This window comes from Microbacterium croceum, assembly GCF_023091245.1.
Classification (GTDB): domain Bacteria; phylum Actinomycetota; class Actinomycetes; order Actinomycetales; family Microbacteriaceae; genus Microbacterium; species Microbacterium croceum.
In genome coordinates, this window is record NZ_JAHWXN010000001.1 from 393,804 (window position 1) to 507,184 (window position 113,381).

Annotated in this window: 108 protein-coding genes (2 of these 108 cut by a window edge); 50 read left to right on the forward strand and 58 right to left on the reverse strand. The window is 68.4% G+C overall.

The window, feature by feature from the left end:
• The 5 genes from KZC51_RS01830 to KZC51_RS01850 form a co-directional block, all read left to right on the forward strand.
• A protein-coding gene (locus tag KZC51_RS01830; RefSeq protein ID WP_247628315.1) for a carbohydrate ABC transporter permease crosses the window boundary here: on the forward strand, window positions 1–538 show its 3' portion. It extends 305 nt beyond the left edge of the window; 538 of the gene's 843 nt are visible here — the last part of the coding sequence; its start codon lies off the left edge, out of view; its stop codon occupies window positions 536–538.
• A gap of 30 nt (window positions 539–568) precedes the next feature.
• Window positions 569–1,558 carry a glycoside hydrolase family 130 protein gene (locus KZC51_RS01835; RefSeq protein ID WP_247628316.1) on the forward strand — a complete coding sequence of 330 codons (990 nt, stop codon included), beginning with the start codon at window positions 569–571 and terminating at the stop codon, window positions 1,556–1,558.
• Between the two features lie 259 nt (window positions 1,559–1,817).
• On the forward strand, window positions 1,818–3,848 hold the full coding sequence (locus KZC51_RS01840; protein ID WP_247628317.1) for a hypothetical protein: 2,031 nt from the start codon (window positions 1,818–1,820) through the stop codon (window positions 3,846–3,848).
• Window positions 3,849–4,046: 198 nt separating this feature from the next.
• Window positions 4,047–4,469, forward strand: a complete 423-nt coding sequence (locus tag KZC51_RS01845; RefSeq protein WP_247628318.1) for a Fur family transcriptional regulator — start codon at window positions 4,047–4,049, stop codon at window positions 4,467–4,469.
• Window positions 4,470–4,544: 75 nt separating this feature from the next.
• Window positions 4,545–6,011: a catalase gene (locus KZC51_RS01850; RefSeq protein ID WP_247628319.1), complete on the forward strand. Its 1,467-nt coding sequence runs from the start codon at window positions 4,545–4,547 to the stop codon at window positions 6,009–6,011.
• 111 nt (window positions 6,012–6,122) lie between these two features.
• Here KZC51_RS01850 and KZC51_RS01855 read toward each other — a convergent pair whose 3' ends face one another.
• From KZC51_RS01855 to KZC51_RS01880, 6 genes are read right to left on the reverse strand one after another with little or no spacing between them, the layout of a single operon-like run.
• Complete coding sequence (locus KZC51_RS01855; RefSeq protein WP_247628320.1) at window positions 6,123–6,845, reverse strand: FadR/GntR family transcriptional regulator; 723 nt, start codon at window positions 6,843–6,845, stop codon at window positions 6,123–6,125.
• A 15-nt stretch (window positions 6,846–6,860) separates the two neighbouring features.
• Window positions 6,861–8,303: an aldehyde dehydrogenase family protein gene (locus tag KZC51_RS01860; protein WP_247628321.1), complete on the reverse strand. Its 1,443-nt coding sequence runs from the start codon at window positions 8,301–8,303 to the stop codon at window positions 6,861–6,863.
• Between the two features lies 1 nt (window position 8,304).
• A complete protein-coding gene (locus tag KZC51_RS01865; protein WP_247628322.1) occupies window positions 8,305–9,690 on the reverse strand; it encodes a glutamine synthetase family protein in 1,386 nt (461 codons plus the stop codon).
• Entirely contained in the window at window positions 9,675–10,439 is a 765-nt protein-coding gene (locus tag KZC51_RS01870; protein WP_247628323.1) for an SDR family NAD(P)-dependent oxidoreductase, read from the reverse strand. The genes KZC51_RS01865 and KZC51_RS01870 overlap by 16 nt, the downstream gene beginning before the upstream one ends.
• The gene (locus tag KZC51_RS01875; protein WP_247628324.1) at window positions 10,436–11,194 is read right to left on the reverse strand and encodes a gamma-glutamyl-gamma-aminobutyrate hydrolase family protein; all 759 of its coding nucleotides are present in this window, start codon (window positions 11,192–11,194) and stop codon (window positions 10,436–10,438) included. Before KZC51_RS01875 ends, KZC51_RS01870 begins: the two co-directional genes overlap by 4 nt.
• A gap of 30 nt (window positions 11,195–11,224) precedes the next feature.
• A complete protein-coding gene (locus KZC51_RS01880; protein WP_247628325.1) occupies window positions 11,225–12,709 on the reverse strand; it encodes an APC family permease in 1,485 nt (494 codons plus the stop codon).
• 166 nt (window positions 12,710–12,875) lie between these two features.
• On the opposite strand from KZC51_RS01880, the gene KZC51_RS01885 reads away from it, so the two are divergent.
• Window positions 12,876–13,685 carry an alpha/beta fold hydrolase gene (locus KZC51_RS01885; RefSeq protein ID WP_281731693.1) on the forward strand — a complete coding sequence of 270 codons (810 nt, stop codon included), beginning with the start codon at window positions 12,876–12,878 and terminating at the stop codon, window positions 13,683–13,685.
• 168 nt (window positions 13,686–13,853) lie between these two features.
• Here the strand turns inward: KZC51_RS01885 and msrA are convergent, their stop codons facing one another.
• Both msrA and msrB read right to left on the reverse strand, forming a co-directional pair.
• Window positions 13,854–14,402, reverse strand: coding sequence for a peptide-methionine (S)-S-oxide reductase MsrA (msrA, locus tag KZC51_RS01890; RefSeq protein WP_247628327.1), 549 nt, complete (start codon window positions 14,400–14,402; stop codon window positions 13,854–13,856).
• Window positions 14,399–14,875: a peptide-methionine (R)-S-oxide reductase MsrB gene (gene msrB / locus KZC51_RS01895; protein ID WP_247628328.1), complete on the reverse strand. Its 477-nt coding sequence runs from the start codon at window positions 14,873–14,875 to the stop codon at window positions 14,399–14,401. Before msrB ends, msrA begins: the two co-directional genes overlap by 4 nt.
• A 144-nt stretch (window positions 14,876–15,019) precedes the next feature.
• Here msrB and KZC51_RS01900 point away from each other — a divergent pair, with 144 nt between their 5' ends.
• Window positions 15,020–15,886, forward strand: a complete 867-nt coding sequence (locus KZC51_RS01900; protein WP_247628329.1) for a hypothetical protein — start codon at window positions 15,020–15,022, stop codon at window positions 15,884–15,886.
• 76 nt (window positions 15,887–15,962) lie between these two features.
• Entirely contained in the window at window positions 15,963–16,880 is a 918-nt protein-coding gene (locus KZC51_RS01905) for a DUF808 domain-containing protein (protein ID WP_247628330.1), read from the forward strand.
• 18 nt (window positions 16,881–16,898) lie between these two features.
• Here KZC51_RS01905 and KZC51_RS01910 read toward each other — a convergent pair whose 3' ends face one another.
• On the reverse strand, window positions 16,899–17,654 hold the full coding sequence (locus tag KZC51_RS01910; RefSeq protein ID WP_247628331.1) for an SDR family oxidoreductase: 756 nt from the start codon (window positions 17,652–17,654) through the stop codon (window positions 16,899–16,901).
• A 114-nt stretch (window positions 17,655–17,768) separates the two neighbouring features.
• Between KZC51_RS01910 and sigJ the strand changes: the two genes are divergently transcribed.
• The 3 genes from sigJ to pnuC all read left to right on the forward strand — a co-directional run bounded on the left by sigJ (window position 17,769) and on the right by pnuC (window position 20,148).
• On the forward strand, window positions 17,769–18,749 hold the full coding sequence (gene sigJ, locus KZC51_RS01915; protein WP_247628332.1) for an RNA polymerase sigma factor SigJ: 981 nt from the start codon (window positions 17,769–17,771) through the stop codon (window positions 18,747–18,749).
• Window positions 18,750–18,904: 155 nt separating this feature from the next.
• A complete protein-coding gene (locus KZC51_RS01920; protein WP_247628333.1) occupies window positions 18,905–19,423 on the forward strand; it encodes a GNAT family N-acetyltransferase in 519 nt (172 codons plus the stop codon).
• 11 nt (window positions 19,424–19,434) lie between these two features.
• Window positions 19,435–20,148: a nicotinamide riboside transporter PnuC gene (gene pnuC, locus KZC51_RS01925; RefSeq protein WP_247628334.1), complete on the forward strand. Its 714-nt coding sequence runs from the start codon at window positions 19,435–19,437 to the stop codon at window positions 20,146–20,148.
• A 3-nt stretch (window positions 20,149–20,151) separates the two neighbouring features.
• Here pnuC and KZC51_RS01930 read toward each other — a convergent pair whose 3' ends face one another.
• The gene (locus KZC51_RS01930) at window positions 20,152–20,565 is read right to left on the reverse strand and encodes a hypothetical protein (RefSeq protein ID WP_247628335.1); all 414 of its coding nucleotides are present in this window, start codon (window positions 20,563–20,565) and stop codon (window positions 20,152–20,154) included.
• 144 nt (window positions 20,566–20,709) lie between these two features.
• A complete protein-coding gene (locus KZC51_RS01935; protein ID WP_247628336.1) occupies window positions 20,710–21,555 on the reverse strand; it encodes a helix-turn-helix transcriptional regulator in 846 nt (281 codons plus the stop codon).
• A 124-nt stretch (window positions 21,556–21,679) separates the two neighbouring features.
• Between KZC51_RS01935 and KZC51_RS01940 the strand changes: the two genes are divergently transcribed.
• A complete protein-coding gene (locus tag KZC51_RS01940) occupies window positions 21,680–22,621 on the forward strand; it encodes an SDR family oxidoreductase (protein ID WP_247628337.1) in 942 nt (313 codons plus the stop codon).
• 9 nt (window positions 22,622–22,630) lie between these two features.
• On the opposite strand, the gene KZC51_RS01945 is transcribed toward KZC51_RS01940, so the two are convergent.
• From KZC51_RS01945 to KZC51_RS01955, 3 genes are all read right to left on the reverse strand, one after another.
• On the reverse strand, window positions 22,631–22,810 hold the full coding sequence (locus KZC51_RS01945; RefSeq protein WP_247628338.1) for a hypothetical protein: 180 nt from the start codon (window positions 22,808–22,810) through the stop codon (window positions 22,631–22,633).
• Window positions 22,811–22,974: 164 nt separating this feature from the next.
• A complete protein-coding gene (locus tag KZC51_RS01950; RefSeq protein ID WP_247628339.1) occupies window positions 22,975–23,226 on the reverse strand; it encodes a hypothetical protein in 252 nt (83 codons plus the stop codon).
• Window positions 23,217–24,068 (reverse strand): hypothetical protein, encoded by an 852-nt coding sequence (locus KZC51_RS01955; protein WP_247628340.1) that lies wholly within the window; start codon window positions 24,066–24,068, stop codon window positions 23,217–23,219. Before KZC51_RS01955 ends, KZC51_RS01950 begins: the two co-directional genes overlap by 10 nt.
• Before the next feature lie 615 nt (window positions 24,069–24,683).
• On the opposite strand from KZC51_RS01955, the gene KZC51_RS01960 reads away from it, so the two are divergent.
• The 15 genes from KZC51_RS01960 (at window position 24,684) to KZC51_RS02030 (ending at window position 40,326) form a co-directional block, all read left to right on the forward strand.
• On the forward strand, window positions 24,684–26,258 hold the full coding sequence (locus KZC51_RS01960) for an ABC transporter substrate-binding protein (protein WP_247628341.1): 1,575 nt from the start codon (window positions 24,684–24,686) through the stop codon (window positions 26,256–26,258).
• Between the two features lie 5 nt (window positions 26,259–26,263).
• Window positions 26,264–27,217 carry an ABC transporter permease gene (locus tag KZC51_RS01965; protein WP_247628342.1) on the forward strand — a complete coding sequence of 318 codons (954 nt, stop codon included), beginning with the start codon at window positions 26,264–26,266 and terminating at the stop codon, window positions 27,215–27,217.
• Window positions 27,214–28,059 (forward strand): ABC transporter permease, encoded by an 846-nt coding sequence (locus KZC51_RS01970; protein ID WP_247628343.1) that lies wholly within the window; start codon window positions 27,214–27,216, stop codon window positions 28,057–28,059. The genes KZC51_RS01965 and KZC51_RS01970 overlap by 4 nt, the downstream gene beginning before the upstream one ends.
• On the forward strand, window positions 28,056–29,744 hold the full coding sequence (locus KZC51_RS01975) for an ABC transporter ATP-binding protein (RefSeq protein WP_247628344.1): 1,689 nt from the start codon (window positions 28,056–28,058) through the stop codon (window positions 29,742–29,744). The genes KZC51_RS01970 and KZC51_RS01975 overlap by 4 nt, the downstream gene beginning before the upstream one ends.
• A 2-nt stretch (window positions 29,745–29,746) precedes the next feature.
• Window positions 29,747–30,664 carry a LysR family transcriptional regulator gene (locus KZC51_RS01980; protein ID WP_247628345.1) on the forward strand — a complete coding sequence of 306 codons (918 nt, stop codon included), beginning with the start codon at window positions 29,747–29,749 and terminating at the stop codon, window positions 30,662–30,664.
• Window positions 30,661–31,458, forward strand: a complete 798-nt coding sequence (locus KZC51_RS01985; protein WP_247628346.1) for a carbon-nitrogen hydrolase family protein — start codon at window positions 30,661–30,663, stop codon at window positions 31,456–31,458. Before KZC51_RS01980 ends, KZC51_RS01985 begins: the two co-directional genes overlap by 4 nt.
• A 30-nt stretch (window positions 31,459–31,488) precedes the next feature.
• The gene (locus tag KZC51_RS01990; RefSeq protein ID WP_247628347.1) at window positions 31,489–32,250 is read left to right on the forward strand and encodes an HpcH/HpaI aldolase family protein; all 762 of its coding nucleotides are present in this window, start codon (window positions 31,489–31,491) and stop codon (window positions 32,248–32,250) included.
• A 246-nt stretch (window positions 32,251–32,496) separates the two neighbouring features.
• Window positions 32,497–32,946, forward strand: coding sequence for a carboxymuconolactone decarboxylase family protein (locus KZC51_RS01995; protein ID WP_247628348.1), 450 nt, complete (start codon window positions 32,497–32,499; stop codon window positions 32,944–32,946).
• 111 nt (window positions 32,947–33,057) lie between these two features.
• Entirely contained in the window at window positions 33,058–34,098 is a 1,041-nt protein-coding gene (locus tag KZC51_RS02000) for an iron-containing redox enzyme family protein (RefSeq protein WP_247628349.1), read from the forward strand.
• On the forward strand, window positions 34,095–34,301 hold the full coding sequence (locus KZC51_RS02005; RefSeq protein WP_247628350.1) for a CDGSH iron-sulfur domain-containing protein: 207 nt from the start codon (window positions 34,095–34,097) through the stop codon (window positions 34,299–34,301). Before KZC51_RS02000 ends, KZC51_RS02005 begins: the two co-directional genes overlap by 4 nt.
• 157 nt (window positions 34,302–34,458) lie before the next feature.
• Window positions 34,459–36,543, forward strand: a complete 2,085-nt coding sequence (locus tag KZC51_RS02010; RefSeq protein WP_247628351.1) for a glycoside hydrolase family 10-like protein — start codon at window positions 34,459–34,461, stop codon at window positions 36,541–36,543.
• A gap of 84 nt (window positions 36,544–36,627) precedes the next feature.
• Window positions 36,628–37,305, forward strand: coding sequence for a response regulator transcription factor (locus KZC51_RS02015; protein ID WP_247628352.1), 678 nt, complete (start codon window positions 36,628–36,630; stop codon window positions 37,303–37,305).
• The gene (locus tag KZC51_RS02020) at window positions 37,298–38,614 is read left to right on the forward strand and encodes a sensor histidine kinase (protein WP_247628353.1); all 1,317 of its coding nucleotides are present in this window, start codon (window positions 37,298–37,300) and stop codon (window positions 38,612–38,614) included. The genes KZC51_RS02015 and KZC51_RS02020 overlap by 8 nt, the downstream gene beginning before the upstream one ends.
• A gap of 82 nt (window positions 38,615–38,696) precedes the next feature.
• A complete protein-coding gene (locus KZC51_RS02025; protein WP_247628354.1) occupies window positions 38,697–39,527 on the forward strand; it encodes a PepSY domain-containing protein in 831 nt (276 codons plus the stop codon).
• A gap of 91 nt (window positions 39,528–39,618) precedes the next feature.
• Window positions 39,619–40,326 carry a GntR family transcriptional regulator gene (locus tag KZC51_RS02030; RefSeq protein WP_247628355.1) on the forward strand — a complete coding sequence of 236 codons (708 nt, stop codon included), beginning with the start codon at window positions 39,619–39,621 and terminating at the stop codon, window positions 40,324–40,326.
• A 260-nt stretch (window positions 40,327–40,586) separates the two neighbouring features.
• Here the strand turns inward: KZC51_RS02030 and KZC51_RS02035 are convergent, their stop codons facing one another.
• Window positions 40,587–41,378 (reverse strand): GntR family transcriptional regulator, encoded by a 792-nt coding sequence (locus KZC51_RS02035; protein WP_247628356.1) that lies wholly within the window; start codon window positions 41,376–41,378, stop codon window positions 40,587–40,589.
• Between the two features lie 55 nt (window positions 41,379–41,433).
• On the opposite strand from KZC51_RS02035, the gene KZC51_RS02040 reads away from it, so the two are divergent.
• Together KZC51_RS02040 and KZC51_RS02045 are read left to right on the forward strand one after the other, a co-directional pair.
• Window positions 41,434–41,661 (forward strand): RNA-binding S4 domain-containing protein, encoded by a 228-nt coding sequence (locus KZC51_RS02040; protein ID WP_247628357.1) that lies wholly within the window; start codon window positions 41,434–41,436, stop codon window positions 41,659–41,661.
• A gap of 43 nt (window positions 41,662–41,704) precedes the next feature.
• On the forward strand, window positions 41,705–42,535 hold the full coding sequence (locus tag KZC51_RS02045; protein WP_247628358.1) for a class I SAM-dependent methyltransferase: 831 nt from the start codon (window positions 41,705–41,707) through the stop codon (window positions 42,533–42,535).
• Between the two features lie 34 nt (window positions 42,536–42,569).
• Here KZC51_RS02045 and KZC51_RS02050 read toward each other — a convergent pair whose 3' ends face one another.
• On the reverse strand, window positions 42,570–42,932 hold the full coding sequence (locus tag KZC51_RS02050; protein ID WP_247628359.1) for a hypothetical protein: 363 nt from the start codon (window positions 42,930–42,932) through the stop codon (window positions 42,570–42,572).
• Between the two features lie 112 nt (window positions 42,933–43,044).
• Here KZC51_RS02050 and KZC51_RS02055 point away from each other — a divergent pair, with 112 nt between their 5' ends.
• The 6 genes from KZC51_RS02055 (at window position 43,045) to KZC51_RS02080 (ending at window position 48,570) form a co-directional block, all read left to right on the forward strand.
• Window positions 43,045–43,611: a helix-turn-helix domain-containing protein gene (locus KZC51_RS02055; RefSeq protein ID WP_247628360.1), complete on the forward strand. Its 567-nt coding sequence runs from the start codon at window positions 43,045–43,047 to the stop codon at window positions 43,609–43,611.
• Window positions 43,612–43,789: 178 nt separating this feature from the next.
• Window positions 43,790–44,893, forward strand: a complete 1,104-nt coding sequence (locus KZC51_RS02060) for an ABC transporter substrate-binding protein (protein WP_247628361.1) — start codon at window positions 43,790–43,792, stop codon at window positions 44,891–44,893.
• Window positions 44,890–46,227 (forward strand): amidohydrolase family protein, encoded by a 1,338-nt coding sequence (locus KZC51_RS02065; protein WP_247628362.1) that lies wholly within the window; start codon window positions 44,890–44,892, stop codon window positions 46,225–46,227. The genes KZC51_RS02060 and KZC51_RS02065 overlap by 4 nt, the downstream gene beginning before the upstream one ends.
• Window positions 46,224–46,985 carry an ABC transporter ATP-binding protein gene (locus tag KZC51_RS02070; RefSeq protein WP_247628363.1) on the forward strand — a complete coding sequence of 254 codons (762 nt, stop codon included), beginning with the start codon at window positions 46,224–46,226 and terminating at the stop codon, window positions 46,983–46,985. The genes KZC51_RS02065 and KZC51_RS02070 overlap by 4 nt, the downstream gene beginning before the upstream one ends.
• Entirely contained in the window at window positions 46,982–47,803 is an 822-nt protein-coding gene (locus KZC51_RS02075) for an ABC transporter permease (protein WP_247628364.1), read from the forward strand. Before KZC51_RS02070 ends, KZC51_RS02075 begins: the two co-directional genes overlap by 4 nt.
• Before the next feature lie 59 nt (window positions 47,804–47,862).
• On the forward strand, window positions 47,863–48,570 hold the full coding sequence (locus KZC51_RS02080; RefSeq protein ID WP_247628365.1) for a DUF1028 domain-containing protein: 708 nt from the start codon (window positions 47,863–47,865) through the stop codon (window positions 48,568–48,570).
• 95 nt (window positions 48,571–48,665) lie between these two features.
• On the opposite strand, the gene KZC51_RS02085 is transcribed toward KZC51_RS02080, so the two are convergent.
• From KZC51_RS02085 to KZC51_RS02115, 7 genes are all read right to left on the reverse strand, one after another.
• Window positions 48,666–51,614, reverse strand: coding sequence for an NHL repeat-containing protein (locus tag KZC51_RS02085; RefSeq protein WP_247628366.1), 2,949 nt, complete (start codon window positions 51,612–51,614; stop codon window positions 48,666–48,668).
• Window positions 51,615–51,651: 37 nt separating this feature from the next.
• Window positions 51,652–52,701 carry a dihydrodipicolinate synthase family protein gene (locus tag KZC51_RS02090; RefSeq protein ID WP_247628367.1) on the reverse strand — a complete coding sequence of 350 codons (1,050 nt, stop codon included), beginning with the start codon at window positions 52,699–52,701 and terminating at the stop codon, window positions 51,652–51,654.
• 1 nt (window position 52,702) lies between these two features.
• A complete protein-coding gene (locus KZC51_RS02095; RefSeq protein ID WP_247628368.1) occupies window positions 52,703–53,719 on the reverse strand; it encodes an NAD-dependent epimerase/dehydratase family protein in 1,017 nt (338 codons plus the stop codon).
• A gap of 82 nt (window positions 53,720–53,801) precedes the next feature.
• Window positions 53,802–54,614, reverse strand: a complete 813-nt coding sequence (locus tag KZC51_RS02100; RefSeq protein ID WP_247628369.1) for a carbohydrate ABC transporter permease — start codon at window positions 54,612–54,614, stop codon at window positions 53,802–53,804.
• Window positions 54,611–55,507, reverse strand: a complete 897-nt coding sequence (locus KZC51_RS02105) for a carbohydrate ABC transporter permease (RefSeq protein ID WP_247628370.1) — start codon at window positions 55,505–55,507, stop codon at window positions 54,611–54,613. Before KZC51_RS02105 ends, KZC51_RS02100 begins: the two co-directional genes overlap by 4 nt.
• Before the next feature lie 66 nt (window positions 55,508–55,573).
• Window positions 55,574–56,803: an ABC transporter substrate-binding protein gene (locus KZC51_RS02110; protein WP_247628371.1), complete on the reverse strand. Its 1,230-nt coding sequence runs from the start codon at window positions 56,801–56,803 to the stop codon at window positions 55,574–55,576.
• Window positions 56,804–56,880: 77 nt separating this feature from the next.
• Window positions 56,881–57,630: a putative N-acetylmannosamine-6-phosphate 2-epimerase gene (locus tag KZC51_RS02115; protein ID WP_247628372.1), complete on the reverse strand. Its 750-nt coding sequence runs from the start codon at window positions 57,628–57,630 to the stop codon at window positions 56,881–56,883.
• Between the two features lie 103 nt (window positions 57,631–57,733).
• On the opposite strand from KZC51_RS02115, the gene KZC51_RS02120 reads away from it, so the two are divergent.
• The 4 genes from KZC51_RS02120 to KZC51_RS02135 are packed head-to-tail and all read left to right on the forward strand — an operon-like array spanning window position 57,734 to window position 61,131.
• On the forward strand, window positions 57,734–58,462 hold the full coding sequence (locus KZC51_RS02120) for a GntR family transcriptional regulator (protein ID WP_247628373.1): 729 nt from the start codon (window positions 57,734–57,736) through the stop codon (window positions 58,460–58,462).
• A gap of 34 nt (window positions 58,463–58,496) precedes the next feature.
• On the forward strand, window positions 58,497–59,234 hold the full coding sequence (locus KZC51_RS02125; protein WP_247628374.1) for an NAD-dependent epimerase/dehydratase family protein: 738 nt from the start codon (window positions 58,497–58,499) through the stop codon (window positions 59,232–59,234).
• Entirely contained in the window at window positions 59,231–60,169 is a 939-nt protein-coding gene (locus KZC51_RS02130; protein ID WP_247628375.1) for an ROK family protein, read from the forward strand. Before KZC51_RS02125 ends, KZC51_RS02130 begins: the two co-directional genes overlap by 4 nt.
• The gene (locus tag KZC51_RS02135; RefSeq protein WP_247628376.1) at window positions 60,166–61,131 is read left to right on the forward strand and encodes an acetylxylan esterase; all 966 of its coding nucleotides are present in this window, start codon (window positions 60,166–60,168) and stop codon (window positions 61,129–61,131) included. Before KZC51_RS02130 ends, KZC51_RS02135 begins: the two co-directional genes overlap by 4 nt.
• A gap of 300 nt (window positions 61,132–61,431) precedes the next feature.
• On the opposite strand, the gene KZC51_RS02140 is transcribed toward KZC51_RS02135, so the two are convergent.
• The 5 genes from KZC51_RS02140 to KZC51_RS02160 are packed head-to-tail and all read right to left on the reverse strand — an operon-like array spanning window position 61,432 to window position 66,070.
• Window positions 61,432–62,046, reverse strand: a complete 615-nt coding sequence (locus tag KZC51_RS02140) for a class I SAM-dependent methyltransferase (RefSeq protein ID WP_247628377.1) — start codon at window positions 62,044–62,046, stop codon at window positions 61,432–61,434.
• Window positions 62,028–63,005: a DUF4432 family protein gene (locus KZC51_RS02145; RefSeq protein ID WP_247628378.1), complete on the reverse strand. Its 978-nt coding sequence runs from the start codon at window positions 63,003–63,005 to the stop codon at window positions 62,028–62,030. Before KZC51_RS02145 ends, KZC51_RS02140 begins: the two co-directional genes overlap by 19 nt.
• A 37-nt stretch (window positions 63,006–63,042) precedes the next feature.
• Window positions 63,043–64,059 carry a carbohydrate kinase family protein gene (locus KZC51_RS02150; protein WP_247628379.1) on the reverse strand — a complete coding sequence of 339 codons (1,017 nt, stop codon included), beginning with the start codon at window positions 64,057–64,059 and terminating at the stop codon, window positions 63,043–63,045.
• Window positions 64,056–65,228 (reverse strand): Gfo/Idh/MocA family protein, encoded by a 1,173-nt coding sequence (locus tag KZC51_RS02155; RefSeq protein WP_247628380.1) that lies wholly within the window; start codon window positions 65,226–65,228, stop codon window positions 64,056–64,058. Before KZC51_RS02155 ends, KZC51_RS02150 begins: the two co-directional genes overlap by 4 nt.
• Complete coding sequence (locus tag KZC51_RS02160; protein WP_247628381.1) at window positions 65,225–66,070, reverse strand: class I fructose-bisphosphate aldolase; 846 nt, start codon at window positions 66,068–66,070, stop codon at window positions 65,225–65,227. Before KZC51_RS02160 ends, KZC51_RS02155 begins: the two co-directional genes overlap by 4 nt.
• A gap of 111 nt (window positions 66,071–66,181) precedes the next feature.
• Between KZC51_RS02160 and KZC51_RS02165 the strand changes: the two genes are divergently transcribed.
• Entirely contained in the window at window positions 66,182–67,210 is a 1,029-nt protein-coding gene (locus KZC51_RS02165) for a class I mannose-6-phosphate isomerase (protein WP_247628382.1), read from the forward strand.
• A gap of 40 nt (window positions 67,211–67,250) precedes the next feature.
• A complete protein-coding gene (locus tag KZC51_RS02170; protein ID WP_247628383.1) occupies window positions 67,251–68,243 on the forward strand; it encodes a LacI family DNA-binding transcriptional regulator in 993 nt (330 codons plus the stop codon).
• 91 nt (window positions 68,244–68,334) lie between these two features.
• Here the strand turns inward: KZC51_RS02170 and KZC51_RS02175 are convergent, their stop codons facing one another.
• The 9 genes from KZC51_RS02175 to KZC51_RS02215 form a co-directional block, all read right to left on the reverse strand.
• Window positions 68,335–71,484 carry a glycosyl hydrolase family 28-related protein gene (locus KZC51_RS02175; RefSeq protein ID WP_247628384.1) on the reverse strand — a complete coding sequence of 1,050 codons (3,150 nt, stop codon included), beginning with the start codon at window positions 71,482–71,484 and terminating at the stop codon, window positions 68,335–68,337.
• A 60-nt stretch (window positions 71,485–71,544) separates the two neighbouring features.
• Window positions 71,545–73,119 (reverse strand): DUF4214 domain-containing protein, encoded by a 1,575-nt coding sequence (locus tag KZC51_RS02180; RefSeq protein ID WP_247628385.1) that lies wholly within the window; start codon window positions 73,117–73,119, stop codon window positions 71,545–71,547.
• 72 nt (window positions 73,120–73,191) lie between these two features.
• A complete protein-coding gene (locus tag KZC51_RS02185) occupies window positions 73,192–73,953 on the reverse strand; it encodes an SDR family NAD(P)-dependent oxidoreductase (protein WP_247628386.1) in 762 nt (253 codons plus the stop codon).
• The gene (locus KZC51_RS02190; RefSeq protein WP_247628387.1) at window positions 73,950–74,810 is read right to left on the reverse strand and encodes a carbohydrate ABC transporter permease; all 861 of its coding nucleotides are present in this window, start codon (window positions 74,808–74,810) and stop codon (window positions 73,950–73,952) included. Before KZC51_RS02190 ends, KZC51_RS02185 begins: the two co-directional genes overlap by 4 nt.
• Window positions 74,807–75,760, reverse strand: coding sequence for a carbohydrate ABC transporter permease (locus KZC51_RS02195; protein WP_247628388.1), 954 nt, complete (start codon window positions 75,758–75,760; stop codon window positions 74,807–74,809). Before KZC51_RS02195 ends, KZC51_RS02190 begins: the two co-directional genes overlap by 4 nt.
• A gap of 9 nt (window positions 75,761–75,769) precedes the next feature.
• Window positions 75,770–77,140, reverse strand: coding sequence for an ABC transporter substrate-binding protein (locus tag KZC51_RS02200; protein WP_247628389.1), 1,371 nt, complete (start codon window positions 77,138–77,140; stop codon window positions 75,770–75,772).
• A 108-nt stretch (window positions 77,141–77,248) separates the two neighbouring features.
• Window positions 77,249–78,028 carry an IclR family transcriptional regulator gene (locus KZC51_RS02205; RefSeq protein ID WP_247628390.1) on the reverse strand — a complete coding sequence of 260 codons (780 nt, stop codon included), beginning with the start codon at window positions 78,026–78,028 and terminating at the stop codon, window positions 77,249–77,251.
• A gap of 13 nt (window positions 78,029–78,041) precedes the next feature.
• Window positions 78,042–78,935 carry an NAD-dependent epimerase/dehydratase family protein gene (locus tag KZC51_RS02210; protein WP_247628391.1) on the reverse strand — a complete coding sequence of 298 codons (894 nt, stop codon included), beginning with the start codon at window positions 78,933–78,935 and terminating at the stop codon, window positions 78,042–78,044.
• A gap of 7 nt (window positions 78,936–78,942) precedes the next feature.
• Window positions 78,943–80,238, reverse strand: a complete 1,296-nt coding sequence (locus KZC51_RS02215) for an enolase C-terminal domain-like protein (RefSeq protein WP_247628392.1) — start codon at window positions 80,236–80,238, stop codon at window positions 78,943–78,945.
• A gap of 97 nt (window positions 80,239–80,335) precedes the next feature.
• Here KZC51_RS02215 and KZC51_RS02220 point away from each other — a divergent pair, with 97 nt between their 5' ends.
• From KZC51_RS02220 to KZC51_RS02230, 3 genes are read left to right on the forward strand one after another with little or no spacing between them, the layout of a single operon-like run.
• Window positions 80,336–81,196, forward strand: a complete 861-nt coding sequence (locus tag KZC51_RS02220) for an SMP-30/gluconolactonase/LRE family protein (protein WP_247628393.1) — start codon at window positions 80,336–80,338, stop codon at window positions 81,194–81,196.
• Between the two features lie 33 nt (window positions 81,197–81,229).
• Window positions 81,230–82,072 (forward strand): fumarylacetoacetate hydrolase family protein, encoded by an 843-nt coding sequence (locus KZC51_RS02225; RefSeq protein ID WP_247628394.1) that lies wholly within the window; start codon window positions 81,230–81,232, stop codon window positions 82,070–82,072.
• Complete coding sequence (locus KZC51_RS02230; protein ID WP_247628395.1) at window positions 82,069–84,045, forward strand: glucosidase family protein; 1,977 nt, start codon at window positions 82,069–82,071, stop codon at window positions 84,043–84,045. Before KZC51_RS02225 ends, KZC51_RS02230 begins: the two co-directional genes overlap by 4 nt.
• 80 nt (window positions 84,046–84,125) lie before the next feature.
• Here the strand turns inward: KZC51_RS02230 and KZC51_RS02235 are convergent, their stop codons facing one another.
• Both KZC51_RS02235 and KZC51_RS02240 read right to left on the reverse strand, forming a co-directional pair.
• Window positions 84,126–86,069 carry a glycosyl hydrolase 2 galactose-binding domain-containing protein gene (locus KZC51_RS02235; RefSeq protein WP_247628396.1) on the reverse strand — a complete coding sequence of 648 codons (1,944 nt, stop codon included), beginning with the start codon at window positions 86,067–86,069 and terminating at the stop codon, window positions 84,126–84,128.
• 55 nt (window positions 86,070–86,124) lie between these two features.
• Window positions 86,125–89,340 (reverse strand): GH92 family glycosyl hydrolase, encoded by a 3,216-nt coding sequence (locus tag KZC51_RS02240; RefSeq protein ID WP_247628397.1) that lies wholly within the window; start codon window positions 89,338–89,340, stop codon window positions 86,125–86,127.
• A 595-nt stretch (window positions 89,341–89,935) separates the two neighbouring features.
• Between KZC51_RS02240 and KZC51_RS17585 the strand changes: the two genes are divergently transcribed.
• On the forward strand, window positions 89,936–90,070 hold the full coding sequence (locus tag KZC51_RS17585) for a hypothetical protein (RefSeq protein WP_281731694.1): 135 nt from the start codon (window positions 89,936–89,938) through the stop codon (window positions 90,068–90,070).
• On the opposite strand, the gene KZC51_RS02245 is transcribed toward KZC51_RS17585, so the two are convergent.
• Entirely contained in the window at window positions 90,067–90,441 is a 375-nt protein-coding gene (locus tag KZC51_RS02245; RefSeq protein WP_247628398.1) for a hypothetical protein, read from the reverse strand. The genes KZC51_RS17585 and KZC51_RS02245 overlap by 4 nt on opposite strands.
• A gap of 676 nt (window positions 90,442–91,117) precedes the next feature.
• On the opposite strand from KZC51_RS02245, the gene KZC51_RS02250 reads away from it, so the two are divergent.
• The 3 genes from KZC51_RS02250 (at window position 91,118) to KZC51_RS02260 (ending at window position 92,540) form a co-directional block, all read left to right on the forward strand.
• Entirely contained in the window at window positions 91,118–91,402 is a 285-nt protein-coding gene (locus tag KZC51_RS02250) for a helix-turn-helix domain-containing protein (protein WP_127012854.1), read from the forward strand.
• A gap of 183 nt (window positions 91,403–91,585) precedes the next feature.
• Complete coding sequence (locus KZC51_RS02255; protein ID WP_247628399.1) at window positions 91,586–91,912, forward strand: hypothetical protein; 327 nt, start codon at window positions 91,586–91,588, stop codon at window positions 91,910–91,912.
• On the forward strand, window positions 91,902–92,540 hold the full coding sequence (locus KZC51_RS02260) for a hypothetical protein (protein WP_247628400.1): 639 nt from the start codon (window positions 91,902–91,904) through the stop codon (window positions 92,538–92,540). Before KZC51_RS02255 ends, KZC51_RS02260 begins: the two co-directional genes overlap by 11 nt.
• Here KZC51_RS02260 and KZC51_RS02265 read toward each other — a convergent pair.
• The 3 genes from KZC51_RS02265 to dnaB form a co-directional block, all read right to left on the reverse strand.
• Window positions 92,491–93,636 carry a hypothetical protein gene (locus KZC51_RS02265; protein ID WP_247628401.1) on the reverse strand — a complete coding sequence of 382 codons (1,146 nt, stop codon included), beginning with the start codon at window positions 93,634–93,636 and terminating at the stop codon, window positions 92,491–92,493. The two genes, KZC51_RS02260 and KZC51_RS02265, sit on opposite strands and share 50 nt — an antisense overlap.
• Window positions 93,633–94,676 (reverse strand): helix-turn-helix domain-containing protein, encoded by a 1,044-nt coding sequence (locus KZC51_RS02270; protein WP_247628402.1) that lies wholly within the window; start codon window positions 94,674–94,676, stop codon window positions 93,633–93,635. Before KZC51_RS02270 ends, KZC51_RS02265 begins: the two co-directional genes overlap by 4 nt.
• A 163-nt stretch (window positions 94,677–94,839) precedes the next feature.
• Window positions 94,840–96,213, reverse strand: a complete 1,374-nt coding sequence (gene dnaB, locus KZC51_RS02275) for a replicative DNA helicase (protein WP_308194278.1) — start codon at window positions 96,211–96,213, stop codon at window positions 94,840–94,842.
• A 526-nt stretch (window positions 96,214–96,739) separates the two neighbouring features.
• On the opposite strand from dnaB, the gene KZC51_RS02280 reads away from it, so the two are divergent.
• Window positions 96,740–97,738, forward strand: a complete 999-nt coding sequence (locus KZC51_RS02280) for a RodZ family helix-turn-helix domain-containing protein (protein WP_247628403.1) — start codon at window positions 96,740–96,742, stop codon at window positions 97,736–97,738.
• A gap of 103 nt (window positions 97,739–97,841) precedes the next feature.
• Window positions 97,842–99,200, forward strand: coding sequence for a hypothetical protein (locus tag KZC51_RS02285; RefSeq protein WP_247628404.1), 1,359 nt, complete (start codon window positions 97,842–97,844; stop codon window positions 99,198–99,200).
• A 380-nt stretch (window positions 99,201–99,580) separates the two neighbouring features.
• Here the strand turns inward: KZC51_RS02285 and rplI are convergent, their stop codons facing one another.
• The 15 genes from rplI to KZC51_RS02360 all read right to left on the reverse strand — a co-directional run.
• Window positions 99,581–100,033 (reverse strand): 50S ribosomal protein L9, encoded by a 453-nt coding sequence (gene rplI / locus KZC51_RS02290; RefSeq protein ID WP_247628405.1) that lies wholly within the window; start codon window positions 100,031–100,033, stop codon window positions 99,581–99,583.
• 11 nt (window positions 100,034–100,044) lie between these two features.
• Entirely contained in the window at window positions 100,045–100,299 is a 255-nt protein-coding gene (gene rpsR, locus KZC51_RS02295; RefSeq protein ID WP_017203799.1) for a 30S ribosomal protein S18, read from the reverse strand.
• A gap of 53 nt (window positions 100,300–100,352) precedes the next feature.
• Complete coding sequence (locus KZC51_RS02300; protein ID WP_247628406.1) at window positions 100,353–100,868, reverse strand: single-stranded DNA-binding protein; 516 nt, start codon at window positions 100,866–100,868, stop codon at window positions 100,353–100,355.
• A 5-nt stretch (window positions 100,869–100,873) separates the two neighbouring features.
• A complete protein-coding gene (gene rpsF / locus KZC51_RS02305; RefSeq protein WP_247628407.1) occupies window positions 100,874–101,242 on the reverse strand; it encodes a 30S ribosomal protein S6 in 369 nt (122 codons plus the stop codon).
• A 180-nt stretch (window positions 101,243–101,422) separates the two neighbouring features.
• On the reverse strand, window positions 101,423–102,418 hold the full coding sequence (locus tag KZC51_RS02310) for an ADP-ribosylglycohydrolase family protein (protein ID WP_247628408.1): 996 nt from the start codon (window positions 102,416–102,418) through the stop codon (window positions 101,423–101,425).
• A complete protein-coding gene (locus KZC51_RS02315) occupies window positions 102,415–103,410 on the reverse strand; it encodes an ADP-ribosylglycohydrolase family protein (protein ID WP_247628409.1) in 996 nt (331 codons plus the stop codon). The genes KZC51_RS02310 and KZC51_RS02315 overlap by 4 nt, the downstream gene beginning before the upstream one ends.
• The gene (locus KZC51_RS02320) at window positions 103,407–104,786 is read right to left on the reverse strand and encodes an ADP-ribosylglycohydrolase family protein (RefSeq protein WP_247628410.1); all 1,380 of its coding nucleotides are present in this window, start codon (window positions 104,784–104,786) and stop codon (window positions 103,407–103,409) included. Before KZC51_RS02320 ends, KZC51_RS02315 begins: the two co-directional genes overlap by 4 nt.
• Entirely contained in the window at window positions 104,786–105,934 is a 1,149-nt protein-coding gene (locus KZC51_RS02325; RefSeq protein ID WP_247628411.1) for an ADP-ribosylglycohydrolase family protein, read from the reverse strand. Before KZC51_RS02325 ends, KZC51_RS02320 begins: the two co-directional genes overlap by 1 nt.
• A gap of 51 nt (window positions 105,935–105,985) precedes the next feature.
• Entirely contained in the window at window positions 105,986–107,278 is a 1,293-nt protein-coding gene (locus KZC51_RS02330; RefSeq protein ID WP_247628412.1) for an ABC transporter substrate-binding protein, read from the reverse strand.
• Between the two features lie 53 nt (window positions 107,279–107,331).
• Entirely contained in the window at window positions 107,332–108,240 is a 909-nt protein-coding gene (locus KZC51_RS02335) for a carbohydrate ABC transporter permease (RefSeq protein WP_247628413.1), read from the reverse strand.
• On the reverse strand, window positions 108,237–109,178 hold the full coding sequence (locus KZC51_RS02340; RefSeq protein ID WP_247628414.1) for a carbohydrate ABC transporter permease: 942 nt from the start codon (window positions 109,176–109,178) through the stop codon (window positions 108,237–108,239). The genes KZC51_RS02335 and KZC51_RS02340 overlap by 4 nt, the downstream gene beginning before the upstream one ends.
• Window positions 109,175–110,197, reverse strand: a complete 1,023-nt coding sequence (locus tag KZC51_RS02345) for a LacI family DNA-binding transcriptional regulator (RefSeq protein ID WP_247628415.1) — start codon at window positions 110,195–110,197, stop codon at window positions 109,175–109,177. Before KZC51_RS02345 ends, KZC51_RS02340 begins: the two co-directional genes overlap by 4 nt.
• Window positions 110,198–110,301: 104 nt before the next feature.
• Window positions 110,302–111,102 carry an HpcH/HpaI aldolase/citrate lyase family protein gene (locus KZC51_RS02350; RefSeq protein WP_247628416.1) on the reverse strand — a complete coding sequence of 267 codons (801 nt, stop codon included), beginning with the start codon at window positions 111,100–111,102 and terminating at the stop codon, window positions 110,302–110,304.
• Entirely contained in the window at window positions 111,102–112,319 is a 1,218-nt protein-coding gene (locus tag KZC51_RS02355; RefSeq protein WP_308194279.1) for a CaiB/BaiF CoA transferase family protein, read from the reverse strand. The genes KZC51_RS02350 and KZC51_RS02355 overlap by 1 nt, the downstream gene beginning before the upstream one ends.
• 231 nt (window positions 112,320–112,550) lie before the next feature.
• Window positions 112,551–113,381 carry the 3' portion of an ABC transporter ATP-binding protein gene (locus tag KZC51_RS02360; protein ID WP_247628418.1) on the reverse strand. 9 nt of this gene lie beyond the right edge of the window, so only the last 831 of its 840 coding nucleotides appear in the window; the start codon falls outside the window, past its right edge — the gene reads right to left on this strand; it ends in the stop codon at window positions 112,551–112,553.

Sequence of the window (113,381 nt, forward strand, 5' to 3'; positions counted from 1 at the left end):
CGGACGCGGAGTGGTGTGGGTGCTGATGCTGCTCGTGCAGATGGTGCCGTTCCAGCTGCTGATGATCCCGCTGTATGTGCAGATCACCCGCAACTACGGCCTGGGCGACTCGTACCTGGGCATGATCCTGCCGTTCCTGATCAACACGACGGCGGTGTTCATCTTCGTGCAGTTCTTCAAAGCTCTCCCCGTGGAGATCTTCGAGGCCGCCCGCATCGACGGCGCGGGCGAGATCCGCCTGCTCACCTCGGTGGCGATCCCGCTCATCAAGCCGGTGCTCGTCACCGTCGTGCTGGTCACGTTCATCGGCCCCTGGAACGAATTCCTGTGGCCGTTCCTCATCACGAAGGATGCGACGCTGCAGCCGCTCGCCGTCTCCCTCGCGAACTACATCTCCAACGTCGCGCAGTCCACCGCGAACCCCAACGGGGCGATCCTCGCCGGCGCCACCGCGCTCGCGTTCCCGGTCGTCATCCTGTTCGTCGTCTTCCAGCGCTTCTTCACCGCCACCGACCTTGGCGCAGCCGTCAAAGGCTGATCCCCCGCTGTCTAGCCAGAAAGGGCATCCATGTTCACCGGAGCCTCCTTCCCCCTCGGACCGTTCACGCCCCACGAGGGCAACCCGATCCTGCGTCCCCGCGGCGCGAGCTGGGAGTCCGCGAACCTCTACAACCCCGCCGCGATCGTCGACGGCGACGAGGTCGTGCTCCTCTACCGGGCCCATGCGGACGACATCGTCTCGCACATCGGCATCGCCCGGTCGCGCGACGGCGTCACCTTCACCCGCGAGGATGCACCGATCCTCTCGCCCTCGGAGGACTACGAGCGGTTCGGCTGCGAGGACCCCCGCATCGCGCTGATCGAGGGCACCTACTACCTCACCTACACCGGGTGGGACCGCCGCAGCGCCCAGCTGTGCCTGGCCACCTCGACCGACCTGCGCACCTGGACCAAGCACGGCCCGCTGTTCGACGACTTCGACACGTTCAAGACCATGGACCCGCGCGGGTTCAACTGGTCGAAGGCCGGGGTCATCGTGCCGCAGCGGATGCACGGCACGTGGTGGATGTACTTCGGCGAAGGCGCGATCTACTGGGCCACCAGCGACGACCTCATCCACTGGACGCCGGGCACCCCCGACACCGAGCCGATGTACTCGCCGACGCCGGGCACCTGGGACGAGGCCCTGGTCGAGATCGGCACCTCCCCCGTGGTGACCGACAACGGACTGCTGCTGTTCCTCACCAACGGCGCCACCCGCACGGTGCATGACGACGGCACGGTCGACGTGGACTACCGCTGCGGCCAGATCGCGATCGATCCGGATGACCCCACCCGGGTGATCGCGCGGATGCAGGAGCCGTGGCTGCGTCCGCAGACCTTCGAGGACACGCACGGCCTGGTCTCCAACGTGACCTTCGTGGAGGGTCTGGTGAAGTTCCAGGACAAGTGGTTCGCGTACTACGGGCAGTCCGACACGACCCTCGCGGTCGCCATCCACGATCCGGCCGAGTCCTGGGGTCGTGCGCTGCGCGAGCCCGGTTCCGACACCCCCTGAATCCGGCCCGTACGGCCCGGGGTCCTGCCCGCCACGGCCTCGGTTCCGGCCCCGGTTCGACCCCGGTCCGGCCCCGGTTCGACCCGACGGATCGCGGAGGTTCGGACGGATCACGGAGGAATCTCCGCACTTTCCTCCGTGATCCGTCATCCGCTCCGCGATCTGTCGCACCGACACCGACACCGACACCGACACCGACACCGACACCACCCCACCCCACCCCACCGAACATCCACCGACCGCACGAAGAAGTGACGACATGGACACCTCACGACGCTCATTCCTGACCATCGCGGCGACGGCATCCGCCCTTGCCCTCCTCCCCGTCGACACCGCCGTCGGCGCGACGACCACCACCGCAGGCGCGGCCGGTGCACTGCCCCTCGAGGCAGCCCGGCGCCCTCGCCTGACGAACCTCGCGCACCTGCGCTTCCTGTTGGCTGAGGTTCCTGTCGCGCCGAGCGACACGCACACGACGTTCGGGATCGACACCCGGCCGATCGTGCGCGCCCCCTGGACCTACGCCGACACCGACGGGGCCGGCGGCTTCCGCCCGGTCGGCGGCGGCACGCGCGATGCGGTGACCGGGTATTGGACGCAGGGCGCCTACAACGCGGACGACATCGCCCGTGCGGCCATCGTGTTCCTGCGCGACTGGAAGGCCACCGGCGAGGCGCAGAGCCGCGACGAGGCACGCGACCTGCTGCGTTCGCTCGCGTTCCTGCAGACCACGACGGGTCCGAACGCCGGACGCGTGGTGCTGTGGCAGCAGGAGGACGGCACGCTCAATCCGAGCGCGATCCCCGTCGAGCTCCCCGATCCGTCCGACTCCGCCGAGTCCTACTGGCTCGCCCGCAGCGTGTGGGCGTTCGGCGAGGGCTATGCCGCGTTCCGGCGCGAGGATGCCGAGTTCGCGAAGTTCCTGCGCGCCCGCCTGCACCTGTGCCTCGATGCCCTCGGCAAGGAATCGCTGTCCCGCGCGGGGCAGTGGGTGCGCAGCGACGGCCGCAAGCTCCCCGCCTGGCTGATCGCCGGAGGAGCGGATGCCACGGCCGAAGCGATGCTCGGCCTGGCCGCCGCGGCCGAAGCCGGCGACTCCCGCAGCCGCGGTGCACTGCAGACCTACGGCGAAGGCGTGGCCGCGATGTCCACCGACCCCTCGAAGGGCTGGCCGTTCGGCGCCGTGCTGCCGTGGACCGGTTCACTGGGCTTCTGGCACGCCTGGGGCGCGGCCGCACCCGAGGCGCTCGCCCGCGCGGGATCGCTGCTGCGTCGCCGCGACTGGACCGCCGCCGCGGTCGCCGATGCCGGACGCTTCACGCCCCAGGTGCTCGCCTCGGGCGGTCCGCACAACGCGTGGGCGCCGCTGCCCGCCGAGGCGCAGATCGCCTACGGGGCGCACGGCCGGGTGGCCGGCGCGGTCGCCGCGGGCGGAGAGGGCCATCGCGCTCTCGCCGGTCTCGCCGCCGGCTGGTTCTTCGGCGCGAACACCGCGGGCGTGCCCGTGTACGACCCCGCCACCGGCGTCACCTTCGACGGCGTGGAGACCGACGGACGCGTGAACCGGAACTCCGGCGCGGAGTCCACGATCCACGGGCTGCTCACGATGCTGCTGCTCGACGCCCACCGCGACGTCGCCGACATCGCGACCTCGATCACCGGCCTGCGCTCGTTCTCAGGGCTGCGCGTGATCGACGCCGAGACCGCGCGCCGGTCGGCCGGCGCCGTGGTCGAGACCCCGGCGGGTGGCGCGTGGACCGGCGAGGGGAACCTCTCCGGCGGCGCGTTCGTGCGGCTGCCGAAGGGCGAGTGGGTCGAGTTCGACGTCACCGAAGCGGGCGGCACCCTGCACGGACTCGTCTGGCGTCAGGCCGCGGCCGCGGGCGACGCCGTGTGGGAGGTGTTCCGCGGCCGTCGTCGCCTGTGGACGACCAAGACCCCGGCCGGCGGCACGGGCGATCGCGGACTGACCGAGGCGGACGGGATGCTGGTGCCCGAGCTGCTCGGCGGCGACCTGCCGGATGCCGCCGTGACCGTGCGGTGCACGAGCCGGGGCGACGTGCGACTCGACGCACTCGTCATCCAGCCCCGCATCGTGAACGCGGTGTACACGACCACGGCGGGAACCGCGGTGCTCTACGCCAACGGCACGCGCGCGGAACAGCGGGTGCCGGCGCTCGGGCGCGGGAACGGGCGGGCCTACGACGCCGACGGCTCCTCGCGTGGCCAGGCCGTGCAGGGCGCGAAGGTGCGGGTGCGGGGCGCGGGCTTCACGATCACCCGTGGCTGACGCCGGAGCTGAAGTCCCCGGTTCGGCGGGTGACGGATCACGGAAGTCATGACGGATCACGGAGACATCGCCACAGATCGTTCCGTGATCCGTCATCCGCTCCGCGATACGTCGGCCGCAGGGTGACGCGATAACCGGATGACACGCCCAAGGCATCCGCTCTTTTGAATCACTCAAAAGAACCGGTAGGGTCGAGGCATGGAGACAGCACTCGACTCGGCGCTTCGCGGCGCCGGGCTGCGCGCGACCGCGGGCCGCGTCGCCGTGCTCGAGGCACTGACCTCCATGGCCCATACGGATGCGGAGCGGCTCTACCGCGCCGTGTCCGCGGTGCTGCCGACCACGTCGATCCAGTCGGTGCACAACATCCTCGCGGACCTGACGACGGCGGGACTCATCCGCCGGATCGAACCGGCAGGCTCCGCAGCCCTCTATGAGCGACGCATCGGCGACAACCACCACCACGTCGTCTGCACCTCCTGCGGTGCGGTCGGCGATGTGGACTGCGTGGTCGGCGACGCGCCGTGCCTCACCCCGTCCTCAGCCGGGGGATTCACCGTCCAGACAGCCGAAGTCACCTTCTGGGGCGTGTGCCCCAGCTGCCAGAACGCCGCGCAGTAGTCCGACGCGCCCGCCCCTTCTCGCCATCCGCGAGACAGGGATGCTCGCCGTGCCTGCGCGCAGAAGGAGAAGAACATGACGAATCCTGCCACCAACCAGCCCGCCACGACGACGCAGACCGGCACCCCGGTCGCCAGCGACGCCCACTCGCTCACCGTCGGAGCCGACGGCCCCACCGTGCTCCACGACCGCTATCTGGTCGAGAAGCTCGCCTCGTTCAACCGCGAGCGGGTGCCGGAGCGCAACCCGCACGCCAAGGGCGGCGGCGCGTTCGGAGAGTTCGTCGTGACCGAAGACGTCTCGGCGTACACCCGCGCCGCGGTGTTCCAGCCCGGCGCCACCAGCGAGACCCTGCTGCGGTTCTCGTCTGTGGCCGGTGAGCAGGGCTCCCCCGACACCTGGCGCGACGTGCGCGGCTTCGCGCTGCGCTTCTACACGTCGGAGGGCAACCTCGACATCGTCGGCAACAACACCCCGACGTTCTTCCTGCGCGACGCCATGAAGTTCCCCGACTTCATCCACTCGCAGAAGCGCCTCGGCGACTCCGGCCTGCGCGACGCCGACATGCAGTGGGACTTCTGGACCCTCTCGCCCGAGACTGCGCACCAGGTGACGTACCTCATGGGCGACCGCGGACTGCCCCGCAGCTGGCGCCACATGAACGGCTACGGTTCGCACACCTACCAGTGGATCAATGCCGAGGGTGAGCGCTTCTGGGTGCAGTACCACTTCCTGTCGAAGCAGGGCGTGGAGGAGATGGGCGCCGACGAGGCGCAGCAGCTCGCCGGATCGGATGCCGACTACTACCGCCGCGACCTGTTCGACGCGATCGACCGCGGCGAGCACCCCTCGTGGGACGTGTACGTGCAGGTGATGCCCTACGACGAGGCGAAGGACTACCGGTTCAACCCGTTCGACCTGACCAAGACCTGGTCGAAGAAGGACTACCCGCGCATCAAGGTCGGCACATTCACGCTGAACCGCAACCCGCAGAACTTCTTCGCCGAGATCGAGCAGGCCGCGTTCTCGCCGGGGAACCAGGTGCCCGGCACCGGCATCTCGCCCGACAAGATGCTCATGGCGCGCGTGTTCGCGTACTCCGACGCGCAGCGCTACCGCATCGGGGCGAACTACAACCAGCTGCCCGTGAACCAGGCGCACGCCGCCGAGACGCGCAACTACATGCACGAAGGGCAGATGCAGTACCGGCACAACGATGCCGCGCACCGCGTCTACACGCCGCACTCCTTCGGCCCGGCCGGTGGCCCGGTGGCCGACCCGGTCGCGGGTGTCGAGGCGAGCTGGGAGTCCGACGGCGAGCTGATGCGCGCTGCCGCGACCCTGCACCTGGACGACGACGACTTCGGTCAGGCGGGCACGCTCTACCGCACGGTCTTCGACGATGCACAGCGGGCCCGGTTCCTGGAGACCCTCACGGGTCAGGGCCGCAGCATCACCATCGACGCGATCCGCGAACGCTTCTTCCAGTACTGGACGAACGTGGATGCCACCCTCGGCGAGGCCCTGCGCCGCGAGGTCTGACCCTTCCGCACCTCCGAGTGCACGGCCTGTTGCCGAGTGCACGGCTTCGCATCGCGTCGAGGCCGTGCACTCGGCAGGTCCTCGTGCACTCAGGGAGCCCGCACGCGGCGCTCAGAGGTCGACGACCCGGGCGAACTCCTCGCTCGTGGTGCGCAGATGGGCGCGCATCGCGGCGGCAGCACCCTCGGCATCGCCGCGGCGTACCGCATCCAGGATCTTCTCGTGCGCTCCCCAGCTCGACTCCTTGACGAACTCGAAGCTCATCAGGTCGACGGACTCGAACATGCGCACTCGCGCCTCCTCCACGGCGTCGCGCACCAGGGCGTTCCGCGACGCTTCCGCGAGAGCGATGTGGAAGTCGGTGTCGGCGATGCGGGAATCCGCCTTGGTCTCGGATGCGGCGAGATCGCGCTGAGCGAGCACCATCGCCTCGAGGTCGTCGTCGGTGCGCCGCGCAGCGGCCAGGGCTGCCCCACCCGACTCCACGATCACGCGGAACTCGGTGAGCTCGCCGATCTCCGCCGAACGCGTGCGCACCTCCTCGCGGATCAGCCGCGGGTCCAGCGCCGCATCCTGCACGATGGCACCGCCCGACGCTCCTCGCGAGATCACGACCTGGCCGCTGCCTTCGAGAATGCGCAGCGCCTGCCGCAGGGTCTCTCGAGCGACGCCGAGCTGCTCGGCGAGCCGACGCTCCGGGGGCAGTCGATCGCCCGGGCGGATGCGGCCGAGCGCCATCTCGCGGCGGAGGAAGCCCACCACCGCCTGATATCCCGACACGGGTTGCAGCACAGCGCGGGAGAAGTCGCGGTGCGCCTCGTCGCGCTCACCCATGCGTACTCCGTCCGCCTAAAGGGGGAGACCCGGCCTGTCCACGCCCACGATCTGCTTCCCCACGAAGAAGTCAAGCACATCGTCGTCGCCGTGACCGCCGAGTCCGCTGGCGCCGAAGAAGCTCTGCGCCGACTGCGCGGACATGTCGAGAACACTGGTGCCGTTCACCTTGACCTCGCCCGCGACGAGCCGTGTGCCGAGAGCGGCCGCAGCCGCCTCATCCCCGCCGAAGACGTAGCCGGCGAGGCCGACCTGACCGGTGTTGGCGATGCGCACCGCCTCATCCTCGTCACGGTATGCGCCGACCTGGATCATGGGCCCGAACACCTCGTCCGCCAGGCCGGGGCCGTCGAGCACGGCCACGCTCGGCGCGAAGAACCAGCCGCTGTCCGGTGTGCGGTCGACCCGGAACACCTCTGCCCCCTGCCTCACGAGGCGATCACGCTGCTCCTCCAGCTCGGTGCGACGCGCGGCGAACGCCACCGGCCCCACCTCCGTGGCCTCGTCCAGGCTCGACCCGATCACGCGTCGTCCGAATTCGTCAGCCAGCAGCGCGGCGAGCTCGTCGCGGCGCGCACGGTCGACGAGCACGCGCCGTGGCGCCTCGCACCACTGACCGGAGAGCTTCAGCACCCCATCCGCCAGGGCTTTCGCCGCCGCGGGGAGATCGGCATCCGCACGCACGATCGCGGCGTTGTTCGAGCCGAGTTCGAGCTGCAGCCGGGCGAAGCGCGCCGCTGCCGTCGCCGCGATCGCCCTGCCCGTCGGCGTGGAGCCGGTCATCGAGATCGCCGCGATGCGCTCATCGCCCACGAGTCGGCGTCCCACACCTCCGCTCCCCTGCACCAGGTTGACGACGCCATCGGGGATGCCGACCGCGTGCGCACCCTCCAGCAGCAGCTGGGCGCTCCACGGTGAGAACGACGACGGCTTGAGCACCACGACGGCGCCCGCGGCGAGCGCGAACGCGGTCTTCTTGACCGCCATCGCCGACGGCGCGTTCCACGGCAGGATGAGCGCGGTCGGCCCCCAGGGCACACGGTGCAGCCGCACCTCGCCCTGCTCCGCGGGGAGTAGTCGGGAGTCCTGCACGGCCACCGCCCGACGGCCCGCATCGCGCAGCGTGGCACCGTTCGCCCCGCCGAAGAGCCGGGTGACCGAGATCGGGACGCCGCTGTTGAGCGCATCGAGCCGAGCGATCTCCTCGGCGCGGACATCGACCCACTCCGCCAGCGCGTCGAGCAGCTCCGCCCGGCGCTCGGGCGTCGACCCGCGCCACCGCCGATCGTCGTGCGCCGCCTGCGCGGCCGCCACGGCACGGTCGACCTGCGCGGTCGAGCTCGACAGCGACGGCGCGAGCGGCTCCCCCGTGTTGGGGTCGTGCAGCCAGGAGCCGTCGCTCTCCGGGCTGTCTTCGGCGACACCGCCGATCCAGGTGCGCAGCGCGGGGTACGTCATATCAGATCCGATCGAAGTAGCGGTGCAGGTCCCAGTCGGTCACCCGAGACATGAACGTGGTCCACTCGTGCTCGAGCAGCACCTGCTGGTGCGAGATGAGGTCGGGGGTGAGGAGTTCGCGGACGAGCCTGCTCGCCGCGAACAGCTCGGCAGCCCGGCGGGGGTCGGTCGGCATCGCCCCGTCGTTCGGCAGGTCGTACGCGCTGCCCCGCACGGCGTCACCGAGCGCGGTCCCCTGCGCCATGCCGTCGCGCGCCGAGGCGAGCACACCGGTGAGGGTGAAGTACGGGTTGGTGTCGGCGCCGGGCAGACGGAACTCGAATCGAAGCGCCGAGGGGGTGTGCCCCACGACCCGCACGGTCGTGGTGCGGTTGTCGAACCCCCAGGTGCGACCGTTGCCGGCGACATCGGCGGAGTTGCTGCGGCGATATGCGTTGACGGTCGGCGCGTACCAGGCCATGAACGCCGGAGCGTGCTCCAACGCCCCGGCGATCGCGGACCGCATCCGCGGGCTCAGATGCTCGGGGTCATCCGCATCCCAGAACGCCTCTGTGCCGTCGTGATCGAGGAACGACACGTGCACGTGACAGGAGGAACCGGGCTGGTCGTTCAGCGGGCGGGCCATGAACGTCGCCGACATCCCTGCGCGTGCCGCGGTGTCGCGCACGGCGAGCTTGTACAGCGCATGCCGGTCGGCCATCTCCAGCGGGTCGCCGTAGGTGAAGGTCATCTCCCACTGCCCGAGCCCCCATTCGCTCTGCGCGGCTTCGACGATGATGCCGCTGGCGCGCAGGTCGGCCCGCAGCTTCTGGAAGAACGGCTCGTACAGGTTGCCCTCGTGGATCATGAAGTCGGAGGGGGTGAGCGTGGTCGGATCCAGGTCGCGGAACCCCGACTTGCGCAGCTCGCGGGGGTCGTTGCGGAACAGGTAGAACTCCAGCTCCGTGCCCACCTGCGGTGTCAGCCCGGCCTCGCGGATGCGGGCGAGCTCCTGCTTGAGGATCACACGGGGTGACAGGGGCAGCGGTTCCTTCGTGTGCACGTCGACCGGATCGGCGAGGCAGATCGCGACGCCGTCGAGCCACGCGGCCGGGCGCAGCGTCTCCAGATCGGGGATCAGCGTCACGTCCGGCACCCCGTTGTGCATGCCGCAGACGGCGAACTTGTTGGCGTCGATCAGCTCGAGACCCTGATCGATGTCCCACGCCCAGGCGCAGGTGCAGATGTCGACGCCGTTCGCCACGACGCGGCCGAACCCCTCGACCGGGATACGGCGCCCGACCAGACGCCCTTGCAGGTCGGGCGTCGCGACGATGACGGTGCGGATGCCCGCGGTCTCGAGCTCATCCGGCGCGAGCCGCACGTCGTCGATCATCGCGTCAGCCACCCTCCGTCGACCGGCAGCTGGATGCCGTCGATCCAGGATGCCTCGTCGCTGAGCAGCCAGGAGACCGCAGAGGCGATGTCGGACGGCAGTCCCACGCGCGGCACCAGCAGGCGCTGCTTCATGAACTCCAGTCCCTCGGCGCTCGTGACGCTCTCGTAGTCGAAGAAGTCGGTGGCGATCGGGCCCGGAGCCACGCAGTTCACGCGGATGTTCTTCGCCGCGAGTTCGACGGCGAGGGCCTTGGTGAGCATGGGCACGCCGGCCTTGCTGGCGTTGTAGTGCGGCTGTGCCGTGCCGGTGCTGGTGACGACGACCAGGGCTTCGACGGTCGAGAGGTTCACGATCGCGCCTCCGCCGGACTCCGCGATCAGCGGGGCGACCTCCTGGGCGACCAGGAACTGCCCTTTCAGGTTGATGTCGAAGACGAAGTCCCAGGCCTCTTCCGTCAGGGTCTCGAAGGAGTGCTCCGTGACCACGCCGGCGTTGTTCACGAGCAGGTGCAGCGCCCCCCAGGATTCGCGTGCCAGATCAACGGCGGCGCGGATCTGCTCACGCGAGCGCACGTCGACCGTGGCCGCGATCGCGGTGCCACCGGCCGCCTCGATCAGTGCGACCGTCTCCGCCGCCCCGTCGAGCGAGACGTCGGTGACGAGCACGCGCGCGCCCTCCGATGCCAGCCGGAGTGCCGTCTCGCGTCCGATCCCCGACCCTGCCCCCGTGAGGAAGGCGTTCTTGTCTGCATGTCTCATTTCGTCTCCTTGCTCTGCGTCGAGTACTGGACGGCCTGCTCCACGAGCCAGCCGAAGACGGGGTCTCCCCCGAAGGTCTCCGGGTGCCACTGCACCCCGATCGCGGGAACGCCGCGGACCTCGATGGCCTCGATGATCCCGTCCGGCGCGTTTCCGGTGACCACGATGCCCTCACCTGGCACATCGACGGCCTGGTGATGGAAGGAGTTCACGCGGGTCGTCTCGCCGTAGAGCGCCTGCACGACGCTCCCCGGCGCGGTCTGCACATCGTGCACCCGATGGGCTCGCGGGTAGGCGTACGAGCCGTGCGACTCGCCCTCGCCGAGCGGGAGGTGCTGGTGCAGCGTGCCTCCGCGGACGACGTTGAGCAGCTGCGCGCCTCGACAGATGCCGAGCACGGGGACTCCCCGGGCGATTCCCGCCGCGATGAGCGCGGACTCGAACTCATCCCGCTCAGGGTCGATCTGGAACGTATGCGGCCCGGGGGCCTGTCCGTAGCGGCGCGGATCGACATCGTCGCCGCCGGAGATGACGATGCCGTCGAGACGTGCGACGAACTCCTCAGGCGCAGCATCCATCGGCAGGTGCACCGGCAGGCCGCCGGCGCTGACGACCGAGGTCGCATACTCGCTCATGTACGCCTCCAGGGGCGCGTCGACGAAGCCGTGGGGCGCTCCGACGATGCCGGCGGACTTGCGCCGTCCGGTGATCCCGATCAGCGGTGGGTGCAGGGTGCGGGTAGTGATGATGTCCATCCTTCGTGGAGAGCGGGCGGGTGTCGAGAGTCAGGCGTTCTCGTCGAAGCGGCGGGCGATCTGCGCGTACGCCTCTGGCGTCTTCCGGCGCATGATCGCGGCCTGCACGAGTCCGGCGATCGGGGCCAGCACGACGACGGCGACGAGCGTGATGCTGATCGGTCCCCACGCCGGAGCCCCCGTCTCGTCGACGTCGCTCACCAGCAGCGGGAAGTTCGCGGCGATGAGCACGGCCGAGACGGCGAGCCCGAGAAAGCCGAGACCGGGCGCGATGACGGTGTGCCAGGGGCTGCGCAGCACGCGGTGGCGGGCGAAGTAGACGATCACCGCGAGGCAGGTCACCGCCATCAGGATGACGATCGCGAGGGTCCCGATGCCCGCGAACCAGGAGAAGATGTTCTCCGGCGCGAAGCCGATGAGGGCCAGGATGACGATCGCGAGTCCCGACGTGACCACCTGCACGATCGACGCGACGTGCGGAGAGCCGTGCCGCGTGTGCACAGTGCCCACGCGGTCGGGTAGCAGCCGCGCATTCGCCATGGCGTGGTGATACCGGGTCAGCACGTTGTGCAGTGAGAGCACGGCCGCGAACATGCTCCCCAGGAAGAGCAGCGCCACGATGACCGAGCCGACCGGTCCGAGGTACTGCTCGGTGACGCGGGTGATGAGCGTGGTCGGATCCGCCGCGGCTTCCTCGACGATCGCCCCTTCTCCGACGCCGACCACGATCGTCCACGACGCGAACGCGTAGAACAGGCCGATCACGATCGCCGAGGCGTAGGTGGCGCGAGGGATGGTGCGCTCGGGCGTGTGAACCTCGTCGCGGTAGACCACGGTCGACTCGAATCCGATGAAGCTCGCGATCGCGAACATGAGCCCGAGCGCCGGGGCACCGGAGAGGACGTTCTGCAGCACGAAGGTGCCGAACGTGACACCGTCGGCGCCGCCCGTGGCGAGGATGACCACGCCGAGCAGCACCACGATGCCGATCTCGGCCAGCAGCACCACGACGAGCACCCGCGAGCTGAGTTCGATCCGCCGATACCCGAGGCTGCCGACGATGGCGACATTCGCGAGGGTGAGCAGCCACCACGGGATCTCCGGCCCGCCCAGCAGCGCGATGCTCGAGCTGATCGTCGCCCCGAGGTAGGAGAAGACGGCGATCTGCACCGTCGTGTAGCAGACCAGAGCGAGGTACGCGGTCGCGAGGCCCGGCGTGCGGCCGAGTCCGTGGGTGGCGAAGACGAAGAACGATCCGGCCTTGGGCAGGTACCGGCTCATCGCGGTGAGGCCCACGGAGAAGAGCAGCAGGATGACGGTGGCCACGAGGAACATGACCGGGAATCCGATCCCGTTGCCGATGAGGTAGCCGATCGGCACGAGGCCGCCGACCACTGTGAGGGGAGCGGCGGCCGCGATCACCATGAAGGTGACGGCCACCGCGCCGAGGTTTCCTCGCAGGTCGCGATCCCGTGTTGTTCCTGCGCTCTGCGACGTCGTTGTCGAAGCATCCATGTGAACCATCCTCTTCGGATTGGGCTAATGGTCTACTTTCTAGTCCATTAGCCCAAGCCGGCACAAGGGGCTGACGGATATTCACTCGACCGGCGACGACGGTGCGTGGCCGCTCGGCGCCCCTCACGGCTCAGTCTGCGAGCCCGGCTCCCGATGCAGGAGCACAATGGATGCCGTGGCAGTTCCTCTCTCCGACCTCACCCGCATGCCCGAACCCCAGCAGGTGTACGCGGCCGACGGCACGCGGCTCGCCACGTACACCTGGGGTGACCTCGACGCCCCGGTCGTCGTGATCGTGCACGGGTTCGCATCCAACGCCCGCGACAACTGGGTGCTCACCGGGTGGGTGCGCGAGCTGACGAGAGCCGGGTTCCGCGTGCTCGCCCTCGACCAGCGCGGCCACGGGCGCAGCGAGAAGCCGCATCAGCCCGAGGACTACAGCATCCGCACGCTGGTCACCGACGTCGAGACGGTCATGGATGCGTACCTCGTCGACGACGCCGTGTACGTCGGCTACTCGCTCGGCGCACGGGTGGGGTGGGAGGTCGTGCGCGATCTTCCACAGCGCATCGGCAGGGCGGTGCTGGGCGGCGTGCCGGACGGCATCCCCCTCGCCCGTCTCGACCTCGATCAGGTGCGCGCCTACATCGCCGAGGGCACCCCGGTCAGCGACACCACGACGCAGAACTACATCGCCCTCACCGAGCGCGTGCCCGGCAACGACCTGAGCGCGTTGGTCGCTCTGGCCGAGGGGATGCGGTCATCCGGGGCGATCGACCCCGACCCGGCGGATGCTCCGACTCGCCCGATCCTGTTCGCGACCGGGTCGAAGGACGCCATCATCGAAGGCTCCCGCGCCCTGGCATCCGCCGCCCCCGACGCCCGCTTCTTCGAGATCCCGAACCGGAACCACTTCAACGCGCCCGGCTCGCGCGAGTTCAAGGAAGCGGCACTGGCGTTCCTCCGCGAGGGCTGACGCTGCCCTCCCGCCGCGAAGGAGATCTCGCGGAATGAAGGAGCGGATGCAGCATCCGCTCCTTCATTCCGTGCGATCACCTTCATTCCGCGCGCTGCCATTCCAGGCGTCGCCACCGGGCACGAAGAAGGCCCTCCGCCTCGAGGGCGAAGGGCCTGAGAACGACGGTCAGACCGCCGCGCTCTCCTCGCGCTTCGGCAGCACCCATCCCGCGCGCGGGAAGTGGCACGTGTAGCCGTTGGGGTACTTGATCAGGTAGTCCTGGTGCTCCTCCTCGGCCTCCCAGAACGGGCCCTCGGGCTCGATCGTCGTGACGGCCTTGCCCGGCCAGAGACCGGAGGCGTCGACGTCGGCGATCGTGTCGCGCGCCACGGACTCCTGCTCGGGGCTGAGCGGGAAGATCGCGGAGCGGTAGCTCGATCCGATGTCATTGCCCTGACGGTCCTTGGTCGACGGGTCGTGGATCTGGAAGAAGAACGCCAGGATGTCGCGGTACGTGGTCTTGGTCGGATCGAAGACGATCTCGACCGCCTCGGCGTGACCGGGGTGGTTGCGGTACGTGGCGTGCGCGTTCGAGCCGCCCGTGTAGCCCACGCGGGTGGCGAGCACTCCGGGCTGGCGGCGGATCAGGTCCTCCATGCCCCAGAAGCAGCCGCCGGCGAGCACAGCGGTCTCGGTTCCGGGGGTGCGGGTGATGGTTCCGGTGTCGTCGGTCATGACTGCTCCTCGGCGTTGTCGGTGGTCTGGTGGGTGAAGAGGCTGCTGTAGCGACCGTACCCCTCGTCCTCGAGCCGGTCGGCCGGCACGAAGCGGAGAGCGGCGGAGTTCATGCAGTACCGCAATCCTCCCGCGTCACGGGGTCCGTCGTCGAAGACGTGCCCGAGATGGCTGTCCGCCCCGGTCGAGCGGGCCTCGGTGCGCGTCATGAACAGCTTCCGGTCGGTGCGGGTGGTGACGGCATCCGCCTCGATGGGCTTGGTGAAGCTCGGCCATCCGGTGCCGCTGTCGAACTTGTCGGCCGAGCTGAACAGGGGCTGGCCGGAGACGACGTCGACGTAGATGCCGTCTTCGTGGTTGTTCCAGTACGCGTTGCGGAAGGGAGGCTCGGTGCCGTCCTCCTGCGTGACCTCGTACTGCAGGTGGGTGAGGTCGCTGACGGCCTCGGACGTCTTGCGGTAGTCGTTCGACACGATCTGTCTCCTGTCTGACGCGGCTGGCTGCAGCGTCTGATGATCACAACCAGCGCGGCCGCCGTTTTGGTCCCGCAGGGCTGGGAGCGCGCTGTGAGTTTCGGTGGACCATCCCGACGCCGCGAACATGAGACGATGCCGGGGATGGATGCCGTTGACGAAGAACTCCGCACGCTGCGCGCACGCGCCTATGGTCCGCACCCCGACATCGCGGACGACCCGGCGGCTGTCCGGCGCCTCCACGAGCTGGAGGGTCTCCGCTCCGCGCGCCGCGCGGAGTCGATGAGCGCGGATGCCGCGGCCCCGGTGGAGGCCGAGGTCGTGCCGGCGGGTGTGCGGATGCCGGATGAGCCCGCCCCTGGCCCCTCCGCCCTCGACGCGCTGTTCCCTGCAGCGCCGGAGCTTCCCTCGTCGACAGAGCTTCCCGCGTCGCCGCACCTTCCTGCGTCGGCAGAGCATCCTGTCGCCGCAGAGGCGGCGATCACGCCGCAGGAGCCCGCCGGTCCGCGTCGATACCGACGCCGCACGCTGTGGATCGCCGCCGCGACCGCAGCCGCACTGTCCGCCGGCGTCACGTACGCCGTGGTGTCGTTCGCGCCGGTCTCCGCGTCATCCGGAGCGCCGCAGATCTCGACGTTGGCCCCCACGACCACGATCGATGTTCCGGCGGGGTTCATGGGAGCGGTGGAGGATTCACCCGCCTTCGAGTTCCACGGACTCACGCTCTTCCTCAGCGCGAGCGGCTTCAACGGTCCGGCCACGCCGGACGCCGCCTGCCTCATGGCCGTCACCTCGGATCAGATACCGGCGGCCGAAGACTTCACCACTGACTCCTGGGGCGTCGAGGGCCCCATCTACTCGGGGTGCCGAGTCGGGGTCTTCCCCGCCACCATCGAGGTTCCGCTCACCGCCGATGCGCCGCCCGAGCTGCGCGCGGCGTTCCCCGACGGCACGGCGCTGCAGTTCGTGCTCGACGGCGACCGGGTCGGTGTCTTCCTCGACAGCGAGTAGCCGACGCCGAAGGCACCTCCACCGACGCACGATGTGGATATAGTTTCTCGTCTGCACAAGAACCTGGGGGACGCACATGTCGGTTGGTCTGCTCGCCGTCGTCGACGACATCCTGAGCGCGGCGATGAAGGCCTCGGCCAAAGCCGCCGGCGTCGTGATCGATGACGCGGCCGTCACTCCGCAGTACGTGCAGGGCATCACTCCTGCACGCGAACTGCCTGTGGTCGCCAAGATCGCGGTCGGATCGCTGGCGAACAAGTTCGTCATCATCATCCCGATCGCCCTGCTCCTGACCGCCTTCGCGCCCTGGGTGCTGCCGTACCTGCTGATCCTGGGCGGTGCGTACCTCTGCTTCGAAGGGGCCGAGAAGGTGCTCGAGTGGTTCGGCGTGCAGCACGGTCATGCCGACGAGGGCGACCGCAACGAGAACAAGCTGGTGTGGGGCGCGGTGCGCACCGACCTGATCCTCTCGACCGAGATCATGCTCATCTCGCTCGCGAACCTCGAGGCGGGCCTCGACATCTGGACGACGCTCGCGGTCCTCGCCGTCATCGCGCTCATCATGACCGGCGTCGTCTACGGCGCGGTCGCGCTGCTGGTGAAGATCGACGACATCGGCCTCAAGATGGCGAAGAACCCGGTGCAGCGCATCCGTCACACCGGCACGCGGATCGTGCGCTCGATGCCCGCAGTCTTCCGTTTCATCAGCATCCTCGGCACCGTCGCCATGCTCTGGGTCGGCGGCCACCTGCTGCTCGTGAACCTCGGCGAGGTCGGCCTGCACTTCGGCGCCGATGTGCTGCACGGCATCGAGCACCTGCTGGAGCCGCTCGGACCGGTGATCGTCTGGATCGGCGACACCCTGTTCTCCGCTGTCGCCGGGCTCATCGCCGGGCTCATCATCGTCGGGCTCGTGCTCGCCGTCGCGCGGATGCTGGGCAAGAAGCCGAACTTCCACGAGGGCGAGGAATCCCCCGCCGACGTGCACGTCTGACCGGCGACGAACCGCGGCTCACGCCCTCACGTGATCCGCGCTGCGCAGCCACTCGTCGAATGTGATCTCACCCTGGAGCGCATCCGGTCCTCCGCGCAGCACGCCCGACGCGAGTCCCTTGCCGTAGGCCCCGGGCAGCCGGATGTCGAGCACCCGGCGACGGATGCCGTCGAATGCGAGCTGGCGTCGCGCGACGTCGGCGAGGGTCTCGTCGCGCGGGCCGACCAGGTCCGGCGCCCGGCCGACCGCGCCGGCTTCGGCCACCCGCACGAGGTGGGCGGCGACTTCACGGGCGGCGACCGGACGCATGAGCGTGCGCGGCATCGGCGCGAACGGTCCTCCGACCAGAGAGAGGATCTGCCCCGCGAACTCGTGGAACTGACCCGCCCGGGCGATCGTGAACGGCACGGGGCCCGCGCCCACCGCACGCTCCTGAGCGAGCTTGCCCGCATAGTACGAGGTGTCGATGTCGTCGATCCCGACGATCGACAGCACGACGTGATGGCCGATGCCGGCCCGCTGCTCGGCCGTGAGCAGATGGTGCGCCGCGGTCTCGAAGAAGCTTCTCGACTTCTTCGCCGAGAGCGTGGTGGAGAGGTTCGTGACGTCGATGACGGCATCCGCTCCGGCGAGCGCGTCCGTAAGCCCCTCGCCGGTGAGCACATCCGTGCCGTTCGCCCTGCTGAGCACGACGACGTCATGGCCGGCGTCGCGCGCGGACTGCGTGACGTGACGCCCGACGGTTCCGCTGCCTCCTGCGATGGCGATCCTCATGGGGTTCCCTTCGTTACGGGTGCTCTGCGCGTCACCCTGTCACAACACCGACGATGGCGGAGGCGCAGGTGTGAGGTCGGTAGTCTTCCAGTGCATCCGCTGCGAGGAGAGAACGTGCACGACGACCTGGACGAGGTGTTCCGCGAACGCCGCCGGCTGCTGGCCGTCGCCTACCGCATGACCGGCACCCTCGCCGACGCGGAGGACGTCGTGCAGGAGACGTTCGTGCGCTGGTATCGGCAGACGGATGCCGAGCGCGGCGCCATCCAGAACCTCGGCGCCTGGCTGACGACCGTGGCCAGCCGGATCTCGCTCGATCTGCTGACCTCGGCCCGGCGACGCCGCGAGCAGTACGTGGGCCAGTGGCTGCCGGAGCCGGTGCCCTCCGACACGTTCGCGGACGGGGGCCGGGTGTCGGCGTCCTCGCGCGAGATCACCGACCCTCTGGAGCGCGTGTCGTTCGACGATTCGGTGTCGACGGCGCTGCTGGTCGTGCTGGAGTCGATGACGCCGTCGGAGCGCGTGGCCTTCGTGCTGCACGACATCTTCGACGTGCCCTTCCCCGAGATCGCCGAGATCCTCGGGCGCTCCCCTGCAGCGGTGCGGCAGCTGGCGACATCCGCGCGGCGCCACGTGCGCGAGAACCGTGCCACCGCGGTGCCGCGGGCGGAGCACGACCGGGTGGTGCGCGCGTTCCGCGCCGCGACGCTCACGGGCGGCGTCGACGAGCTGATCCGGGTGCTCGCCCCCGACGTGGAGCTGCGCAGCGACGGCGGCGGAGTCGTACGCGCGGCGCTCAACGTCGTCAGCGGCGCCGACCGGGTGGCACGGTTCCTGCTCGGGATCGCTCAGAAGAACCCCCACCTCGAGGCTGCGGAGCTGCAGACGGGCGACGGCCTCGCCTTCGTGTTCCGCGCGGAGGGCGAAGTGGCCTCCGTCATGAACTTCGCGGTCGAGGACGGCAGGATCAGTCGGGTGTGGATCGTGCTGAATCCGGCCAAGCTGACCTCCTGGCGCGGTGATTCGGGGGCGGACGGCCCGGGCGGTTCGGCCGACTCAGCCGACCCCGGGGGCGACGGATCACGGACGGCCTGACGGATCACGGAGAGATCGCCGACGAATCGTCCGTGATCCGTCCTCCTCTCCGTCATCCGTCGGCCCGCACCGGGCAGAACGTCGGCGATCCGACATCCTCCGCATCCTGCTAACGTCAGCGTTGCGCGCCCGAAGCGCAGACGCAGGAGAGCCCAGTGCAGATCAGGGATGCGGTCGTCGCCGACCTCGAGACGATCACCGAGATTCACAACCACGCCGTGGTGCACACCACCGCGATCTGGAACGACGACGCCGTCGACATCGATGACCGGGCGGCATGGCTCGCCGACCGCACCGATCACGGCTTTCCCGTGATCGTCGCCGCGGACGAGACCGGCGTGATCGGCTACGCCTCCTTCGGCGGCTTCCGTCCGCACAGCGGATTCCGGCAGACCGTGGAGCACTCGGTCTACGTGAGGGGCGACCAGCAGGGACGCGGCGTGGGCAGGACGCTGATGCAGGAGCTCATCACGAGGGCGCGCGGGCAGGGCGTGCACGTCATGGTCGCGGCGGTCGAGAGCGGCAACGTCGGATCGATCCGCCTGCACGAGAAGCTCGGCTTCCACGAGGTCGGGCGCATGCCGCAGGTCGGCGTGAAGTTCGGCCGCTGGCTCGATCTGACGCTGCTGCAGCTCATCCTCGACGAGCGCACCGCTCCCGACACCGCGTCCTGAACGGAGACCCGATGGATGCACTGCAGTGGTTCGTCGACGCGTTCAACGCCCAGTGGGTGCTGCCGGGCGGGCAGACGCTGCTGGTGCGCGAAGTCGTCGGCAACGTGTTCGGGCTCGCGAGCGCGATCGGCGGCATGCGACGCAAGGTGTGGGCGTGGCCGGTGGGCATCGTCGGCAACCTGCTGCTGCTGACCGTCTTCCTCGGCTCGATCCTCAGTCCCGACCACTCGCTGCCGCACCTGCTCGGGCAGGCGGGGCGCCAGGTCATGTTCATCGCCGTCGCGATCTACGGGTGGATCCGCTGGCGCAACGCCTCGGGCGGACGGGTGACCCCGCGCTGGGCACCCACGAGCGCGCGCATCGGCATGGTCCTCGTGATGATCGTCGGCACCGTCGCCCTCACCCCCCTGTTCCGTGCGCTCGGCTCGTGGGAGCCGGTGTGGGCGGACGCCTGGACCTTCGTCGGCTCACTGCTGGCGACCTACGGCATGGCCAGAGGATGGACCGAGTTCTGGCTCATCTGGATCGCGGTCGACGTGGTGGGAGTGCCGCTGCTGTTCAGCTCGGGCTACTACGCGACCGGGTTGATGTACGTCTTCTACGGCCTGTTCACCGCGACCGGGTTCGTGATCTGGTGGCGCGCACAGGTGAAGGCCTCGGCGACGCCGGTCGAGATCCTGCCTCCCGATCCGAGCCCGCGGCGCGCGGAGGATGACGCCCGCTGAGGTTCAGTCGCGGCGCGACGGCGTCCGTTCGGGGAGCAGCAGCACGACACCCAGCAGCAGGCTGATGCCCAGGGCGACCATCTCGCCGATCGCGGACACCGGCGACATGTGCTCGAGGTGCAGCGCGTGGTACGCGAAGTGCAACAGTCCGAACACGGTCCAGGCGATGCCGAGGATGCGGAAGGCGATCTCGTTCCGCCAGATCAGTCCGCCGATGCTGGCCGCGGCGAGCGCGAGGTACATGGCTCCCACATCACGGATCAGGTGCTCGTTGTAGGGTCCGTCGACGGACACCCAGGAGCCGAGAACGCCGGGGAACGAGTCGTAGAAGGCGGCGGAGGCGAAGTACGCCCATCCTCCGACGAAGATTCCGAGAGCAGCCGAAGCGGCGAGGGCGAGGAGGTGGAGTCGTCTCATACCCGCATGACGATGCAGCCGCCGGCATCGTGAGGCGACGGCATCCGGGTCGGGAGGACTTCTCCCCGTCGGGCGGACGATTCGGCCCGGATGCTCCTCCCGAGGCCGAGTTCTCCTCCCGAAGCCGTGCGGGGCAGACGCCCGTCAGGACGAAAGGGTCCGCGGGCTGAGCGCCGAGAGCAGCCGCAGCTTCTCCTGGCTCTCCGAGCCGGGCACTGCGGTGTAGACGAGCAGGGCGTGGGACTGCTCCGGATCGAGCAGGCTCTGGCAGGTGAGCTCGAGCGGCCCCAGCTCCGCGTGCACGAAGTGCTTCGTCGCGCGGGGCCGCAGACCCACCTCGTGCCGGTCCCAGAGCTCGCGGAACTCGGCGCTGCGCGGGAGCAGTGCCTCGACGAACCCCGCGGCCCGCGACCCGCTCCCCCGCCGCGCACTGACCTCGCGCAGACCCGAGACCCACAGCCGGGAGAGGAAGTCATGCTCTTCCTCGGCATACAGCGCCCGCGTGCGTGGATCGCTGAACCAGCGGTATCCGAGGCTCCGCTCCGGTCCGCGGATGCTCGCCGTGTCGCCGGTCAGCGCGACTCCGAGCGGCGTCTGCCGCAGAGTCTCCCCGAGCTCGGTCACGATCTCGGCCGGAGTGTCATGCAGCCGATCGAGGATCCGCAGCATGCCGGGGCTGACGTGCTCGCTCGCCCCGCCGCGCTCCGGTGGCTGATGACCGGCCAGCCGGAACAGGTGGTCGCGCTCGTCGATCGTGAGGTGCAGCCCCTGAGCGATGGAGGCGAGCATCTGCGCCGACGGCAGCGGCCCGTCCCCGCGCTCGAGGCGCGCGTAGTAGTCCGCCGACATGTGGCTGAGCGCGGCGACCTCCTCGCGACGCAGTCCTTCGGTGCGTCGGCGCTGCCCTCGGCCCAGCCCGACGTCTTCGGGCTGCAGGCTGTCGCGGCGCAGACGCAGGAACCCCGCCAGGGCTGCTCTGTCGATCGCCATCTCATCTCCTCGCTGTGCCGATCATGATCCTCGCACCGTCCCGGTACGCGTATCCACTGCATGAGGAGTCCTGGATGCGGTCGCGGCAGGCACGCATGCTGGATGCGACCCTCGAAGGAGCATCATGACGCGCAGCATCCCCGACATCGACATCCCGTCCCTCACCGGAAAGACGGCCGTGGTCACCGGCGGCAGCGATGGGATCGGGTTGCGCATCGCGACCCGCCTCGCCAGGGCCGGAGCCGAGATCGTGCTCCCCGTGCGCAACGCCGAGAAGGGCGCGACGGCAGCCGCCGGCATCCGCGATGCCGTGCCTCACGCCCGGGTGCGCACCACCCCGCTCGACCTGTCGTCGCTGGACTCGATCGCCGCCTTCGGCGAGACCATGAACGCCGACGCGCAGCCGGTGCATCTGCTGATCAACAACGCGGGCGTGATGACTCCCCCCACGCGGCAGACGACGGCCGACGGGTTCGAGCTGCAGTTCGGCACGAACCACCTCGGTCACGTCGCACTCGTCGCACATCTGCTGCCGGTGTTGCGTGCCGGCAGCGCCCGGGTGACGTCGCAGGTGAGCGTGGCGGCGAGCAGCGGACGCATCCACTGGTCGGATCTGCAGTGGGAGCAGTCATACGACGGCATGCGCGCCTACCGCCAGTCGAAGATCGCGTTCGGGCTGTTCGGTCTCGAACTCGACCGTCAGAGCGAGGCGCACGGATGGGGCATCACGAGCAACCTGTCGCATCCGGGTGTCGCCCCGACGAGCCTGCTGGCGGCGCGACCGGAGCTCGGGCGCACCACCGACACCCTCGAGGTGCGGGTGATCCGGTGGGCTTCTGCGCGCGGACTGATCGTCGGAACTCCTGAGAGCGCGGCGCTCCCTGCCCTCGCGGCCGCGACGCTGAGCACGTCGAGTGCGCGCGCGCTGTACAGCCCCGGTGGCCCAGGACGCATGGGCGGGATGCCGTCGGAGCAGCCCCTGTACGCCCCGTTGAAGAGCACCGAGGATGCGTCGCGCATCTGGCGGATCTCGGAGGAACTTGTCGGGGTCACCTTCCCGCGGTGACCGGCCGGGTCAGTCGTCGCTGCGGCCGAACACCGAGCGCAGGAAGAAGAAGACGCCGACGGCGACCACCAGCACGATGGCCAGCTTCGCGATGAACCACAGCACCGAGAAGAGCGCACTGACCAGCCACCACGCGATCACCACGGCGAGGATGACACCGACGACGGTCCAGAGCGAGTTCTTGGTCATGGCTCCAGCCTAGGCACCTCCGGGGCGGGCGGAGGTCGGGGATGCGCCTCCTCCCGAGGGGGAGCCCTTCTCCCGACGGAAGACGGAGCAGAGCACGACGCAGAAGGCTGAGACTTCCCGGATGCCCGATCATCAGGCCGAGCACCCGGGAAGGCGCCGCAGTTCTAGCGGTTGCCCCTCTCGCGACGCCTGAGGCGGTAGTCGGTAGCCACCGTCCATCCTGCGAAGGCGAGAAGGGGCACGACAGAGAGCGCACCCACCCATTCGGGCGACCCGCCGTTACCGATGAACACGACGTTCAACGCGACCGCGAAGATCACCGCGGCAGCGAAGAGCACGAGCCTTATGGGCGAGAACAGCGCTCTCAGTCGGCGCCGCAGTGAATTGCTGTAGGTCATGGTGTCCGTCACTTGCATGCGTACGTTCCGTACCAGGGTACGCCGACAATCACGCCGGAGAGGGGCACAAAGGTCATGAACTGCTCAAGGCACCGCTTCGGTTTCGAGTTCTGCGCGACACCGGCCGTGTAGACCATGGGGCCGGTTGCGAGGAAACATCCTGCTGCGAAGGCTGCTGCTCCCGGAGGGCCCGCGACGGCCGCGCCAGCTGCGGCGCATACAGCGGTGAGTCCCGTAGCGCCCCAGCCGCCGTTGGCGATGGTTGCCGTCTCTGCGCGGGTGAAACGAATTCGTACCTGCACGGGGCTCGTAAGGGACCAGGTGGGATCTGCAACGACAGGGAACGCCGCGTTCTCGACGTCGACGACCTGAGTGACCACGCCACCCGCAACCTCATACGCGGTGCTCACTTCGGCCCCGTTCGCGTCAACGGCCCACGCGGGCTCGATGCTTCCGATAGTCGCGGTCACTTCGGCGGTGATGCCCTCAGCCTCTACAACCTCCGTTCGCGTCAGTTCCAACGACCCATCGGGCTGGGGCGCAGCGTCGACGCCTTCGGGAAGGGTGTAGGAGAACGCGTCCTGCGATCCGTCCCACAGCACGGTGGACACGCGAACGCCCTGCACTACTTCGTCGACCGTCACATCAACGCTGCCCTGATCTGCCGAGTACACCGTAGAACCGGAATCGGTCTTCTCTGCCGTGTCGAGCGACAACCCATCAGGGAGCGGGATGGTCAGCGGGGCAACATTGCCCGCGCTGACGACGACGCCCCCGGACGCATCGAGTGCCGGGGTGACGTCCAACTCGCCGTCGGTGGAGACAACGGAAACACCAGCATTCGCGGCCGCTCTGGCCACTACGGCAGACACCTCCTCTGGGGTAGGCGAGGAATCAGTCGCCGACGCGGCAGTTGCCGGCGCGAGGCTGGCGATAGACAGAATGCGCCGGTCGCAGCGACAAGACGGGATCGTCTCACAGTGAGTGCTCTTTACCGACCACTGACCGACTCGCCTTCGGCGAGCACTCCTTAGCCAGGGCCATCACCGTCAACGTAGGATCACCTGGACGTACTGTCTGTCGCCCATTCGGAGGACAGACGATCGGCCGTTTGCACGACCAGCCAAGTCCTTACATATTCAGGTAGCCGCATCCCCCCGGGACATACCGGCGACGCACGCGATCGTCCTGTTCCTCTCGCGACGCCCGTTCACTGCCACGAGCACACGCTTTCTCCACGAAAGACGGCTTCTCGCAGAAGAACCCCTGTTCAGCAGGGGTAGTTAAGTGTTTTGTTATCTCCGTCTGAAAAGTCGAACTAGCTGCTTATGTGGCATGCCGAGATAATCGATCACGAAAGGTCTTGTCCCACTCAGACCTCCACACCCGACGAGCAACGGAGCCGTCGATGATGACGTTCCGTGCTTCGTGACATTCGAGCGATGGTGCCCCCTGCACCATGGAAGGACTCTGTCATGCCCATTTCACAGCACCTCGGCCGGAACGAAAGCCGTCAGGCGCACCGCTGGATCGGCGCCATCGCATTCGGCGCCGCATCCATCCTCGTCCTCGCAGGTTGCGGCGGATCCGGTGACTCCGGAGACGCCGGCTCCGGATCGCAGACCCTGACCTTCGGCCTCTCCGCCGAACCCGCCACCCCGATCACCGGCATGCAGCAGGGAGGTGCGGTGAACCAGCTGCTCACCATGGTGCACCGCGGCCTGATGACCTACGACGAGAGCGGGGCCGTCACTCCGGGTCTCGCCGAGTCCGTCGACACCACCGATCCCACCAGCTACGTCTTCACCCTGCGTCCCGATCTCACCTTCCACGACGACACGCCCCTCACCGCAGAGAACGTCAAGAACTCGCTCGACTACTACCGCGACCCTGCGAACGGCTCCCAGCTCGCCGCCGGGCTCAAGGACATCACCGACATCTCCACCGACGGCGACACCGTCACGATCACCCTCGCGCAGCCGAACACCGCGTTCCTGCAGTACCTCGCGCTTCCGTTCGCGGCGATCGTCCCCGACGCCTCACTCAACGCCGACACCCCGAACTGGGTCGGCGCCGGCCCGTTCGAGATGACGGACCTCGAGGAAGGGATCGGCCTCACGGTCGAGAAGAGCGACAACTACTACGACGCGGATGATGTGGCGCTCGACAGCATCGAGGTGAAGTTCTACCCCGACGGAGAGGCACGCACCAACGCACTGCTCAGCGGCGACGTCGACATGATCGAGTACGTCCCGTGGGAGAACTTCCAGCGCGTGTCGGATGCCGGCCTCACCGTCGACGCCCAGCAGGGGCCGTTCCAGTACGTGCAGTTCAACGTCACCGACGGCCCGTTCGCCGACCCGAAGGTGCGCCAGGCCGTCGCCTACGCCCTCAACCGCGAGAACGCGGTGCTGGCGGCATTCCAGAGCAACGGCGCCCCGCTGAACGGCATCGTCATCCCCGAGGACGACCCCGCCTACGACCCCGCCGCGGCCGAGCTGTGGAGCTACGACCCCGACAAGGCGAAGGAGCTCCTCGCCGAAGCAGGCTACCCCGACGGCTTCTCGGCGACGCTGCTCTCGACCTCGCAGTACACGTTCCTGCAGGACAACGCCCTCTCGGTGCAGGAGGATCTGCGCGCGATCGGCATCGACGTCACCCTCGACGCCCCCGACTGGTCGACCCGAGTCAGCAAGGGCAACGCGGGCGAGTACGACATCGCGGTCTCCGGTGACGCCGGCGTCGTCACCGACCCGTCGTACCTGTTGAGCTGGGTCGTCGACAGCCGCAACTTCAACGTCGGCTGGGGCTACTCCAACGACACGCTGCGCGGGCTCATCGAGGAGGGTCTCCGCTCCAGCGATGACGACGCCAAGCGTGACATCTACGCGCAGGTCGCCGAGCTCTGGGCCGAGGACGTGCCCTTCGCCTCGATCAACACGCGTGAGCAGGCCTACGCCTACAACGACAGGGTGAGCGGGTTCGAGACCCTGCCAGGGTTCCTCGTCTTCTACAGCTCGCTCAACCTCGCGCACGCCTCGGTGGAGTAAGTCCTGTGCTGTTCTTCATCCTGAAGCGGGTGGCGATGGGGGTGGGGCTGGTCCTGCTGGTCCTCACCCTCATCTTCTCCGCACTCCAACTCGTTCCGGGCGACCCCGCCGTGCTGCTGCTGAGCACCGGCGACGGCGGGGCGCCCAGCCCGGAAGCCGTCGAGAAGCTGCGCGAGCAGCTGGGGCTCAACCAGCCGTTGCTCACGCAGTACCTCTCGTTCCTCAGCGGTGTGTTCACTGGAGACCTCGGCGAGTCGTTCCGCACCTCCCAGCCCGTGCTCGAGGCCATCGGGGCCCGACTCCCGCGCACCCTGATGCTGGTCGTGTTCGCCACCGTGCTGTCGATCGTGATCGGCGTCGCGATGGGTGCCCTCGCCGCCCGCCGGGGCGGATGGGTCGACACGCTGGTCACCGCGCTCAGCTCGATCGGCGTCGCCCTGCCCGTGTTCGTGTTCGGCGCGGTGCTGATCCTGCTCTTCTCGATCACGCTGAAGTGGTTCCCGGCCGGAGGCTACGTGGACCCCTCCAAGGATCTGCTCGGTTCGCTCGCCAGCCTCACACTGCCGGCCATCGCGCTCGCGGTCGGGTTCGCCGCGCAGATCGCCCGGATGACACGATCGGCCGTGCTGGAGGTGCAGACGCAGGACTGGGTCCGCACCGCGAAGTCGATCGGCCTCGCCCCGCTCACGGTGTTCCGCCGGCACGTGCTGCGCAACTCGCTCACCCCAGTCGTGACCGTGGTCGGCATCGGCTTCGGCACGCTGCTGGGCTCGACGGTCCTGGTCGAGCGGGTCTTCAACTACCCCGGCCTGTCGAGCCTGCTCGTCGACGGCGTCACCACCCGTGACTACCCCGTGGTGCAGGGCGTCGTGATCGTGATCGCCCTGCTGTTCATCGCGATCAACATCGTCGTCGACATCATCTATGGAATCCTCGACCCCCGAGTGAGGCGAGCATGAAACTCAGCCCCCGCATCCGCCAGGCGATCACGCCCCTGCGGACCGTCATGGTGGTCTACCTGCTGGTGATCATCATCCTCATGGCGTTCGCGCCGCTGCTCGCCCCCTACGACCCGATCGCGCAGAACGTCGCGATGCGTCTGCAGCCGATGTTCAGCCCCGGCCACCTGCTCGGCACCGACGAGCTGGGGCGCGACATCCTCTCGCGCATCATGTTCGGTGCGCAGGTCGAGCTGTTCATCGCCCTCGGAGCCACTCTGCTCGCCACCGTGCTGGGCACGCTCCTCGGCCTGCTCGGGGGCTACTTCAACGGACTCACCGAGGTCGTGACGATGCGGCTCATGGTCGACGTCATCCTCGCGTTCCCGCCGATCGTGCTCGCGCTCCTCGCCGTCACCCTGTACGGACCCGGACCGATCACGCTCATCATCGCGATGGGTGTGCTGTTCGCCCCGATCTTCGCCCGCATCACCTACGGACAGGTGCTGTCGACCAAACGTGAGGAGTACGTCGACGCCGCCCGCACCTTCGGCGCCCCGACGGTCGTGATCCTGTTCCGCACGGTGCTCGCGAACGTCTCGGCACCGATCATCGTGCAGTTCTCCCTCACGATGGCCGCCGCGATCCTGATGGAATCCGGACTCAGCTATCTGGGGCTCGGCGTGGTTCCGCCCACGCCGTCCTGGGGCTCCATGGTCGCGGCGGGGCAGCGATACCTCACCACCGACCCGCACGTGCTGCTCGTGCCCGGCACCGTCATCGTGCTGACGATCCTCGCGTTCGGCATCCTCGGCGACGCCCTGCGCGATCTCCTCGACCCGAAAGCGAAGAAGCGCTCATGAACGAACCGCTGCTGCAGGTCGACGGCCTGTCCGTCGAGTTCCAGACGCCGGACGGCTGGCGTCAGGTCACCTACGACGTCTCGTTCCGCGTCGATCGGCGCAAGACTCTCGCCCTGGTCGGCGAATCGGGGTCGGGCAAGTCGGTCACCGCGATGTCGATCCTGGATCTGCTGCCCGCCAACGCCCGGCGCACCGGACGCATCCTCTTCGACGGCGTCGACCTCGTGCCGTTGCGCGACAAGGGGCTCCGGCCGTTGCGCGGGTCCCGGATCGCGACGATCTTCCAGGAGCCGATGACCGCGCTGAACCCGGTGTACACGATCGGCCATCAGCTGGCCGAGGCGCTCACCAGCCATCATCACGACCTCGACCGGAAGACCGTCAGGGACCGCGCGATCCAGTTGCTGCGCGATGTGCACATGCCCGATCCGGAGGAGAAGGTCGATCACTATCCGCACCAGCTCTCGGGAGGACAGCGCCAGCGCGCCATGATCGCGATGGCCATCTCGTCCGAGCCCGATCTGCTGATCGCCGACGAGCCGACGACCGCTCTCGACGTCACCGTGCAGGCCGAGATCCTCGACCTGATCTCCGAGATCCAGGAACGGATGGGGATGGCGGTGCTGATCATCACCCACGACATGGGCGTGGTGGCCGATATCGCCGACGACGTCGTCGTCATGAAGGATGGCCGTGTCGTGGAGGGCGCCCCGTCGGCGGAGCTGTTCCGCTCCCCGAAGCAGGAGTACACGCAGGCACTTCTCGCCGCGGTGCCGCACCTCGGCAAGGCCGACGACTTCCTCTCGGCCGCGCGCAACAAGCTGCGCATCGACGGAGTGACCGCAGCCACGCCGCTGCCCGAGACGGTGCTGCGGCTGCAGGATGCCGTCATCCGCTACCCGGGTCGCTGGCGGCGCCCCGGGTTCCAAGCCATCAACGGCATCGATCTGGAGGTCGCGCGCGGTGAGATCGTCGGCCTCGTGGGCGAATCCGGCTCGGGCAAGTCGACGATCGGCAAGGCCGCGATCGGCCTGCTGCCCGTGACGGAGGGCGTGCTGGAGGTGCGCGGCGAGCGCATCACCGGCCGACCGGGTCGCGCGCTGCGGCAGCTGCGGCGACACGTGACGATGGTGTTCCAGGATCCCGCGTCATCGCTGAACCCCCGGCGCACCATCGGGCAGGCCATCTCCGACCCGCTGCTCTGGCAGGGGCTCGTCCGCGACCCCCGCGCCCGCCGGACGCGAGCCAAGGAGCTGCTCGAGCAGGTGCAGCTCGACCCGGACTGGTGCGACCGCTTCCCGCACGAGTTGTCGGGCGGCCAGCGTCAGCGCATCGGCATCGCCAGAGCGATCGCCACCGATCCGGTGCTCATGATCGCCGATGAGCCGACCTCCGCACTCGACGTCTCGGTGCAGGCGCAGGTGCTCGATCTGTTCCTCGCCCTGCAGCGCGAGCTCGGGTTCTCCTGCCTGTTCATCAGCCACGACCTCTCGGTGGTCGAGACGCTGTCGAACCGGGTGGTGGTGCTGCGGCACGGCGATGTGATCGAGGAGGGGCCGACCGAAGAGGTGCTGCACCATCCGTCGGACGACTACACGAAGCGTCTGATCGCCGCCGCACCGGTGCCCGATCCCGAGATCCAGCAGGTGCGCCGCGCCGAGCGGCTCGCGTTGAGGAGGGGATAGGGATGGAGACCCGACGACTGGAGATCTTCGTCGCACTGGTCGACGCCGGGGGCTTCAAGCAGGCTGCCGCGAGCCTCTTCATCACGCCACCGGCGCTGTCGCAGCAGATCTCGCGACTCGAGAAGGATGTCGGCGTCGCGCTGATCGACCGCACCATGCGCCCGATCGTGCCCACCGAGGCGGGGCGGGAGTTCTACTTCCGCTGCCGGAGGGTGCTCGAGGCGATGCAGCACATCACCCAGCTCCTCGACGATGAGCGCAGCCACGAGTTCGGCCGCGTGCGCGTGGGCATCGTGCCCGCCATGATGTACAGCACGCCGGCGAAGGCGGTGCGTCGTTTCATCCGCGCGCATCCCGCCGCCAACGTGCAGGTGCGCAGCATCGCGACCTCGCTGCTGATCGATGAGCTGGAGCAGGGGTCGATCGACGTCGCCGTGCTCCTCACCCAGCCCGATCTGAAGGACCTGTCCTCGACGACGCTGTTCAGCGAGGAGTACCTCGCCTGCCTGCCGCTGGACCACGCCTTGGCCGACCAGGACGAGATCAGCTTCGCGGAACTGCGCAGCGAGCGCATCCTCCAGGGCCCCCGGGTGGCGAACCCGGCGGGCTACGACGCGGTCGTCGCGGCGTGCATGCGCGCCGGCTTCTCCCCGCGCACTCTCGAGGTGATGGGTTCGTACATGGATCACGCCGCGATGGTGTCGGCGGGCATGGGCGTCGGGTTCATGCCGGAGTCGCTGTCGGACATCCACCCGCACGATGTCGTCTACCGGCGACTGGTCAACCCGCCCGTGGGGCTCACGGCATCCATCTCGTGGTTCGAGCGCCGCCTCGACTCCGTGGGGCGGGCATTCGTCCGCCACTGCATCACCGAGCTCTCCGATCTGGAGGGCCTCACCCCAACCGAAGGAGAGTCATGAAGTTCGCGATCGGCCAGATGGTCTCCGGCGAAGACAAAGCCGCCAACCTCGCGGAGATCGCGCGGTTGACCGAAGAGGCGGCCGCCGCCGGCGCACGCCTCGTGGTCTTCCCCGAGTTCGCGATGTTCGATGCACCGAAGCTCGACGAGGAGTTCATCAAGGAGGGCGAGCCGCTCGACGGTCCGTTCGTGTCCGGCCTCGCCGCCCTCGCGCGCCGGACCGGTGTCTCGATCGTCGCCGGGATGCTCGAGACCATCGAAGGCGAGGCGCGCGGCTACAACACGCTCGTGCTCGTGACGCCGGACGAGGGTCTCTCGCGGGTCTACCACAAGCTCCACCTGTACGACGCGTTCGGCTTCCTCGAATCCGACCACATCCGCCCCGGCGACATCGCGGGTCCGGTGACGTTCACGATCGACGACATCACCGTCGGGATGCTCACCTGCTACGACCTGCGCTTCCCCGAAGTGGCCCGTGAACACGCGGATGCCGGAGTCGACCTGCTGCTGTATCCGGCGGCTTGGATGCCCGGTGCGCGCAAGGAGGACCACTGGAACACCCTCGCCCGCGCACGGGCGATCGAGAACACCCTCTACGTGGCGGCCGTCTCGCAGGGGCCGTCGGTCGGCACCGGCGGCAGCATCATCGTCGATCCGATGGGCATCACTCTCGGAGAGATCGGCGAGCGGAGCGGCATCGCCGTGGCGGATGCCACGCCACAGCGCGTCGCCGAGGTGCGCTCGGTGAACCCCTCGCTCGCCAACCGTCGATTCACCGTGGTCGCCTCGGCCTGACGCCGTCACCACAGAACTGAAAGGAAGAACATGTCTCACACGCTCAAGCAGGGCGCCTGGCTGTCGGATGGAAGCAGCGCGATCGGCGAGATCGTCGCCGGACTCGGCTACGACTTCGTCGTGCTCGACATCGAGCACGGATCCTTCGACCTCTCGATCCTCGAGCGCTTCATCCCGCTGCTCAAGGGCCTCGGCCTGGAGGTGCTGTCCAAGGTGCTGGTGCCCGAGCGCGGCGCCATCCAGCAGGCCCTCGACTTCGGATCCGACGGCGTGATCATCCCCCACATCGAGAGCGTCGAGCACGCCAAGCGCATCACGGACTTCGCGAAGTTCCCCCCGCTGGGCTCGCGCAGCCTGGCGGGTGGTCGCACCATGAGCTACCGCGGATACTCCGACGAGTGGATCGCCGCCCAGGATCGCGACATCAAGGTGTTCCCGATGGTGGAGGACCCGGGTGCGCTCCGCGACGTCGAGGCGATCGCCGCGCTGCCGACCGTCGACGGCATCTTCATCGGCCCCGGCGACCTCGCCGCGATGAGCGGTCGCGGTGCCTACCGCCAGACCGAGGCGGACTTCGACGACTTCCGCAAGGTGATCGCCGCTGCCCGCGCGAACGACAAGCCCTGGGTGCTGCCGGCGTGGACCACGATCGAGAAGGAGTTCGCGATCGCCGAGAACGCCGACTACGTGCTGCTGACCATGCAGCACGCCGCGATCTCGGAGGGCTACGGCAACGCCCGCGCGCTGATGGACGGCCTCATCGCGAACGCGTCGGTCCCTGCCGCGTCCTGATCACGGGCCTGCCTCCCACCCCCGAAGCCCCCGCGCACCACGGCGCGGGGGCCTCGTCGTGCGCGGGCCCGGCTGTGGCGGTTCACAACTCCTCAAGAACGCGCGCGATCAGGCTCAGAACCGCGTCCGACGGCGCCGACCGAGCGACTTCTGAGGAGTTGTGAACACGCACGACCTCACACCTCCGCGACCTGCCTCGTCATACCCGGTGGAGGCGCGCCCGCGCCCCGGAACGAAGGAGATGACGTGTCGCACGTGAACATCGGCAAGGTCTATGCAGCGCCCTACACGGCGATGCTCGAGTTCAGCGCCCAGGCTGCCGCCGCGGGAGTGGATGCCGGGCTGTCGCCGCTGCTGGTCGAGCTGATCAAGATCCGCGCCTCACAGCTCAACGGCTGTGCGTTCTGCCTGAAGATGCACGTCGCCGACGCGGTGAAGGCCGGGGAGACGTCCGACCGCCTCGCCGTGCTCGCAGGCTGGTGGGAGTCGCAGTACTTCAGCGCAGAGGAGCAGGCCGCCCTGCAGATCGCCGAGCGCGTGACCCTGCTGAGCGACCACGGACGCCTCGCCGATCGCGGTGTCGACGTCGACGGGGTGCTCACCGAGAAGCAGATCGCCGCGGTCACCTGGCTCACGGTCGTGATCAACAGCTGGAACCGCATCGCGGTCAGCAGCCACTACCCGGTCGCCCCGTGACACCGCCGAGCCGCTGAACGCGCGAACCTGAACAAGCGGCGGGAGTCAAGACCCTTCCCGCCGCTGTTCAGCCGGGTCAGACTGCCTCTCATCCGATCGATGAGGAGTACCGTGAGCCCGAGTGCCGTCCGCACCGCGACATCCGCAGACCTGCAGGACCGAGGTCCGCTGAGCGCTGCGCTCGTTCGCCGCCTCACCGGCGACGAGGAGTCCGACCACTTCGCGCAGGCCGAGGCAGCGATCGCTCGAACCGACGACGTCGTGCGCGATGACGACATCCAGCTCGCGCTCTTCCTGCTGTTCGCCTCGTCGTACGGCGCGCTCCCGCAGATCGATCCCGCGCGCGAATGGGACCCGGAACTGATCGCGACGCGGCGGCTTCTGGAAGACGCCTTCGAGCGCGCCCTGCGGGCATCCGTGCCGCAGCCGCCCCTCCCCGAGGCCACGATCGACGCGGTCGGTCGCGCGCTGTTCGCGCTGGCGGAGGCTGACACCGGGCCCAGCCTGTCGCGGTATCTCGCGAAGAAGGCGACGACGGAGCAGGCGCGCGAGTTCTTCATCCAGCGCTCGATCTACACGCTGCACGAGGCCGACCCGCACTCCTGGGCGATCCCTCGGCTGCATGGCCGCGCCAAGGCCGCGCTCGTCGAGATCCAGTCCGACGAATACGGCGGCGGGCGACCCGACCGCGTGCATGCGACGATCTTCGCGAAGGCGATGCGGGGCGCGGGACTCGACGACACCTACGGCGCGTACCTGGAACACGCCCCGGCCATCGCCCTCGCCTCGCACAACATGATGTCGATGTTCGGCATCAACCGCCGCCTGGTGGGCGCGATCGTCGGGCACCTGGCCGCCTTCGAGATCACCTCATCGATCCCCAATCGGCTCTACGGCGAGGGGATGCGGCGGCTGGGGTTCGGCGATGACGTGACCGACTACTTCGACGAGCACGTCGAAGCGGATGCCGTGCACGAGCAGATCGCCGCGCGCGACCTCGCCGGCAGTCTGACCGAGGATCGTCCCGAGCTGCTGTCCGACATCATGTTCGGCGCATCCGCCTGCCTGACCGTCGACGGCTGGGCGGCCGGGCACATGCTCGACGCCTGGGAGCGCGGAGAGTCCTCGCTGCGAACGGACGACCCCCGATGAGCGCCGCCGACCGGGAGGCCACCATCACGCCCTACCCCGACGGCCCCCTGGTGGTGCGGGGCGCTGTCGAGCTGCGCACGTCGGAGGGCGACCCGATCGAGCCGCGCCGCCGCACGGTCGCCCTCTGCCGGTGCGGACTCTCGACGATCAAGCCGTTCTGTGACGGCACGCACAAGGCGGCCGGCTTCCGCACCGACGTGTGACCCGGGGGTCACCCTCTGCGGGCCCCCTGGAAACGGGGGTAGTGCCCGCGATCGTCATCGATGATCTCGTCCCCTCCTCATCCCGAGCGCTGCTTTGGTATATATTTCCAAGCTAACCCCTTTTGATGGAGAATTTTTCCAAGCGAACGAGGACTCGATGATGAGACGAACTGCGGCCGTCGCCGCTGCCACCACTGCCCTGCTCCTGATAGCGCTCCCCAGTGCCGCGGGGGCCGCTCCCGCAGCGGAACCGCTGACCAAATACGTGAAGGATGCCGCGGGCGGCTACGGCTACAGCACCCAACCGGTCTACACATACCCGGGATCTGGCGAGCAGGTCTCGATCCCGACGTCGCTCGTGGAGGAGAATCGCCGCTTCTCGAGCGCGTGGGTCGGCACGATCGGCAACCTGAACTTCGGAAAGCCGAGCAACGCCGCGGACTTCGACGCCAAGTACTCGGCTGTGCTCGACGACTTCGCCTCCTGGAACATGAACGCGGTCATCTTCCAGGTGCGCCCCCTGCTCGATGCCTACTACCCGTCGGACCTCAACCCGTGGTCGGAGTTCCTCACCGGCACGCAGGGCGCTGACCCCGGCTACGATCCGCTGCAGAGGATGGTGGACGCGACGCACGCACGCGGCATGGAGTTCCACGCCTGGCTCAACCCCTACCGGGTCACCAACACCAAGATGACCGCGCCCGCGACCCTCGCCGCGCTCGGGCTCACCGCTGCCGAGGTGAAGGCACTCTCGATCCCCGAGTACATCGCCGCTCTCAACGCCGCAGGCGTCCTCGCCGACGACAACTTCGCCGTGCAGCACCCGGACTGGGTGCTGTCGTTCGACGAGAAGCTCTTCCTCGACCCCGGTCAGCCCGACGTCCCCGCGTACGTCGCGGCATCCGTCGCGGAGATCGTCGAGAACTACGATGTCGATGCGATCCATTTCGACGACTACTTCTACCCCTACCGGATAACGGTGGACGGGCAGAACGTGTTCTTCGGAGAACAGGGAGAGGACCGTGCGACGTTCGAGGACTTCGGCCTCACCGCCGGCTACCCCGACACCGCTGCGGGCGTCGAGTCCTGGCGACGCGACAACATCACCGGGCTCATCACCCAGGTCGGCGACGCGGTCGACGCGCACAACCAGTCGGCAGGCACTGCGGTGCAGTTGGGCATCAGTCCCTTCGGCATCTGGGAGCACAAAGCGCTCGACCCGGCCGGTTCGAACACACCCACGGGCTCATCGCAGAGCTACAGCCACGCGATCTTCGCCGACACCCGCGGCTGGGTGCAGGACGAGCTCATCGACTATCTCGTGCCGCAGATCTACTGGAGCTTCGATCAGGCCGCCGCGCCGTACGGCGAGCTCGCACAGTGGTGGAGCGACGTCGCCGCCGACAGCCACACGCAGGTGTACGTCGGGCATGCTCTCTACAAGCACGTCAACAACGGTGGCTTCGATCCCGCGTGGATGAACCCCGAGGAAGTGCCGAACCAGATCCGCTTCAACCAGACTCTCGACGGCATCGACGGCAGCGTCCTGTTCAGCTACAACGACATGAAGCCCAGCGCCCTGACCGCACTGCCCGCAGACCAGCAGCCGAAGCATCAGGCGAAGAACACCGCGATCGATCTCCTCAAGAGCGAAGCCTTCGCGTACCCGACGCTCGTCCCCGCGAAGCCGTGGCTGTCTGATGGCAGCGTCGCTGCACCGGTCTCTCCGACCGTGTCCGACGGCACGCTCACCTGGACCGCCGGCGACGCGCAGGAAGCACGGCAGTATGCGATCTACCGGGGCACCGGCACCCCTGCGGAGATCATCTCGGCACCGGGCTCTCTCGTGGACACGGTGTGGGCCGGCGGCGACGCGACCCTCCGCTTCACTCTGCCCGCCGACACGGGATCCACGGCACGTGCCGGTGCCGACACGTGGGTCGTGACGGCACTCGATGCCGCCGCCGTCGAGAGCGCACCGGTGGCCGCCACCGACGCGCCCGTCGACCCCACGGATCCGACCACCCCGGGCACGCCGACGAATCCTGGCACGCCCGTCGACCCCGCGTCACCGGCCGACCCGGACGACTCTTCGCAGTCCGGCGGGGTGGCGGTGCGCGACGACCTCGCCTCCACCGGAGGCGCGGCGCCCATCCCCGCTCTGATCGCGGCAGGTGCCTTGCTCACGGCTGGCGCGGTCGTTGCGGGAGCCGCCGCGTTCCGCCGCCGCCGGCTTCAGTAGCCTGCCCGCGCGGGGGATGCAGCGCCGTGTCGCTGCATCCCCCACTTCAGCCCCGATTCAGCCGCAGACCGCCACACTGGAGGGATGCGGATCCTGGTGGTGGACGACGAGGTGCGTCTGGCGGACGGTGTCCGGCGTGGACTCGAGGCCGAAGGCTTCGCGGTCGACGTCGCGCACAACGGCATCGACGGGCTCTGGCGCGCCCGCGAGACCCGCTACGACGCGATCGTGCTCGACCTCATGATGCCGGGGATGAGCGGATGGAAGGTGTGCGAGGCCTTGCGCGCCGAGGAGAACTGGACACCGGTGCTCATGCTCACCGCGAAAGACGGCGAGTGGGATCAGGTCGAGGCGCTCGAGACCGGCGCAGACGACTACGTCACGAAGCCGTTCTCGTTCGCGATCCTCGTCGCCCGCATCCGCGCCCTGGTACGACGCGGTGCCGTCGCCCGCCCCACGATCCTGGAAGCGGGCGACCTGCGGCTCGATCCGGCCGCGCATCGTGTGTGGCGCGGTGAGACACCCGTGCCGCTGACCGCACGCGAGTTCGCGGTGCTCGAGTACCTGATCCGCCATCGCGGCCAGGTGCTGTCGAAGCGTGCGTTGATCGAGGGCGTCTGGGATGACGACTTCGACGGCGACCCGAACATCGTCGAGGTCTACGTCGGGCATCTGCGCCGCAAGCTCGACAAGCCGTTCGGCCGTGGGGCGATCGAGACGATCCGTGGTGCGGGATACCGGCTGGCGGCCGACGGTGGCTGAGCGCGGCTGGCGCTCGGTCCGCGGCCGCACGACGCTCGGCGCGACCCTCGTCGTGGCGGCCGCCCTGCTCGTGGGCGCGTTCTCGTTCTACGGCGTTCTCAGCACCAGCGTGCACAGCAGCGCCGAGCGCGCGGCGGAGCAGCGGATCTCAGAGCTCACCGAGCGTGGCGGCGGGCCGGGAGGACGATCGCTCGACTCACTGGACGACGAGATCGTGCAGCTCATCGGCCACGATGGCGCTGTCCGAGCGGCCAGCGAGGACGCTCGCGAGGCGCTCGGGTCGACACCCCTCCCCGTCTCCGACGACCCGCAGCGCATGACGATCGACGGCGAGCCGATGCTGATCGTGTCGGATGACCTCGATGACGATCAGACGCTCGTGCTGGCCCTGTCGGTCGAGGACGGCGCCGAGACCCTGGCGACGGTCGCGACTCTGCTCGCGGTCGCCGTTCCCCTGCTGCTGCTCCTGGTCGCCGTCACGACCTGGCTCGTGGTCGGACGCGCGCTGCGCCCGGTGACCCGCATTCGCCAGGAGGTCGACGGCATCACCGCGGAGCGACTGCATCAGCGCATCGCCGTGCCGGAATCGGCGGACGAGATCGCCGCACTCGCGACGACCATGAACGGGATGCTGGATCGCCTCGACGCGTCCGCGGCGGCGCAACGGCGCTTCATCTCCGACGCCTCGCACGAACTGCGCTCCCCGTTGGCGACCATCCGTCAGCACGCGGAACTCGCGCAGGCGCATCCGGCCACCACCAGCATCGGCGAGCTGTCCGAGGTCGTCTCGGAAGAGGGACTCCGGCTGCAGGGGATCGTCGAGTCGCTGCTGCTCCTCGCCCGGCTCGACGAGGGGGTGCACGGCCACGCGGAGCCCGTCGACCTCGACGACATCGCGCTCGGTGAGGTGCGACGTCTGCGCGTCTCCGGTCTCGATGTCGACGGTGCCGGTATCCGTGCCGCGCGCGTGAGCGGCGATCCGCGCCTGCTCGGACAGCTGCTGCGCAACCTCGCCGACAACGCCGCCCGCCACAGCCGCGGACGCATCGCGATCGGCGTTGCCCCTTCCGGTGCGCACGTCTTCGTGACGATCGAGGATGACGGCGCCGGGGTCCCACCCGAGGAGCGCGAGCGCATCTTCGAGCGCTTCGTGCGGCTCGACGAGGCCCGCAGCCGGGATGCCGGCGGAAGCGGACTCGGCCTGGCGATCGTGCGCGGCATCGCTGCCGCGGCCGGGGGAACCGTGACGGTCGACGACTCCCGCTGGGGTGGCGCCCGATTCGTCGTCACGCTGCCGCTCGCCCGCTGAGCGAGAGGGGACGCGCGCTGTCCTGAAGACCTCTTCAGGACGCTTCAGGATGGCTTCAGCGCCTGCGCGGGAGCATCGTCACATGGACGACAAGAACCTCACCCCCGACCAGACCCCCGAGCCCACGACGGCCTCCACGCCCGACGCCCTGACCGTGCCGGTCGCGCCGCCTGCGGCATCCGACGCCACGGAGCAGCATCCGGCAGCATCCGGCCAGCACCCCACGCCCGCAGCCCCCACCTCCGCCGCTCGGAAGTCCGGCCGCTCCCGTGCCCTGCTGATCGGCGGTGGTGTCGCCGCCGCCGTGGTTCTCGCGGGCGGAGGGATCGCCGTCGGCGCCGCGATCGGTGACGACTTCGGTGACGACGACGATCACGCCTCGGTCTCCGACGACGCCCGCCATCACGACGCCGCCGACGAGCGCGGTGACCAGCGCGGCGACCGAGACGACGATCGGGGAAGCGACTCGAGCGGCGGCGGCAGCTCGGCGACCGGCATCGGCACCGCCTCGGCCGACGAGCTCGTGGCGATCACCGACGCTGCCCGCGGTGCGGCCGAGGGCGATGTCACCTCGGTCGACGCGAAGCGCGACGGCACCTGGGAGGTGCAGCTCACCACCGCGAACGGTGACGAGACCGAGGTGCGCGTCGACGCCGACCTCCGCACGACCATCGTCTCCACCGATCCCGCGGATGGCGACGACACCGGCCCCGCGCTCACCCTCGACGAGGCGACCATCCGCTCGCTCGTGGCGGCCGCGCTCGACGAGGCCGACGGGATGGTCACCGACCTCGACGTGGACACCGACGATGTCAGCCCCTACGACGTCTCCGTGCTGACCGCCGACAACCGTTCGATCGACATCGACATCGACGCCGCGTTCGCGGTGGTCGGCACCGACATCGACGACTGAGTCCCCGCTCGTCCGGGGTGACGCGGGCAGTGGGCTGTGCTCTTCCGCCGCCGCTGCCCGCGTCACTATGCTGTGCCTGGGGAGGCGGGGCATGGATCTGAGCGAACGACCCGGCGACGCGGCACGGCGCCGACTGACACTCCTGCTGAGGGCGGCGATCACCCGCGGCGACCATCCCGAGCGGCTTCCGACCGACGACGAGATCGCGGCCACGTACGACGTGTCGCGCGCCGTCGCGCGCGACGCCCTGACCGCTCTGGCAGATGTCGGCATCCTCACCCGCACCAGAGGAGCGGGAACTCTGCCGACCGACAACCGGCCCACTCCGTTCAACCTGTTGACGATGCCGGCCGTCGGGGGCGTGCCGCAGTACAGCATGCATCCGCGCGTGATCGACGTCGCCACGGTGCCGACGCCGACGATGGTGGCTGCTCGCCTGCCCACCGCCGGCTCCGAGGTGCTGCGCGTGGAGTACATCTCGGTGCCGGACGACCAGGCCGACGGGGTGTCCACCGGCTACTTCGTGCTGCCCAAGGCCGAGCCGCTGCGGACCGCCGACTTCGGAGAGAACGTCTACAGCTTCCTCGCCGCGGGCGGCCTCGGCGTCTCGGCGACCGACTTCGTGATCGGCGCGATCACGGCCGGAGACGCCCTCGCACTGCGTCTGCGCACCCGTTCGTCGAGCGCCGTGCTGTTCCTCGAGCAGACGATCTACGACGAGGCGGGCGATCCGCTGAGCTTCTCGGTGGTGGCGATGCGGGGCGACAGACTGGCCGTGTTCTCCCACGCCCACAGCTGACGCCGGCGCTCACCCGCCGGCGAGGTGGGGTCCGGCGGGTGAGCGGTCGTCGTCGGCTCCTGCGCCGTCGACGACGGCGGCCATAGGGACTTCCGCTGGGCCGGAGATCCGTCGGGTCGCGCTGTTCCCCTCCGGATCTCCGAAGGTGGATCATCGCTCGTCACGAGGCTATGGCGCTCCGGATCACGACGACAACGCCGCCGCGACTGCGCCTGGATTGCGCCGCTCACGGCCGCGAGAACACCGGGCAGAAGCGGATGCTACGCCGCCGGGGTGCCCTCTTCCGCGGCACCCTGAACGGCATCGTCGTCGACAGGAGACACACCTGCCGTGACGTTATGGGCGAAGTAGCGCACCCGGTCGCCGCGCTGCGCGACGGTCGAGAAGCAGATCGCAGTGCCCGCCTCGTCGTACATGATCTGCTCGAGAGTCAGCACCGGCGCACCGGGTTCCATGACCAGGCGCCCCGCCGTGTACGGGTCGGTCTCGGCCGCGCCGATGAGCAGTTCGCTCGCCGACAGGTGGATGCCTCCGTTCGCCAGGAACGCGTAGATGTTGTGGCCGAACTCGGCATCGCGCAGCGCATCGGCCCGCGGCAGCACGAAGTAGTTGGTCGACACGGCGCCGGGGAATTCCAGTGCCACCGCGATGTACTCGACCCGCAGCACCTCGGGCCCGCAGTCCGGAATCCGCGCGGCGACCACCGGCGGAGTGCGGATGACCGAACGATCGGTCACGCGCGGATAGGTCGACTGCTCAGGCACACCGTCGACACCGTGGAACGCCCGGAGGCCGAAGATCGACGGGAGCACCCCGGTGCGCGTGCCCAGTCCCGGGTCTCGGGTGACGACCCCCGACTCCGCCAGCTCGCGCATCGCATCCCGCACGACGGCGCGGGTGGAGCCCGTCGCATCCATCAGCTCCCATTCCCGAGGGAGCCGACCGCGCGGATAGTCCCCCCGTCCGATCGCCGACCGCAGCAGGAGGTTCAGTCTGCGACGTTCGGCATTGCCGTCGGGTTCGCGCAGATGCTGGGATGAATCCCGTTTCACGACGATCAGTGTAGCGATCGGGGTGCGCCGCCCGACAGGCCGTTAGCATTCAGAGATGACCAATTCCGCTCCGATCGACGACGTATCCATCGGCGGCGACATGATCCGCCTCGGCCAGTTCCTGAAGTACTCCGGTTTGCTCGACTCCGGCGGCGACGCCAAGGAGGTCGTGATCGACGGCTACGTGACCGTCAACGGCGAAGTCGACCGCCGCCGCGGCCGTCAGCTGCACGACGGCGACCTCGTGACCTTCGAGGGACGCACGGTCCGCGTCCGCCCCTGACCGGACATCGCCTCCGCACCCCCGCACTAGCAAGGACACTCTCGTGCAGCACTCCTCCTCGTACGACCTCAACCGCGCCAACTGGGACGAGCGCGCGCCGTTGCATCTGGCCTCGCGCGAGTACGCCGTCCAGTCCTATGTCGACGATCCGACCCGGCTCTCCGACGTCGTCGCCTTCGACCGCGAGCGGCTCGGCGACCTGCACGGCGTGCGCGCCGCGCACCTGCAGTGCCACATCGGCACCGACACGATCTCGCTCGAGCGCCTGGGTGCCCAGGTCACCGGCCTGGACTTCTCCCCCGCCGCGATCGAAGGTGCTCGTGACCTGGCCGCGCGCGCGAACAGCTCGGCCGTGTTCGTCGAGGCGAGCGTCGACGACGCGGTGTCCGCACTCGGAGAAGGTCGTTTCGACCTGGTCTACACCGGGATCGGGGCACTGTGCTGGCTCCCCGACATCACCGCCTGGGCACGCACGGTCTCGTCCCTGCTCGCCCCCGGCGGTCGCCTCTTCATCCGCGAGGGACACCCGGTGCTCTGGGCGATCGACGAGAACCAGGCGGACGCGCTCGTCCTGGGCTACCCGTACTTCGAGCAGTCCGAGCCGCTGGTCTGGGACGACTCGAGCACCTACGTCGAGACCGATGAGAGCATCCGTGCCTCCGTCACCCACGAGTGGAACCACGGCATCGGCGAGATCCTGACGGCGGTCCTGGATGCGGGGATGACCATCACCCAGTTCGTCGAGCACACCAGCGTGCCGTGGGAGGCCCTGCCCGGGCGTATGCATCTCGACGACAACGGGGAGTGGACGCTGACCGAGCACGCGGAGCGGCTTCCGCTCACCTACACGCTGCAGGCGACCAAGACGGTCTGAGCGGCGTCGGCTCATCCGTCGCGGAGGCGCCGGGTCAGACCGCGACCGCGCTGATCGACGCGTGCGGTCGACGGCCCTCCTGAATCCGCGCCTCACCGTCGACGACGGAGAACCCCGCCCCCTCGAGCAGCTCCGTCATCCCGCGGATCGACCAGAAGTGGGCAGTCGTCACGGCATGCGCGAACGGTTCGCCGTCCGGGCCGTCGAAGAACCCCAGGAGCAGGTGTCCACCGGTGCGCAATAGGCGGCGTGCGGCAGCGAGGAGTGACGGGAGCTCATCGGCATCCGCATGGATCACCGAGTGCGACATGTCGCCGAGGAGGGCCGTGTACTCTGCCGCGCGCGCGGAGTAGCTCTCGCGCACGCGTCGGTCGGCCGTCTTCTGCCCCCGCGTCATCCGGCACAGTTTACGTTTCCGTAACACAAATGTCTTGTCACCGAACCCGCGCCAGTTTACAGTGTGCTTACTGGAGGTAATCGAACTGATTACCAGGAGAGGGGAGGGCGGGATGGACGACAGCAATCTCGGCGCTCGCGTGCGTGAGCTGCGCACACTGCGGCAGATGTCCACTCGTGAGCTCGCGCGCCGAGCATCCATCAGCGCCGGGTACGTCAGCCAGATCGAGAACGGCCAGGCCAACACCAGCCTGGATGTCGTCCGGCGCATCGCGGCGGCCGTCGGGATTCCATGGACCGAGCTGTTCAGCGCTCAGCCCGCGGTGGGCACCGTGCTGCGCCGTGGCGAGCGCCCCATGCTCTCCTCGGGCAACTCCGTCCGCCACTTCAGCATCACCCAACCGCCGCTGGGAAACGTCGAGGTACTGACCTCGGAGTACGAGCCCGGCCACGGCGAGGGGGGCGAGAACTACACGCACGGCGACTCGCAGGAGGTCTGCGTGATCCTGCGAGGGAAGTTCCGCTTCAACCTCGGCGACCAGGAGTTCATCCTCGAACCGGGCGACAGCATCGACTATCGCACGTCGACTCCGCACAGCATCGTGAACGTCGGCGACTCCGTCGGCGAAGCACTGTGGGTGGTGACCCCACCCTCCGCAGCCCCACCCGTCACAACCTGACCCGTCACAACCTGACCCCGGGGCCCGCACCGACGCCGGCCCCCTGCTACGCCCGCTTCGTCGTTCGACGACAGCGGTGTTCGGCGATGCCGAAACTGCTCGACCTTCACTACCTGCTCGACCTTCACTACCTGCTCGACCCGAACAGCATCACCTCGACTATGTGCAAGGAGACACCATGAAGACCATCCGGACCACCGCCGCAGCAGTCACCGCTGCCGCGCTGATCGCCGCTCTCGCAGGCTGCTCGACAGACACGGACAGCACCGGCGGCTCGACGGACGCCCTGACCCCGGTCGAATTCGGGCTGCCCACGAACATGGGCGCCAACAACTCGCCGATGGCCGTCGCCGAGGCGCTGGGCTACTTCCAGGACGAGGGCCTGAAGGTCGACATCGTCGTGACGGGCGACTCGACCTCGATCGTGCAGGGCATCGACTCCGGTTCGCTGGACATCGGCAGCACGCCGCCCGAGCCGATCTGGCAGGCCATGACCAAGGGCAGCGATCTGCAGCTCGTCTACAACTACATCCGCAAGCAGACCGGATCGCTCGCCGTGCTCGACGACAGCCCGATCACGTCGCTCGACGATTTCGAGGGCGCGGTGATCGGCCAATACAGCCTCGGCACCTCGAACATGCTGTTGTCCGAGGGCATCCTCGCCTCAGCGGGGCTGGAGCCTGATGTCGACTACACGCACCTGGCGGTGGGCACAGGCGCCGCTGCGCTGCAGGCCCTGAAGACCGGTCAGGTCGATGCGCTGTCGCTGTGGGATACCGAGTACGCGGCATTCGAGGCGCAGGGCACTCCCCTGCGCTACTTCACGACCGACGAGGTCGCCTCCCTCTTCTCCACGACGTACTTCTCCAGTGCCGACTTCGTGGCAGACAACCCCGAGGTGATCGAGGGATTCGGGCGCGCGATGGCCAAGGCGACGCTGTTCACGGCGACCAACCCCGAGGCGGCGCTGCGCATCATGTACGACGAATACCCCGACACTCTGGTCGCCGGCAACTCGATCGACGACCAGTTGAAGGTCGACCTGGTCGCACTCAACGCGCGGATCGCGCTGCTGACCGCCGGCGACCCCCAGGGCACGCAGTCGTGGGGAGCGTATGACGAGGCTGCGCTGACGGCATGGGGAACCTTCGCCCTGGATGCCGGCATCATCGACTCCGCCGTCGACACGGTCGCCGCGGCACCGAACACCTTCGTCGCCGCCTACAACGACTTCGACGCCGACGCGGTCATCGCCGAGGCCGAGAACTGGAGCGCCGAATGAGCATCCCGACCTTCACCGCCGGTATCCCGGCGATCGATCACCATTCCCACGCCGGCTATGTGCGGCCGGGCGAGCGACTGGAAGGAATCGACGCCCTGCAGCGCGAGAACGCGATGGGACACGTCGAGGCGAACCTTCCTGTCGAGGTGTTCGACGCATTCATCGCCGCCCGGGCCGCCGACGATGACACCACGCTCGCCCGGCTGGAGGCGGACCACGGTATCCAGGCGCTCATCGACGAGAGCGTTGTCTTCCAGTCGACGTCGGTCTACGGGGTCTCGCTGGCTGAGGGAACCCGTGCCCTCTACGGCGAGCTCGACCACGCGGAGGCCGTACGGGTGAGTGCGCAGCAGCGCGAGGACGACTTCCCCGGCCTGTACGACCGCGCGCTGGAGGTGTCGGAGACGGCCCTCGTGCTCACCGACATCCCCGCGATCGATGCGCAGTCCTGGTCTCCCGAACGGTACAAGCCGATCGGACGGATCGACCCGTACCTGTATCCGTTCGGTCACCCCGTGTTCCGCCGTCGCGGCTCGGACACCCCGAGGTTCCAGAGGGTGTTCGGCTCGATCCTGCGGGATCTGCTGGATGCCGAGGGGCTGGGCGAACCGCCGACGACGCTCGGCGCCTACCTCGACTTCGTGCGCGGATCGATCGTCCGGCGGCAGGAGAGCGGATTCGTCGGCCTCAAGATCGCCTCGGCCTACGTGCGCTCGCTCGATTTCACCCGACGCTCCCGCGAGGAGGCCGAGACGGCGTATGCGCTGTTGCGACAGGACGCCGCGGCGGTCGAGACACCGGCCTACACCGCCCTCGCCGACTACCTGATCTTCGCGATCGCGGAGCTGGCGGTGGAGCGTGAGCTGCCCCTGCAGATCCACACCGGCATGGGCCATGCCGAACCGGGTCTGCTGCTGTCGGGCGCCGATCCGCGCCTCCTGGAGCCGCTGCTGTCGGATCGTGCACTGAACCGGCTGCGGGTGATCCTCATCCACGGCGGGTATCCCTACACATCCCATCTGGCCGCACTCAGTCAGGCGCACGGGAACGTGTTCGTGGACTTCTCCTGGATGCCGTATCTGCACCACCATGCGCTGGAGCGCATGCTGCAGGAATGGTTGGAGCTGTTGCCGGCCGACAAGGTCATGTTCGGGACGGACACCGGGCACCCGGAGTTCCACGTCGCGTCGGTGGCTCGTGGCCGTCTGCTGCTGGACCGGGCGCTCGCATCCGGGGTGGCGGATCGGCTGTGGACGACGACGCAGGCGGAGTGGTTGGCCCGTCGAGTACTGAACGAGAACCTGACTCGTGTCTATGGATTGGAGGCATTATGAGCACGCTGATCGAGATCGAAGACCTGTCGAAGGTCTATCAGACCCGCACCGGGGATGTGACCGCGCTCTCGCACGTGGACCTGGGAATCGGCGAGGGTGAGTTCGTCTCGATCCTCGGCCCCAGCGGATGCGGCAAGACGACGCTGCTGCGGATCCTCGCAGGACTGGAACAGCACACGGCCGGGTCGGCGACGATCTCCGGAGTGCCGATCGGAGCCCCGCGCGGAGAGGCGGGGATGGTCTTCCAGAAGGCGACGCTGCTGCCGTGGCTGAACATCCTCGACAACGTGCTGCTGCCGCTGAGCCTGAAGCGACGCGTCACGGCGGCCGACCGCGGTCACGCGACGAGCCTGTTGACGATGGTCGGGCTCGGGGACTTCGTGTCCAAGCATCCGCATGAGCTGTCCGGAGGCATGCAGCAGCGTGCTGCGATCTGCCGGGCGCTCGTACACGATCCGGCCGTGCTCCTGATGGATGAGCCGTTCGGCGCCCTGGATGCGATGACCCGCGACGCGTTGAACGTGGAGTTGAACCGCATCTGGCGGGAGACCGCGACCACCGCGGTCCTGATCACCCACAGCATCAGCGAGGCCGTGTTCCTCGCTGAGCGCGTCGTGGTGATGACCGCTCGCCCTGGGAGGATCGCCGAGATCATCGACATCCCGTTCGGGAAGACGCGGACCCCGGAGTTGCTCGGAGATCCCGAGTTCGCCGCGCTCACCGCACACATCCGTCGACACTTCGAGGTGGCAGCATGACCGTGCACGCGCAGACCGCGCCGATGCAGACCGCAACGGCCCGGCGGCCACTCGTGAACACACCCATGAAGCGCACTCTCGCTTCACTGGGCCTGCTGGCGGTGCTGCTCCTCGCCTGGCAGTTCGTGCCGGGGTGGACGAACACCCCCGAGTACGTCGTGCCTCCGCTCAGCGACGTGCTGGCGGCCCTGTTCGATCCGGCGGCGCTGCCGCGGTATCTGGAGAACGCCGCCTCGACGATGTCGATCGTGCTGCTGGGTCTCGTCATCGGTGTCGTAGCGGGGCTGGTACTGGCCATCCTGCTGGCGCAATCCCCCACCGCCTATGCCGTGGTGTTCCCGTACATCGTCGCGATCGAGTCGATCCCGAAGGTGGCCGTCGCGCCGCTGTTCATCATCTGGTTCGGATTCGGGATGCCGTCGAAGGTCGTCGTCGTGGTGCTGCTGGCGTTCTTCCCGATGCTCGTGAACGCGCTGCACGGGTTCCGCGGGGTCGATCGGGATCAGCTGGACCTGTTCCGCGTGAACGGGGCGAAGCCGCTGCAGATTCAGACCAGGCTCATGCTGCCGGCCGCGCTCCCGCAGATCTTCTCCGGGCTCGAGCTGGCCGTCGCCAACTCGATGATCGGCGCGATCGTGGCGGAGTTCGTCGGAGCCCAGAAGGGTCTCGGTGTGCTGATCCTGCAGGCGCAGGGACGGATGGAGACGGCGGCCGTGTTCGCGCTGCTGATCATCCTGTCTGTCCTGGGCATCCTGCTCAACCTCGCCGTGCGAGTGCTGCGGAAGATCGTCATCCGCTGGGAGATCACGGCGCGCTGAGCGCCCTGCGAGTGGGGGCGCGCTGACGGTGCGCCCCCACTCAGACGAGAGGAGAAGTCATGACATTCAGCATCATCGCCACAGACCCGGCGACCGGAGCCGTGGGAGTGTGCCAGGGCACCGGATCGATCGCGCTCGCGTCGCGCTGTCCGCAGGTGGCGGGCGGCGTGGCCGTGACCAGCCAGTGGCATTCCGACTGGCGCCTCGGCCAGCGGGCGTGGGATCTCGGACAGACCGGGCTGGATCCGCGGTCGATCATCGCGGCGCTGTCGACCACCGATCCGTCCTTCCGGTACCGGCAGCTCGGGATCGTGCTCGACGATGGCCGCGTCGCCGCCCACACCGGCGACTATGTGGAGGGCGAGCTGTACGCGGGACACCTCGTCGGCGACGGCTTCGCCGTGCTGGGCAACGGGCTGGTCGGAGCGGGCGTGCTCGAAGCCATGGGCGCACGCTTCGAGTCCGCGAGCGACGTGCCGTTCGAGGAGCGGCTGGTGCAGTCGCTCGAGGCCGGACTCGCGGCCGGCGGCGAGGGCAGGCGCCATGTGTCGTCGTCGATCATCACGACGGTGCGCGGCGCGCGGCGAGCCCGTCTGGACCTGCGCGTGGACATCGCGCCCGAGGGGGCGGACTCGATCCACGAGCTGCGGCGCATCGTCGACGAGTACGCACCCCTCATCGACTACTACGCCGACTACTGGCTCGACCACCCCGAGGTGACGCCCGAGCAGTGGCTGGAGGCGGGGAGGCCGCTCAGCGGGGTGTAGGCGTCTGCTCGCGCCCGGAACGATGCGGTCTCCGGCGGCATCGGAGGTCCGGTGCCGTCGTGCCCGAGGGCCGAGCGCTCGACCCTCGGGCACCATCACAACGCGGAGATGTCAATCCACGAGAGCGTCGCGTTCCTCCCCACCCACGCACGATCGTCGGCGAAGTCCATGGCGACGACGTCGACGCCGGTCGCCACCGTGTAGACGGCAAGGTCCGACTCCGCGACGGCGAACAGACGCTTGCCCGCGTGAACGAAGAGCGTGCCAGCTCCATCCGAGACGACGCTCGAACCGATCCAGGTCACCGCGGTCGACACCGGTGCGATCTGCAACGTTCGCAGCGTCGCTCCCGTGGCGGGGTCGAGTTCGACGAGAGTGCCCGTTCCGATCGCCCACACGTTGCCGTTGCTCCCGATCGTCACATCGGGGAACGCCCTTTCGCCCGCTATCGGCGACACCGACCAGACGACGGAGCCGTCATCCGGATCGACCTTGAACACCACACCCGACGTCGCGGTGGGCACGCTGCCCAGCCCGCCGTCGATGCTCGTGCCGCCGAACAGATAGTCGGTGCCCGACTCACGTCGCGACGTCAGCGCGACGACACTGTGGTCGGCGACCGGCGCCGGATAGACGGTCGGCACGACCGGACTCGTCGACGGGTCGAACACCGCGATGGCTCCGCCCAACGCGCCGTAGACAGGAACGGTGCCGACAGCGAGCCTTCCGTCGGCGAGGCCCGTGAGCGCCATCGGCCGGTCCTGGCCCGCGCTCTCGAGGTCGAAGAGCTTCTTCGGGTTCGACGACGTGACGGCGGCCGCGCGATCGAACTCCCAGATGCTCGACTTCGTGTACGAGCTCATCCAGGTCGTCGAGCCGTCGTGGACCCACCCCTCGACCTGGCCGACCTTCGTGGCGTGGTTCGTGAGCGCCGCCGTGTCCGGGTTGTAGGACGTCACACCTCCGGCCACAAACTTGGTCATCAGCACATCGCCGTCGGGCGTCGCGGTGAGATCGTGGATGGTCGCCGGTTCTTGCGCCACCTCGGTCTCGAGAATGCGCAGCTCACCGGTCGTGGGGTTGAAGTGGTGCAGTCGCCCGACGGTGCTCACCCATGAGAGCGTCTGGCCGGGGAAGTCGGCGTCACCGGGGATCTCGATCCAGCCCGGCTTGCGCATGTTCGCCACGTCTTCGGGCATCGAGACGGTTGTCGTCGTCCCCGTCACGGTATCGAAGACGATGAGGGTCGCGGCATCCTCCCCCAGGATGTAGACCTCGCCGTCGTCGTTCACGGGTGAGGGGAACAGGCCGAAGCTATCGCCGAGCACCGTCCATGCCCCGGTGTCGAGCTTCATCGCGGCCGCCTTGCCCGGGGTCTCCGCCCGGACGAAGAGATACCCGCCGGCCGCCGTGAGCCCGTAGGCGAACGCGGATCCGGTGAGCTCGGTCGGGAGAGCGATCGGAGTGATCGTCTGCGAGGGGATGTCGAGAACAGCCAGCCCGGCGTTCGTCGCGGTGCCGGCGTAGACCTTCGAACCGGTCACCTCGACGGACCGCACATACGTCGCTCCGGAGATCGCCTGACCGTAGTCGGTGATCGCCGCGGCGAACGGCTGGGTCTCGTCGATCGCGGGATCGTAGGCGAACAGGTGCCCGTTCGGGAACGTGCCACCGTAGACCACCCCAGTGGCCTGATCCACCGACACGGCGTTGATGTAGATCTCGCCGGCGACGGGTGCCCCGAGTTGCACGGCGTTCCCGCTCCCCGGCACCCAGCGGTAGAGCTGGCCTGACGACAATCCGCCGATGTACACCGAGTCGTCGGGGCCGACCGCGAGGCCCCACGCTCCGCCGGAACCCGGCAGGGTGCTGCTCTGCAGGAGCTCACCCGTGATGGCGTCGATCTGCGAGATACGCGCAGGGGATCCGTAGGAGGCGACGTAGGCGACCTGATCACCGCCCGAGGTCGTCGTCACCTCCGAGATCGCCGAGTTGACCGTGTAGAGCGGGGTACCCGCACTCATCTCCTCCGTGAGCTGCGGTGCGACCGTCACATCATCGAAGAACGCCTCGGTGATCGTGGTGGAGCCGGAGTACAGGAGCACACGGAGGCTGGTCGCACCTGCCGGTGCGACGACATCGATCGCCAGGTCGTCCCAGGAGTTCGGCACGGTGGCGTAGCCCACGCTCTGGTTGCTCAACTGACCACCCGCAGCGTTGTAGAAACGTACGAACAACGATGGTGCACCAGTGACCTTGAAGACTCCTGCCGTCACTCTCAGCCGAGCGCCGGCGGTGACGGCGACGGCATCCGAGATCAGCCCCGACGCGGCGGTCGCCGACCCGTCGATCATCCGCAACGAGGCGTTGCCGGTGAGCTTCTGCGTTCCGCTGGTCTGGAAGTCGCCGATGACGCCGTACGCGACGCTCCATCCCGGGATCACACCACCCGCAAGCGGAGTCTCGAACCCGGAATTGCGGACGAGTCCGTCATCGAGAATGCGCACATTGTCGAACCGGATCGAGCCGACGGGAGCGACACCGATGTAGAGCAGGACGGATGCCGTGACCGTTCCCGCCGGCGGGGTGAAGGCGAGGGTGGTGGTCGACCAGACGCCGACCCCGCCGCTCAAAGTGGCTACAGAAGAGCTGATCAGGGCGTTGTTCGCGTCGAAGTACCGCATGTACACGTTTCCAGCGGTGTCGATACGACGCGAGTCGACGACGAGACGGTAGTTGTGCGACGGCGTCACGGCGACGGGGACGGACAGCAACCCTGCCGCCGAGGTAGCACTCGTGTCGACCACCTCCACGCTCGTCGCTCCGTCGGAGGCGTCCGACGACAGCGTGAACGATCCGTACGGCTGCGTCCACCCCGGTATCGATCCGCCGACGAGGGCGGACTCGAAGCTCGGGTTGGTGACCGTGACCGGCGCCTCCGCCGTGGCCGGGCCGGCGGTGGGCCCCACCGCGACGAAGAGCGCACTGACGATCGCGCCGATCGCCGCGAGGGTCAGCCCCCGCTTGATTCCATGTCGCTTCATTGCCGAACTCCCTCGTTCGTATTTGTACGTACCTTTACTAGCGCGCGCCCAGCCCCGTGTCAATGACCAACTCCCGGTCGCGCAGCTCGGGGTACATCTCCCACGCCTGAGCGATGGCCTCGCGCTGGCCCGGCGAGAGGACCTCGTGCGGGTTCAGACAGTGCGTGTTCTTCATGAGACCCTGCAGTCGCAGCACCTCGTGGATGCCGGGGATGCACCCCGCGAAACCGTTCGCGGCGTCGAAGATGACCCGGTTGGCCTCGGTGAGATCCGAGGCCAGATCGAGAAGGCGCGTCTGCGCGTCACGGTCACCCGCGCGCGCGTCCTGCACGAATGACATGATGCGGACAGCACCCTGCGTCCACACAGCCCATTGTCCGAGCAGCCCGCCCACGAAGCGGAGGTGCCTGGGCTCGCCGTCGTCGTCCGGCAGATGGAAGTCCGACAGGAGGTCGGCGATGATGCTGTCATCGTTTCCCGTGTAGAGGGCGATCTCCTGCGCACGGGCGGATCGAGCCACGCCACGGAGCAGCTCGAGGGTGCGATATCGACTGAACGGGGCAGCCTTGATCCCGACGACGCAGTCGAGGTCGGCGATCTGCCGCCAATATTCCTCGCTGAGGATCCGCCCGCCGACATCCGGCTGCAGATAGAAGGCGATCACCGGCAGGATCTCCCCGATCGCGCGGGTCCGCTCAACGAGATCCTGCTCCGACACATCCCCCGCGCCGTAGGGCGCGACGAGCATGAAGTCATACCCGCAGTCGCGTGCGGTCGCCGCGTCGGCGAGCGCCTCGGGCAGTGATCCCGCTGCACCCGCGACGAGGATCGGCCGCTCTGCCCGGTCGTCGGCGACAGCCGCCGCCTCCGACAGGATCCGTCGTAGAAGGCCCTCTTCCTGACGAACCTCGAACTGCGTGGAATGCACACCGACGGCCAGGCCGATCGCCCCGGCGTCGAGGTAGTACTCGGTGAGCGCGCGCTGGGCGCCCCAATCGGGTCTGCGCTGCTCGTCGAGCACGAGCGGATGCGCCGGGATCACGCCACCCGTGCGCAGGCGCGCCATCGCGGTCATGTGTTCGGTCATCTCAGAACTTCCCATCACGTCGTTCGAACTTCGTCGGCTTGCCATGCGTCTCTCCGCCCCTACCGATCCATGCAGCCGTCTCGGCGACGAGCTCGTCGATCGTCACGCGCGGCGCGCCGAACAACCGGTGGCACAGGGTGGCGTCCGAGAGCAGAGCCGTGTCCGCTTCCTGCCCGGCCAAGACGGGCTCGATACCCAGGCTTTCGCCCAGTGCATGCGCCAGAGTGCGGACGCTCAGGACCTCATCGCCGGCGAGGTTCAAGCGGAACGGCTCCGCGCTCGCATGGTCGAGCGAGCGGAGGATGACCTCGTTGACGTAGCCCTGCCAGACGAGGTTCACGTGTCCCATCGACAGATCGATCGTCTTGCCGTCGACGATCGCCTGTGCGAGGTCGACCAGTACTCCGTAGCGCAGCTCCACCGCGTAGTTGAGGCGGATCAGCGACACCCTGGTTCCGAACGCATGAGCCGCGTACTCGAACATCCGCTCGCGTCCGAGGCACGACATCGCGTACTCACCGACCGGATCGGGAGCGATCGACTCGTCCGGACCCCCGCTGGCGACGGGGCTCAGCGGATAGACGTTGCCAGTCGAGAGGGCGGCGATCCGTGAACCGCGGTAGCGATCGGCGACGAGTCCGGGGGCGAAGGTGTTCGCCGCCCATGTGGCTGACTCGTTCCCGTCGGTGCCGAACTTCGCGCCCGCCAGATAGACGACGTGGTCCGCGTCGGGGAGCGCACGGACATCGTCGATGTCGGTGACATCCGCGGCGACGGTGGTGACCCCCAGCCTCTCGATCTCGGCGCGCGCTCGATCGTCGGAGAAGCGCGAGGCCGCGACGATCTCGACGGGCTGGCCCGCACGTCGGTTGGCGTCCGCCGCCAGGCCGAGAAGACTCGGCCCCAGTTTTCCGCCGGCTCCGACCACGAGGAGCCGCCCCGTCTGCTGTCCGAACCAGGTGACCAGATCGTCGCTCGCGACGATCATCTCCTCGTTGCTGTGACGCAGTTTCTCCATTGGACATGTTCCCTTCACGATGTGACGACAGATTCTGGACGGTGCGCGGCGTTCGAACCTGCGCACGGGAGTCGGGGATGCATCAGCCCTTGATCCCCGCCATGGACGACCCCTGACGGAAAGAACGCTGGGCGAAGAGGTATGCGACGAAGATCGGCAGGAAGGAGAGGGTCGCACCGGCCAAAAGCACACTGAGCGGGACCACCTCCTGCTGCATCGAAGCGAGCCCCACCGTGAGCGTGCGCATCGCATCGCTCTTCGCGATGATGAGTGGCCACAGGTAGTCGTTCCAATGCCACAGGAAGACGAACACACCCAGTGTCGCGAGGATCGGCTTGCAGAGAGGAAGCACGAGGGTCGCGAAGACCCTCCATTCCCCCGCGCCGTCGATCCGCGCTGCCTCGAAGAGCTCGTCGGGAAGACCGGCGATGAACTGTCGCATCAGGAAGATCGCCTGGGCGTTCGCAAGAGTCGGCACGATCAGACCCCAGTACTGATTCACTCCGCCGAACTCCGCGACGATCATGAAGGTGGGGATCAGTGTGACGTGGTACGGCACCATCATCATCGCGATGATCACCCAGAAGACCGCGTTGCTCCCGGGGAATCTCCTGCGCGCGAACGCGTAGGCGGCCATCGCCGATATCAGGAGCACGATCACCGTGCTGACGACGCTGTAGATCGTCGTGTTCGCCAGCCAGCGGAGGATACGACCGTCGCTGAGCACGGTGTCGTAGGCGTGGATGCTCAACGGCCACGGAGCCAGAGCCTCCGGGAAGGACAGCGATTGTCCGGGCTTGAGGCTCAGCACGACCATCGCGTAGAAGGGGAAGACTGCGATGACGAGGGCGCCGAGAAGTGCGACCCACCGCCAGATCCGTGCGTTGCGAGTCATTTCTTCTCCCGACCGATCACGAGGTGCTGCACGAGGGCGAAGGCCAACGCGATGACGAACAGGACCGCGCCGATGGCGCTCGCATAGCCGAAGTCGAAGTAGCGGAAACCCTGGTCGTAGAGGAACATCACCAGCGCGTAGCTGGAACGCCCGGGGCCGCCCCCGGTCATGACGTTGATGAGGTCGAACACCTGGAACGAGACCGCGGTCTCGGTGATCGCGAGGAAGAAGATCGCCGGGCGCACGTGCGGGAGGATGATCCACCGCACCTGATGGCGCCACCGAGCGCCGTCGAGTCTCGCGGCTTCCTCGATCTCCTCGGGGATCTCGTTCAGACTCGCCAGCAGGATGAGCATGCCGTAGCCGAAGCGCACCCAGATCGAGACGATGACGAGAGCCGGCACAACGAGTTGAGGGGATGCGAGCCAGGAGCCCGTGCCCAGCATGCCACTCACGGGCCCGTCGACAGAGAAGATCCAGATGAAGATCGTGGCCGCGACGACGAGGCTGGTCACGGTGGGGAGGAAGAACACCGAGCGGAAGAAACCGACACCGCGGAACTTGCCTCGCACGAGCAGCGCGAAGAGGAACGACGCGCCGATCGACAGCGGCACGGTCAAGACGGTGTACAGGACGGTGACGCCCAGCGACCCCCAGAAGACCGGGTCGGCGAACAGGCGCACGAAGTTCGTGAGTCCCACCCAGATCGCGGAACCGTCGACTCCCACGCTGAACAGCGAGAGACCGAGTCCTGCCCCAGAGGCGAAGACGCGGAACACCACGAACAGGATCAGCGCGGGTGCCGCGAACGCGAGGCCGATCCACATGCCGCGATGCCGTCGCCTCCGCCGAGGCGCGGTCGGCGCCGAAGCACCAGCCATCATCTGATTCATCGACGAATCCATTTCTGTGAAGCGGAGGCTCCCGCGACCGCAGTGCCGCGGGAGCCTCCGGAGGTTCTACTTCGCGAGCACCTGGCGTGCCGCCTCGGCGGCTGCGGCGAGCGCTTCCTCCGGGGTCTTCTGACCCAGCAGGGCCGCCTGCAACTCGGGAGAGACGGCGCCCATGACCTTGCGAGATGACACGTGCAGCTCACCGACGGTCGTGGTGTCGAGTGTCGCCTCCAGTGCCGCGTACATCTCCGAGTCCGAGTGGAGCGTCGAGTCGGCGTACGGGCTGAAGTAGCCGGAGAGCTCGTTGAACTCCTCGAGGGCTTCCGGACGGGTGGCGAACGCCGCCCATTCCGCCGCGACGTCCGGTGCATCCTTGAACACGGCGAGCGAGGAGACCGTGCCGTAACCGATACTGCGCTCCTCGGAGAGCGGTGCGCCGACAAGGATGTTCTCCTCGCCCCAGAACGGTTCGACCTCCTGCGGCACGTGCTGAGTGGTGCACGCGGTGGTGCCGAGCGCGAGTCCGCTCTGCTCCATGGACGGGGCGACCGTCAGGGCGTCCTGATCCATGTAGCCGTCGGTCACGAGGCCGCGGAGGTAGGTGAGGGCCGCGAGGCCCTCGTCCGAGTCGAAGGCGATATCGCTGCCGTCCTCGGTGAACACGCTTCCGCCCGCCTGCCACAGCCACGGGTAGAACGAGATGTTGAGGCTGAAGGAGCTGTTGCCGTTGTAGGGCATCAGCTCGAAGCCCGCCTCCTGGAGCGTCGCGCCGAGCTCGAGGAACTCGTCCCAGGTGGTCGGGAGAGTGTCGACCCCCACCTGGTCGAGCACGCTCTTGTTGCACAGCAGCGTGCTGGAGTTCATCAGCACCGGCGCCCCGTACGCGTGCCCCTCGTAGGTGACGCCCGCCGGCGCTGCGGAACGGTACTCACCGTCACGCTCGCCGATCACGTCGTCGAGCGGGCGCAGCGTGTTGACGTAGGCGGGGATCTGATCGGGCACGAAGTAGACCACATCGGGAGCGGTGCCGGACAGGATCGCCGTCGTCAGGCCCTCGTCGCGGTTGGCCCAGGGGAAGATCTCGAGTTTCACGGTCACGCCTTCGTGATCGGCTTCGAACTCGGAGATCTGCTTGTCCCAGAACGCGCGGTGCTCTGCCTCGTCGGCGATCACCGGGTAGATCCACATCGTCAGTTCCTCGGATGTCGTCCCCGGAGTCGACCCTGCGGAACAACCGGCGAGCGAGACCGTCGCCGCTGCGGCCGCCATGGCCGCCAACTTCCTGCTGGTTTTCATTTCTCCTCCTTGTGATGCATGGGTAGTGGTGGTGCTCGGGTAGTGGTGCTCGGGCGGAATCGTCGCCGGCGGTGACGTCAGGAGAGGGGATGCCGTGACCCCGTGGTCGCGTGCAGAGGTGTCGCTTCCGCGGCGTTCGCCGCACGGGCGAACCTGGCCGTGATCTGCAATGGGTCGGTGATCGCACCGCCGACCACGACCGCCCACGCGCCCGCGGCGAGCGCCTGCGACACATCCGCCGGCGTCGTGACGGAACCTTCGGCGATCACGCGGATGCCGCGGGAGGCGATGCTCTCGATGAGGGCGAAGTCCGGCACGCTCGCGTGGGCCGTGGCCGGGGTGTAGCCGGCCAAGGTGGTGGCGACGGCATCAGCGCCGGCATCCATGGCCGCGCTCGCCTCGGCGCTGGTCGAGACATCCGCGAGGAGGGGGATCGTCAGTTCCCGCCGAGCGATCCGCAGCATCTCCAGGGCCGCAGCGAGGGGACGGTCGGCATCGTCGACGACTTCGAGGGCGACGACATCCGCGCCGGCGGCGGCGACCGCGAGACAGTCGTCGATCGAGCGGGTGATGCCGGGGCGTCCGATCGAGGAACGGGTCTTCTTCAACCCGATGATCGGCAGTCCGGTCCGCTCACGGACGTGCCTGATGTCGTCTTCCCCCTCGAGGCGGAGGCCGATGGCACCGCCCAGTTCGGCAGCAGCGGCGAGACGACCGATCACGTCAATCGATCGCATCGGATGATCCGGCGCGGCCTGGCACGATACGACCAGCCCGCCGTGGAATCGTTCGAGCGTCTGAGCTCGTTCATCTACGCCGAGGTTCAATGCATTTCCCTAGAGTTGAGCTACCGTTGAAACAACGGGGCTGATTTGTACATACGTTTAGATCTAGACGAGTTCGCCCCCTGTTGTCAACCCTGGAGACCACATGACAGACAAACAGGCGACCAAGCACGACGCGCTGCGCGAGCATCTGCAGTCGCTCATCGACTCCGCGCCGCGCGCCAACAGCAAGCTGCCGACGGAGCAGGAGCTGATGGACCGGTTCGGCGTCAGCCGATCCACCGTGCGACGCGCCGTCGACCAGTTCGCGAGCGCCGGCCGGGTGTACCGCATCCAGGGAGCAGGCACCTTCACGACGCCTGCCGTCGTGCAGAAGGCCGGAGAGCTCACCTCCTTCACCGAGGACATGCGGCGACGCGGGCTCATCCCCACCTCTCAGGTGCTCGCCCAGCAGGAGGAAGCAGCGCCGCCCAGTGTTTCCGCGAAGCTCCAGCTCGTGGCACAGGAACCCGTGACGCGCATCCACCGCCTCCGCCTCGCCGATGGCGAGCCGATGGCCCTCGAGACCACCTACTTGTCGACGCGGAGATACCCAGGCCTGGCCGCCATGGACATTCACGGGTCGCTCTACGAGACCCTCGTCCTGAACTACAACCAACGCCCCCAGCAGGCCGACCAGACGCTCGGGGTGAAGTCACTGAGCGACGACGAGGCCGCCCTGCTCGGACTGGGAAAGGGGTCCTCCGCACTGGCCGTCGAGCGCCTGCTCCGCAACGAAGATGGCGATCCCATCGAGTTGTCCCAGTCGCTGTACCGCGGCGACCGCTACTCGTATCACACGACGCTCTACGCCCCTACCGACCGGCTTTCCTGACACCCGCGAACAAATTGGTGTATACATAACCCTCATGGGATCCACACCTCGAGTCGCCCTGCTGGGCGGCGCCGGCCTCGTCGGCAGCGAGCTCTCACGAATCCGTCACGGCAGTTGGCAGGTCAGCCGGATCGACGTGCACCCCGGAGCGACCGCCGACGCGGACCAGCCGGCGGCGATCGTCGATGTCCTCGACGAGGCTGCCCTCACGTCCGTGCTGACGGGTGTCGACATCGTCGTCCACCTCGCAAATGTTCCCGTCCGGACGCCTCCCCCGTATCCGGCCTCCACCCTGAGGGACGCGTTCGCCGTGAACGTCGGCTCGGTGTACACCGGCATCCGTGCCTCCGCCGCGGCCGGTGTCGGCTCGTTCATCCACGTGAGCTCGATGTCGGTCTTCGCCGATTCGCGATCAGAGACCCCCGAGGGCGAGGGCGACGCCCTTGAGTCGTATGGGCTGTCGAAGAGGCTCGCGGAGCACGCGTGCGCGGCGATGGAAGACGTCGGCCCTACCGTCACCAGCATCCGGATCGCGTTCCCCACCCCCGACGATGCCTGGCCGCTCTGGCTGCGACCTTCGGACAGCACCGCGATCCCGCTCACGTTCGACGACGAAACCTACACGGCTCTGCGCATCTCCGATCTCGCTCGAGCGATCGACATCCTGTCCGCCCGTCGCGGGCGCTACGCACGACTGGCACTAGCCGGCGATGCGCGCCTGGCGCCCACCGTCGACGACCTCCGACACACCTGGGGTGGGGCGACCGCATGACACGACCTGAGCGGATGATCGTCGCACTCGACATCGGCGGAACGAAGATCGCGAGCGCGCTCGTCGATGGCACCGGTGTCCTGCGGAGCCCGGTGTCGCGAATCTCGACGCCGCGCGAGGGCGACGGCATCGTACGCGCGGTGATCGAGCAGGCGATTGCAGCCCGTGACGCTGCCGACGGCCGCGTCGACGCGATCGGCATCGCGACCGCGGGAGTCATCGACCGGCGGGGCCGGGTGGTCGCCGCCACCGACCTGCTGCCGGGGTGGGCGGGGCGAGACCTCGCAGACGACGTCCAGAGTGCACTCGGTGCGCCCACGACGGTTCTCAACGACGTGCACGCGACCGCCGTGGCCGAGCATGCGCTCGGGAGCGCGCGGGGGCTCGAGAACGCACTCATCGTCGCCGTCGGTACGGGACTCGGCGGAGCGATCGTCTCGCAGGGACGACTTCTGCATGGCCGGAGTGGGCTCGCGGGGACCGTCGCGCACCTCCCTTCCGGCCTCCACGAGGGCCGGCGATGCGCATGCGGGGAGATCGACCACCTCGAGCCTTACGTCAGCGGACCCGGCATGCAGCTGACCTACCGCGGTCTCAGCGGGCGCGACTGGAAGCTGGAGCAGATCGCCGACGCCAGCCGGCAGGGCGACGCGTTCGCGCTGGAAGCGCTCGCCTCCGGCGGACGGTTGCTCGGCAGGTCGCTCGCACATCTCTCCACCACACTCGACCCCGACGTCGTGGTGGTGGGTGGCGGTGTCGCCGGCACCGGGGATCCGTACTGGTCGGCACTGCGCCGGAACTTCGCCGAGAACGCCCACGATCTCATCGCCCCGGTGCCGGTGCGTGCCGCCGCCCTGGGCACCGACGCTCCATTGGCGGGCGCGGCACTCGCCGCCGTCGAGGCACTGACAGCACGAGAGGAGGAGGGCCGTTGAACTTCTTCGACCTTCCCGCGGACGAGCTCCGCACCTACGCACCCGCGGTCGAAGAGCCGATCGACTTCGACGGCTTCTGGCGCGAGACCCTGGCGTCCTCACCGCCCGCCGCACCCGAACTCCGGCGAGTGCCCACCCACTTCCCCGACATCGACGTGTTCGACGTCACCTTCGCCGGGTACGGCGGCGACCCGATCTCCGGGTGGCTGCTCGTTCCGACGCGTCGAGACAGCCCCTTGACGGCGATCGTCGAGTTCAAGGGATACGGCGAGGGGCGAGGCCTCCCCCACGAACGTCTGCACTGGGTGGCGGCCGGCTACGCGCACTTCATCATGGACTCGAGAGGGCAGGGCTCGATGTGGGGCTCGGGTGGAGCCACCGCCGATCCGCATGGTTCCGGCCCCGCCTCATCCGGGATGCTCACGCGGGGAATCGAATCGCCTCAGGGGTACTACTACCGGCGGCTTATCACTGATGCGGCGAACGCAGTCGGATCCGTCGCACTCATCGACGGGGTTGATGCCGATCGGATCGTGACGGCCGGGTCGAGCCAGGGCGGAGCACTCGCGATCGCCGCCGCCGCGCTCGCCCCTCGCGTCACGGCCGTGCTCGCCGACGTCCCCTTCCTCGCGCACCCCGCCCGCGCCGTCGGACTCGCGACAGCAGGCCCGTACCTGGAGCTCGGGCGGTACCTGGCCGTTCATCGCGACAGCGCAGCATCCGTCTTCTCGACGCTGTCGTACGTCGACATCGCGAACTTCGCACCACGCGTGCAGGCTCCCGGCATCTACTCGGTCGCACTGCAGGATCACACTTGCCCGCCATCCACCGTGTACGCCGCCCTCAATCGAGTAACGTCTCCGAAGGAGATCGTCGAGTACGCCTACAACGACCACGAAGGTGGCGGAACCGCGCACTGGCTGAAGCAGATCGACTGGCTCAGTCGGCGCACCCGGGATTGAGTTCAGGCTGCATCAGGAGGTGCTGCGACTCATGTAGGTTCCGGCTCGAGATGGCGCAGGATGCCTCAATTCCACGGTAGTTGGCAGTCGCTTTGGGCCCGAGATTCCACGCGAATTGGCGGAGTCCTACCGCCCGCTCACAGGATCGACGTCGGCGGCGACCAACCGCAATGACGCGACGCTATCGACATTGCTGCCGGATGAGTACGCGCTTCCGCTGAGCTGAACACGATCGACGCACTGGAGCGGGACGGGCGCACCGGCCCGCATCCTGCCGAGTTCTACGGCTGAGCTGCGGCGTCAGACGGCGACGGCGCTGAGCGACGCGTGCGGACGCCTGCCGTCCTGCACTCGGGCATCGCTGTCCACCACGGCGAAGCCGGCGTGCTCCAGCAGCCGCGTCATCCCGGCGATCGACCAGTAGTACGCCGTCGTCACCGCATGCGGGAACGGCTCGCCGTCAGGCCCGTCGAAGAATCCGACGAGCAGCCCGCCGCCGGGTTGAAACCCCTGCCGGATCGCGCGGAGGAGCACCGGGAGCTCCTCCGCGTCCGCGTGGATGAGGGAGTACCAGGCGAGCACACCTCCGAGCGACCCCGGCTCGATGTCGACGTCGGTCACAGAGCCGACGCGATACGGCACGTGCGGGTATCGGGACCGTCCCGTCGCGATGAACTCGGGTACGAGATCCAGGCCCTCGATCTCGCAGCCGCGCTCGGCGAGGAACGCGCTCCAGTGCCCCGGTCCGCACCCGACGTCGAGGATGCGACCGTCGACACCATCCGACCACACCGCGATGCGCTCCCGGTCGACCGCACCCATCTGCTCGATCTCGCCGAACAGCTCCGTGTACTCGACCGCCCGCGCCGCGTAACCGTCCCGGATGCGGGATCGGCTCACGGAATCGCTCGGCACGTGCTCTCCCCCTCCGGTGACGACATCGAGATCCGCAGCTCCTGTCGCCGCGTCTCCCCCGGGCCGAGGGCCACCAGCTCGGCATCGGCGTCCAGGAGCGACGACGTGGCGGGCTCGATGCCCAGAGCCCACCGTCCACGCGCGGGGTACATCCACTGGACGAGGTGCGGCAGTGTGTCGGCGCTCCACGTCAACCGCAGCTCGCCCACCTCACCGTGGACCGAGACCGATCCCGCGTCCCCCGCGAAACCCGACCGTTCGACGACATACTCCTGGAACGCGTCCTCCGGTGCGGGGAAGACACCCGCATCGATCGGCGTTGTCGCCCGCTGGTCCAGCGCGTCGTCGTCCACGAGGATCCGGGCGCCGGGAACCACCAGCGGAGCCCCGAGGTTGACGTGGTAGAGCACACCCACCTCGGCCACACCCGGGCCCCGGTTCTCCACGACGTCGACGAGCTCCAACGCGGCCGCGCCGGCCCTGGTCGACCGCACGATCACGGTGCGGGTCAGCCGCAGCGACGGCCCGAACACTCGCGCATCCTCGACCACCGCCGAGACCGCGATCTCCGCGAGATCCGCCGTCACCGTGCGAGAGATCGCGACCTCACCCGCCGGCAGATGACTGGCATCGCCGTGCTGGCCCCGGTCAGCGGCGGGCGCCCCGAATCCGCGCAGCCCGCACGTCGTCACGAGCCCGCCGTGGAACCGTGCCAGCCAGTCGAAGTCGCGCGGGCGATCCAGAGGGCGGCGGTCACGCACGGGTGACACCCAGGAGATCGGGGTGCCGTCATGCAGCGCGAAGCCGATGTCCAGACACCGATCAGGGAGGAGTTCCACGTCCCACCCGCCGAAGGTGCGCACCCGCACGACGCGCCCGTGTCGCGACGCGTACATCTCGGCGCTCGCGAGCAGGTCTTCATGCGCGACCGCCCATTCTTCGGGCCACACCTGCGGCATCTCTTCTCCTTGGTGCCCGCTTCGGGGCGGGACTCGTTCAGACGCGCCCCGCGGTGAGGTCGCTGATGTGTGGTCGGCGACCGTGCAGCACGGCACGCGATGCCGACCCCGCCCACTCTGCCGCATCGCGGGGACCCCGCTGGTGCAGCACGGCCGCGAGGAAGCCGGCCGTCGACGCATCGCCCGCACCATTGGTGGTCACCGGGACACGGACCTCGGTGACATCGTGGCGGAAGTCCTGATCCGACCAGGATGCGCTCAGGTCGGTGAGCGCGCGGCCGGCCTGGCGCAGCCGTTCCGCGCCGGCGGTCCGCACCGACATCCCTCGGGCTCCGGCCGAGATCGCCACGATCCCGACCCCCGCCGCCGACAGTTCCTCCGCGAACGCCTGTTCACGCGAGGCCGACCACGACTCCGTGCTGCCGGTCATCGACACGAGGTCGTCGAAGCTCGGGGTCAGGATGTCCAAGAGCGGTGCAGTGCGCGCGAGCACGCGCCCCCAGTCGACCCGCCCCGTCGGTCCGTCGGGATCGAGCACGGCGAGGTCGAGCGATGTGGTCACTCCGGCATCCTTCGCCCGCTGCAGCAGGCGTTGAAGGGGCTCGCCGTCGTCGGCGACGAGCGAAGGCAACAGCATGGGGTAGCCGACGTGCAGCAGGTCGATGCCGTTCACGTTCACGTCGGTGCCGTCGAAGTGGTCGTTCGCGCCGGTGTGGTGCCAGAAGGTGCGATCCTGGGCCGGCGGCTCGATGACGATGCTGTACGAGGTCCCACCTGGCGCCGTGGACAGACGCGAGGAGCGGATGCCGGCGGCGGCGAGTTCGTCGCGCACGATCATCCCGAGCGCGTCGGCACCCACCACGCCCTGCACCTCGACGTCGATATCGAACCCGGCGAGCGCCAGCGCGGTGTTCCCGACGCAGCCGCCGACGGTGACCGACAGCGCGCCGACGTCGAAGAGTCCTCCCGGCTCGCGCGGCGGGTCCCGGCGCAGCGTCGGCGCGAGGTCCACGCAGACGTGGCCCGCGACCGAGATCCGGCGGGGTGCCATCATGCCGTCCGCACTCCCACCGGTTCGACGAGCTCCGTCCGCCCGGACGCGTGAGCGGCCAGCGCCGCCTCATAGATCCGGTGCGTGGCCGCCGCCTCCTCCGGTGTGGCGCACGCGAAGCGATCGCCGAGCGCGCCTTCCCGCTCGGCGAGGAACGCCGCCCACATCTGCAGGATCGCGTCGCTGAAGCCGCTCTCGAAGATCCCGCCCGTCACCGTGGGCCACACTGATTGGCTGCCCACTTGGATCCGCTGCCAGCTCTGCTCGGCACCGATGCCGGCGGGAGAGATCACACCGAACACCTCGACCGTCTTGGGTCGGGCCGTCGAGTACCGAACGCCCCCGTCGAGCCCGATCGCCTCGAACTCCCAGGTGTTCTTCTGACCCGGCGCGATGCGTTTGGTCTCCACCCGCAGGGGGACCTCGATGTCGTCCTGGTCGAACCAGCTGTTGACGGTCGCGTTCTCCCAGGTGTCGCATCGTTCGGGGCGCCCGTCGGCCCCCGGGCGGAAGGGAACGAGGTCCTGCAGCACGGAGGTGAGTCTGGCCGGTGTCCACCCCAGTCGCAACGGTACGTGCCATGCGTGCAGACCCAGGTCGTTCATGACACCGGCCTCGCCGCAGAACCTCGCCTGTCGCTTCCAGTTGATCGGCTTGTCGAGGTCGAGATCACTGGAGTGCAGGAATGCACTGCGCACCTCGATGAGGCGACCGAGTGCCCCGGACGCGACGTGCGCGATCGCGGCCTGCGCTCCCGGGAAGAACGGCATCTCGCTCGAACACCGCACGAACGACTCCGGGTGTTCGGCCAGGGCGGCGAGGATCGCGTCCGCCGCTGCGCGGTCGATGCCGAACGGCTTCTCAGCGAGCAGACTCTTGCCGGCGCGGATCGTGTCCACATAGAGCTGTTCGTGCAGGTCGTGCCGCACGGCGATGTAGAGCACGTCGATCGAGTCGTCCGCGAGGAGGTCGCGATAGTCGGTGACGGTCGTGGTGACCGTGTCGATCTGCTCGAACCAGGCGAACGCGGCGGGGTTGACGTCGCACACGGCGGTCAGTCGCGGTCGGACGGGGTGATCCACGAGCGCGGGCCAGCGCTGGATGGCCGCCGCGATCTCGCGTCCCATGAGTCCGCCGCCGACGATGGCGACGTTGACGGTGCGCCCGGTCATCGTGCGACCGCCCGATCGATCTCGAGGGCGGCCTCGGACGGCGACGCCCCCTCGTGGAGCACCCGCATGAGGGCGCGCGTGATCCCGGCCGGGTTCCGATGCTGGACCACGTTGCGGCCGTAGACGATGCCGCTCGCACCCTGGGCGAGGACGTCGGCGGTGCGCTGCAGGAGCGTCTCGTCGTCGACGCGCCCGCCTCCGCGGACGAGCACCGGTACGTCGCCGGCGACCTCGATGACGCGGTGGTACTGCGAGGAGTCGTCCGTCGGGTCGGCCTTGATGAGGTCCGCCCCCAGCTCGCGCGCCTGCCGGACGAGCGTGCGGATCTTGTCGGTGTCCCCGTCGACCATGTAGCCGCCGGCCACGCTGTTGTCCTGCATCACGAGGGGCTCGATCATGAGCGGCATCCCGGCGTCGGTCGCGCGTCGTCGCAGTTCGAGGATGGACTGGATGCACTGCTCGCGGACCTCGGGGTGATTCGGGATCTGCAGCAGGTTGGCGCAGACCGCCACCGCGTCCAGACGCACGGCCTGCTCGATCGCGTCGGGGACGTGGCGGCTGAACAGATGCGAGTCCAGGGGATTGCCGTAGACGTTGGCGACATCGGTGCGCACAACGAGTGCCGGTTTCTGCTTGCCGGGGCGTGACTGCAGCAGGCGCGCTTGACCGAGCGTGAGCTGGATGGCGTCGGGGCCGGCGTCGACCAGGACGTTGATGACGCGGTCCATGTCTTCGATGCCGGTGAGGAAGCTCGGCTCCCCGAAGAAGCCGTGGTCGACGGCGACGTCGAGCACCCGTCCGGAGACGGGATTGAACAAGCGATTCAGGCGGTACTGCGCCACGACGGGACTCCTTCGGTGCGGTCATCGGTCGATGCGGGAGCCGGACGGTTGTCAGCGCTCCATCGACACAGTACTGTGGGTTAGACAACGTTGTCTAGCCGAGGAATCCGAATGAGCATCCACATCCTGCCGGCGAACCGTCCCGCGAACCGCTTCTACCGCGGAGGAAGCCGGATCGCGAGCTTTCGCGCCATCCCGGACGACGAGCAGTACGTGCCGGAGGACTGGCTGGCGTCGGTGACGACGGTCTTCGGAGACCCCTCCCTCGGCCTCACCTCACTCGCCGACGGTCGCACCCTGCGTCAGGCCGTCGCCGATGATCCCGAACGGTGGCTCGGCGCGGCACACGTCTCCGCATGGGGGTCGGACTCGAAACTCCTCGTCAAGCTGCTGGACGCCGGCCAACGACTCCCGGTGCACGCCCACCCCGCCACCGCCTTCGCGCAGGAGCACCTCCTGCGGCCCCACGGCAAGGCCGAAGCCTGGCACATTCTGCACGGCGGAGAGGTGCACCTCGGCCTGCGCGAAGACGTGAGCATGTCCGAACTCTCCGACCTCGTCGCACATCAACGCACCGGCGACCTGCTGGACCTGCTGCACACGCGCACGGTCGAACCCGGCGACACCGTGTTCGTACCCCCGGGGGTCCTGCACGCCATCGGACAGGACGTGTTCCTCGCCGAAGTCCAGGAGCCGGAGGATCTGTCGATCCTCCTGGAATGGCACGGTTTCGCCATCGACGGCTCCAGGGACGGTCACCTCGGCCTCGGATTCGACGCGGCCCTGACGGCGGTCGAGCGTGAGCGCATGACCGAGGACCGGCTCGGCTCGCTGATCGCCCGGACACCCACCCTCCCGGCGAGCGCCGACGAGTACTTCCGCCTCTCCCGCCGCGCGTACCGACCGGGCGATGACCTCGAGCCGGGCTTCGCCGTGGTGATCGTCTTGTCCGGTGCCGCCGCCCTCACGCGCGGCCCGCTGAATGTGCAGGTCCAGGCCGGGAACACCCTGCTTCTCGAATACGAGGGAGGGCCGACCGCGGTCGACGGCGAGATCGAGATCATCGAGTTCCGGCCGCCGCTACCTGCGGTGCGTTCGCTGCCGTCGTCGACCACGGAGGCGGCGCGAACCGCCCACTGACACGTCGGCTATCGTTGTCCCTGACGAAGAGGGGGATGCCGTGGCCAGGAACCCGACGATGATCGATGTGGCGACCGAGGCCGGGGTGGCGTTGAAGACGGTGTCGCGCTACGTGAACGGCGCGGACAACATCAACGACGCGATGGCCGCACGGATCGCCGCTGCCATCACCAAGCTCGGTTATCGACGCAACCTGGCGGCGGCCAGCATCCGTCCCGGCTGGACGAGCAAGACCGTGGGCCTGCTGATCAGCGACCTCGCGAACCCGTACTACTCGTCGATCGCCCGCGGTGCCGAATCGGTCCTCACCGAAGCGGGGTACCTGCTGATCACGGCGAGCTCCGAGGAGGACGGCGCGACGCACGACCGTCTCGTCGACAGCCTGTTCGAACGCCAGGTCGACGCGATCATCGTCGTGCCGCCGCGCTCCCCCGGCCGAAGCTGGTCGTCCGTGCGCGAGCCCCATCCGCCCGTCGTGTTCATCGACCGCCCCGCAGCCCTGGATGGCGCGGACACCATCGTCGCGGACAACCGTGGTGGCGCCAGGGAAGCCGTCGAACTGCTGCGTTCGACACACGGCGACGTCGCCTTCCTCGGCGATTCCCTGTCGATCTACACGATGCAGGAACGCTACCTCGGCTACGTCGATGCCCTGCGGGCGCGGGGCGAGCAGCCGGACCCGACCCTGGCCAACACCGGCGCCCACAGCGAAGAGCAGGCGTACGCCGCAGCGATCGCGCTCCTGCAGACCGGGCGGGCCGGCGCGATCTTCGCCGCGAACAACCGCGCCACGATCGGCGCCCTCCGTGCATTCGCCCACGAGGACGTGCGACTGCCTCTGATCGGCTTCGACGACTTCGAAGCCGCGACCCTCGTGCGCCCCGCCGTGAGCGTCGTGAGCCAGGATCCCCAAGCGATGGGACGCCTGGCCGCGGAGGTGGTGCTCCAGCGCCTCGCGCGGGAGGCGACGACGCCGGCACGCTTCGAGGTGCTGCCGACCAGCCTTGTGCTCCGCGGCTCGGAACTCGACTGAGACGACCGCACGCGCCGACCTCCGGCGACGCGTACGGCTGACGGCCGGGCGGGAGGGAATGCACCCGCCCGCCCGGCCGCCGCATGTCCGGTCAGTCCACCTCGCAGAGGGAACGGGCCAGTCCGAGGAACTCCGTGGTCGCGTAGAGCTCGTCCGAGATCACGGTGATCGCCAGGCCGGAGGCGAGGCGGTCCGCGACCGCTGCGCGCTCCTGGTCGCTCGGCTCCCGCTGCAGGATGCTGCGGTACAGGACCCCGGCCTTCTCCGCGTCGGTCAGCCCTCGGGCGGTGAACTCCCCCGACTCGAAGAACCCGTACGACCGCTGACGAAGCGTCGCGACACTGCATCCGTCGTTCTGGAAGAACGCTTCGTGGAAGGCGATCCCGCCGGGATCCGCCGGACGACCGAGCACCTCGGTGTAGAGGAGCTCGATGTATGCGGTCGGGATCGTGTCCGTCGGTTCGAAGGGCACGGGTGCCGCCGCGGGAGACGGCCGCCAGACCGCACCGTCGACCGTGACCGCCTTCTTGCCCGACGGCAGGACAGCCGTGAAGCCATCCCTGCCCAGTACCACGCTGATGCGGCCGCGCGCCTCCGCGCCGGCGACGACCTCGGTGAGCGGCGCCTGCCGTTCCATGCCGTCACGGTTGGCGTTGATCTTGCCGATGCGGCCGAAGACGACGTTCACCGCCGTGGTCTCTCCGCCCTGCAACAGCAGAGTGCCGCGATCGTCCTTGGCGTTGGCGAGGAAGTACGCCTGGGAGAAGTCCACCCGTCCCGCCTGCACGATCACCCCGTAGTTCGGAGTGAAGTTGAACGCACCGGCGACCCAGTTGGAGAAGCGGACGCGCGTCTTGTCCCCGGCGGCCGACGAGACCCTGATGTACGCCTCGGACAGCGATTCCGGCGGCGGCGGGGTGGTGGTGTCCGTCGTCGGGTCCCATCCGTCCGGCACGGCATTGCCCGAGCAGTTGACGCAGTCGACACCCTTACCCGAGGTGCCGTCGACCTGGTACGACACGATGAGGCCGTCGACCCAGAGCCCCCAGAGGAGCCCGGAGAAGCCGCGCCCGTCCTGCGGCGCCAGATGGACCCCGTAGTGGCCGCGGTAGCCGAAGCTCATGTCGACGACCTCGTTCTTGGCGTCGCCGAAGCGGAACGTGGTGAGGTTGCGGTCCTGGAAGCCCATGATCTGGAAGAAGAGCTTGATCATGCTGTCGTAGTCGGCCGGGGCACCAGGAAGACCCGAGCCGATCGTGCGGAACCACAGGTGCGGGTTGTAGTGGGCGTGACGGACGGTACCGTGCGACGAGCCGCCTCCGACCGCGAGGCCGGTCTTGAGCGGCGCACCGATGAGCCAGTCGATCTGGTGGCCCGTGGTGTTCGCCGTCTCCGCGTCGACGCCCTGGTAAGCGTTGCCGAAGTTCACGTAGCGGACCCAGGCATCCCGACCGGCCAGCTTGATGGCGAACGGGTACTCGGTGACCGCATCCGCCTTCTGCTCCGGGTACCAGATCAGCAGGCCGGTGACGCCCGCACCCCGCTGGAGCGTGATGAACGGCGTCCCCTTCGCTTTGCCCGCGCCCTGCGTCGTCAGCAGTCGAGTCGCAGCCCCGTTGCTGTGGAAGGAGGTGACCTGCGCGCCACGGAGCTCGACGCCTCGCGGGACGTCGAGAGTTCCATCCATGCGGTAGGTCCCCGGCGGGAGGAAGACGATGCCACCCTTGTCGGCGGCGACGTCGTCCAGCGCACGCTGCACAGCGGCCGTGGCGTCGGCAGAACCGTCGGCCGCGGCGCGATAGGGCGCGGCGGTCACATCGACCACCGTCTTCCCCTTGGGGCCGGCGGGGACCTCATGCTCCGGACGCTCCGGAGCAGCATCCTGCTTGGGCGCCTTGGCGACGACGGAGATCTGCGAACGATCACGATCGACGAGCTGCACATCGTCCTCAGCCAGGCCCGCGACCGTGACGGCGCCCGCCCCGGCGGTGACGAGGATCGGAGCGCTCCGGTCCGCGGTGCGTCCCACGGTCGTCGCGGTGACGCTCAATGCACCGCCATCGACGACCGCCGCACGTGACGTCCCTGCGGCGATGGACCCGCCGTGCAGGCTCACCGCGCCATCCGTCCCTTCGGACAGGAGGACACCGGTTCCGTCAGGCGCGGCGATCTCGCACTCGTGACACTGCAGCACGGTGTCGTTCAGGCTGGGCGCGATCTCGATGGCCACCGGGTTCTCCCCGACGTTCGCGTGGATCGACGCCTTGGTCAGCTGCACGCCCTGCGTGTTGAGTTCCTCGAGCACCAGCCCGCGATTCACGCGATCCAGCGACACGTACGTGAACTGTCCGTTCGCGGAGGTCACCGGGTCGCCGGCGACCGCCACATCCTTGCGCATGCGTATGCCGATCGCAGCGTCGGTGACGTCCAGGTCGGTGAGGTACTGCCCGTCGGAACGTCCGATCTCCAGGCCCGTCAGGTTCTCGCGTGTGAAGGCGGCGATCGACTCCGCCGATGTGCCGTCCCATCGTTCCCAGTACTCGGGCGACAGATGCACGCCCTCGATGCGGCCGACGTCGGTCGCGAAGTCGATCGTGATGCCCTTCTTCAGCGGCGACGCGTACACCTCGTTCATCCAGTGCAGCTCGTTGCCCTCCGGACCGACCCGCACGGCTTCGTAGGGGTTGACCAGGGTGACGTGCCGCAACGTCGTGAAGTCCTCGCCGCGGTCGGCCAGTTTGACCGTGGGGGCGTACGCGATCGGGTCGTCCGCATGCTGCTCCGGGTAGAAGACCGTGACGCCTTCGACGCCCGCGCTGCCTCCGACCGTGACGAGCGGTGTCGACGATGCCGGATCCGGCTGAGCGATGAGCACCGTCAGATCGTCGCGCTCCTCGAGGTCCGTCGCATCGTCGGGGTCGCGCCAGGCACCGAGCAGGCTAACCGACTTGGGAATCTGGATGCCGCCGGTGAGCAGGTAGCGGCCGGCACCAAGCCACACCACACCGCCGCCGGTCGACGCTGCCGCATCGACAGCGGCCTGCAGTGCGGCCCTGGAGTCGTGCGAACCGGTGGGGTCGACGCCGAAGTCCGCCGCGTCGTACCGCGCGACCACCGGCGCACCGTCGGGTGCTTTCACGAGGAGTGCCTGCGGCCCCGGCGGAGAGTCCGCCGATGCGGGCGCGACTGGCATGCCGACCGTCGTGCCACCGACGACGGCGGCGACGAGCAGTGTGGCCAAGGGGATACGGAATCTTTGATGCATGGAAAGCTCCCATCTGAAGGGGTGGTGCAGGAAGGGTCAGGGAAAGAGGATGCAGCCGTAGTACAGGGCGTCCGTCGCACCGGGCAGTGTTCCGGACGCATAGCCGGCCGACGTGCTGGCGCCGATCGCGTGGCTCGGGCACGGGGAGGCGGAGGGGATGAGGGCGGCGGTCAGCGTGTTGCCGCTGACTGTCGTGCCCAGGGCACCGGAGATGGCGATCGCGGTCGCCGCGCGCACCGGCAGTCCCGCGGAGGTGTTGCCCGTGACGCTGCCTCCGGTGAAGGTGAGACCGTTGGCGCCGTACCACGGGCGCCCACCGACCGAGATGGCGATCTGGGCGGTCACGCCCTCGCCCATCCACAGCGTGTTCGCGTCGATGGAACCGCCGGCGAAGCTTCGACTGCTCGTGCCCGCTGCGTCGCCCGTCGCGCCGAAGAGCGAGTCCACCGCGATCGAGCCCTGCGCCCGGATGCCGGCGTGGATCACCGTGTTCCCCGTGACGCGGCTCGCCTGCGGCACCGTGGCCGAGACGGGGAACAGCACGATCGCCACATCCGTCGCATCGATGACCGCGTTGCCTTCGACGAGGGTGTCTTCGCAGCCCACCGAGAGACCGTCCGCCTGACGGATGGTGGTGAACTCGGCGGTGTACGAGGTGATCAGGTTGCCCCGGATGAGGTTGCCGGTGCAGGGCAGGCTGTCACCCGCACCCGCGGAGCGCAGGCTCGATGCACCCGACGGCTCGGACAACCGTGACGACACGACGGAGGTTCCGGTGCCGCCGAGCATGAGGATCGACGCGCGGTCGCGGTCCCATCCGCTCTCCCGGCCGCGGGCTCCGGACACCCAGACGCGATCGAGGGTCGCGCCGCCGACCAGCTGCACCGACGGCCCGGTCCACCCCGGTTCGCGGGTGAGCCGCGCCATCGATGCGTACGACTGCGCCGACGGAGAACCGGCGGTGGTGAGCTTCACGCCGGCGGGGATGAACAGGGACGTCGTCAGGCGCACGACCGCGTGCCGGGCGATGGTGACTGTTCCGCCGGCCGGCGTGGCGTCGAGCACCGCCTGAAGCTGCGCCTGTGTACCGCGGAATCCCGATCCGGCATTCGGCAGGTCCAGCGGCAGTCCCGAGTCGTCGAAGCCGTAGCCGGTCGCAGCGGGATCGCAGATCCTGGTCGCCAGACTCGCGAACTCCGGAGATCCGAGCAGCTCGTCGACGACGGTCGTGAACGACGCGCCGGCGCCCATCCGCGTCACCCGGTCCGTGAAGCCGGTGACGTCGGCTTCGCGATTGAGGACGGCCCGGTAAGCCACGAGCACGCGCTCCGCATCGTCGTAGCCGCGGGAGGCGAACTCGGCGGTGCTGAAGAACTCGCGGACCTTCCCGGCGAGGGATGCGGCATCGCATCCCGTGCCGACGAAGGAGCTGCGGTGGTGCGCCCAGCCGCTGGGATCGGGTGCCCTGCCGAGCACCTCGGTGTACATCTTCGCGATGAACTGATCGGGGATCTTGGTGGCCGCCTGCGCCGCGCTCGCGGGGACGAGGACGGCGGCGATCACCACGACGGCCAGGGCGGCGCCCAGGATCTGCCGGATACGACGGAACATCAGAACTCCTTTGTTCGGACTGCTCGAGCGATTGCACTGTGCGGGCCGGCTCCGTTCAGCCGGTCCGTGGCGTCACGACGCGGGGACCAGGCGGAGCCCGCCCATGCCTCCGTCGACGGTCAACAGCGTCCCCGTCGTGGAGGCGGCAGCGGGCGAAGCCAGATACGCGATCGCGTTCGCCACCTCCGAAGCCGAGACCAGCCGGCCCAGCGGCTGCCGGCGACGCAGCTGCTCCGCTGCACGCTCGGCGTCAACGGTGTCGGTCAGGAGGCGTTCTACCCACGGGGTGTCCGCGGTGCCGGGGAGGACCGCGTTGACGCGGATCCTCTCGTGGACGTGGTCGGCCGCCATCGCGAGCGTCAGCGCGGAGACCGCTCCCTTGCTCGCGGCATAGGCGGCGCGCTGGACGACCCCGGCGATCGCCACGATCGAGCTGACGTTGACGATCGCCGGATGCGCAGATTTGCGCAGGTACGGCATCGCGGTCCTAGCCATCCGCACCATACCAAGCACGTTGACGTCGAAGACGTGCGCGAACTCCTCGTCGCTCGAGCTCTCGACGTCACCGGTTGCACCGATGCCGGCATTGTTCACCAGCACATCGATGCCTCCGAGATCGGCGGCGATCGCGTCGACCGTCGCCGCGACAGCGCTCGCATCCGTGACATCGCACACGTAGCTGTTCGGTCTCGGTCGCGTCCCGAGCGCACGATCCACGACCGCCACCCGAGCGCCCCGTTCGCGGAAGACCCCCGCTGTCGCTTCGCCGATGCCGCTCGCGGCGCCCGTGATCACGGCGACCAGGCCGTCGAGGTCCGTTCCCGTCAAGTTCATCCCTTCACCGATCCCTGGAGTCCGTTGATGAAGAAGCGCTGCAGCAGCACGAACAGGATGATGATCGGCACCACCGTGATGAGAGCGCCAGCCATCACCTGGTTCCACTGCACGACGTTCGTCGCCAGCAGGCTCTGCAAGCCGACCGGAAGCGGGTACTTCGACGGGTCATCGTTGGTTAGCAGCGGGAGCACGTACTCGTTCCAGGCGGCGACGAAGTTGATGATCGTGACCGTGATGAGCGCAGATCGCGAGAGGGGGAAGTAGATCCGCCAGTAGATGGCGCATTCGCTGCATCCATCCAGCACCGCCGCCTCGTGCAGTTCTCGCGGCACGCTGGAGTAGTACGACCGCATCAGCACGATCGCGATCGGCGCCGCCCCGTTGACGACGGGGAGGATGACCGCGAGCGGTGATCCGGCCAGGCCGAGCTCCTGGTTGAGGATGATGATGGGCAGCAGTACGGTCACGGCCGGCACGAACAGCGCGCCCACGAAGATCGCGAACAGGGTCTTCTTGAACGGGAACTCCAGCACGGCGAACGCGTAGCCCGCCAGCGGGAAGACGACGAGGATCAGCAGGCAGGATCCCCCGGCGATGACCAGACTGTTGAGGAAGAGCCGGGGCACGTCGAGCACGGCGAAGGTGTCGATGAGCGTCTGCAACGTCGGAGCGGTCGTGAACGGCAACGGGTCGGTGATGACCTGCTGATTCGTCTTCAGGGCGCCGCCGAGCATCACGAGGAACGGGAACACCGAGATGAGCCCGTAGATGACGAGAAGGACGATCACGACGGCACGGATGCCACCCCCACCGATCTTCGCGAGCGGCGTGCGGGTGAGTCGCGGGGTAGTCATTGGCGGCTCCTCAGGATGCGCATGTTCACGATCGCCAACACGATGGCGACGATGGCAAGGATCCACCCCAGTGCGCTGGCGTATCCGAGGTCGGTTGCCGCGCCGAAGGCGAATGTGTAGGTCTGCAGGCCCAGGGTGTTGGACGAGTCGACGGGTCCTCCGTTGGTCATCAGGAGGTACAGCTGGAAATTCTGCAACGACTCCCTGAGCATGATGACCACGACGAGGGCCGTGATCGGATTGAGCAGAGGCACGACGATCGACCAAACGATGCGGCCACCCGAGGCGCCGTCGATGCGAGCCGCCTCGATGACGGAGTCGTCGACCGTCTGGAGCCCCGTGAGGAAGAGCAGCATCGCGATCGGCACGCTCGACCACACCTGCACAGCGAGCACGGCGCCGAGCGCTGTCGCCGTGCCGCCGAGGAAGCCGTCGGTCGGAGCGATCGCGTTGAGGCCGATCAGACGGAGCACCGCGTTCACGGCGCCGTCGGGCTGGTACATGAACCGCCACGCGTAGTACACCGCGATGCCGGCAGTGACGAACGGGAGGAAGTAGACGGTTCTCAGGAAGCCGCGGAACCGCTTCACGGAGTTCAGCAGCAACGCGAGGGCAAGACCGATGGCGACGACGACCACGGGAAGGACGATCATTCCGATCACGGTGTGGGTCGTCGCATTCGCGACCCGCGGCGATACCGCCGGGTTGCCGCCGAGCAGGTCGACGTAGTTGTCGATGCCCGTCCACGTCCACTCGGGGGAGAAACCGTTCCACCGAGCGAAGCTCAGCAGGAAGCCGTAGATGATCGTGTAGACGCCGAAGACCGCGAAGAGGAGGGTGGCGGGAGCCACGAAGAGCAGCCCCACCCACCAGCCTCGGCGCAGGCGCCGGGTGCTCGCCCGGCGCCTGCCCTTGGGATCGACGACGATCAGCGCCTCAGTCGCTGTCACCGAACTCATCTACTCGAGCACCTTCCAGGCGTTCGCGTAGATCTCGGCCAGTGACGCGGCGACCTGCTCGGTCGTGGCCGACTTGGCCGGAAGCTTCGCCAACTCGACGGCGGTGGCGTTGGCGACGTCCCCTCCCGGATCGGCGGAGAAGTCGTTCGGGTTGAACGGTTCCACGCCGTCGACGGGGGTGACCAGACCGACGAGCTGCTGAAGCAGCGGGGAGGTGAGCGACTCGACAGGGATCGCCGTCGCGGGGAGGTCGTTCGCCTCCTGGGCGAAGATCGTCGCACCTTCGTCGCTGGTCAGGAACTTCAAGAAGCTCAGCGCGTCCTCCTTCTTCGTCGTGGTCGAGCTGATCGCGCCGGAGACGAGGGGGCTCGCCTGGTAGCTGATCGTGTCGAGCTCGCCCTTCTCCGACGGGGGGACGGCGAAGACGGAGACGTCCTCGGTGTCGAGGCCGAAGGTGCTCAGCGAGGACAGCGTGAACGTTCCGCCCACGTCCCACGCCGCGGCACCGGAAGCGAAGGCCTGGTCCGCCTGGTCGATGCCAAGGCCGAGCACGCCGGGAGCCCAGAGCGGCGTCAACTGGTCGTAGAGGTCGAGCGTCTCCACGCTCTTGGCCGAGGTCCACGCCGGGTCCTGGGTCTCGCCCTGCCGTGACGTGAAGTCATCCGCGCCGAGGTAGGCGTACGCGAGCGGGCGGTACAGCCAGAAGTATCCGGTCTGCGGCACCTGGAGCCCGGTGACGACGGAGCCGCTCTCGCTGTCGTGCGCCTTGGTCTTCTCGATGGCCGCGATCCATTCCTCCCACGTCGACGGAGGGGTCTCCGGGTCGACGCCGGCCGCGGCGAGCAGCTTCTTGTTCGAGAACACCACGCCCGGGGTACCGGCGAGGTACGGCACCGCGTAGAGGTTGCCCGGCTCGAGGTCCTGCAGCGTCGTGGCGGGGTCGGTGCCGGAGTTCTTGATGGCCTCGTCGGTGAGCTGCGTCGCCTCGACGACGCCGGGAAGGAAGTCGCTCTGCCAGTCGGCGTCGAAGTCGTCGGTGAGATCCTGGATGATGCCTGCCTGTGCGAGCTTCCACTCCTCTCCCTGGCTGTGCACGGAGATGATGTCGGGCAGCGTCTTGGACTTCGCTGCCGCCTGGACCTTCGTCAGATAGGCATCATCGGGCGTGTAGACGCTGACCTCGACAGGGCGGCCGCTCTCCTCGGTCCACGCCTCGCCCGCTGCTTCGAGGGCGGCGACCTGTGACTGCTTGAAAGTCCACACCGTGAGCGCCTCGGCGTCGCCGCCGGACTCGGTCTGGCCGGAACACGCCGCGAGCGTCGTCACGAGGCCGAGGGCCCCGATCCCGGCGATGAGCTTCGATCGCTTCATTGCAACCCCAATCATGTGTGTGAACGTGAGTTCTTGTTTGTGAACAGTAATGCAACGTTGTCTCGCCCGCAAGTGGACGGATCTCGGATCTCGGGTGCCCCGCGGAGATCAGCCCTCGGAACCGAACGTGCTCTCGATCTGCGCGTAGGCTGCGGCAGCGCGTCTCAGCTCCTGGACGACCCGGTCCTGGAACACATCGTCCAGACGCGCCACGGGCACCGAGCAGCTGATCGCGTGCGTATGAGGCGCGTGGGTCCCGAGGGGAACGGCGAAGCAGCGGACACCCTCGGTGCTCTCCTCGTCGTCGATCGCGTAACCCCGCGCGCGTGTCTCCTCCAGGTCGGCCAGTAAGGCATCCCCGTCCACCAGCGTCTTCGCGGTGATGCGGCGCCGCGGCAGCGACAGGATCCAGTCGCGCTGCGCACCGCTCAGATCACTCAGCAGCATCTTCCCCAGGGCCGTCGCGTAGGCCGGCAACCGGAAGCCGACACTGCTGACCAGGCGCAGGCTGTGTCGCGCGTCACGCTTGGCCAGATAGACGATCTCACTGCCGTCGAGCACACCGAGATGCACGGTCTCGCCCAGCGCCGCCGAGAGCTCGTCGATCACCGCTTCCGACCGACGCACGATGTCGTCACCCGCGATGTACGCCGAGCCGACCGTGAGCGCCTGCGGACCGATGCGGTACGTGGTGACCGCACCGTCGTACGCCGTCAGCCAGCCCCGGCCGGTCAGGTTGTGCAGCAGCCCGAACACGCTGCTGCGGGGAATCCCGAGCTCCGCGGCGATGTCGGCGAGTGATCGCGGCGACGGCTCTCTCGCCAGATACTCCAAGACGCTGAGAGCGCGATCCGCGGACTTCACGACGGCTGTCTTGTTCTCGTTCACTCGAGTTCCTCCCTCACGGCCGACCCCCATCGCCATCGCGTGATGACGAGTGCCCGAGCAGGTGCACGGCCTGGAAACCGATCTTCTCCGCGGCGGCGGCGGTCGTGTACGCACCCCTGGTGAGCTCTCCGACCACGGGCGTCTGCGGATGCCAGCTCTCCAGGAGATCAGCGATGTCGTCGTCGAGGAGAACGTCATCTGCGACCACGTTCAGCACGTGCGCCCCCGACAGCCTACCCGTGCGACTCGCGGCGATGGCGAGCTCCACGGCACGCGCCGCGTCCCGCACATCGAGGTAGGCCCAGAGCTCCTTCGCGAGGGCGAGCCGGGTGCTGTCGTCCCTCTCCGCCAGGGCAGCGCGCTCGCGGATCATCTCCGCGGTGCCCGTGAACGGCAGGCGCAGCGACACCACCGAGAGTCCCCATCGACGCGCTGCCATGCGAGCAGCGGCCTCATCCATCTCCTTGCTCAGGGCGTACCCCTCGGCGGGTCGGAGCGGATGCTCCTCCGTCACCGGCACGAAGACCGGATGCATCGCCTCCGGCGACCAGGCCATCCCGAGCACGGAGATGCTGGATGCCAGGACCACCGTCCTGACGTCATGGTGTGCCGCCGCTTCGAGTACTGCGAGGGTCGCCATCGTGTTCGCGGCGGCCAGCTCGACGGCGGTCCGGTCCCCGGGTGAAGGGATCGCCGCCAGATGCACCACGGCGTCGATCTGCTCGGCCATGAGCTCGTCGACGGCCGTCGCATCCGTGGCGTCCGCGATCCGCTCGGACACCCGCGCCGGCAGCTGTTCCGCCGACGGCCTGCGGACGAGGGAGATGATCTCGTGGTCGAGGGACGCCAGATGTGCGACCACGGCGCGCCCGACGAGTCCGGCACCGCCGGTCATCAGAATTCGCATGTCACCCTCACGGCCGCGCGGGTGAGCCGTCGCCGTGCCGCAGCAGCGACCAGGTCTCGTAGGTCAGGGTGTCGGGGATCGGATGACGCGCCGCCTCGGCCTCATCGACCTCGACACCGATCCCCGGCGCCGTGGGGATGTCGAAGTCGCCGCGATCGAGCACGGGCGCGCCGGGGAACACCTCACGCACCGCATCCGAGTACTCGACGGACTCCTGGATGCCGAAGGCTCGCGAGGACGCGTCGACGTGGATGGAGGCGGCGTGCCCGATCGGCGAGATGTCGCCGGGACCGTGGATCGCCAGTCGCACGCCGTGGAACTCGCACAGGTGCGCGAGCTTGACCATAGGGGTGAGCCCGCCGATGGCGCCCATCCGCACGCGCGCGAAGTCGATGAGTCGATCGGTCACCAGGGGAAGGAACGTGGCGGCATCCGCGAAGGTCTCCCCCACCGCCTGCGGGGTCGAGGTCGCCTGCCGCATCTCGCGGTACCAGGAGAGGTCTTCGGGAGCGATCGCGTCTTCGAGGAAGAACAGGCGATGCGGTTCGAGGTCCTTGGCGAGCTGGATGGCGTCGACGACCGCGAGCCGCTCATGGACGTCGTGCAGCAGCTCCACGTCGAATCCGAGCTCGGAGCGGATCGCGTCGAACAGCGGCGGAACCGCGCGCAGGTACGCCCGCGACAGCCACGGAACCGAACGGGCACGGATCGCGGCGAGCGCGCTCTCGTCTTCACCGCCGTGTGCGCCGTAGGTGTCCGCGTCCGCGATCGCGACCTGGGCACGCACGTGCGTATATCCGCGCTCGACGAAATCGCGGATGCTGTCGATCACCTCGGCGTGCGAGCTTCCGTGGGCGTGGCCGTAGACGGGGATGCGGGTGCGTGTCCTGCCCCCGATGAGTTGGTGCACCGGCAGCCCGGCGACCTTGCCCTTGATGTCCCACAGGGCGATGTCGAGTCCGGCGAGCGCGTTGTTCTCGATCGCCCCGCCACGCCAGTACGGGCTCAGCTCCATTAGATGGTGGAAGTCCTCGATGTCGAGGGCGTTGCGACCGATCAGCATCGGGCCGAGGTAGTTCTCGATCACGTTGATGATGGCGAGCGGGCGCTGCGGGCTGCTCGCACACCCCCATCCGATGAGCCCGGGCTGATCGGTCTCAACCTTCACGAGGATGAGCGGCGCACCGGCCGGAGCCGTGGTCACGACGGAGACGCGGGTGACACGAACGGACTGGTCCCCCGTATCCCACGGTGCGTGCGCCAGAGCCCGGGGAAGGGACTCGACGGATGGGGATGCAGGCATGATTCTCCTCGATGAGTAAATGCGTGGGCGATCCTTGATACGATCTCGCTGTTCATAATACTAAACCCGAGTTCATATGCATGAATAGGTGAGTCCCGTGCCTGCACACGCTGCCCCGCCCACGGCGCTGACCCGCCCCGGAGCCGCGGTTGGAGAGAGTCCGATCTGGCTGACGGAGGAGTCGTCGCTGGCCTGGATCGACATGCCCGTCGGGAGGATCCACGTCTCCTCGACGCCCTCCGGCGAGACGTCGACCGTCGATCTCGGTCGCTACCTGAGTGCCATCGCACCGCGCATGGAAGGCGGGTGGATCGCGACGACCCTGCACGGCTTCGCCTGGATCGGCCGCGGTGGAGACGTCGCACGGGAGCTCGAGATGCTCGACGATCGGCACCGCATGAACGATGCGTGCTGCGACCCGCGCGGGCGCCTCATCGCGGGGAGCACGCACGTGGAGAGCGTCGACGGAGCCGGCAGCCTGCACCTCCTCGACGGCGACGGCACCGTCACGACGATCTGGGACGGGCTCACCCTCCCCAACGGGATGGCGTGGAGCGCGAACGGCAAGACTCTGTACCTCGCCGACAGTCTGCGGTCCCAGATCGTCGCGTTCGAGATGGACGACCGGGGGCTGCCGCAGCGCGCGGACACCATCGCGGAGTTCGCACCGGGGGACGGACTGCCCGACGGGCTCTGCCTCGACGAGGAGGGCTGCCTCTGGGTCGCGATGTGGGACGGTGGCGCCGTCGTCCGGCTCGACCCCGACGGCGACGTGATGCGCCGAGTCGCGCTGCCGGTGTTCCGACCGACCTCCTGTGCGTTCGGCGGCCGTGACGGCGACGTCCTCTTCGTCACCACTGCGACCGCGGAGCGCTGGACGCATCCGCTCGACGGCGCCGTCCTCGCGATCGACGACACCGGCGTCCGCGGCGACGCCCGGCCCCCCTTCCGCGGCTGACACCAGCCTCGGGCACATCCACGAAAGGCACGCATGAAACTCGCACGACTAGGCGCTCCGGGCGCGGAAATCCCCGTCGCCATCGCCCAGGGCTCGACGTTCGACCTGCGCGGACTGACCGCGGACATCGACGGAGCCTTTCTGGAATCCGGCGGACTGGAGCGTGTGCGCCAAGCCTTCGCCAAAGGCTCCCTCCCGCTCCTGGCGGGCGCCGAGACGCTCCGCACCGGCTCCCCCATCGCGCGTCCGAGCGCGATCATCTGCGTCGGTCTGAACTACGCCGCGCACGCGGCCGAGTCCGGAGCGGAACCGCCGAGCGCGCCGGTCGTCTTCCTGAAGACGCCGAACACGATGTCCGGCCCGAACGACGACGTGCCCATCCCGCCGCACAGCACGAAGACCGACTGGGAGGTCGAGCTGGGTGTCGTCATCGGTCGACGCGCCTATGCACTCCCCAGCGCTGCCGACGCTCGCGCCCACGTCGCCGGATTCGTCATCGTCAACGACGTCTCCGAACGGGCGCACCAGTTGGAGGAGTCGGGCGGCCAGTGGTCGAAGGGCAAGTGCTCCCCCGCGTTCAGCCCGACCGGACCGTGGCTCGTGACGACCGACGACATCGACCCCTCCGCGCTGCGGTTGCGGAGCTTCGTCAACGGCGAGCCCCGGCAGGATTCGACCACCGCCGACCTCATCTTCGACGTCGACCACATCGTGTGGCATCTCAGCCAGTACATGGCGCTGGAACCCGGCGATCTGGTGCTCACGGGAACTCCGGAAGGCGTCGCGCTGTCCGGCCGCTTTCCCTACCTGCAGCGAGGAGACGTCGTCGATCTCTCCATCGACGGCCTGGGAACACAACGGCAGGTCTTCACGTGAGCGGCATCGATGGGACCGTTCCGTTGCGCACCGTGACCTGCGGAGCCGAGACCGGCGTCTTCCTCCGCACCCACCTCACGGACGACCTCCTGCAGATCGATCACGCTGTCGAATTCGCCGACGCGGCCGATAGACGAGACCTCTCCGTCACGGTGAAGGTCACGGCGCTGGCCGAGGTCTCGGGTGTCGTCGTCGTCGACATCGATCTCGGCCGCCCGTTCGGCGTCGCGATGTACGACGAGGGCGTGGTGCAGCGCTTCGGTGACGCGGATCGGTGGATCGCGCCGCCTGCCGCCCTGCTCACCGCATACGCCATGTCCGTGAGCGACAGCCGCGTCGTGCACCTCGACGACGCATCCTCCGGCGCCGTGGTCTGCCGATGGTGCCCGGAGACCTTCATGCTCTCGGTCGTCGTCGCCGGGACCATCGGCGACCACGCTCGAAGCGTCAGCGACGCAGCCTGGGACCCGGTCGAGCACGTCCGACCGGTCGCGATGGAACCGGGAGAGACCCGAGACGTCGTCATCCGGATCCTGGACGCATCGGACCCCGCACCGCGGCTCTTCGAGAATGCCGTGGACTACTCCGACCCGCGGGATCTTCGCGCCCATCGGCTCGCACTGTGGGCGTCCGAGGTGCCGTGCCTGGGCAGCCTCGAGCACCGGGGAAGCACGTACCCGACGAGTTTCGCCCCGGAGCGCGCCTACGGGACGCTGCACACGTTCTTCGACCCGGACGCGTGGAGCGCATCCACCGCGCTGGCCTTCTCCGGCATCCCGTTCCTGCAGCAGCAGGCGCGCATGATCGTCGAACGATCCGTCGACGGCATCCGGCCGGACGGCCTCGTCCCGCACCACTTCGACGGCGAGGAGCCCCTCTACCTCGCCATCTCCGGCTCACCGCAACCCGGACCGAACATGTTCCTCATCGAGGCGGCGATCGAGATCGCGTGCGCGACGGGCGACGTCGAGTGGTTCCAGGACGTCTGGGCACGCGGACTCCGACGGGCAGCGGAATGGCTTCTCCGGCAGCGCAACCCCGAGACCGGCCTGCTCTCCGTGACCGGTGCCCTCTGGGCGGACACTTTCCGACGCGCCGGTATCACGCTGGATACGAACGCGATGGCCCTGCGGACCTTCCGTCGAGCTGCCGGTGCCGCCCGGGTCGCCGGTGATGGCATCGGCGATCGGCTCGAAGCAGCGGCTGATGCGGTGAAGGCCGGGTTCGGTGCGCTCTGGGCGGCCTCCGACGACCACTTCGTCACCAGCATCGCCACCGACGGCACGTTGCTCGACGACCATGTCGACACCGAGAACTACCTCGCGATCGCCACCGGCGCCGCCACGGCCGAACAGGCCCGCCGCATCGTCGGCCTGTTAGACGACCATCCCCTCACCCATCCCGGCGGCAGGGGCACGTATGTGAGCCTGCGGCCCTACACCGCCGCGGACTGCTACGGCGGCAACGTGGGCGACTCCGACATAGCGATGGGGAGGCTGTGGTGGGCGGACCTTCTCGCACGACGCGCGATGGGCGACGCCGCCGCGTTCCGCTCGCTGTTCGAGCCGGTGCGGGGGGATCTGCTCGATCGGGTCTGGATGCGGGAGCGCTACGCCGAGGACGGGCGATTGGTGCGCCCGGACGGGTACCACGAGTATCCGGATCTGACGGACAACCTGCTCCGCGAGGGCCTCTGCGGGCTGGACCTGGACCTGACGTCGGTGTCGATCACGCCGATGCGAGGCGGACCGTTCCGTGCGCGCTGGGGAACGATCGAGTTGTCGCACTCGCCTGAACGCGTCCTCCTGCGCCTGGCCGACGACCTGCCTCGCAGCGTTCGCGTCGCCGGGCTCGTTCCCGGTGCGCGATACGCGCTCGTCGGTGCGGGGCCGCGTGAGGTGGACGCGAACGGGCAGGGCGTGGCCACGTTCACGATGTCGCGCTCCTTCGTGTTGGAGCGGACCGAGAGCTGAGGCCGGTGACGACGCCATGAACCGGGGTGATCAGTCGCGGGCCTGCACCAATCACCCCGTGTCGTCCGACGCCGTCTCGCTCAGCCGCGCTTCTCGGCCGCGAGGGTCCGGCCGTACACCTGTCCGAGCGCGCGGGCTGCCGGCTTCAGCCTTCCCTCGTAGTCGACTACCGCCAGGCTGATCGCACAAGGGAAGGAGTCGTGGCCCATCCAGACGATGAAGCCGCCGCACGCGGGGAAGCGGTCCATCGCCGAGGATGCCGCGACGGTGAGGGCGGCCGCCTGCTCGCGCTGGCTCTTCTCCACCCAGGTGGGCAGGTCCGTTTCCGGGATGTCATCGCGATCGAACCACCAGTTGGAGGTGTGGCGCCAGAGCTGTGCACGCTCCTCGGCGTTCGCGCCGTCGATCCCGTACTTCTCGAGCAGATCGACGCTGCTGGCCCCCGCGACACCGACCTCCGAGCGCAGCAGCGCATCGTCGGCATGCCAGTACCGCTCCCATTCCGCCGGGTCGGGTGAGACCACCCACGGCCCGTGCACATCATGGTGGAGCCCCTGCCCGAACTCGCTCTCGTCCGCGACGTACCGGGGTCCGGTCGGTGAGGTCGGCACCACCTTGCGGTCGGGGTCGATCGCGCGGATGGCTGCCTTCGCCGCCTGCAGCGCCGGATGGTCGAAGGTGAGCGGGGTGCCGGGAGTCGGTTCACCGGGCGCGCCCGCGAGCTCGTTCCCCCCGCTCCACACGATCACGGAGGGGTGATGATGCAGCGTTCGGGCGTAGTGCTCCGCGATCTCCGCGAGCTCTGCGGCGTAGGCAGCATCCGTGGGCGGGTGGTTGTCGAGTCCCGCGGAGCTCTGCGGCAGCTCCTGCCACACGAGCAGCCCCAGGTCGTCGCACATCTCATAGAACTCGTCGCGCTCGCGGGCGGATCCGCCCCAGACCCGCAGCAGGTTCACGCCAAGGTCGCGGTACTGCTCCAGGCGCTGTCGGTACTCCTCGAGCCCGACGTCGGCGTAGTCGCCCCGCAGCGGGATCCAGTTGACGCCGCGGATGAAGACGGGCGCGCCGTCGATGTGCAGCAGCCACGGTTCGGCGTCATCCGGGGCTCCGGGGTTGCTCTGCCAGCGGACGTCTCGGAACCCGATCCGGCGTTCGACCGCCTGCCCTTCTTCGTCCTCCGTCACTCGCACGACATAGCAGCGCCCGGTCCCCCACCATCCGGTCACCCCGTCCGCGGTCAGCGTGAACTGGAACGACCCTTCCGCGTCCGCCGTGGCGCTCGTCTCGGCGCGAGCATCTCCGTCGGAGGACAGCAGCGCGATCCGCAGTTCGGCACCGGCGGTCGCGGTTCCGGATCCGCTGACGGTCCCGGTTCCTGAGGTCGTCTCCGCCGTGGTCTCGGCGTTGAACTCCGCCCTGACGATCAGGTCCCTCGGGGCAGGAGCCCCCTGGCGCACGGTGAGCCGCCCCGCACGCGCCGGGCCGATCTGCACGACACGCGGCGTCCAGTCCCAGCCATAGTTGAAGCGCGGCCGCCAGTCTCGAAGCTCCGACGTACGGCCGATCTGCCCCAGGTAGGGAGGAGGGGTCAGGAACACGAGAGCGATCGAGGCTCCGGAACGCGACGACGCATCTCCAAGGTCGACGCGCAGCGGCACGAAGGAGTTCGCCGTCTCGGCACGGCGCTCGCCATCGATGAACACCACGACGGGTCCGTCCAGACCGTCGAACTCGAGCTCGAGTCCGCCCTGTGGCAGATCCGCCGGCAGAGTCGCTCGCAGCACCCAGTGCCGATGTTCGATGAACTCACTCGCCCGGGACTGGAGTCCGATCGACGGATCGAGGATCAGCCCGTGCTCCCAGAGCGCACCGCGCACGGACCCCGGGAATCGGGCGGGGACCGGGCCGATGTCGCAACTGCGCGAGACGGCGGTCTCCACGGCGGAGGCCAGCTCCCACTCCCAGGGACGCCAGCCCTCGAGCGTCCAGGTGAGCGAGGCCAGATCGACGACGGTGCGCGTCATGGGAATACCTTTCGTGGGGGGGTGCAGGGTGCTGGTTCCGAAGTGTCGGGGCGGATCAGCGGGCGGCGAGGAGCTGGAGCTCGGCGAGCGAACGGGGTTCGGGGTCGCCGATCCGGAGGAGGTGTATGTGCGCGCTCAGCGGTTCCGGCACGACGAAGACGCGCGTCTCGTGGGGCCACCGCCAGGTGACACCGTTCTCGGCACAGAGGAGGCGCCGTGCGCCCGTGGCATCCTCGGCGAACACCTCCCAGCTCGACGGCCCTTCCGCAGGCACGGCCCCGCACGTCAGGGTATACAGCCGCACCGCCCTCGCTTGCTCGGTGACGATGCACACGCAGCCCTGCCCGGTGACGACCGTCTCCGTACGCGCATCGTCGTCGCACAGGGCACGGACGTCGTCGGCGTCTCCGGTCACTGTCGCTGATTGGTCGATGATGTCGGCGAGGGGATGCACATCCTCATCGTCCCGGGTGACGGATGCGGGGTAGCTCCCGTCGAACCAGTCGGAGGGCACGCTGCCGAGCTCGATCTCGATGCGACATCCGGCGAGCAGACGATGATGGTCGACGGTCACACGGTGCCAGTCCTCGCCGTCGACGCGCACGCGCTGGATGAACACGTCATCCGCGTGGTCGGAGCGCGTCTCGATACGTACGGTCCGGCCGTCGGCGACGTCGAACTCCGCGCCGCAGAACAGCGGTGTGGTGATCACGTACTCGCGTGATCCCGGTGCGAGGGGGTAGAGACCGAGCGCACCGAAGAGATACCAACAGCTCATCTCGCCGTTGTCCTCGTCTCCCGGGTAGCCCTGACCGAACTCCGAACCGAGGAACAGGCGCGATAGCGACTCCCGTACGATCTGCTGCATCCGTGCCTTGTCGTCGGTGTGCGCGTACAGATAGGGGATGTGGTGCGCGGGTTGGTTCGAGGGGGCGAACATGCCCATGCGGATGTCGCGTGCCTCGGTCATCTCGTGCACAGTGCGACCGTACGCGCCCCACACGGCCTCGTCGCCGCGTTCGTTGGTGTCGAAGAAGAGGTCGAGGCGACGACGGAGCCCGTCGCGCCCGCCCAGCAGACGCGCGAGGCCTGCACCGTCGTGCGGCGCCGTGAAATTCATCCCGAAGGCGTTGGTCTCGACGTAGTCGCCGCCCCACACCCGCGGATCGAACTGCGGATCGGGGATCGAGAACGCCCCGTGCGGCGCCCGTCCGCGGAAGAAGCCACTCATCGGATCGAACATCGTCGCGTAGGCACGGCAGCGGTCACGGAAGTAGACGGCGTTCGCGTGGAACTCCGCCGCTCGTGGATGCTCCTCGCCGAACCGCTCGCCGATTATCCGGGACAGCTCGGCCAGCGCGAAATCACTGATGGCGTTCTCGAGCGTCCACGACAGGCCCTCCTCGACGGTGTCGTCGACGTGTCCGCGGAAGAGGGCGCGCTCCGCTCCCTTGCGACCCGCCGAGCGTTCCGGAGAGGGCACGAGTGCGTTCTTGATCCCGGAGTCGTACGCGGCTTCAAGGTCTGTCAGCTCGACGCCCTTGGCGACTGCATCCGCGAACACGATGTCACTGCTCGTCCCGACCATGCAGTCGATGAAGCCGGGAGAGGTCCACCGCGGGACCCAGCCTGATTCCTGATAGTGCCGGACGATCCCGTAGAGCAGGTGTCCGGCGCGCTCCGGTGCGAAGAGGGCGTATGCGGGCCAGGCCGTGCGATACGTGTCCCAGAATCCGTTGTTGACGACCACGTCACCGGCGACGGCATCGCCTGTGGGCGCGGACTCGGGGCGGAAGGCAAACACATCGGGAGACATGGCACCGGACTCCGAGTGCTCGCCCAGCGCGCTCGGATACAGGAACAGGCGGTAGAGCGAGGAGTACACCGTCACGAGCTGATCGCGGCTCGCACCGTCGACACGGATCCGACCGAGCAGGCGGTTCCACACCTGTGCCGCGTCGGCCACGGCCCGGTCGACGGTCAGGCCCGTGGCCACCGCTTCGTCCAGCCGTCGCAGCGCCTGCTCGGCGCCCAGCGTCGATGTCGCGAGGTACAGCGTCACGGAGGGCACGTCCATCCTCAGCGTCAAGCTGGTGGCCCAGGAGCCCTGCGCCGGCGGATCGTCGACCGTGAACGCGCAGTCCAACGCGATGGCATGGTGAGTGACTGGAGCACCGGCGATCATGCCTGCCCGGTGCGCGTTGCGGACGAGGATCACCGCGCGTCCGTCGCGCTCGATCACGCGCACCTCTCCGCCCGCCGGCCCCTGGTCGAGGATGAGGGCTCCGCCCGCTTCGGCGAAGCGGACGGCGGCGATCGCGCCGGTCGCGACTGGAGCGATCCGGATGACGATGTCGTTCTCCAGACGGACGGCGTAATCGTGGGGCCGGGCGACTTCGTCGGCGTGGCGGAAGCGGCTCCCGACCTCGTCGAGGTCCGCCGGCACCGGGCGCACGTGGAGGCGCCCCCAATCCCCGATCCAGGGCGTGGCCGTGTGGGACAGCGCAATTCCGCGGAACGGTGTGCAGCACTCGGCGTCGTTGTGCTGGTGGTACGAGTAGGGCCACGCGAGGTCGTCCGTCGACGTCATCGGGACGATCAGCACGCCTCCGTTCGGGAGGGCCGTGGCAGGGACGGTGTTGCCCCGCGAGAAGCGCGCCGACGAGTGGGTCCCTCGGCGGGTGTCGACCAGACCTACCGGGCCGTCCTTACTCGGAGCGGGCGCGGTCGCGAGGAAGGGCCCGTCCACCCATGCGACGGCGTCGTATACGGAGGCGTGCGCACTCACGTGGATCTGCGCAGACACCACGCTCACGCCCGCGAACGCCGACAGGTCGACCTCCTTCCGCGTCCACTGATCGACGGAGATGCTGCGGGATCGTCCCTGATCCTCCGCGTCGATGCCGAAGCCGTGATGATCGCGAGCTCCCGCGTCGACAAGACGGCGCCCATCGGAGAACAGGAGGTCGATCGAGGTTCCCGTGGCCGCGTAGCCTCCCTCCCACCACGGCATCGCGCCGTGATCGGGGATGTGCCCGGGTACGAACTCGGCGAAGACGTAGTACTCGAGCAGATCGCCCGGCTGCAAGGTCCGTGTCGTGAACGTGAGGTCGGCGGTCAGGCGCCCGGAGCCCGAGCCCGGAATCTCAACGCGCAGACACGTCGGGCTCACGGCGCCGATGCCGGGACGCGAGGTCAACGACGTGTGCGGACCCGAACCCGAGGTGACGGCGAGCGAGGCAGGCTCGATCGGTCGAGGGATGGTGCGCACGGTCGGTCTCCGGTTCGGGTCGTCACCTCAAGATAACGTTGTTCGGAAAATGCCACAAGAGGTCACCTACGACGGCGCTGCGATCGATCCCGCGGGGCCCTCCGCCATGGCAACGAGGAGGGGCGCCCGCTCGTGAAGTTCGTTCGAATGTTCGGGCGCCGCCGCTCGAAGTGTTGATGATGGCGGCGTTGCTCGCGATGCGACATCGATCGCTACGTTGCGACCGGCGTCAGGCCCGCCGCGCGGAAATGCCTGCGGATCGTCGTCGGACTGCAGCCGAGCTCGCGAGCGAAGCTAGCCCCGGCCCGTCGTTCCGTCTCGTACTGCTCGCGTAGCCACTCGATGTCTACGTGGAATCGCGGCCGGCGACCCGGTCTCGAGGGAATACTGTGCGCGTCTCGAGTCCGAGCGACCGTTTGACGCGAGAGACCGAGCTTGACCGCGGTGGCACGGATCGAAAGGCCCTCGTCGTGTGCCGGCGGAAAGGCAGCCGGTAAGCCGGGTCAGTGCAGGTTCCGGGTGGAGATGGCGGTGGATCTCAGCGAAACTGCTGGTCGAGCGAACCGGACTTCCGAACAGCATCGTGACCTCCCTCATGAAGAAGCTCAGAGACGCCGACTTCATCACCTTCGTCGGCACAGCGCCTGGTGAACGCACCCGCCCGTATGTCATCAACGAGAACCCCTGGTGGGACGCCGCCCGCCAGTACGCGCAGCGCAACAGCGGTTAGTGCGACATGGACCTCAGCGCGTCCGCGTGCTCGTCACACACCGTCCAGACCCACATCCGAATCACGTACTGCTTTGCCGAAACGCCGCAGAGCTCGCACACCTCGATGCTGGCCCACTCCGCAGCTCGGATCGCTTCGATGAACGCCTCGTTGTAGTCGTACGGGTCATCCGACGGACTCGCGGAGTAACTCAGCGAGCCGAACTTCGACTTGACCTGTTGCACACGGTAATCGGGTGCGATCTCCACGAGCGCGGCATCAAGGCGTTCCAGGAGTGTGTACCAGCCAGGGTTGACGTCCACGACGGGCGGCCAACCCGCATCGATGCGCGCGACAATCTTCCGGATGCTCGGCGGATACTCGTCGTTCATGCGGGCCTCCCTAGCGTGACCTGCCCTTTAACCACATCGACGTCGAGTCTGCTGTTGGCGTCAGACATCGCGATCTTCACGCCCCCTGCCACTCTTGTTCCTCGCGCGAGAGAGCTCTCTGAACGCTCGCCCCACACGCAGGCTTCGCGTCACTCCGGAATCCCACGCGATCATGTTGCGACGCCGCCACTCGATCGCCACATGCCCACGAAACCCCGAGATGGCACGACGCCGCTCCATGAACTCCAGGCCTGGCGGAAAGGGAGCCGGTAGCCCGCACGTGTCCGGTAGGAGGTGAGCGAACAGCTCCGCGAATGTCGGACTCAGTCCCGTCCGTCGACGGGTCTGAGCGACGAAGACCGCCGCGGCGAGAGCCCACGACTCCGCCGTGTCGTCGCCGGTGAAGTCCTCGAAGACGTACGCCCAAGATGCAGGAGCCGGCGAGCCGATTCCTCTCCACCAGATCGGGTTGGAATCGGGTCCCACCGCCACCATCTCAATCACGATCGCACGCACGGGCCTCTCCCGAGATGCGACCGGCTGTCGTCGAGAAGGGCAGCACACGTGCAGGAGCAGCGGAGGAAATCCGGAGAGCAAGGATTGTTTCGTATGGCCTCCCAAATTATGCCATACCGATTAGGCCATACCGCGGCTCCACCTTCAGCACGCTGAGAATGTGACCCGTCGGAACGAAGCGACTGAGCAGGAGTGGAGCCTCTACTCCCAGCGCTTCGCGACCACGCTTCGTTCCGTGCGCGAGCGCGCCGGCCTCAGCCAAGAAGAGGTCGCCTACCGCTCCGGGCTCACCCGCTACACCTATCAGAAGTATGAGAAGGGCGAGTCGAGGCCTGGCAACCCAGCGAATCCCACGCTTCGTACGCTGATCGCGATGGCTCAAGTACTCGCCGTTTCCGTGGACGAGTTGATCCCCGATGCCCCGCCCGATCTTCGAGCGCGCTAGCCACTGCGCCCGCCCCGCGGTGGAGCCACGAGTGCGCGCAGCCGCCGCACGCGCATTCACCCGAGGCGTGGTCAACCTCGTGGTGACTGGATCTGGCTAACCGCACATGAGGGCAACGCCGCGTCGCCAACTCAATTGAAATTCAATGTTCACGAATCATGAATTCATGCGTAGACTGAGACCGTGCCCATCGGATCCCGAGCAGCCGAACTGTCGAAGGCAGTCTTCGGCAGCGAGCACATGCTCACCGTGATGTCGCAGATCGCGCAGGCGCCGGACACCACCTTCAGCGCTCCAGTCATCGAGCGCACCACGGGTCTAGCCGGGAGCATCGTGCACGGCTTACTCGCACGCCTGAAGCGTGCCGGACTCGTTCAGGTCGTGGGCCGCGTCGAAGGGGAACGCACCCTCACCTACCAGCGCCGCGAACATCTCGTATGGCAGGCGGCGTCACAGCTCACGTCCGAGGTCACTGAGACCCTAGGCTTCGGAGGCCACCATGACAACTAGCTCCTCCACCGCCACCGCCGGCACGTCCGGCGCGAGTTGGGTTTCCGGTGTGCTGCGAGTGCACGCCGACCTCGAGCTACACGGAGAGGAGATCCAGCGACGTCGCGCGGCGAATGCGACTCGACCGGTGCAAGACCTGGACACATTGCGATTCCTGCTCACGCTCTCGGTCGATCAACCCGTCGCCATCGCTGCACTCGGAGCGTACGAACGAGGCCTGACTAGACGCGCGGTCCGATTCGGATTCGCCGAGAAACGGACCATCGCCGGGAACTGCCCAGCGGTCGTCCGCACGGCAGAGCCGCCTGTGACGGTGGAACTGGTTTCCGTTCTCGGTCCGCTGAGTCGTCGCACCTTGCAACTTGCAACGACGTTCGCCCCCTACGCTCGTCGTCGACTCGTCGTTCCATCCGGGCGCGTCGATGAGACGCTTCTGCTGGAGGCGAGCTATTACGGTGTCGGCGTGACCGTGACTGATGACGACGACGAACGCACGCTCGTCACGCCAGCACCTTTTCAGCCCACCCGGTTCACGGGTGCTTCGTGGCTATTCGCAGAGCGCATGTATGCGCAAGCATTCAGCCCAGCGAACGCCACCGCGCGAGAGTCGGAGGTAGAGGGATCATGACGCCGGTGTGCTGGGCGAGTCGGACATGCTCGGCCTCAGCCTCAGCCAACCGCTGACTCCACCATTGAGCCGCTTGAGCGGTGCTCATCGAGGTTGCGGTCGCAACGATCTCATCGAACACGGCCAGGTTGTGCAGGTGTGCGAGGAATCGATCTTCATCAGAGCCGGTGAACGAGTCCACCGCGCGGCCCCCGCAATGCGCACACAGGCACGGCCACGGGGTGGCGCTCGCGAACCACTTCATGTGCATCTCACTGGACCGTGCAAATCGCATCAGCTCCGGCATCAGCACGTGCGGCGCCCGGTCGCTGGGGCGACTCGAGAATGACTTGTTCCCTGGCACTGACAGACGACGCAGACTCGGGATCTGACCGATGGCAGCCGCCCGCGCGCCGTACACGATCGCATCGATCCCGGCGAGGTCCGCCCGCCAAGGGACCGCACCCTTGACTTCTCCGAAGAACCGCCGATACGACTCCGGTCCACCCTTGAGGTTCAGCGGGTCACCGGCCTTCGCCCCGAGTGCCAGCGCGACCGGATGGCGGCTGCGCGTGGCGACTGCGATCAACTGTGAGATGAGCTCCGGCGTCGACCACTTCTGGTGCACCGCCAAGGGCAGGATCGCGTCATCGCGGTCAATCTTGTTGGCCGCGGCAAGGATCGCCTTAAGCGCCTCGGAGTCCGCGACATCCACGAACCCCGCTGGGATCACAGCGACCGATGCCCCCGCATCGCGTTGCGCCTGGAGGACCTCCTCGACTGTCGGCGCAAACAGCGCATCCGCCGGCTCGTCGATGATCAAGGGGCGTTCTGCCGTGGCGAGAGCAAATACCGAGGTCGGCTCGATGAGGAAGGTTAGCTCCTCGTGCCGGGCCCGCAGGTGCCCTGCTGTCTGCAGCGCCGTCGGCCCGGTCAACACCATGCCACCACGCTCCGAGTTCACGTACGGCGCGGTCTGCATCGTCTCCCCACCGGCCATCGTGAACACTCGGCCCGCCAGAGTACGCTCGATCAGCGTGGTGCCGACGAGCGGCTCACGCGACGTCCGCGATCTCAGCGTGCTGTCGACCAACCCGAGGTTCTTCTGATCCGTCATGCTGAGCTCCTTACGTAAAGATCCTCAAACTCGTCTTGATCAAGGAATGCGTCCCGCGCCAACTCCTCCACGGCCTCGCCGTCGTTCAGCCGCTGCCGCACGACCCGGCCGATCAGGCGGGGATGCTCCTCAGCGATCGCGACCGGTTCGACACTGCGGTATCCGGCCCGGGAGAGTTCGATGTTTAGCTGCCGATACCGCCCCTCGCTGATCACATCTAGATCCACCGCGCGTCGCAGTAGCGCCGCGATCGACACTCGCCACTTGGATTTCAGCCGGGCCAAGCCCGGGATGGTCACTGGAGCCGCCGCCAAGTCCGGCCGTACATCTTTCGCTGGCATCAGAAACTCTGCTGCGAACCGATCTGCCTCGGACTCCTGATCTTCCGACGGCACCTGGTGCATCACGGCGTGCGCTAGTTCGTGAGCCAACGAGAACCGCTGCCGATCCGGAGGGATATGGTCCCCCAGCAGCACCACCGGTCGCTGCCCCTCCGGCCAGCTCACGAGCGCATCAATGCGCTCCGATCCCAGCGACCGCTTCGCCACCACGACCCCGGCAGCTTCCAGCGCACCTACCAGGTCCGCCACCGGACCAGACACGACGCCGATGGACGCCCGGACCTCGCGTGCGATCTCCTCCGGCGTATCGAACCCGTCTGGCGGGAGCGGATGCCGTACCAAACGAACCGGCGTGCTGCCCGCGACTAGCCCAGCTACTTGCAGGTGCAGCAGCTCCAGTTCGGCACGCAGCCGGTTCGCGACCGACAACGGAAGGGTGGAACGCTTGCGATGAAACACATACGGCGCCGCCCCTTCATCCACCGGCAAGGTCAGTAGCACAGGAGGCACGCGCAATACAGCACTTAGCGTCTCCAGGCGCTCCGCGTCCAGCTCGACCAGACCAGCCTCAGCCTTCGACAACACCGCTTGAGAGATCCCCGTCGCAGCTGCCAAGGCTCCCTGCGTAAGCCCACGCGCGACCCGGACCGTGCCCAGCATCACCCGGCCGGTCCGACGATCAGAAGCGAAGTCTGCCATGGCAACTATCGTAGCGGACACCTCCGACAATCACGCTCTCTATGTGCAGAAATATTCCTGCAGGTATCCTGTGAGTAGCGCGCGAGGTCACTGTACTTGGCAGTACTGCCAAGTGACTGACAAGTAGCGGTGGAATTTGTCATCTTCACGCGGAACCTACAACTCAGTGGAAGTCGCCGCCCGGAGCCATGTCGGCGAAGCGCGAGTAGTGGCCCTGGAACGCGACGGTGATGGTCGCCGTCGGACCGTTACGGTGCTTGGCCACGATCAGGTCGGCCTCACCGGGACGCACGTCCTTGTCGTAGACCGAGTCGCGATGCAGCAGGATGACCATGTCGGCATCCTGCTCGATCGAGCCGGACTCACGCAGGTCGCTGATCGCCGGCTTCTTGTCGGTGCGCTGTTCGGGACCACGGTTCAGTTGCGACAGGGCGATGACCGGAACCTGCAGCTCCTTGGCGATGAGCTTGAGGCTACGCGAGAACTCCGAGACCTCCTGCTGGCGTGACTCGACGCGCTTGCCCGACGTCATCAGCTGCAGGTAGTCGATGATGACCATGCGCAGACCCTCGCGCTGCTTGAGCCGACGGCACTTCGCGCGGATCTCGACCAGCGTCATGTTGGGGCTGTCGTCGATGTAGAGCGGGGCGTCGTTGATGCGCCCGCGGGTCGCGGCGACCGTCGTCCAGTCGCGAGGGTCGAGGTTTCCCTTGCGCATGTTCTGCAGCGGGATCGCACCCTCGGCGCTGAGCAGACGCATCGCGATCTCGCTCTTGCCCATCTCGAGCGAGAAGAAGACGGAGGGGAGGTTGTGACCGATGGATGCCGATCGCGCGAAGTCGAGCGCGAGCGTCGACTTACCCATGGCGGGTCGGGCGGCGACGACGATCATCTGGCCACCGTGCAGACCGTTGGTGAGCTCGTCGAGCTCCTTGAAGCCGGTGGGGACGCCGGTCATGGACCCATCGCGCCCACTGGCCGCCTCGATCTCCTCGAGAGCGGCGTCGACGGCTATCTGCAGGGGAACGTAGTCCTCGGCCGTCTCGGCACCGGTGACGGCGTAGATCTCAGCCTGGGCGTTGTTGACGATGTCGGTCGCGTCGCCCTCGCCCGCGTAGCCCAGCTGCACGATGCGGGTCCCCGCGTCGACGAGGCGGCGCAGCACCGCACGCTCAGAGACGATTCCGGCGTAGTAGCCGGCATTCGCGGCCGTGGGGACGATCGAGGTCAGGGTGTGCAGATAGTCGGCACCGCCAGCGCGGCCGAGCTCACCGGTCTTGATGAGCTCGTCGGTGACGGCGACGACGTCGGTGGGCTCGCCGTGCGAGTAGAGGGAGAGGATGGCCTCGAAGATCAACTCGTGTTTGGGGATGTAGAAGTCGGCGCCTTTGAGCGTCTCGATCACATCGGCGACGGCGTCCTTCGAGAGCAGCATGCCACCCAGGGCGCTCTGCTCCGCGAGAAGGTCGTGCGGCGGCACGCGCTCCGGAGTGCGCTGCCCTCCGAGACGGTCCTGCGAGATGTCCGCGATCGACACACTGTTCCCTTCGATGCGACTTTTCTGAGTGCGTGGCTCCCACGCGGGAGGTGGAGCCGTATGCGCATCGGCCACGTGATGGCCTCCTGCACAGCGAACCAGACGCCCCCGACATTCGGTCGCTCGCCCACGCTACGAGGGGCGCTATCCACATGCAACACGGCCTGTGGATAACCCTGTGCAAAATGTGCGAACAAGATCGGAGTGTCTGTGCAGAACTACTGTGGATAACTCGGTGGAGGGGCAACAGAGACAACTTTCTTATTCAGCCTGAACTGGACTTTCCTGTTTCCCCACCCTGTGGATGGAAAACAGTTTAAATACTCGATTGAAGGTTGCCCCGTCTGGGGAGGAATGTGCAGAACCTGGGGAAAGTCAAGCTCAGAATCCCCCGGGCGCGTCACGGACGGACATCATCCGGATCGCGCCGAAAACCCCCTAGACAGGGGGTGTACGTGCGAGTAAGGTCTCCGGCAATCGATGCACTTCGTGTAGACGTGCGTTGCCTTCGGAGGGGGAGGTTGACGTGGACGTTCGGGCCACCCGACGCGGCGTACCAGCCGGCGTCATCTGGGGTGGCCTCGGCGTGCTCCTGTGGTCCGCATTCACGATCTTCACCGGCGGTGCCGCGCACGCGGACGAAGGCGACGACGGTCTGCTCGACGGACTCACGTCTGTCGTCGACCAGACCGTCACGAGTATCGCCGAGCCCGTCGTGACGCAGGTCGTCGCTCCCGTGGTGACCCAGGTCGTCGCCCCGGTCGTCAAGACCGCCGTCGCTCCGGTGCAACAGGTAGCGCCGGAGGCCGTGAAGACGGTCACCGAGACCGTGGCCGCAGTGCCCGCGGTCGGTCCAGCGGCAGCGCCCGTGGTGAAGACCGTCGCTGACACGGCGCAGGCCGTCACCACTCCCGTCACCGACCTGCTCACCGACTCGCCGGTCGCGCAGATCACCGATCCGATCCTGGACGTCGTCGCCGGCCTTCCCGTCATCGGCGATCTCGGCGTGACCGAGATCGGGCGCGATGTGGTCAGCGTCGTCGACGATGCGGCAGGACTCATCGGCGGCGTCGCTGCCGAGACTCTTCCGCCGGTGCTCGAAGGCCTCGACCCGACGACTCCCGGCACCGAGCCCGCGCCGAACACTCCGGCCACCCCGACGGATGCTCCCCCGGTCGCAGCGGCGACCGGCGTTTCGGTCACCATCGGGGCAGGGCTCTCGAGTGCACCCGCGACGACGACGGCATCCACCTCAGGCGACGCCTCTGCGCCACCGTCCGGTGCCGCTCTGCACGATGACGCGTCCCCGGCGACCCTCCCCACGGACGGCGCCCCCGGCGGCCCACCCGGCGCCCCCGCATCCCCGACTTCCTCCGCCGGCCCCGGCGGAGGATCCTCGTACGCCCATGCTCGCCTCAGCGACCCCGGCGTGCCCCCGCTCCGTGCCTGGGAGCGGGCTGCCGGCGCATCCGACGACGCCCTGCCGGCGTCTCCGGTCGCCGACACCGACGTCTCTCCTGACTGACGGGTCGTCTCGTCGTTCTTCGTGAACGGCAGATGCTGTGCTGCGCGCACTCCAGATGCGTGCGCACTTCCCAGACACCCCACACCCAGTCAGGAGCAACATCATGCGTACATATCTGAAGCGTGCCCTCTGGGGGACGCTCATCGCCGGCGGCATCACCCTGCTCGGCGCGACAGCCGCGAACGCGGCCGAGACATCGGGAGAGGATGGACTTCTCTCCGGCACCCAGGTGGTGGCCCCGCTCGCCGCGCCGATCACCGTGGTGGACAACGCGATCTCGGTGCTCGGCGCCTCGACCGCGTCGGCACCAGCCCCGGCTCCGGCCCCAGCCCCGGCTCCGGCCCCAGCCCCCGCTCCGGCCCCGGCTCCCGCGACGAGCGGCGAATCCGGCACCGCCTCCGGCACCCAGGCCGCCGTGACCGTCACCGTTCCCGTCACCGTGACGGGCAACGCGGTGAGCCTTCTCGGCACCTCTTCGACCAGCACTCCGACCGCGGTTTCCCAGAGTGAGGCTCCCCAGGCCCAGACTCCCGCGGCCGGGGTGCCATCCGTCACGACCACCGGCATCGACGGCGTGCTCTCGGGCACGCAGGCGCTGCTGCAGGTCGATGTACCGGTGACAGTCACCGGCAACGCGGTGGCACTGCTCGGCACCAGTGGCGCGAGCACACCGGCAGAGCAGGGGGCCGCAGCACCGGCATCCCCCGCTCCGAGCGGGGCAGTCACGGACGGATCGGATGCCGTCGGCAGCGGGACCCAGGTCGTCGCGCCGGTCACCGCGCCGGTGACGGTCGGCGGCAACGCGATCTCGATCCTCGGTGACAGCACTGTCGCCGGACCGGCTGCGGTCGCTCCCTCCGGCACGTCCGGAAGCACCCCGGCCGCACCGACGACATCAGGTGACGACGGGGTGGGAAGTGGCACGCAGGTGTCCGCACCGGTCACCGCTCCCGTCACGGTCGGCGGCAACGCGATCGGCGTCCTCGGCGACAGCAGTGTCACCGGCGGTGCCGGTGCCGTCCCGGCCGCTCCGGCCAGCGGGGGCGGTGTGACCACCGGTCTGGATTCGATCCTCGGCGGTACACAGCTGTCGCTCCCGGTCACCCTTCCGATCACGATCGGCGGCAATGCCATCGCCGTGGGAGGCGAGAGCACGGTCACCACTCCGGGCACGAACCCCGGAACCGACCCCGGAACCGACCCCGGAACCGACCCCGGAACCGACCCGGGAACCGACCCCGGAACCGACCCCGGAACCGACCCCGGAACCGACCCGGGCACCGACCCGGGCACCGACCCCGTCGGGCCCGGTGCAGCATCAGCCTCCGGCGCGGCCACGACCGGCATGGCGGAAGGCCTCGCCACGACCGGCGGCGCCCCCGCACCCGGTCTGCTCGCCATCGGAGCGCTGCTGCTGCTCGGCGGTCTCGCCCTGGTGCGTCGCCGCACGATGACGGCGTAGCCACAGCCCCGGCGGTGCGGGAGTCCTCGGGGGAGGAGACCCTGCACCGTCGGTGCGCGGGTGCGTCGGCGGTGACGGCGACCGGGCACCGCGTCCCGGCATCCTGCCGCGTCGCAGCCCGCGCCACATAGCGGGTGCCTCGTGGGGATTCCGCTCCACGAGGCATCCGCCGTGCCATCGAGGCGATCTCGGCCCACACATCTCCGCGACCTGCAGGAGGATCGGCGACGTGCAGGAGGAATCCCGGCCGGATCCGCCTGCAGTCCGCAGAATCTCCTGCAACCGGTGCCGAAGACGACTACCGCGCATGCAGAACGCCCCCTGTCCGGAAAGACAGAGGGCGTTCGTGCGTCGACGGGCTCAACACCCGAGGAACGGAGTTACTTGGCGGCGACGACCTGCAGCGTGATGACTGCGGTGACGTCGTCGTGCAGACGCACGGTCGCCTCGTGCTCACCGGTCACCTTGATGGGCGACGTGATGTGCACCTTGCGCTTGTCGATCGAGCCCAGGCCGGCGGCTGCGACAGCATCCGCGACGTGGTCCGTCTTGACGGAGCCGAAGAGACGACCCTCCTTGCCGGCCTTGACCGTGAGGCGCACCTTGGTGCCCTCGAGAGCGTTCTTCAGCGCGAGAGCGTCGTCACGGTCGTGGATCGCGCGTGCCTGACGCGCGGCCTGGATCGAAGCGACCTGCTTTTCGCCACCGCGGGTCCACGCCGTAGCGAAACCCTGCGGGATGAGGAAGTTACGGGCGTACCCGTTCTTGACCTCGACCACGTCACCGGCACTACCCAGCCCGGCGACCTCGTTCGTGAGAATCAGCTTTGCCATCTCGATACCCCTTACCGGCCGGCGCCAGCGTAGGGCAGGAGCGCCATCTCGCGCGCGTTCTTGATCGCCGTGGCGATCAGACGCTGCTCCTGCACCGAGACACCGGTGATACGACGGGCACGGATCTTGCCGCGCTCCGAGACGAACTTGCGGAGGGTGGCGACATCCTTGTAATCGATGACACCGACCCGGATGGACTTCGCGGGAGCAGCGTTCTTCGCGCCCTTCCGCGGCTTGCGGCGGTCGCCGCTCGACTTTCCAGCCATGGTTCTTCCTTATTGATGAGCGGATGCGCGCACGCGCACATCCAGAGATTTGATCAGAACGGGGTGTCGTCGCCGAAGCTGCCCGGAGTGCTCCAGGCATCTGCACTGGTCGACGAGCCGGGCGTGGACCACGGCTCTTCCGACACCTGTGCGGGACGAGACTGTCCGCCACCGGCACCACCGGCACCGCCGGCACCACCGTTCGAGGCAGCGCGGGTGACCTGCGCCGTGGCGTACCGGAGCGAGGGGCCGATCTCGTCGACCTCCAGCTCGATCGCCGTGCGCTGGTTGCCCTCGCGGTCCTGGTAGGAACGCTGACGCAGACGACCCTGCGCGATGACGCGCATGCCCTTGGTCAGCGAACCCGCCACGTGCTCCGCGAACTCGCGCCAGACGGATGCGCGGAGGAACAGCGCATCGCCGTCCTTCCACTCATTCGCAGCACGGTCGAAGTTGCGCGGCGTGGAAGCGATGGTGAAGTTCGCCACCGGCAGCCCGTTCTGCGTGTATCGCAGCTCGGGGTCGGCCGTGAGGTTGCCCACCACGGTGATGACGGTTTCGCCGGCCATGAGACTTAGGCCTTCGCAGCCTTGGCGGCCTTGCGGGCTGCCTTCTCTTCGGTGCGCTTGGCCTCGGTTGCGACCATCGCCTGAGCCTCTTCCGAACGAAGAACCTTGGTGCGCATGATCTGCTCGTTCAGCTTGAGCTGACGGTCGAGCTCCTGCGTGGCCTCGGTGGTCGCGGTGAAGTTGACGACGGCGTAGATGCCTTCGGTCTTCTTCTGGATCTCGTAGGCGAGACGGCGCTTGCCCCAGATGTCGACCTTGTCGATCGATCCGCCATCGTTGGTGATGACCTTGAGGAACTTGTCGAGCGTAGGTGCGACCTGGCGCTCGTCGACCTCGGGGGTCAAGATGACCATGAGTTCGTACTGGTGCGTCACTTACCCACCTCCTTCGGACTAGAACGGCTCTCGGGACTTTCCCGAGAGCAGGAGGGTGTGTGAACGTGTCGGCCCGAAGCATCCAGATCGGATGCCGGTAGGCAGACAACCTACCCAGTCTAGCGGAGTCCCGGGCGTGGCGCGAACACGGACGCCCGGGACTCCGCAGGGCGTCGTCCGTCAGCCGGCGATCACCTCGGCGACCGTGCGTCCCGCCACTGCCGGGATGCCGAGTCCGGTGAGACGGATGTCATCGACCTCCAGTCCCGCGGGAATCCAGCTCTCTCCGAACAGCACGGCGGCGGCTGCACCGGCCAGTGCAGGCAGCGATGCGGCGTTCCGCGGTTGTGCGAGCGCTCCGAGCAGCAGGTCGTCGGCGCTCCGGGCCGTCGCCACGTGCGCGAGCAGGAAGCCGAACGTCTCGGGTGCTGCGATCGGGTAGCTGTAGACCCAGTCGCCCACCTGGGTGCTCAGGCGGCGCGCCCGGTCCAGTGGGCCCGTCGCCTCGGCCGCGACCCGCAGCGAAGTCTCCGCCATCCGTCGGCTCCAGGTGTTCTCGGGGAGCTGATCGACCGCGACCCGCACGGCGTCGGCCGCCGCGGCGCCATCGACCAGCGCACCGAACAGCGCCGCACTGGCCCTGGCACACCAGAGGCCGTCGAGCGAGTGGGTGACGGCGGCATCCGCTTCTGCGGCGTCCAGAGCTCCGTTTGCACCGTGAACCGCGACGGCGGCGAGCGCCCGCACCGTGGCGATGTCATCGAAGTAGTGGGCGTTGTCGTGGCCGGACTGCGGTGGCTCGGCGCCTGCGCGCAGGTTCTGCAGTGCCAGCTTCGTGCCGATGCGGGCGCGCAGCCCTCCATCGGGGTCGGCTTCGAGCTCGGCGAGTTCGCGCCATTCGGTCAGGCCCAGCCCGCGTGCGTGCTGGCGTGCGGAGAACGCGAACCACTCGATGTTCTCGCCCGGTCCGGGATGCAGCGTGGTGGGCGGGGCCGCATGCGTGAACGGACGCGGAACGGTCGTGGTGCGGTCATCGTCGCCGAGCTTGGCGAGAATGCGCACCCTGTTCACACGCTTGGGCGGGAGCGCGTAGACGCGGAAGTCGGCGTTCATCGACGACGCGGACTCGCCGGCGACGATGCCCCGGGTGAACAGGTCGATCAGGGGGGTGGTCATGCGCGCGCCTCCTCGACGATGCGGGTCAGGGTGTCGGCGGCATCCAGCGGGTGGATCCCGGCCATCGAGCGGATGCACGAGCCCACGACCGGACGCAGTCCTGCCACCCACTCCTCGGGCAGATCGCCGATGCCGGAGATCGCGCCCCCGATGCAGCCGGCGATCGCCGCGGTCGTGTCGGCGTCGCGTCCCATGTTGACGGCGAACAGGATGCTGTCAGACGCGCGCCCCCCGGCGTGCAGCACCGAGGCCATCGCGAGCCCGACCGCTTCGGGCGCGAGGTCGGCCCAGAAGTAGTCGGCCACGGCGAGGCGGTCGTGGAGCGCGAGGGCGAGCGCGTCGTCATCGAGTCCGGAACGGACCAGGTCGCGCGCATCACGCAGGTTGCGGGCCGTCCAGCTGTCCGCGGGGATCGCGGCGAGCCCTGCGTCGTAGCAGGCGGCGGCATCCGCTCCGGTGAGAGCCGTGGTCACGGCGACCGCGACGACCACTCCGGCCCAGATGCCTTCGGTCGTGTGGCTCACCGCACCGTCAGCCTCGGCCAGGCGACGGGCGAGCTCGACATCGCCGTCGGCGACGATGCCGAGCGGGCTGACCCGCATCGCGAGCCCGTCGCTCCAGCCGTGCATGGTGTCGCCGCTCAGGGGCGGGCGGATGCCGCGACGGAGGTTGTCGATCGCGGCCATCTCGCTGAACCCCCCGCCCTTGAAGTCGTCAGCCTGCGGGAGCACGTCCTCGATCCAGGTCTGCGCGAAGTCATCAGCTGTGGCATTCACGCCGACGCGCTGCACGGTCTTCGCGGTCAGCAGGGCATATTCGGTGTCGTCGCTGCCGGCCGGTTCGGGATCGAGGTACCCGGTCACACGGCCATGGGCGGCCTGGATCTCGGCGGCGGAGAAGCCTTCGACCGGCCGACCGATCGCATCGCCGATGGCGAGTCCGGCCAGCGAACCACGGACGCGGTCCTGCAGGGTCGGCGTGGGAGAAGTCATGAACGTCCTTGTCTCTGGGAATGAACGGAGTGGGCAGGGAGCAGCGCGAAGGTGCGGCGGGCGAGGTCGTCGATCTCGACACCGTCGAGCCCGGGAAGGCTCGTCGCGATGCGGTTCTGCAGAGGGTCGATGAGACGAGCGGGCAGACCGTCGACGCCGGCGAGCCCGCCGAGCACCGAACCGACGGTGGCTCCCGCCGAGTCGGTGTCCCACCCCGTGATCACCGCCAGCGGCACTCCGCGGGCGAAGTCTCCGCCACTGCGTGCCAGCGCGAACGCGATGAGGGCCGCGTTGTTGATCGTGTGCACCCAGTGCAGGTGGCCGTAGGCCTCGTGCAGCGCGTCGATCGCTGCCGCGTCGTCGAGGTCGCCGCGCCCGAGCGCGGCTCCGAAGGCGATCGCCTCCCCCAGGTCACTCCCTACGGGAACGGCGGTCGCTGCGAGATCGAGCACCTCGTCGACGGATGCCGCGACGAGCGAGGCCGAGGTCAGCGCCGCCGCCCACATCGCTCCCCACAGCCCGTTGCGGGTGTGGCTGAGGCGAGCATCCGTCCAGGCCATGCGGGCCGCTTCGGTGATGTCACCGGGGTTGATCCAGCCGTAGACGTCGGTGCGGATGAGGGCGCCGATCCACTCGCGGAACGGGTTGCGCACGCGAGCAGCCTCATCCGGGCGATAGCCGTCGAGGAGGTTGCGATACGCGATGCGCTCAGCGGTGAAGGTGCGTCCCGCCGGGAGGTCTGCCAACCACGCCTGTGCGATGTCGTCGGTCGTGAACCCGCGACCCGCGGATTCGAGCACCCGGAGGTTCAGGAGCGGGTAGTTGAGATCGTCGTCCTCGGGCATCCCCGCGATGTTCTCGACCAGGGAGTTGACCGCCGAGCGCCGGTTCCATGGCCAACGGCGTGCGACGTCGTCCGGCAGCCCCTGCGCGGAGAAGTACTCCGTGAGCGGCCAACGACCCGTCGCCCGCAGGATCTCCTCGATCCCGGCGCGCGGGATCTTCTCGACGGGCTTTCCCCACAGACACCCCGCCGACCGCCCGGCCCAGGCGCCATGGATACGGCCGACGAGAGCGGCGCCATCCGGCGTCGCGATCGGTGCGGGCGTGCCGGTGAGCTCGGCACGTACCTCGTCCCATGTCGTCGCCTCCGGCTCCGCGGGGGAAACCGCGTCGAGTTCGATCAGCAGCGCGCGGGCCAGCATCCGGAGGTCGTCGGACGCCGCATCCGCTGTCGCCCCGCCGCGCACGGGGTCGAGCGTGCCGCCCGCAGCGGTCCAGCAGGCAGCGATCGCCTCGACGTGCTTGCCTTCGGCACGCGCCTGCACCAGCTCGTGCGGCAGCAGGTCTTCCGGCTGGGCCCAGGTCAGGCGCATCACGCCCCCCGGAGCGAGGCCACGCGGCGCAGGTCGGCTTCGGCGCGAGCCGCGTCCTTCTGCATGACATCCACCGCGACGCTCGACAGCAGTGCGGCGTACTCATCGAAGTCGACCCGGCTGGCCGTGGCGATGGTGTCGAGCATGTCGGACGGGATGACCGCCTGACCACCGATGCCGGCGGCGAGGCTTCCGGCCATCGACGCGATGGAGTCGGAGTCGCGACCGTAGTTCACGGCGCCGAGCACGGTGGGCAGGAACGCTCCCTCATGCGCGACGAGGAAGCCGAGCGCGACGGGCAGCTCCTCGATCGACTTGGTCCGAGACGGCACTCGCGCATCCATGAGAGGCTCGCGATACGCGTCTCCCACGGTGTCGAAAGGACGGATGGCATCGCGCAGGGCGAGCCCGATCTGCTCCTCGTCGGCGTCGGGACCCAGGCCTCGGGCCGCATCGACCACCGCGCGGATGGCTGCAGCCGTGCCGTCGTGGGCGACGCGCAGCGCGGCGTCGATCACCGAGTCGACCGTGGCATCGAGAGCGACGGAGGCGGCGACCGCGGCGGCGAACACCCCGGCAGCTTCCCGTCCATAGCTCGACTGGTGAGCCCCGGCGACGTCGATCGCTTCGGCGTACGCCGCCTCGGGATTGCCCGCGTTGACGATGCCGACGGGTGCCATGTACATCGCGGCACCGCAGTTGACCACGTTCCCGACGCCCGCCTCCCGTGGATCGACATGGCCGTACTGCAGACGCGTGACCAGCCACTTCTCGGCGAGGAAGATGCGCTGCAGCAGGATCGATTCGCGCTCCAGCTCCGGGATCCAGCGGATCTCGGTCTGCAGCAGCGGCACCAGCAGCTCGGCGACGGCGAACGCGTCGATGTGGTCTCGACGTTCTGCGTACACCCGGATCAGCGCCTGCGTCATCAGGGTGTCATCCGTGATGTGCCCGTCACCCTTGTGGTACGGGCTGACCGGTCGAGCGGTCTGCCAGTCCAGGTGATAGGGCGGGACGATGCCCGTGATCGGACCCCCGTACCGCTCTTTGATCTTCTCCGGACTGAAGCCTTCGGCCGCCCCACCCAGGGCGTCGCCGATGGCCGACCCCGCGAGCACGGCCGCCGTGCGTTCCCGAATCCAGCTCATGCCATTCCTCTCTTAAAGGTGGGGCGGATGCGTACATCCGCCCCACCGTCGTCAACCGTTGACCTGTGCCCAGCCGTCATCGAGCTCGGATGCCAGGCCCTTGTCGTCGATCTCTCCGCCCAGGAACTTCTGGAACGCGGGAGTCGCGACGGTGTCCTTCCAGCGCACGAAGCCGTTCGCCTGCAGGAAGGCCGGTCCGTCGAGGCCTTCTGCCGACTGCACGATCTCGGGCCAGCCGTTCTGATCGGCCGTCTGCTCGGCGAGCGCCTCACGTGCCGAGATCGTCGTGGGGATGAGTCCATCGGCGATGTTCATCTTCACGAGGTTGTCGGTCTGCATGAAGTAGTCGAGGAACTTCGCGGCCTGCTTCTGGTACGGCGAGTCGATGTTGATCGACAGCGTCTGCGGGTTCGCGGCCTGCACCGCTCCCTCGGATCCGGCGAGCGGCGGCAGCACGATCCAGTCCATGTCGGCCGGGGCATCGGTGGCGATGTTCGCCACCTGGTACGAGCCCTGCACGGTCATGGCGGCCTTGCCCGCGTAGAACGTCGCCAGCACGTCGGAGCCCGACTGCGTGACGCCGATCGGGTCCACGGAGCCATCCTCGATCATCGACCGCACACGGTTCGGCACCTCGAGGTCGGCGTCCTTCACGTCGACCTTCATGTCGTCGCCCTCGCCGGTGAAGTACTCGGAGCCGAAGCCCATGCCGAGGCTCATGAACGCCGCGGTGGGGCTCTTCAGCCCCCACGTGATGCCGTGCACATCGCCGGACGTCGTGGCCTTGGCGATCTCGTCGAGCTCATCCCACGTCATGGAGTCGCCCGTCGGTATCTCCACGCCCGCCGCCTCGAGCAGCTTCTTGTTCGCGAACACGACGTAGGTCTGCAGTTCGGTCGGGGCGCCGATCATCTGGTCGTCCACCGTCACCGAGGCGAGCACGCCGGGGTCGATGTCGTCGATGGTCTCCTTGCTGAGCAGCTCGCTCAGGTCGGCGAGGTAGCCGTCGCGGGCGAAGGGCACGATGCCGAGCACCTCGTAGTGGATGATGTCGGGCGCGACCTCACCCGCGAACTGCGTCGTCAGCTTGTCGTCCAGACTGTCGGTCGGCGCCTGCACGATCTCGACCTGGATCTCGGGGTTGTCGTCGTTCCAGGCATCCACGATCTCCTTGGTCGCCTCGATCGCAGCCGGCTGGTCGGAGAACGACTGGAAGGTGATCGATACCGGCTCGCCGTCGCCGGCGTCGTCGGTCGTGTCGCCGCCCGCGGAGCAGGACGCGAGGGTCAGCGCCGTCACCGCGGCTGCGGCGAGCGCGATGGACGCGCGATGAAGCTTCTTCACTTCATACCTCTTTCTTTATGTGATGGGAATTGCAGGAAGTCCATGTGCCCAGCTCAGCCCTTGACGGCGCCGGAGAGCAGGCCGGTGGCGAGACGCTTCTGCAGCAGTGTGAAGAAGACGATGCTCGGGATGCTCGACAGCAGAGCCCCGGCGGCGAGCGGCCCGACCGCGACCTTGCCCTCGCCGCCGACGAACGTGCTGAGGGCGATGGGGAGCGTGTAGTTCTCCGGCGACTGCAGCAGCACCAGGGCGAAGAAGAACTCGTTGTACGCCGAGACGAAGCTGAACATCGCTGTCGCCACGAGCCCCGGCATCAGCAGCGGAAATACGACCCGCTGCAGCGTGCGCGCCTTGTTGGCACCGTCGATCGACGCGGCCTCTTCGATGTCGTACGGGATCGCCGCGACGTATCCCTGCAGCATCCAGAGCGAGAACGGCAGGGTGTAGACGGAGTAGACCGCCACGAGCCCGAGCAGGGAGTCGACCAGGCCGGCCGACCGCAGGATGAAGAAGAGCGGGATGACGATGAGGATCACCGGGAAGATCTGGCTCACCAGGATGTAGCCCACCCCGATCGATCGGAGCTTGCCCTGGTACCTCGCCATGACGTACGCGCCGGGGATCGAGAGCAGCGTGACGATGATCGTCGTGGCGATGGCGACGAGGAGGCTGTTGCCTGCCGCGCGCACGAGCCCCTGCCGCTCCAGCGCCACCACGAAGTTGTCGATCGTGGGCTGCAGGGGGAACAGGTTGACGGCGAGGGAGTTGATCTCGGCGGACGACTTGAACGCGGTGGAGATCAGCCACAGCAGCGGGAAACCGAGGAAGATCAGGAACCCCGCGAGTGCCACGTACTGCAGGATGCGGACCAGTGGCTTCTTGGTGCGCCGATTCATCGTTCTGCGCTGCTTCTTCGTCGTGTTCTGGGTGACCATGACGCGGGTGACGGTGCTCTGAGTCATCGCGGGCTCCTCTCCGGACGCAGCTGACGCCACAGGGCGATCACCAGGATCACGACGAGGAAGATCACGATGACGTCACCCATCGCCGCCGCCCCTCCGGTGTTGCGGGACTTGAATGCCTCGAGGTACGTGAACAGCATCGGCAGCATCGTGCGACCTCCCGGACCGCCCTCGGTCATGACGTAGACGATGCCGAAGGAGTTGAAGTTCCAGATGAAGCTGAGGCTGGCGATCGAGAAGATCACTGGCCGCAGCGCCGGCAGGGTGACGCTGATGAACCGGCGCCAGGTGCTCGCGCCGTCGACGGCGGCCGCCTCGAGGAGCTCGCCCGGCACCTGCTGCAGGCCGGCGAGCAGCACGACGGTGTTCTGCGGCATGCCGACCCACACTCCGACCAGGATGACGGCGGGAAGGGCGAGTCCGAAGTCGCCCAGCCAGTTGATGTTCTCCGGCCCTCCCAGCGATTCGATCAGCCAGTTCAGCGGCCCGTTGGTCGGCGAGTAGATCATCTGCCACATCACAGCGACCACGACGGGCGGCATCGCCCACGGGATCAGTGCCAGCACGCGGGTGATTCCACGGAAGCGCAGATCGGTGTTGAGCAGCAGCGCGAGGCTGAGTCCGCCGATCAGCTGCAGGGCGGTCACGGTGACGGCCCAGATCATGCCGATTCCGAACGACTGCCAGAACTGGGTGTCGGAGCCGAGCTTGATGAAGTTCTCGAATCCGACGAACTGCGTCTCGTGATTCCGGGCAAGGCGCGAATCGGTGAACGCCGTGGCGACGCCGATGAACAGCGGGATCACGCTGAGCGCGAGGATGGGGATCAGCGTCGGGATGACGAGACCGAGCGCCTCGTTGCGGCGCGAACGGGCGAGGCCGCCCGGCTTGGGCGCGATCCCCTTCGTCGTGGCCGTCTTCACAGCTGTCGAGCTCATGCGGATTCCCCGATCGTTGACGCTCGGATGACGAGAGTGGCCTCGACCGTCTCGCGCCGTGTGGGGCGCGAGGGATCGGCGAAACGCTCGCTGAGCATGCGCGCGGCGATCCGCCCGCGTCGCTCGGACTGGAGGGAGACGGAGGTCAGCGGCGGGCTGTAGAGCGCGGCCAGATCGGTGTCGTCGATGCCGGTCACGGCGATGTCCTCCGGTACGCGCAGACCCTGCCGGCGGATCGCGTTGATGGCGCCGATCGCGATCAGATCGTTCGCGCAGACGATCGCGTCGATCTTGTCGCCGCTCTCCGTCGTCGCGGCGAGCAGCCGCTCGGCGGCATCCACCCCTGCGCCGACGGTGAAGTCGGCCGCGGTGATCTGCAGGGCATCGGTGCGCGTCAGTCCGTGGCGCTGGACGGCGGCGGCGAATCCGGCGCGGCGGGCCGCACCGGGGTTCGTGTTGCCCGGCCCGTTGATCACGCCGATCCGGGTGCGCCCGATCTCGACCAGGTGGTCGACGACCATCCCGACGGCGACCGCGGAGTCGACGAAGACACTGTCGATGCTGAGTTCGGAGTGCAGGGTGCCGATGACCACGACCGGCACGACCGTGTCGGCGAGCGCCTGGCGAAGCGCGGGGGTGACGCGCAGGGGCGAGATGATCAGGCCGTCGCCGGCCCCCATGCTGAGCATGCGCACGAGTTCGACCGTCTGGTCGGGGCGGCGGCCGGTCGCCGAGACGCTGATCCGCGTCGTCTCTCCCAGCTCCTCCTCGATCGCGCGCAGCATCTGCACGTAGTTCGGGTTGCCGATGTCGTCGACGGCGAAGACGACCTGGGGATGACCGCCCAGACGCAGTGAGCGCGCCGTGGCGTCGGGCAGGTAGCCGATGCGCTTCGCCGCCGTGCGTACCTTTCGCACCATCTCCGGGCTCGCGGAACGGCCGGTGAGGGCGCGTGATGCGGAAGCGAGTGAGACACCGGCCGCGGCGGCGACCTCGTGCAGAGTCGGCTTCGTCCCCATGATTCTCCTCGTCGAGCGGAAACGTTTCCACGGTGCGATTTGGAAACGTTTCCAAATCGGCGCTGGTTGGGCTCCAGGGAATCTAGGCGGACTCCCTCCGGGTGTCAAGACCTCGGTTCGGTCATCCCCAGAATCCGTTCGGCGCGCCCCCGCATCGCAGGGTCGACCATCTCGCCCGAGGCGAGGGTCATGACTCCTCCCCCCTGCAGCGCCGAGAGGACGTCCCTCGCCCAGGCGACCTCGGCCGCGGTGGGGGCGAAGATCGAGGCGATCACCGCGAGCTGCAGCGGATGCGCAGCCATCCGGCCGAAGAGTCCGAGATCGGCAGCGCGGCGGGTGTCGGCGGCGAGCCCTTCGAGGTCACGGATCGCGGGGTACACCGACGCCATAGGTGCAGGCAGCCCCGCGGCGCGCGCCGCGAACAGCATCGACAGCCGCGCGTGCGTGATCATCGCCTCCCCTCCCCCGACCTCGCTGCGCAGATCGCTCTCCCCGAGCGCGAGGGCGACCACGGCCGGATGATCAGCGATCGCGACAGCGTTCACCACCCCACGAGCGGACTCGAGCAGGGCGATGAGCGGCCGGCCCGGTGCGAGGGCGACCGCGTGGTCGAGATCGCTGGTGCTCTCGACCTTCGGCAGCCGGATGCCGACCTCGGGAGCGAGTGCGGAGACGGCCCGCAGATCCCGCTCATCGCCCGCGTTCACGCGCACCTGCACCGCGGCACTCCCCCGCCGCCCGTCGCGGAGCCACTCGAGCACGGCGTCGCGCGCCGCCGACTTGCGCTCCGGTGCGACGGCATCCTCGAGGTCGAACACCACCAGATCGGCACCGCTCTCCTCAGCCGAGAGGAAGCGGTCAGGACGATCCCCCGGCACGTAGAGACCGCTGCGGTAGCCGTCCATCACACCGCTCTCCGGGTCTTGAGGCGCGCGATCTCCGCGTCGGAGAGACCGGCATCGCGCAGCACCTCGTCGGTGTCGGCGCCGTGTCTGCGCCCCGTCCAGCGGATCGACCCGGGCGTGCGCGAAAGGCGGAACAGCACGTTCTGCATCGCGACGTCGCCGAGGTCGTCGTCTTCGACGCGCACGATCGTGCCCAACGCCTGATACTGCGGGTCCTCGACGACGCCGCGCACGTCGTAGACCGGGGCGATGGCCGCTGACGCCGCCTCGAACACCGCGACGACCTCGTCGGCATCATGAGCCCCGATCCAGGACTGCACCGCCTCATCGAGCTCGTCAGCGTGCAGCGCCCGCTCATGTCCTGACCGGAACCAGGGCTCTTCGATCAGCTCGGCACGCCCGACGACGGTCATCACACGCTCAGCGATCGACTGCGAGCTCGTCGACACCGCCAGCCACACGCCGTCGCGGGACCGGTAGACGTTGCGCGGAGCGTTGTTGACCGAGCGGTTGCCGGTGCGGGGTTGCACCATGCCGAGCTGATCCCACGCGGTGATCTGCCCGCCCAGCAGCATGAGGATCGGTTCGATGATCGCCATGTCGACGACCTGACCGTGGCCGTCACTCTCGGCGCTGCGCAGCGCGGCCATCACGGCATAGGCGGTGGCGAGAGCGGCGATCCCGTCGGCGAGACCGAACGGGGGAAGCGTGGGCGGGCCATCCGGGTCACCCGTGAGGGCGGCGAAGCCGCTCATCGCCTCGGCGAGACTGCCGAAGCCGGGCCGCGCGGAGTACGGACCGAACTGCCCGAACGCGGTCACCCTGGCCAGCACCAGCCGAGGATTCGCCTTCTGCAGACGTTCAGGCGAGAGCCCCCAGCGCTCGAGTGTGCCGGGGCGGAAATTCTCGATCATGACGTCGGCATCGGCCACCAGCCGCAGCAGCACCTCGGCGCCGGCGGGGTCGCTCAGATCGATCGTCACGGTGCGCTTGTTGCGCCCGAGTGTCTTCCACCAGAGGTTGACACCGTCCTTCTGGGGTCCGTGCCCCCGCGAGGCATCCGGACGTATCGGGTGCTCCACCTTGATGACGTCCGCACCGAAATCCCCGAGGAATGTCGCCGCCAGAGGCCCGGCGAACAGCGTGGACACGTCGAGCACGCGCACCCCCTCGAGGGGTGCCTGTGGAACAGTTCTCAAATCTTCCCGGTCCGGCACCGAGACATGATAGTCACAGCTCTGCCGTCGCGACCAGATGCGCCGGCTGGGTGCGCAGAGGTCGCAGATCATCGCCTTCGACAATCAGGGACGCGGGGCCGTCGACAGGCACAGCGCCCAGCGCAGCCCGGTGGTACGTTGTGGCCCCTCGCCCGACGGGACCACCGGGCGAGGGGAGCGAGAGGGCCGACGAACCCGACAAGGGCTGCCGCACGAGGCGCGCGAACGACCTCAGTTCAGGACCGGGGGGATCTCCGACCAGATGATGCGCTCCTCGGTCGTCGGCGCGACGGGGATGCGACCGGCGCCGTCCGGCTCCGGGATCGCGGCGAGCAGTGCCCGCGTGTACGGATGCTGCGGATCAGCCCACACCCGGTCGGTCGGACCCGACTCCAGCACGCGTCCGCCGAACATCACGAACGTGCGGTCGGCGATGCGCCGCACCACGGCGAGGTCGTGCGAGATGAACAGCATCCCGGCTCCGGCCTCTGCCACGAGATCGCGCATGAGTCCGGCCACGCTCGTCTGCGTCGAGGCGTCGAGTGCCGAGATCGGCTCATCCGCGACGAGCAGCGATGGTCGCGCGGCCAGCGCGCGGGCGATAGCGATGCGCTGCTTCTGCCCGCCTGAGAACTGGTGCGGGAACCGCGAGCTCACGGTCGTCGGCAGCCCGACGCGCTCCAGCCACTCCTCGACGGTCGACCCCTCCGCACCCCGTGCGCGAGCAGTGGCGATGCCGTCGGCGATCTGCTCGCCGATCCGGCGTCGCGGGTTCAGCGAGGTCGACGGATCCTGGAACACCATCTGGATGCCGGTGAGCGCGATCGAACGGCGACGGATGCCGAGCGGCGACACGGGCGCATCCCGGAAGAGCACCGTCCCGCCCGCGGTCTTCTCGATGCCCACCACGGCACGCGCCAGGCTGGACTTGCCGCTGCCGGACTCGCCGACCAGGGCGACGGTCTCACCCGGGGCGACGCTGAGCGAGACCCCGTTCACGGCGATGACGGGCGGGTTGCCCGGGTAGCGCACCACGATGTTCTGCGCGTCGAGAACAGCGAC

Excerpts from the sequence above, each read along its gene's own strand:
- KZC51_RS02265 (WP_247628401.1), bottom strand. The coding sequence starts at position 93,636 with ATGACGGATCAGAAGAACCTCGGGTTGGTCGACAGCACGCTGAGATCG.
- KZC51_RS02210 (WP_247628391.1), bottom strand. The coding sequence starts at position 78,935 with ATGCGAATTCTGATGACCGGCGGTGCCGGACTCGTCGGGCGCGCCGTG.
- KZC51_RS02125 (WP_247628374.1), top strand. The coding sequence starts at position 58,497 with ATGGGATCCACACCTCGAGTCGCCCTGCTGGGCGGCGCCGGCCTCGTC.
- KZC51_RS02120 (WP_247628373.1), top strand. The coding sequence starts at position 57,734 with ATGACAGACAAACAGGCGACCAAGCACGACGCGCTGCGCGAGCATCTG.
- KZC51_RS02090 (WP_247628367.1), bottom strand. The coding sequence starts at position 52,701 with ATGACCGAACACATGACCGCGATGGCGCGCCTGCGCACGGGTGGCGTG.
- KZC51_RS01835 (WP_247628316.1), top strand. The coding sequence starts at position 569 with ATGTTCACCGGAGCCTCCTTCCCCCTCGGACCGTTCACGCCCCACGAG.
- KZC51_RS02100 (WP_247628369.1), bottom strand. The coding sequence starts at position 54,614 with ATGACTCGCAACGCACGGATCTGGCGGTGGGTCGCACTTCTCGGCGCC.
- KZC51_RS02190 (WP_247628387.1), bottom strand. The coding sequence starts at position 74,810 with ATGACTACCCCGCGACTCACCCGCACGCCGCTCGCGAAGATCGGTGGG.
- rplI (WP_247628405.1), bottom strand. The coding sequence starts at position 100,033 with ATGGCAAAGCTGATTCTCACGAACGAGGTCGCCGGGCTGGGTAGTGCC.
- KZC51_RS02145 (WP_247628378.1), bottom strand. The coding sequence starts at position 63,005 with ATGCCGCAGGTGTGGCCCGAAGAATGGGCGGTCGCGCATGAAGACCTG.
- KZC51_RS01960 (WP_247628341.1), top strand. The coding sequence starts at position 24,684 with ATGCCCATTTCACAGCACCTCGGCCGGAACGAAAGCCGTCAGGCGCAC.
- KZC51_RS01840 (WP_247628317.1), top strand. The coding sequence starts at position 1,818 with ATGGACACCTCACGACGCTCATTCCTGACCATCGCGGCGACGGCATCC.
- KZC51_RS02340 (WP_247628414.1), bottom strand. The coding sequence starts at position 109,178 with ATGAGCTCGACAGCTGTGAAGACGGCCACGACGAAGGGGATCGCGCCC.
- KZC51_RS02025 (WP_247628354.1), top strand. The coding sequence starts at position 38,697 with ATGGACGACAAGAACCTCACCCCCGACCAGACCCCCGAGCCCACGACG.
- KZC51_RS02095 (WP_247628368.1), bottom strand. The coding sequence starts at position 53,719 with ATGGAGAAACTGCGTCACAGCAACGAGGAGATGATCGTCGCGAGCGAC.
- KZC51_RS02110 (WP_247628371.1), bottom strand. The coding sequence starts at position 56,803 with ATGAAAACCAGCAGGAAGTTGGCGGCCATGGCGGCCGCAGCGGCGACG.
- KZC51_RS02080 (WP_247628365.1), top strand. The coding sequence starts at position 47,863 with ATGACATTCAGCATCATCGCCACAGACCCGGCGACCGGAGCCGTGGGA.
- KZC51_RS01870 (WP_247628323.1), bottom strand. The coding sequence starts at position 10,439 with ATGAGACATGCAGACAAGAACGCCTTCCTCACGGGGGCAGGGTCGGGG.
- KZC51_RS02180 (WP_247628385.1), bottom strand. The coding sequence starts at position 73,119 with ATGTTCCGTCGTATCCGGCAGATCCTGGGCGCCGCCCTGGCCGTCGTG.
- KZC51_RS02130 (WP_247628375.1), top strand. The coding sequence starts at position 59,231 with ATGACACGACCTGAGCGGATGATCGTCGCACTCGACATCGGCGGAACG.
- KZC51_RS02300 (WP_247628406.1), bottom strand. The coding sequence starts at position 100,868 with ATGGCCGGCGAAACCGTCATCACCGTGGTGGGCAACCTCACGGCCGAC.
- KZC51_RS02185 (WP_247628386.1), bottom strand. The coding sequence starts at position 73,953 with ATGAACTTGACGGGAACGGACCTCGACGGCCTGGTCGCCGTGATCACG.
- KZC51_RS02200 (WP_247628389.1), bottom strand. The coding sequence starts at position 77,140 with ATGAAGCGATCGAAGCTCATCGCCGGGATCGGGGCCCTCGGCCTCGTG.
- KZC51_RS01905 (WP_247628330.1), top strand. The coding sequence starts at position 15,963 with ATGTCGGTTGGTCTGCTCGCCGTCGTCGACGACATCCTGAGCGCGGCG.
- KZC51_RS01910 (WP_247628331.1), bottom strand. The coding sequence starts at position 17,654 with ATGAGGATCGCCATCGCAGGAGGCAGCGGAACCGTCGGGCGTCACGTC.
- KZC51_RS01985 (WP_247628346.1), top strand. The coding sequence starts at position 30,661 with ATGAAGTTCGCGATCGGCCAGATGGTCTCCGGCGAAGACAAAGCCGCC.
- KZC51_RS01935 (WP_247628336.1), bottom strand. The coding sequence starts at position 21,555 with ATGGCGATCGACAGAGCAGCCCTGGCGGGGTTCCTGCGTCTGCGCCGC.
- KZC51_RS01850 (WP_247628319.1), top strand. The coding sequence starts at position 4,545 with ATGACGAATCCTGCCACCAACCAGCCCGCCACGACGACGCAGACCGGC.
- KZC51_RS02075 (WP_247628364.1), top strand. The coding sequence starts at position 46,982 with ATGACCGTGCACGCGCAGACCGCGCCGATGCAGACCGCAACGGCCCGG.
- KZC51_RS02335 (WP_247628413.1), bottom strand. The coding sequence starts at position 108,240 with ATGACTCAGAGCACCGTCACCCGCGTCATGGTCACCCAGAACACGACG.
- msrA (WP_247628327.1), bottom strand. The coding sequence starts at position 14,402 with ATGACCGACGACACCGGAACCATCACCCGCACCCCCGGAACCGAGACC.
- pnuC (WP_247628334.1), top strand. The coding sequence starts at position 19,435 with ATGGATGCACTGCAGTGGTTCGTCGACGCGTTCAACGCCCAGTGGGTG.
- KZC51_RS02010 (WP_247628351.1), top strand. The coding sequence starts at position 34,459 with ATGATGAGACGAACTGCGGCCGTCGCCGCTGCCACCACTGCCCTGCTC.
- KZC51_RS01885 (WP_281731693.1), top strand. The coding sequence starts at position 12,876 with ATGGATGCCGTGGCAGTTCCTCTCTCCGACCTCACCCGCATGCCCGAA.
- KZC51_RS02310 (WP_247628408.1), bottom strand. The coding sequence starts at position 102,418 with ATGACCACCCCCCTGATCGACCTGTTCACCCGGGGCATCGTCGCCGGC.
- KZC51_RS01880 (WP_247628325.1), bottom strand. The coding sequence starts at position 12,709 with ATGGATGCTTCGACAACGACGTCGCAGAGCGCAGGAACAACACGGGAT.
- KZC51_RS17585 (WP_281731694.1), top strand. The coding sequence starts at position 89,936 with ATGAAGAAGCTCAGAGACGCCGACTTCATCACCTTCGTCGGCACAGCG.
- KZC51_RS02150 (WP_247628379.1), bottom strand. The coding sequence starts at position 64,059 with ATGATGGCACCCCGCCGGATCTCGGTCGCGGGCCACGTCTGCGTGGAC.
- KZC51_RS02165 (WP_247628382.1), top strand. The coding sequence starts at position 66,182 with ATGAGCATCCACATCCTGCCGGCGAACCGTCCCGCGAACCGCTTCTAC.
- KZC51_RS02085 (WP_247628366.1), bottom strand. The coding sequence starts at position 51,614 with ATGAAGCGACATGGAATCAAGCGGGGGCTGACCCTCGCGGCGATCGGC.
- KZC51_RS02350 (WP_247628416.1), bottom strand. The coding sequence starts at position 111,102 with ATGGACGGCTACCGCAGCGGTCTCTACGTGCCGGGGGATCGTCCTGAC.
- KZC51_RS01940 (WP_247628337.1), top strand. The coding sequence starts at position 21,680 with ATGACGCGCAGCATCCCCGACATCGACATCCCGTCCCTCACCGGAAAG.
- KZC51_RS02070 (WP_247628363.1), top strand. The coding sequence starts at position 46,224 with ATGAGCACGCTGATCGAGATCGAAGACCTGTCGAAGGTCTATCAGACC.
- KZC51_RS02065 (WP_247628362.1), top strand. The coding sequence starts at position 44,890 with ATGAGCATCCCGACCTTCACCGCCGGTATCCCGGCGATCGATCACCAT.
- KZC51_RS02285 (WP_247628404.1), top strand. The coding sequence starts at position 97,842 with ATGCGTACATATCTGAAGCGTGCCCTCTGGGGGACGCTCATCGCCGGC.
- KZC51_RS01990 (WP_247628347.1), top strand. The coding sequence starts at position 31,489 with ATGTCTCACACGCTCAAGCAGGGCGCCTGGCTGTCGGATGGAAGCAGC.
- KZC51_RS01980 (WP_247628345.1), top strand. The coding sequence starts at position 29,747 with ATGGAGACCCGACGACTGGAGATCTTCGTCGCACTGGTCGACGCCGGG.
- KZC51_RS02225 (WP_247628394.1), top strand. The coding sequence starts at position 81,230 with ATGAAACTCGCACGACTAGGCGCTCCGGGCGCGGAAATCCCCGTCGCC.
- KZC51_RS02055 (WP_247628360.1), top strand. The coding sequence starts at position 43,045 with ATGGACGACAGCAATCTCGGCGCTCGCGTGCGTGAGCTGCGCACACTG.
- KZC51_RS02320 (WP_247628410.1), bottom strand. The coding sequence starts at position 104,786 with ATGCGCCTGACCTGGGCCCAGCCGGAAGACCTGCTGCCGCACGAGCTG.
- KZC51_RS02245 (WP_247628398.1), bottom strand. The coding sequence starts at position 90,441 with ATGAACGACGAGTATCCGCCGAGCATCCGGAAGATTGTCGCGCGCATC.
- KZC51_RS02235 (WP_247628396.1), bottom strand. The coding sequence starts at position 86,069 with ATGACGCGCACCGTCGTCGATCTGGCCTCGCTCACCTGGACGCTCGAG.
- KZC51_RS02270 (WP_247628402.1), bottom strand. The coding sequence starts at position 94,676 with ATGGCAGACTTCGCTTCTGATCGTCGGACCGGCCGGGTGATGCTGGGC.
- KZC51_RS01845 (WP_247628318.1), top strand. The coding sequence starts at position 4,047 with ATGGAGACAGCACTCGACTCGGCGCTTCGCGGCGCCGGGCTGCGCGCG.
- KZC51_RS02260 (WP_247628400.1), top strand. The coding sequence starts at position 91,902 with ATGACAACTAGCTCCTCCACCGCCACCGCCGGCACGTCCGGCGCGAGT.
- KZC51_RS01970 (WP_247628343.1), top strand. The coding sequence starts at position 27,214 with ATGAAACTCAGCCCCCGCATCCGCCAGGCGATCACGCCCCTGCGGACC.
- KZC51_RS02315 (WP_247628409.1), bottom strand. The coding sequence starts at position 103,410 with ATGACTTCTCCCACGCCGACCCTGCAGGACCGCGTCCGTGGTTCGCTG.
- KZC51_RS01860 (WP_247628321.1), bottom strand. The coding sequence starts at position 8,303 with ATGACGTACCCCGCGCTGCGCACCTGGATCGGCGGTGTCGCCGAAGAC.
- KZC51_RS02105 (WP_247628370.1), bottom strand. The coding sequence starts at position 55,507 with ATGAATCAGATGATGGCTGGTGCTTCGGCGCCGACCGCGCCTCGGCGG.
- KZC51_RS02325 (WP_247628411.1), bottom strand. The coding sequence starts at position 105,934 with ATGAGCTGGATTCGGGAACGCACGGCGGCCGTGCTCGCGGGGTCGGCC.
- KZC51_RS01875 (WP_247628324.1), bottom strand. The coding sequence starts at position 11,194 with ATGGACATCATCACTACCCGCACCCTGCACCCACCGCTGATCGGGATC.
- KZC51_RS02060 (WP_247628361.1), top strand. The coding sequence starts at position 43,790 with ATGAAGACCATCCGGACCACCGCCGCAGCAGTCACCGCTGCCGCGCTG.
- KZC51_RS02015 (WP_247628352.1), top strand. The coding sequence starts at position 36,628 with ATGCGGATCCTGGTGGTGGACGACGAGGTGCGTCTGGCGGACGGTGTC.
- rpsR (WP_017203799.1), bottom strand. The coding sequence starts at position 100,299 with ATGGCTGGAAAGTCGAGCGGCGACCGCCGCAAGCCGCGGAAGGGCGCG.
- KZC51_RS02155 (WP_247628380.1), bottom strand. The coding sequence starts at position 65,228 with ATGACCGGGCGCACCGTCAACGTCGCCATCGTCGGCGGCGGACTCATG.
- KZC51_RS02005 (WP_247628350.1), top strand. The coding sequence starts at position 34,095 with ATGAGCGCCGCCGACCGGGAGGCCACCATCACGCCCTACCCCGACGGC.
- KZC51_RS01930 (WP_247628335.1), bottom strand. The coding sequence starts at position 20,565 with ATGAGACGACTCCACCTCCTCGCCCTCGCCGCTTCGGCTGCTCTCGGA.
- KZC51_RS01975 (WP_247628344.1), top strand. The coding sequence starts at position 28,056 with ATGAACGAACCGCTGCTGCAGGTCGACGGCCTGTCCGTCGAGTTCCAG.
- KZC51_RS01900 (WP_247628329.1), top strand. The coding sequence starts at position 15,020 with ATGGATGCCGTTGACGAAGAACTCCGCACGCTGCGCGCACGCGCCTAT.
- KZC51_RS01950 (WP_247628339.1), bottom strand. The coding sequence starts at position 23,226 with ATGCAAGTGACGGACACCATGACCTACAGCAATTCACTGCGGCGCCGA.
- KZC51_RS02050 (WP_247628359.1), bottom strand. The coding sequence starts at position 42,932 with ATGACGCGGGGGCAGAAGACGGCCGACCGACGCGTGCGCGAGAGCTAC.
- KZC51_RS02215 (WP_247628392.1), bottom strand. The coding sequence starts at position 80,238 with ATGCCTGCATCCCCATCCGTCGAGTCCCTTCCCCGGGCTCTGGCGCAC.
- KZC51_RS01945 (WP_247628338.1), bottom strand. The coding sequence starts at position 22,810 with ATGACCAAGAACTCGCTCTGGACCGTCGTCGGTGTCATCCTCGCCGTG.
- KZC51_RS01855 (WP_247628320.1), bottom strand. The coding sequence starts at position 6,845 with ATGGGTGAGCGCGACGAGGCGCACCGCGACTTCTCCCGCGCTGTGCTG.
- KZC51_RS02030 (WP_247628355.1), top strand. The coding sequence starts at position 39,619 with ATGGATCTGAGCGAACGACCCGGCGACGCGGCACGGCGCCGACTGACA.
- KZC51_RS02040 (WP_247628357.1), top strand. The coding sequence starts at position 41,434 with ATGACCAATTCCGCTCCGATCGACGACGTATCCATCGGCGGCGACATG.
- KZC51_RS02345 (WP_247628415.1), bottom strand. The coding sequence starts at position 110,197 with ATGGGGACGAAGCCGACTCTGCACGAGGTCGCCGCCGCGGCCGGTGTC.